Source organism: Pseudoxanthomonas composti, from assembly GCF_004122095.1.
GTDB lineage: Bacteria > Pseudomonadota > Gammaproteobacteria > Xanthomonadales > Xanthomonadaceae > Pseudoxanthomonas_A > Pseudoxanthomonas_A composti.
The window spans coordinates 57672-170696 of record NZ_SAWZ01000007.1 but is presented as its reverse complement, the minus strand read 5'-3'; the positions used below and the strand labels follow the sequence as shown (position 1 = coordinate 170696).

Sequence of the window (113025 nt, the reverse complement as noted above, 5' to 3'; positions counted from 1 at the left end):
TGAGGCGCCTACGCACCGGCTTCCGCAGCTGCCCGGGGGTGCGCGCACAGCTCCGGTGCGCCGGCAGGTTCGGGCCATTTCCCTAATTTTGTTTCCCCGGAGAGTTCCCATGTTGAAGAAGAAGCCCGCCACCTACCGAGAAGGCCAGGCCATTGACACGCTGATCGGTCCGCAGGTCGTGCTGCAGGGCGATCTGATGTTCAGCGGTGGGCTGTACGTGGAAGGGCGCATCCGCGGCCGCGTGGTGGCCGAGCCGGGCCAACCGGCGGTGCTGACCCTGGCCGAGCAGGGCTGCATCGAGGGCGAGGTCGAAGCGCCGGTGGTGATCATCAACGGCCAGCTGCGGGGCGATGTGCATGCCGCCGAGCGGGTGGAGCTGGCCGCGCAGGCCCGGGTGGTGGGCAACATCCACTATCGCGTGGTGGAAATGAGCGCCGGCGCGGTGCTGACCGGGCGCCTGGTGCATGCCGACGCCCAGCCGGCGGCGGTGGCCGAGACCGGACCGGCGGCCGAACCGGCTGTGGCTGAACCGGTGGCGATGGTGGCCAACGCCTGAGACCGGGCGTTCAGAGCCGTCTCAAATGGCCGGGCGTAAGCTCCGGCCATGTCCAAGCCGACGTCTTCCCCACAGCTGCAGCCGGTGTCCCCGCGGGCGCGGCTGGTCGCCTACGCGGTGGCCTTGCTGATGCTGCTTGCCCTGGGCTTCGGCGCCTGGGGCGTGTGGACCATCGTGCAGGTGCGGGCCGCGGACATTCCCAGCCCCGCGCAGTGGCGGGCCCAGCAGGCGCGGCTGGCGGAACTGGAGCAGCGCGTGGCCACGCTGTCGCGCTCGGACCAGATCTCGCGCGAGGCCAACCAGGACCTGCAGAACGGACTGGCCGAGCGCGATGAGGAAATCGCCGGGCTGCGCACGGATGTGGCGTTCTACGAGCGATTCGTCGGCGCCACGGCGCAGCGCCATGGACTGACCGTGCACGAGCTGCGGCTGCAGCCGCAGGCCGGCAATGCCTGGCACTTCACCGCCACCCTGACCCAGAACGTGAACCGCGGCGCGGTCAGCCGCGGCAGCCTGCGCCTGAGCGTGGAGGGCACGCGCAACGGCAAGCTGGAGACCCTGGACTGGAGCGCGCTGCGCCAGCAGGCCGGGGCCGAGGGCGTGGCGTATTCGTTCAAGTACTTCCAGCAGGTGGAAGGGGATCTGTTCCTGCCGCAGGGCTTCCAGCCGGTGCGGGTGGTGGCGCGCCTGGACGCCGCGGGCGGCACCGGCGTCGAGCGTGGTTTCACCTGGACCGAGGCGGCCGCGCCGGGCGGGACGGGAGGGGCCTGATGCTGGGAAGCTGCATCTCCGTCTCTGGCTTGAACCGCCCCGCTTCTGGCCCCATCCTGCACGCATGAGCACGTTCGTCTCCCTGCCTACCGCCGCCCCGGCGCCGGACTACCAGTCGCTGGACCGCCCGCTCAACTTCACGCATGCGGCCGCGGCCAAGGTGCGCGAGCTGATCGCCGAGGAAGGCAACGCCGAGTTGGCCTTGCGCGTGTACATCGAGGGCGGTGGCTGCTCGGGGTTCCAGTACGGGTTCGAGTTCGACGAGAACCGCGCCGAGGATGACCTGGCGGTGCAGACCGACGAGGTCACCCTGCTGGTGGATCCGCTGAGCCTGCAATACCTGATGGGCGCCGAGGTGGACTACACCGAGAGCCTGACCGGGGCGCAGTTCGTCATCCGCAACCCCAATGCCAAGACCACCTGCGGCTGCGGCAGCAGCTTCAGTGTCTGAGCCGATGCCGGCGCGCCCCGGCGGGCTGCCGGAGGTGATGCCGCCGGCCCTGTCCGGCTACGCCTTTGCCAGCGCGCCGCTGGATCGCGCCGATGCGCTGCGCGACGATGCCCAGGCGTTGGCGCGGCTGTGGCCTGATGCGCAACTGCTGGTGCTGGACGCCGAGGGCATGGCCCTGGCCGACCGGAATGGCCAGCGGCCTGGCTTCACCGGCCGCGATGTGGGCGCCTCCGCGCTGGCCAATGCCTTGCTGCTGGGCGTGCGCGATGGCCAGGCCTGGTTTTCCGTCGAGGCCGACGCGGTGCAGGTGAGCGCGCCGCAGCGCGTGGACCTGCGCCAGGCCGCGGCGACCTGGCACGAGAACGAGTCTGCCGCTTTCGCGCATGCGCGGGCGATGCAGCACTGGCGCACGCGCACCCAGCATTGCGGGCGCTGCGGCGGGCGCGTGGCGTTCCGCCGCGCCGGCTATGTCGCCAGCTGCAGCCAGTGCGGCACCGAGCACTATCCGCGCGTGGACCCGGCGGTCATCGTGGCCGTCACCGACGGGCAGCGCCTGCTGCTGGGGCGCCAGGCCAGCTGGCCGGAAGGGCGCTATTCGGTGATCGCCGGCTTTGTCGAACCGGGCGAGTCGCTCGAACAGACGGTGGTGCGCGAGGTCCACGAGGAAACCCAGGTGCGGGTGCGCAGCTGCCGCTACCTGGGCGGCCAGCCCTGGCCGTTTCCGGGCGCCTTGATGCTGGGATTCGAGGCCGAGGCCGAGCCGGACACGCCCAAAGTGGATGGCGAACTGGAAGACGCGCGCTGGTTCACGGTCGATGAGATCGCCGCCGCGCGCAGCCCACAGCGCGAGCACGGCGGCCTGCGCCTGTCCCCGTCCATTTCCATTGCCCGTGCCCTGATCGAGCACTGGTACCAGCGCATGACCGCCTGATCGGCCCGGCGACGCCATGCCGTTTGCGGGTAGGACGCGCGGGTAGGGCGCGCAGTTAGAATTGGCCGCCGGAGGTCCGCACATGTCGCTCACCCTGTTGGCCGTGGTCACCGCGCTGGTGCTGGGACATCTGGCGCATGCGCCGCTGGAACGCCTGCGGCGCTTTGGCTGGTATGCGCGCTGGCTGCGGGGGCTGGATGTGCAGGCCGGTCGCAGCGCCTTCTGGCGCGGGCGGCACGGGGTGCTGTTGGCGGTCGCGGTGCCGGTGCTGTTGGTGGCGCTGCTGGCCTGGCTGCTTCGCGGCTGGCTGCTGGGCGTGCCAGGGGCGCTTTTCGCCATCGCGGTGCTGGTGTATGCCTGGGGCCCGCGCGATCTGGATGTGGATGTCGAGGCGGTCCTGGAGGCCGATGACACCGCCACCCGGCAAGCGGCCGTGGCGCGGCTGTGGCCCGAGGCCAGCGTGCCGCTTAGTGATGGTCCCGCGCTGGTGGGCGCGGTGTTCCGCAGCGCGCTGCAGCGCTGGTTCGGGGTGATGTTCTGGTTCCTGCTGCTGGGCCCTGCCGGCGCCCTGCTGTATCGGCTGCTGGCCGTGTCCGCGCACGGGGTGGAAGGCGCATCGATGCCGGGCGGACATCGTGCCGGCGCAGCCTGGTGGTGCGCCGTGCTGGACTGGCCGGTGGCCATGCTGATGGGCTGGACCCTGGCGCTGGTGGGCAACTTCGATGCCGTGGTCGGCGCCTGGCGCGGCACCGGCAGCCAGGGACACGGGCTGCAGGCGACGTTCCTGGATGCTGCCGCCCGGGCCAGCGTGCGCAGCGAGCTGGAAGCCGAAGCCGAGGACTACACCGACGAGGGCCTGGTGCCGGCGATCAGTGAGCTGCCCGAGCTACGCGATGCCATGAGCCTGGTCTGGCGCATCCTGCTGCTGTGGCTGGCGGTCCTGGCCCTGTTCGTCATCGCGGGGTGGGTGAGCTAACTGCGAGGCACTGCCTCGCAGTTAGCGAACGCCCGGCCATGGATGGCCGGGCCGGGCTTTCCGGAGCCGAGAAGGCTTCGCCATGGAGGGCGACGATGCAGTTGCGACCGAGGAAGTGTTGCACTGCCTCGCAGTTAGCGAACGCCCGGCCATGGATGGCCGGGCCGGGCTTTCCGGAGCCGCCAAGGCCGCGCCAGGGATGGCAGCGATGAAGGAACCGAGCCGGCGGCACTGCCGCGCGCGTCAGCGAACGCCCGGCCATGGATGGCCGGGCCGGGCTTTCCGGAGCCGAGAAGGCTTCGCCATGGAGGGCGACGATGCAGCTGCGACCGAGGAAGTGTTGCACTGCCTCGCAGTTAGCGAACGCCCGGCCAGGGCTAACCCTCAGCCCGGCGCCAACCAGGTGAACGGCACCCAGGGCAGGTTGCGGGCGATCCAGTAGGCGGGCAGGGCGATCAGCCAGAACTTCGGCGCGCTCATCACCTGGACCACCGGCGCGAACCAGCGTGCGCGCCAGCCCAGCTTCCAGGCCAGCAGGCCGGGGGCGAGCGCCAGCACGGTCATCATCCCCGGGTTCATCGAAAAGGCCGTGGCCAGATCCAAATGCACCAGCGCGTGCGCGGCGCGGGTCATGCCGCAGCCGGGGCAGTTCAGCCCGGTCAGGGCCTTGAAGATGCAGCCGGGGAACGGGCTGTCGGCGGCGTTGGGATCGAAACGGTAGAGCAGGCAGGCGCCAGCGACGGCGGCGGTGGCCGCCGCGCCGGCCAGCAGCCAATGGTGGCTGCGGAGTTGCTGCATTACTGCATGTTCTGGAACTGCTGCATGGTTTCCATATAGGAGGCCATGCCGCCGGTGGCGAACATGATGATGTTGATGATCAGGCCGAGGCCGGCCAGTGCCGTGGTGACGATGCACCAGGTCTTGGCCTGGGCCGAGGCGCGCTTGGCGCCATCGAAGTCGCCCTGGCCCAGCAGCGAGTTGACCTTGCTGGAGAAGACGATAGCGACGATGCCGGTGATGAGCGCCGGGCAGCACAGGCAGAAGCCGATGACCGTGGAGATGATCGACCAGGCCAGGTGGTTGGGCACGCTACCGGGGGCGATCGGCGCCGACGGCGGGGTGTAGGGCGGCGGCGTGGCGCCGGGCGGCGGTGGGATGGTGCTCATGTGGAACTCCCCATGGGTGGTGGTGACGTCATGTCGCGGGCGAGTCTAGTGGATTGTGGTGTCCGCTGTGCAGTCGGCCCGCTTCAGGCCGCATCCCCGCGCAGGCCGCGGACCGCCGCTTCCAGCGCTTGCGCGCTGCTGTCCGCCGGCAGGGGCGCACCGGCCGCGACCTCGATGTGCGCCCGGAAACGCCGCGGCATGCGCATGCGGCGCAGGCGCGAATCGCGGTGCGACCACATGCTCGACCACATGCCCCGCAGCGCCATGGGCACCACCGGCACCGGGCGGCGCTCCAGGATCTTCTCCACGCCGGACTTGAAGGCGGCGATCTGCCCATCCTTGGTCAGGGCGCCTTCCGGGAAGATGCCCACCACATCGCCGTTGGCCAGCGCCGCGTCGATCTCCTCGAAGGCCTTGCGCATCAGCTCGGGGTCCTCGCGCGCACCGGCGATCGGGATCGCCTTGGCGTTGCGGAAGATCCAGCGCATCACCGGGATGTTGAAGATCTTGTAGTACATGACAAAGCGCACTGGCCGCGGGATGGCGGCCGAGAGGATCAGCGCATCCATGTAGCTGACGTGGTTGCACACGATCAGCGCCGGGCCTTCCTCGGGGATGTGCTGCTCCACGCCATGCAGGCGCAGCCGGTACAGCGCGCGCACCATCACCCAGCTCATGAAGCGCATCAGGAACTCGGGGACGATGCTGAAGATCCAGATCGCCACCAGCGCGTTGGCGATGGTCAGGGCCAGGAACACCTGCGGAATGGTCCAGCCCAGGAAGCGCTGCACGGCGATGCCCAGCACCGCGGCCACCACGATGAACAACGAGTTCTGGATGTTGACGCCGGCGATGACGCGGGAGAGTTCACTGCGCGGCGTGCGGCTCTGGATCAGCGCGAACAGCGGCACCACGAAGAAGCCGGTGAACATGCCGATGCCGACCAGGTCGATGCAGATGCGCCAGCTGCCGGGCGCCTGCAGGAACTGCGCCACGGCCAGCCCGGTCTGCGGCGCCGCGCCGGGGCGGGCGAAGTACAGGTCCAGCATGAAGGCGCTGATGCCGAAGGCGCCCAGCGGCACCAGGCCGATCTCCACCGTGCGTCCGGACAATTTTTCGCACAGCAGCGAGCCGGTCCCGGTGCCGATGGAGAACAGCGCCAGCGCGAAGATGTACAGCGAGGGCTGCCCGCCCAGGTTGACCTCGGCGTAGGTCGGCAGCTGCGCGGTCAGCACAGTGCCGACGAACCAGAACCAGGACACGCCCAGGATGGCGTTGCGCACCGCCAGCTGCTTGCGCGCCAGGCGCATGATCGCCAGCGACTCGGGCAGGGGGTTCCAGTTGATCGGCAGCTCCGGTGCGCCGGCATCCACGCGCGGGATCAGCCGTGAGACCAGGTTGCCGATGACCGCCAGGGCGATCACCGCCGTGGCCGCGGTGACCGGCCCGTGCGTGCCGGCCAGCTGGAAGATCAGCCCGCCGAAGATCATGCCAACCAGGATCGACAGCGAGGTCCCCATCTCCACCAGCCCATTGCCGCCGGTGAGCTCCTCGGGCTTGAGCACCGAAGGCAGGATCGAATACTTCACCGGGCCGAACAGCGTGGACTGCAGGCCGGTGCAGAACAGCGCGATGAGCAGCACGAGCATGTTCTGGGTCAGGAAGCCCACCGCCGCCAGCGACATGATCGCGATTTCCATCGTCGTGGTGATCACGATCAGCCGCTGTTTTTCCAGCTTCTCGGCGATCTGCCCGGCGATGGCCGAAAACAGGAAGTAGGGCAGGATGAACAGCGCCGGGGCCAGGTTGGTGTAGAGCGTGCGCTGGGCCGGGTCGATGCCCATCCAGAACAACAGGCCGATGATGGCCTGGCGGTAGACGTTGTCGTTGAGCGCGCCGAAGCACTGGACCGCGAAGAATGGCAGGAAGCGGCGCTGCCCGAGCAGCGCGAACTGGTTGTGGCCCGAGGACATGCGCGGTTCCGTGCGAAAGCTGCGCGCAGCCTAGGGCTGGCCTCGATGGCACGCAAGGGCGGTGGCCTCGGCGGGCGCCTGCGCTTGTGTGGGAGCCGATTCATCGGCGAAGGGCATTACCGGTAAAGCTGCTGCGCGGCTGAAGCCGCTCCCACGAGGATGCATGGTGCTCAGTACCGCTGCTGCCATCGCAGAGCGCAGCTTTCTGTGTGGGAGCCGATTCATCGGCGAAGGGGCGTTACCGGGAAGGCTTCTTCGCGGCTGAAGCCGCTCCCACGAGGCTGCATGGTGCTCAGTACCGCTGCTGCCATCGGGCAGCGCAGTCTCCATGTGTTGGAGCCGATTCATCAGCGAAGAGGCTTTCCCCCGGGACTGCATCGCGGCGGATGGCCCGAGGCCACCGGGAGCCGCTGCCGGGGAGATCGCGATGCCTAGCCGACCGATGGCGCAGCGCGATCCCCGCGCGCATCGGGCTCGGCGCCGGTGCCGGTGGTAACCGCATCGGCGGCCGCACGCAGGCGCGGCAGCAGACGCAGGGCCAGGGACAGCTGCGTGCGCAGCAGGCGGCGCTTCTCGTCGATGTCCGCGGGCATCTGTTCCAGTACATCGGCCAGCGCGTCGTCCTCGGCGGCCGTGCCGGCCGCGGCGGTCCGGGCGTTCAGCGCCTGGGTGATGGCCTGCAGGCCCTGGCGCAGGCGCTGCCCGGCCGCGGCGATGAGCGCGTCGTCGGCATGCTCGGACAGTTGCGCGCGGTGCGCGCCCAGCGCGGACAGGTAGCTGAGCAAGGTGTTGGACAGGGCCAGGAAGCGGAAACCGGCGTCCAGGTTGCGGCGCTTGTAGCCTGGCTCACGCACCATGTTGGACAGCGCGGCCGACAGGGCGGCATCGGCGTTGTGCATGTCGCGGCGGGCCACGCGGTAGCCCAGATCGTCGCGCCCGCTTTCGCGGTAGTGCGCCAGCACCTCATCCAGGTAGCGCGCGCAGGCATCGAGCACGTTGGCCATCACCAGGTGCAGGCGACGGCCCTGCCATTCGGGCAGGATCAGAAAGGCGGCCGCCGCGGCGATGGCGCAGCCGATCAGCGTGTCGAGCAGGCGCGGCCACAGCAGCAGGAAGCCGTCGCCGAGCAGGTTGAAGCACAGCAGCGCCATCACCGTGATCGCCGCGGTGGCGATCATGTAGCGGTCGGTGCGGGTGACGAAGAACAGCAGCGCCGCGGCGAAGGCCAGCAGCAGCTGCAGTTCGGTGGCCGGGAACAGCTGCATGAACGCCCAGGTGAAACCCACGCCCACCAGCGTGCCAGCGATGCGCTGTGCCAGCCGCAGCCGGGTGGCGCCGTAGTTGGGTCGGCAGGTGAAGGCGATGGTCAGCAGGATCCAGTAGCCATGGTCGGCATGCAGCGAGACCATCACCGCGTAGCCGACCACCAGGGCGATGGCCATGCGCAGGCCATGGCGGAACAGCACCGATTTCAGACTGAACTGCTGGCCGATGCGCACGGCCATTTCGCGCAGCGAGTGCGGCGAGGAGTCGCGCAGGCGGGTGTCGATGTTGTCCAGGGTGCTGTCCGACTCGGCCGCCTCGGACAGGCGCCGCTCGATCGATTGCAGGTTCACGCCCAGCAGCTCCAGCGAACCCAGCAGGCGGTTCCAGCCCGGGTTGTCCTGCGCGCGCAGGAACGCCAACGACTCGCGCAGGTCGGCCGTGGCCTGCCGGCTTTGCTCGCCGTACTGGAAGGGCGTGCGCAGGCGGATGGCTTCGCCCAGCGCCGCGCAGGCCTTGCCCTGCAGGGCCAGCAGGCGCTGGCAGCGGTACAGCACGTCGCTGTGGAAGAAGGCGTCGGTCAGCTCGTGATAGGGGTAGTGCGAGGAGCTGGCGCGCTCATGGAAGTCCTGCGCCATGTAGTACAGCCGGAAGTACAGGCCCGACTGCACGCCGGGGCGGCCGGAGCGGCCAAAGCGCGAGAGGATCGCCGCCTTGGCCGCATTGAGCGCCTCCACCACCCGCGCGTTCTGCTGGGCCAGCTTGAGCCGGCGCGGATGCTCGTCGATCTGGCGGACGGGCTCGAACAGGTCGGCCTTGTACTTCAGGAACAGGCCGAGCTCGAGGAACAGGCGCGCCAGGCGCTCGCGCACCGGGCGATTGGCGAACAGCGCCGTCCATAGGATCGAAAGCAGGCTGTACCAGCCCGCGCCCACCAGCAGCAGGGCGGTGGCATGCCAGGACGGCTCGGCGCTGTCGGCCGGGTGATGGTCCAGCCCCAGCATCGCGTAGATGGCCAGGGACACGGTGGCCATGGCGATGGAGGCATAGCGCTCGCCCAGGGCGCCGATCAGCCAGATGGAGAAGGTGGCCACCGCCATCACCGGCACGAACACCGCCGGATAGGGGAACAGCCACTGCACCACCACCGCGGCGATGCAGAAGCACAGCATCGACAGCAGCACGGCCTTGGTCCGGCCCAGCCAGTTGTCGTCGGTCTCGGCGATGGCCGCGGCGATCGTGCCCAGGAACAGCGGCGGCAATGCCAGCAGCTGGCCCTGCTGCCAGCACACGCCCATCGCCACGGCCAGGGCGATGAACACCCGCAGGCCATAGCTGGCCTTCTCGTGTGCCCAGAGCTGGTTCAGGCGGGAATCGAAGCGGGCCATGTGTGCGGGATCTTCCAGAGGCGGCCATTATCGGGGCCGCCGCGGAAGGGCGTGAAGGCGGGTCTGGCGCATGGCGGCCATGCGCAATGGCGATGGCAAGGCCTGGGGTGCCGTAACCGCGCCATAACCGGCCCGGAACTGACGATGTCACCACCGCCCACGACAGTGGGCAGCCCCGTGCCATTGCGGATCGTTCGATGTCCCTCGAGGTGTCCCACCTGACCAAGCGCTACGGCGGCCGCGCGGTGGTCCACGACGTGAGTTTCCGGGTGGACGATGGCGAGCTGGTCGCCCTGCTGGGTCCGTCCGGGAGCGGCAAGAGCACGATCCTGCGGGTCATCGCCGGGCTGGCCGGTGCCGAGAGCGGACGGGTGCGGGTGGACGAGCAGGACGTCACCGCGCTGCCGCCGCGGGCCCGCGACCTGGGGTTCGTGTTCCAGAACTACGCGCTGTTCGAGCATCTGACGGTGGCCGACAACGTCGAGTTCGCCCTGCGCGTGCGCAAGGTCGACCGCGCCACCCGCCAGCGCCGCCGCGACGAGCTGCTGGAGCTGGTCGGCCTGGGCGGCAGTGCCCGCAAGTATCCGGGCCAGCTCTCCGGCGGTCAGCGTCAGCGCACCGCCCTGGCGCGCGCGCTGGCACACCAGCCGCGCCTGCTGCTGCTGGACGAGCCCTTCGGCGCGCTGGACGCGCGCATCCGGCAGGACCTGCGCCAGGGCCTGCGCGAGGTGCTCAAGCGCATCGGCACCACCGCGGTGTTCGTGACCCACGACCAGGAGGAAGCCTTCTCCGTGGCCGACCGCATCATGGTGCTGCACCGCGGCCGCCTGCTGGAGCAGGGCCGGCCGCAGCAGCTGTACCGCGCCCCGCAGACCGAGTTCGTGGCCAGCTTCGTCGGCCGCGCCAACCTGTTGCCGGGCGAGCTGACCCCGGCAGGCGTGCGGGTGCGCCTGGAAGGCGACCCGGCCGCGGCCAATGCCATCCCGCAGCGGGTCAAGGTGTTGCTGCGCCCGGAGGAAATCTGGCTGGACGAGCCGGACCGCGATCCGGAATCGGCCCCCGGGCATTTCGTGCGCGAGGCGCTGGTCAAGCGCGCCGAGTACCTGGGCGCCAGCGAGCGCGTCTACCTGGAGCTGGACGCCATCCACGCCCAGCAGCCGGAGGTGGGCGGGCGCCGCTATCACCTCGAAGCGCTGCGCTCGATCGAGGAAGCGCGCCTGCTGCCGCTGCAGCCGGGCGACCGCGTCTCGGTGTCCGCGCGCGCGCTGCACGCGGTGTCCCAGCCCAACCTGCGGGTGCTGGTGCTGGCCGAGGGCGACCGAGAAGGCCGCGCGCTGACCACCTCGCTGCTGCGCTGGGGCGAGCGCAGCCATGCCTTGATCACCCTGCTGGGCGGCGCGGTGCGCGATGGCCAGCTGCGGCAGCCGCTGGAGCAGTTCCGCCAGTCCTTCGCCGGCGACCTGAAACTGGTGGACAACCAGTCCATGGACCTGGACCTGTGGCAGGCCGTGCGCGCGCACCTGGACGGGGAGCGCTACGACCTGGTGGTGTTCCCCGGCAGCCTGGGCCAGGACCCGCGCCTGCTGGAGCTGCTGGCCGAACGCGACCTGCGCCACGTGCTGCTGGCCGGCAGCGAGGGCGATCCCCTGCAGGAAGGCGGGCATTGGTCGATGCTGCTGCGCGCCTTCGCCAGCGGCCAGCCCGACCTGGAGCTGCCGGCCGAGATCGCCGAGGAACTGGGCGCGCGCGCGGAGGTGCGCGACCTGGACGGTCGCCTGCCGCTGCAGCCGCACCAGCCGCCGCAGCGCTGGCGCGATGCGCTGACCCTGCGCCGCATTCCTTTCACCACCGTCGGCGCCGCCACCCCGGTGCCGGTCGACCCCGATGCGCAGGTGCGTCCGCACCTGGATGCCACCGCCGCGCTGACCGTGCTGGACCTCGGTCCGCGCGCGGGGCTGGGGCCGCGCCAGCAGACCTGGCTCAAGGCCCTGGCCGGGCGCTGGACCTGGCTGATCGTGCAGCCGGACGAAGCCGACCTGGGCCTTGCGCCCACCAGCAGCGCCCTGCATGGGCGCGCCGCCCCGCCACCTGCCGCCGCAGCGGCCCTTGCCGACAGGAATGCCCCATGACCGCTTTGAAGATCCGCCGCGCGCCGGCCCCTGCGCAGGCCCTGCTCACGCCTCGCCCGTGGCGTCGCCTTAGCGCCATCGCGCTGGGCGCCGGCCTGACCGCCCTGTTGGCCGCCTGCGGCGGCGGCAAGCCCGCCTCGGGAGAGGCCGGCAAGTCCGATGCCGCGGCCGCCGGCAAGACCACCCTGCTCAACGTCAGCTACGACCCCACGCGCGAGTTCTACGCCGACTTCAACAAGGCTTTCGCCGGACACTACCAAGCCGAGCACGGCAGCGCGCCGACGGTGCGCATGTCCCACGGCGGCTCGGGTAAGCAGGCGCGTTCGGTGATCGACGGGCTGGAAGCGGATGTGGTGACCCTGGCGCTGGCCTCGGACGTGGATGCGCTGGTCGAGCATGGCCTGATCGATGCCGGCTGGCAGTCCAAGCTGCCGGACAACAGCGCGCCTTACACCTCCACCGTGGTGTTCGTGGTGCGCCGTGGCAACCCCAAGAACATCCATGACTGGACCGACCTGGGCCGCGATGGCGTGGCGGTGGTCACCCCGAACCCGAAGACCTCCGGTGGCGCGCGCTGGAACTACCTGGCCGCCTGGGGCTCGGTGCTCAAGCGGGGCGGCAGCCAGGCCGATGCGCAGGCCTACATGACCAAGCTGTTCAAGTCGGTGCCGGTGCTGGATACCGGTGCGCGTGGTGCCACCACCACCTTCGTCCAGCGCGGCATCGGCGATGTGCTGCTGGCCTGGGAGAACGAGGCACTGCTGGTGCTGCAGGAGTTCGGCAGCGACAAGTACGAGATCGTGCGCCCGACCACCAGCGTGCTGGCCGAGCCGACCGTGGCGGTGGTGGACAAGGTCGCCAAGCAGCACGGCACGCAGGCGCTGGCGCGGGAGTACCTGGAGTACCTCTACACGCCCGAGGGCCAGGAACTGGCAGCCAAGCATCACTTCCGCCCGCGCAACGCCGAAATCCTGGCCAAGCACGAGAGTGAGTTTCCCAAGCTGGAGCTATTCACGGTCGACGAGCTGTTCGGCGGCTGGAAACAGGCCCAGGCCGAGCATTTCGCCGAGGGTGGCCAGTTCGACAAGATCTTCGCCCAGCGCGCGCAATGAGTGCCCTCGGAGCTGTCGACTACGTCATTCCCGCCTGTGCGGAAATGACGGGACAACCGGCATCCCGTGCCTGCACACGCGCCATTGCCTGAAACGGACACCTTGAACAGCATCGCCGCCACCGACCTCGCCGCAGCCAGCGCCGGCGCCCCGCGCGCCCATCGTGTGCATCCCGGCTTCCGGCTCACCCTTGGGCTCACCATCACCTGGTTGAGCCTGATCGTGGTGCTGCCCATCGCCGCGGCCCTGGTCAAGGTCGCCGGCCTCTCCTGGGAAGACGTGTGGCGCATCGCCAGCAGCGAGCGCGCGCTGGCCGCCTACAAGCTCAGCTTCGGGCTGTCGCTGGGCGCGGCGCTGATCAACCTGGTGTTCGGCACCCTGACCGCGTGGGTGATGGTGCGTTATCGATTCCCGGGCAGGCGCATCCTCGATGCGATGATCGACCTGCCGTTCGCCCTGCCCACCGCCGTGGCCGGTATCGCGCTGGCCACGCTGTACGCGCCCAGCGGCTGGCTGGGCGCGCCGCTGGCCGCGCTGGGCCTGGATGTGGCGTTCAAGCCGGTCGGGATTCTGGTGGCGCTGGTGTTCGTCGGCCTGCCCTTCGTGGTGCGCACGGTGCAGCCGGCGCTGCAGGACTTGGATCCGGCCCTGGAAGAGGCCGCCGCCACGCTCGGCGCCAGCCGCGCCCAGGTGGTGCGCTGGGTGGTGATCCGCCAGCTGCTGCCGGCCGCGCTGACCGGCTTCACCCTGTCCTTCTCGCGCGCGATCGGCGAGTACGGTTCGGTGATCTTCATCGCCGGCAACATCCCCATGGTGTCGGAGATCGCGCCACTGCTGATCGTGGTGCACCTGGAGCAGTACGACTACGCCGGGGCCACGGTGCTGGCCGTGGCGATGCTGGTGATCTCCTTCGTGATGCTGCTGCTGATCAACCTGGCCCAGCGTTGGAGCGGCCATCGCCCCGGGGGCGCGCACTGACATGGGCGGCTACGACGACACGCCCGCGCTCAACGACCCGCCGTGGCTGCGTCGCAGCCTGATCGGGCTGGTGGTGCTGTTCCTGCTGGTGTTCCTGGGCCTGCCGCTGGTGCTGGTGTTCCGCCAGGCCCTGGCCGGTGGCTGGGACACCTTCGTGGCCGCCCTCACCAGCGAGGATGCGCGCGCGGCGATCCGCCTGACCTTGATCGTGGCGGCCATCGCCGTCCCGCTGAACGTGGTGTTCGGCGTGGTCGCCGGCTGGGCGCTGTCGCGCTTCACCTTTCGCGGCAAGTCGCTGCTGGTGACGCTGATCGACCTGCCGTTCTCGGTCTCGCCGGTGGTGGCTGGCCTGCTGCTGGTGCTGTTGTTCGGCACCCAGGGCTGGTTCGCGCCGCTGCTGGCCACGACCGGCTGGAAGGTGGTGTTCGCCGTGCCGGGCATCGTGCTGGCCACGCTGTTCGTGACCTTTCCGTTCGTGGCGCGCGAGCTGATCGCCTTCATGCAGGAGCAGAACACCGACCCGGAGCTGGCCGCCTTCACCCTGGGCGCCGGTGGCTGGGCCACGTTCTGGCACGTGACCCTGCCCTCGATCCGCTGGAGCCTGCTGTACGGCGTGCTGCTGTGCAATGCGCGGGCGATGGGCGAGTTCGGCGCGGTGTCGGTGGTGTCCGGCCACATCCGCGGGCTGACCAATACCATGCCGCTGCACGTGGAGGTCCTGTACAACGAGTACGACTTCACCGCGGCCTTCGCCGTGTCCTCGCTGCTGGCCCTGCTGGGGCTGGTGACGCTGCTGGCCAAGACCGGGATCGAACACGTGCAGGACCGCCGTCGTCCGCGCAAATAGAAGAACCACGGCCCAGGAACCCCCGCATGCCCCGCACACGCAAACTCTCCCGCCTGCTGGTCCTGAGCCACGTCAGCCTGGCCGTGCTGCTGTGCGCGCTGCTGCTGGCCACCGGCGCCGGCACGCTGCGCTCGGTGCTGCGCGAGCGCGCCCAGGCGCAGGTGACCCAGGCCGGCGCCGATGCGCTGGCCCGCCTGGAGGATTTCCGTCGCGACATCGCCGTGGTCGCCGTGCTGCTGTCAGAGCGCCCGACGCTGCGCAACTACCTGCAGCGCGGACAGGCGCGCGCGGCGGCCGACTTCCTGGAGACCTTCCGCCAGACCGGGCGGGTGGACTACCTGCTGGCCATGCGCGAGGACGGGGTGTTCGCCCAGGTCGGGCAGGCACCGCCGCAGACCGATCGCAGCGGCCTGGTGGTGGACGGCAAGGGCGTGTACTGGCTGGTGCAGGTCCAGCCGATCGCCCGCATGGAACAGAGCCGGGTGGTCGCCGCCAGGCGCCTGGGGCCACAGGAGCTGGCCGGCCATGGCAGTCGCGGCGATCGCGTCAGCCTGCTGGGCGAGGGCTTTGCCTCGACGGCGGCCGACACCGACGATGCGCGCGCGCTGCTGGCGTCCTACCAGCACGTGAAAAGCACCGGCATCGGCGAAACCCTGCCGCCGGACAGCCGCGGCGACGTGGCGCGGCTGGACCCCATTCGCGGCCCTCAGGGCGATATCGAAGCGCTGCTGATGGTCAGCCTGTCGCGCGAGGCGGTGGCACGCGACGGCGTGCGCTGGCTGACCGCTTTCGCCATCGGCAGCCTGGTGCTGGCCATCATCGCGGCCAGCGTGGCGTTCTGGCTGGCGCGGCGCATCGCCCGACCGTTCGGGCAGGTGGCGCGGGCGGCCGAACGCCTGGGCGTGGGCGACCTGGAAAGCCCGGTGGTGGTGCCCGAGACCGACCTGGTCGAGCCGGTGGCCCTGGCCCGCAGCCTGGATTCGATGCGCCTGCAGCTGCGCGCGGCCACCGAGCGCGAACGCGCCCACCGCCAGGAGCTGGATGCCATCCTCGATGGCGTGGAGGACGGCATCATTGCCGTCGATGCCGACCGCCGCATCCAGTACGCCAACCGCCAGTTCCTGGCCCTGGTCGGTCGCGACGAGGCCGATGTCATCGGCCAGCCCTACGAATCGGTGCTCACCCCCGAGCCGAACGAACACCGCCCCGGCCAGGCCGCCGACCCGGTGGGCGATGCGCGCCGACACGGCCTGGCGCAGGCTTCGGGCCGCTACTTGCTGCGCGGGCGCCTGCGCAATCTGGTGATCCGCTCCAGCGCGCCGCCGGGCGGACGCCAGGTGGCCATCGTGCGCGAGGAGACCAGCGCCGAGGCTGCACGTGCGATGCGCGACTCGATCCTGGCCAACCTGTCCCATGAGTTCCAGACGCCGCTGGCCGCGCAGATCGCCTCGGTGGAGATGCTGCGCGAGCACGTGCACGCCGGCGGCGATGCGACCTCGATCAAACTGGTGGATTCGCAGTACCGCGGCGCCCTGCGGCTGTCGCAGCTGGTGGACAACCTGCTGGACAGCGTGCGCCTGGAAAGCGGCGAAATGCGCCTGCGCCGCGAGGTGGTGGACCTGCCGGCGCTGGTGCGCGATGCGGTGGACCTGATGCGCCCCTTGACCGATCAGCGCGACCAGCATGTGATGGCGTCCCTGCCGCACAGCGAGCGGCGCCTGATCGGCGATGCCCAGCGGCTTTCGCAGGTGGCCATCAATTTGCTTGCCAACGCCAACAAATTCGCGCCGGACCAGAGCACCATCTGGATCGAACTGGTCTGGGGCGAGGAAACCGTGTCGCTGTGGGTCGAGGACGAAGGCCAGGGCCTGCCGCCGCTGCGGCACCGCGCCGATCTGTTTGCCCCGTTCCGCCGCTCGCCCGACCAGGAGCCGTCCCAGCGCGGCACCGGCCTGGGCCTGGCCATCGTGCGCGCGCTGGTGGAGCAGCATGGCGGTGAGGTGGTGCTGGCCGAGCCGCGGCACCGTCGCGGCGCGCGCTTCGGCGTGGTGCTGCCGCTGGAGCCGGCCTGATGCGCATCCTGATCGTCGATGACGATGTCGAACTGGTCGGACTGCTGCAGTTCGCGCTCAGTGGCGCCGGCTACGAGGTGGTCACCGCCTTCGACGGCGAGCACGCGCTGACCCAGTTCGAGAAGCACGCCCCGGAGCTGGTGGTGCTGGACGTCAACCTGCCGCGGCGCGATGGGTTCTCCGTGCTCGAAGCCTTGCGCCACCACAGCGAAGTGCCGGTGATGATGCTGACCGTGCGCGCCTCGGAGGAGGATGAGGTGCGCGGCCTGGACCTGGGCGCGGACGACTACCTGCGCAAGCCCTTCAGCCCGCGCGCCCTGCTGGCGCGGGTACGCGCGCTGCTGCGTCGGGGCAGCGATGGCGAAGGGGAGGTGCCCTTGCTCAGCAGCGGCACGCTCACCGTGGATGCCGAGCGCAGCGAGATGCGCATCGGCAGCGGCCAGGTCGCGCGGCTGTCCACCCTGGAGCTGCGCTTGCTGCGCCTGCTGATGAACCATCGCGGACGCCCGGTCGATCCCGAACGCATCATCGGCTTCGTCTGGTCCGACCGCGACAGCGCCGACCGCGATGCACTCAAGCAGCTGGTGCACCGCCTGCGCCACAAGCTGGCGCGCATCGGCGGCGGCACCGACTGGATCGAACACGTGCCCAACGCCGGCTACGCATTGGCCAACGAACGCGCCGGCTGAGGTCGCGTCTCAGCCCAGTCACGCGGTATCGCTGCGGACCTCGAAAGCATCCTGTGGGAGCGACTTCAGTCGCGAAGGGGCTTTACCCGTAGAGCCCTTCGCGGCTAAAGCCGCTCCCACAGGGCGATGTGCACTCGGCCCGGTTGCAGCGAAGACAGCATGCTTGAGCTGCCCCGAGGCAGGGTTAGCGCCTCAGCCCTGCTCGCGCGCAATCGCCCGCCAGCCGATGTCGCTGCGGTGGAAGGCGTTGTCCCAGCTGATCCTGGCCACGCCGGCATAGGCATTGGCCTGCGCATCGGACACGCGCTCGCCCAGCGCGGCCACGCACAGCACGCGGCCGCCGGCGCTGACCACCTCGCCGGCCGCGTTCAACGCCGTGCCGGCATGGAAGACCTTGGCGGTCTCAGGCACCGCGTCCAGCCCGCGGATGACCTCGCCGGTGACCGGCGTTTCCGGGTATGGCCTGGCGGCGATCACCACGCCCAGGCTGGGGCGCGGGTCCCACTGCGCCTGCGCAGTGTCCAGCTTGCCGTCGATGGCCGCTTCCACAAGCTCCACCAGGTCCGACTGCAGGCGCAGCATCACCGGCTGGGTCTCCGGATCGCCGAAACGCACGTTGAACTCGATCACCTTCGGCGCGCCGCTGGCATCGATCATCAGCCCGGCATAGAGGAAGCCGGTGAACGGAACGCCATCGTCGATCATGCCCTGCACGGTCGGGTTGACCACCTCGCGCATCACACGGTCATGGACTTCCTGCGTCACCACCGGCGCCGGCGAGTACGCGCCCATGCCGCCGGTATTGGGGCCAGTGTCGCCATCGCCCACGCGCTTGTGATCCTGGCTGGTGGCCATCGGCAGCGCGGTACGGCCATCGACCATGGAGATGAAGCTGGCCTCCTCGCCGTCGAGGAACTCCTCGATCACCACGCGCGCGCCGGCATCGCCGAAGGCATTGCCCGAGAGCATGTCGCGCACGGCCGCTTCGGCTTCCTCCAGCGTCATCGCCACGATCACGCCCTTGCCCGCAGCCAGGCCGTCGGCCTTGATCACGATCGGCGCGCCTTTCTCGCGCACGTAGGCCAGCGCGGCATCGACCTCGGTGTGCACTTCGTAGAACGCGGTCGGGATGCCGTGGCGCTTGAGGAACTCCTTGGCGAAGGCCTTGCTGCCTTCCAGCTGCGCCGCCGCGGCGGTCGGCCCGAAGATGCGCAGGCCGGCGGCGCGGAAGGCATCGACCACACCGGCCACCAGCGGCACCTCCGGCCCGACCACGGTCAGGGCCACGCCTTCGTCCTGGGCCAGCTTAAGCAAACCATCGATGTCGGTGACCTTGACCGCCACGTTGCGGCAGCCGCTTTCCGTGGCCGTACCGGCATTGCCTGGCGCGACCAGCACCTCGCTCACGCGCGGGGATTGGGCCAGCTTCCAGGCCAGGGCATGTTCGCGGCCGCCTGCGCCGATGACCAGAACTTTCATCGCGATCTCTCCGAAGGTGGAGCCCCCTGAGTCAGGGGGCGATTCGCGCCAACGGCGCGAATGGGGGTGTGGAAGCGCAAGGCCGGGGCCCGAAGTTTGCGAAGCGAACTTTGGGATTGATGCCGGCGCCAGCCGGTATCAATGCCGGAAATGCCGCACGCCGGTAAACACCATCGCAATGCCGTGCTCGTCGGCCGCGGCGATCACCTCGGCATCGCGCATCGAACCGCCCGGCTGGATCACCGCGCTGATGCCGGCCTCTGCCGCCGCATCCAGGCCGTCGCGGAACGGGAAGAACGCATCGGAGGCCATCACCGAGCCGGGCACCACCAGCCCGGCATCGCTGGCCTTGATGCCGGCGATGCGCGCCGAGTACACACGGCTCATCTGCCCGGCGCCGACACCGATGGTACGGCTGTCCTTGGCATAGACGATCGCGTTGGACTTGACGAACTTGGCCACCTTCCACGCGAACAGCAGGTCGGAGAACTGCGCGTCGGTCGGCGCAATCTTGGTCACCACCTTCAGTTCCTCGCGCGTGACCACGCGGTCATCGGCGGTCTGCATCAGCATCCCCGAACCGATGCGCTTGGTGTCGATGAAACCCTTGGAGGCCGGCGCCAGCGGAATGCGCAGCACGCGCACGTTGGCCTTCCTGGTGGCGTACTCCAGCGCGGCCGGCTCGTAGTCCGGGGCGATCAGCACCTCGACGAACTGCCGGTCCAGGATGGTCTTGGCGGTGGCCGCATCCAGGGTGCGATTGAAGGCCAGGATGCCGCCGAAGGCGCTGGTCGGGTCGGTGACGTAGGCCTGCTCGTAGGCATCGCCGACGTTGGCGGCGACCGCCACGCCACACGGGTTGGCGTGCTTGACGATGACGCAGGCCGGCGCTTCGAACTGGCGGACGCACTCCCAGGCCGCGTCCGAGTCGGCGATGTTGTTGTAGCTCAGCTCCTTGCCCTGCAGCTGCTCGAAGGTGGCCAGCGAGCCCGGCGCCGGATACAGGTCGCGGTAGAACGCGGCCTGCTGGTGCGGGTTCTCGCCATAGCGCAGGTCCATCACCTTGACGAAGCTGCCATTGGCCTGGCCGGCGAAGGCGCTGCGCACCGGGACCTCGCCGCTGGTGTCGGTCACTGCCGAGAGGTAGTTGCTGATCGCCGCGTCGTATTGCGCCACGCGGTTGAAGGCGGCCACCGACAGCGCGAAGCGCTTGGCGGCCGAGAGCTGGCCCTCGTTGGCGTCCAGTTCGGCCAGCAGCCCGGCGTACTGGTCCGGCGAGGTGGCCACGGCCACGCGCGCGAAGTTCTTGGCCGCGCTGCGCAGCATCGCCGGGCCGCCGATGTCGATGTTCTCCACCGCCTCGGCCAGCGTGCAGTCGGCCTTGGCGGTGACCGCCTCGAACGGATACAGGTTCAGCACCAGCAGGTCGATCGCGGCAATGCCATGCTCGGCCATCACCGCATCATCGATCCCCGCACGGCCCAGCAAGCCGCCATGCACCAGCGGGTGCAAGGTCTTGACGCGGCCGTCCATCATTTCCGGAAAACCGGTGAGCTCGGCCACGTCCTTCACCGGCAGGCCGGCCTCGCGGATCGCCTTGGCGGTGCCGCCGGTGGACAGCAGTTCGACGTTGCGGGCGGCCAGGGCCTTGGCCAGGTCGATCAGGCCGGTCTTGTCGGAAACGGACAGCAGCGCCCGGCGCACGGGCAGGAAATCAGCGGACATGGGGATCGTGGGATGGTCAAACGGGCCGCATAGTGTAAAGCCCGCGACCTTGGCGCCGGCCGGATCCACGGGTGCGGAATGCGACAGCCACCTCAAGCGGCCGTCGTTGCGGTCGTTACCATCCTGCTGAGCCTCTCGCGCACGGCGTGCGAGGGGCCCAACAGGGGGAACATCACATGCACCAAGCCAAACCGCGCCTGAGATCGTCCACACCCGTCGGCGATGAACGCGACGCGGCCGCCGAGCGGCTTGCGGCCCAGGCCATCGACGCGGCCACCGCGCCCAATGCCTCCAGCCTGCCTGCGCCAGGGGTCATGCTGGCCTGGCTGCACCTGTCGATCCCGGTGCGCACCATGAGCAGCCTGGTGCTGCTGCTGGCCACGGGGGCACTGCTGATGCCGCTGGTGTCCGGCGGCACGACGATGGCCTCGCCCGTGGCCTGGCCGCTGCTGCTGTGCGCCGGCCTGGGCGTGGTGCAGCTCTATGCGGCGCTGCGCGTGCAGTTCAGCGCCGATCTTGCCGGCGCGCTGCTGCAGGACCCCGAGCCGGACGAGGCCGCCGAAACCGTCGATGCCATGCTCAGCCAGCTGGGCGTGACCGCGCGTCCCCCGGCGCCGCCGACCATGGCCTCGCGCTGGCCGATGCTGCGCCGCTGGCTGCGCGTGCAGATGGGCACGGCCACCGTGCAGCTTGCCGTGCTGATGTTCGCGCTCTGGCAGGCGGTGCAGCTGGCGGTGTGAATCGCCGCATGTGTCGTGCAGCGGCTGGCGATGTCGCCAGTGAGGTGGATCGCGCGCGCATCGCAACGATGCGCCGCCAGCGGGGCCTTCAGGTCAGCCCGTAGTCCTTGAGCTTCTTGCGCAGGGTAGCGCGGTGGATGCCCAGCAGCGCCGCGGCGCGGCTCTGGTTGCCTTCGCAGTGGTTCAGCACTTCCACGAACAGCGGGATTTCCATCTCGCGCAGCACGATCTCGTACACATCGTCCGCATCGCAACCGTTGAGGTCGCGCAGGTAGCGGCGCACGGCGTTGGCGACGTGTTCGCGAAGCGGCGACTTGGGCGTGCCACGACTGCTGTCCTGGCGGGTGCTGGCGGCGTTCAACGTGTTCCCCTGGGAATCGAGACGGAGTTCCGTAGGCCGCCAGCGCGCGGGCGCGGGGCTGACGGGGAGGGGAGTCTAGCGCGTGCGCTGCCGGCCTGCATCCGCCAGGCGGGTGAGGGCGGTCAGCGGAACTCGAAGGCAAACGCCACGCTGGGCGCCTCAGGCTCGCCCAGCAGGGCGGTGGCCTGCACGCTCTGGCCGGGGGCGACCAATGCGTTGGGATCGCCGCTGGACAGGTAGTCGGCCGGGCGCAGCACGCGCGCGCCGAGCACGCGGCCATCGGCATCGGACAGGCTCACGCGCAGGTTCGGCAAGGGCTGCGGCCAGACCGCATCGTTGCGGAAGGTCGCCTGCACCTGCAGCACGCCGTCACGTCCGGCCACGGCGCGCACATCGCGGCCGAGCATGCGGAAGGCCGCCAGCTCGCGCCAGGGCGCCACGGTGCATCCAGTCAGACTGCACAGGCGGCTCACCCACGGCCGCCATTGCGCCTGTGCGGCCAGCGCATCGCGTTGCACGTAGATCAGCTGCAGGCCGAGCAGGACGATCAGGCAGGCCGCGGCGGCCCATTGCCAGATCGGCACGCCGGTGCGCGTTGTCTCATGTCCATGGTCGAGGAAGCTGGGCACCGGACTGCCATCGGCGCGCTCGCCGCTGCGGTGGACGCCGGTCTCGGGCGCGCGCGTCTCGGCGTGGGCGGCACCTGCCAGGCTTGGGTCTTCCATTCCTTCAGAGACATCGACCGCCTCGGAGGTCGTCGATGAAGCGCCGTCATCGGCCAGCTCGATCACGGCCGTGTCCGGGGCTTCGGTGTCGGTGCTCGCCTGGCGCGTCGTCTTCGGTTCGATCACAGGTGCCGCTGTCCTTGCCGCCTCGGGCACAGTGATGTCCGCGCCGTTATCGGCCGCAAGGTCGTGTTCTTGAGTCGGTCGTGCGGCGGCCGCGACGGACTCGGCGTTCGGATGTACGTCGGTGTCCGGTTGCGCCGACGCCGCCTCCGCGCGCAGCAGCCGCGCCAGGCTCGGCCCGACATCGGCCGGCAGTGCGTCCCCGCAGTACGGGCACAGCTGCGGCATGCCGCCGTCGGGCAGCAGCTGCAGTTGCGCATGACAGTGGGGGCAGCGCGACGGTGCGGACATGGCGCTATTCAACCATGCTGGGCGTCGGGCGCAGGGTCAGACGCGGCGACGTCCATCGATGCGCATCCAGTCGCCATCCTGTTCGGCGCGCAATTCCTCGAACCATTCGGCATAGCGCTGCAGCAGCTCCTGCTCCTGGCCGTGGAGGATGCCCGATAGCGCAATGCATCCACCCGGGGCAACCCGGCTGGCCAGCGTCGGTGCCAGTGCGTCCAGCGCCGTGGCCAGGATATTGGCCACCACCACCGGATACGTGGTGACCGGCTCGTCCTGCGGCAGGAACACCTGCAGCTGGCCATCGACCGCATTGCGCTGGGCGTTGTCGGCCGTGGCCGTCAGCGCCTGCGGGTCGTTGTCCACGCCGATGGCCTGGGCTGCGCCGAGCTTGAGCGCGGCCAACGCAAGGATGCCCGAGCCGCAACCGAAATCGAGCACGCGCGCTCCGCCCAGCATGCCGGCGTCGGCCAGTCCGTCCAGCCAGCGCAGGCAGAGCGCGGTGGTCGGGTGCGTGCCCGAGCCGAAGGCCAGGCCCGGGTCCAGGCGCACGACCGCGGCATCGTCGGTCTGCGCCGCCTCCGGAACCTGCTGATTCCACGGCACGATGAAGGTGCGGCGGCCGAACTGCATCGGCTGGAACTGGTCGATCCAGGCGCGTTCCCAGTCCTGGTCCTCGACGGTGCGGAAGCTGGCGCTGCTCCAGTCCAGCTCCGGGTCGAAGGCTTCCACCGCCGCCAGCAGCAGCAGCGGCTCGGCGTCGTGCGGGAACAGTGCGGTCAGCACCAGCGCCTCCCACAGCGGGGTCTCGCCCACGCCCGGCTCCAGGATCGCCTGCTCGTTGCTGGTGTCCGCGTCGGCATCCAGCAGCGTCACCGACAGCGCGCCCACATCCTCCAGCGCGTTTTCGTAGCGGGGCTGGGCGGCTTCGGAGCAGCGCAGGGTCAGTTCCAGGTAGGGCATGTCGGGTGGACGAATCGTCTGGGATGGCCGCGCATGCTAGACCATCGCGGCCGCAAGACCCCAGCGCGCCTGTACAGGCTTGGGCCCGACCGCTGCGGTAGACTGCGCGCCGGCCGGTGGCGTCAGCTGTCACGCGTGCCAAGTGCCGCCACCCACCGAGCCGCCGCGCGCGATGCCCTCAGCTGTCACCCGAAAGACCTGGATGCTGGCGATCGCCACCTTGGTGGGGGTAGGCGCGGTGACGTGGCTGGCTGGCGATGAGCGACCCGTGCCTCGCCAGGCGGCCGCGCCGTCGGCCGCGCCGGCGCTGGCGGAGGCGCGGATGGAAGCCGTGCGTCGCTGGGAAGTGAGCCCCGAGGACCGTCAGCGGGTCGGTGCCGCGCTGCCCAACGACCTGCGCGATGCCTTCGAGCACGTCGACGACCTCTACCACTATCGCCAGCGCCTGCAGGCCTCGGCCGAGCAGGGCGACGTGCAATCGGCCTGGATGGCCAGCCGCATCGACGACTATTGCGCCGGCTTCGCCCAGGATCCGCAGGCCTACGAGGCCGACACCCGCATGATCGCCAGCCTCGGCCAGGGCGCCTCGGCGCAGATGGCCGCCGCGCGGGCCCATGTGGGCACCCGCTGCGCCGGTTTCGCCGGGCAAGGCCAGGTGCCCCAGACCGCCACCCTCCTGCTGCAACGGCGCGCCGCCGCGCAGGGCGGCAACCTGGCCGCCGAGGCCGCCCTGCTGGCAATGGGCCAGCCGCTGCAGGCCTCGGCCGCCTATCGCCGCGACCTGGTCCAGCGCGTGCGCGAGTCGCGCGACCCGGAAGCCTATCTGGCGCTGTCCCCGGCGATGGGCGCCATGGCCACCGGCCAGGATGCCTATCGCGGCGCGGTCTCCGGCAGCCAGTTCACCGAGCTGGCCTGGCAGATGGCGGCCTGCCGCCTGGGCCTGGACTGTGGCCCGGACAGCGCGCTGATGACCAGCTACTGCGCCAACGGCGGCATCTGCTCGCAGGACCGCACCCAGGATTTCCCGACATTCGTGATGGACGCCGCCGTCCCTCGGCAGGGCGCCGACACGATCAACAACATGGTCAACAGCCTCGTGCAGGGCGCACGAAGCGAAGGAGAAGGCACGTGAGCGTGAATTATCGAAGGATGCTGCGGGGTGCCCGCTTCTGGTTCTGGGTCGTGCTGTTCGTGGCCTACGGTGCCGGCGCGGTCGGGATCGTCATCCTCGACACCATGGAAGGCCGCTTCCGCGACCTGCCCAAGGTGCAGCTGACTTCGGTCAAGTCCGATCCGGACGTGCGCCGCGCCAGCGCCTCGGAGATGGCGGCCATCCACCGCGCCCAGAGCGGGATGCCCTTCTCCACGCTGCAGCCCGGCAGCACCTTCCAGGTGGTCTGGCCCGACGGCTCCACCGAGACGGTGATGGTAGTCAGCCCGGCCTCGACCCTCGGCACCGAACCAGTGCAGGGCACGCAGCAGGGGGCGACTGAGGGCCAGGAGTGAGTGAAGAGGAGTGAGGAGTGAGCAAGAGCGGAGCTGTCGACCCTCTCCACTAGGCTCGCGCCTCAGGCGGATGGCAAAGCCCACCGGCCGCACGCTTTTTCGCCTTTACTCACTCCTCACTCCTCTCCGCTCACTCCTTAGCTGTCAGCCCAAGGCGATCGGCTTGTTCTTCCGCTCGGCCAGGCGCTTTTCCAGATAGTGGATGTTCTGGCCGCCGGCCTGGAAACCCTTGTCGCGCATGATGCGCTGCTGCAGCGGGATATTGGTCTTGATGCCGTCCACCACCATCTCGCTCAGCGCCACGCGCATGCGGGCGATGGCCGTGTCGCGGTCCGGGGCGTGCACGATCAGCTTGCCGATCATCGAGTCGTAGTTCGGCGGGACGCGGTAGCCCTCGTAGATATGGGTGTCCACGCGCACGCCAGGCCCGCCCGGGGCGTGGAAGTGCTGGATCAGGCCCGGGTTGGGCATGAAGGTTTCCGGGTCCTCGGCATTGATGCGGCACTCGATGGCGTGGCCGCGCAGCACGATGTCTTCCTGCTTGATCGACAGCGGACGCCCGGCGGCAATCTTCAGCTGCTCTGTCACCAGGTCGATGCCGGTCACCATCTCCGTCACCGGATGTTCCACCTGGATGCGGGTGTTCATCTCGATGAAGTAGAAGCGGCCGTCCTCATAGAGGAACTCGAAAGTGCCCGCGCCGCGGTAGCCGATGCGGATGCAGGCCTCCACGCAGACCTTGCCGATTTCCGCGCGCTGGGCCTCGCTGATGCCCGGCGCCGGCGCTTCCTCCACGACCTTCTGGTGGCGGCGCTGCATCGAGCAGTCGCGCTCGCCCAGGTGAATGGCGTTGCCCTGGCCGTCGGCCAGCACCTGGATCTCCACGTGGCGCGGATTCTCCAGGAACTTCTCCATGTAGACCTCGCCGTTGCCGAAGGCCGCCTTGGCCTCGGACTTGGTGGTCTCGATGGAGGTCTTCAGCGCGGCCTCGGCATGCACCACGCGCATCCCGCGGCCACCGCCGCCACCGGCGGCCTTGATGATGACCGGGTAGCCAATCTCACGGGCGATCTTGGTGTTGGCTACGATGTCCTCGCCCAGCGGGCCGCCCGAGCCGGGCACGCAGGGCACGCCGGCGGCCTTCATCGCGCGGATGGCCTCGACCTTGTCGCCCATCATGCGGATGGTGTCGGCCTTGGGGCCGATGAAGACGAAACCCGATTCCTCCACGCGCTCGGCGAAGTCGGCGTTCTCCGACAGGAAGCCGTAGCCCGGATGGATGGCCTGGGCATCGGTGACCTCGGCCGCGGCGATCAGCCGCGGGATGTTGAGGTAGCTCTCGGCCGAGGGGCCCGGGCCGATGCAGACCGACTCATCGGCCATGGCCACGTGCTTGAGGTTGCGATCGACCGTGGAGTGCACGGCCACGGTGCGGATGCCCAGCGCATGGCAGGCCCGCAGGATGCGCAGCGCGATTTCGCCGCGATTGGCGATGACGATTTTATCGAGCATGGGGAATGGGTTCCGAAGCAGGTGTTCTTCTTCGGGACCAGGGACCGGGGACCAGGGACCCGGGAAAGGCAAAAGCCTTCAAGCGCTTGCGCCAGGCTGCTGCTCTTCCCGGGTCCCCGGTCCCCGGTCCCCGGTCCCGGCCTCTCAGCCGATCACAAACAGCGGCTGGTCGAATTCCACCGGCTGCCCGCTCTCGCCCAGGATGGCGACGATGGTGCCGGACTGGTCGGCCTCGATCGGGTTGAACATCTTCATCGCCTCGATGATCGCCAGGGTGTCGCCGGCCTTGACCTGCTGGCCCACGGTGACGAAGGCCGGCTTTTCCGGGGCGGGCGAGGCGTAGAAGGTGCCGACCATCGGCGAGCGCAGCACATGCCCGTCGGGCAGGCTGCTGGCCGGCTTGGCGCTGCCGCCGGTCGAGGCTTCGGTGGGCGAGCTCATCGGCATGGCGGCCGGGCGGGCCTCGGCGGCCGGGGCGGCGGCATAGACCGGGGCAGGCGCCGCGGCGGGGGCGTAACCGCCCTTCGGGGTGCGTGCCAGGCGGACGGACTCCTCGCCTTCCTTGATCTCGATTTCGGCGAGATTGGACTCTTCCAGCAGGTCGATGAGTTTCTTGATCTTGCGCAGATCCATGGTGGCCTCGTGTGGAACGTGATTCGGGAAAGGGGGGCGTCCAGGCGGACGCGGAATTTCGGCGGACGGGTCAGCCCCGCGGGCTGACGGTCAGGCTGCAGGCGGGGCACGGCGCCGGCACGCAGCACGGTGCAAGGGCATGGACAGCCATTGAAAACAGAGGGCGAAGGGACACGCGTGCGGCCTCACATCTCGTCGCGAAGGCGGGGAGTGTGGGCGAACCTGTCAATGCTGTCCAGTTCGCCGACGTTCACGGTGATTTAATCGTTCGTTTGAATTTCCGCCCCGCGGGTCCAAGCTTCCAGCTCGCCTGGGCGGAACGGCCCGAGCTTGCGCTTGAGGATGCGCCCGTCGGCGCCGATCAGCACGCTGTAGGGCAGCACGCCCTGGCCGTTGCCCAGGCGCACGCTGGCATCGTCGGCAGCGGGCAGCTGGTGCACGATGGGGTAGTGCACCGGCACTCGCGTCAGAAATGCGCGCACCGCTTCGGGGGTGTCCAGGGCCAGGCCGATCACTTGCACCCCGCGCGCGCCCTGGCTGCGGGCGAAGGCGTCCAGGGCCGGCATTTCTTCCACGCAGGGGCCGCACCAGCTGGCCCAGGCGTTGATCAGCAGCGGGCGTCCGCGATAGCGCGCGGCCAGATCCACCGGCTGTCCATCCAGCCCCGGCAGCGTCAGCGGCGGCATCGGCGCGCCGATATCAGCCACCGCGACCGTTGCATCGGCCGCGGTGGCAGGAGCGGGCGCCTGCGTCCGATCCAGGCGCGGCCCGGACCAGTACACCCCGGCCGCGGCGCCGGCGACGGCCGCCGCCAACGCCACCAGCAGCACGGCCCGGTGGGAAGGCATCAGGGCGTGCCTGCCTGGGTCAGGGCCGCGTCCACGATGGCCTGGGTCAGCACCGTCGGCAGCACCCTGCCTTCACCGCCGCCGCGCGGGAACACCACGTACAGCGGCACGCCCACAGCCTTGTGCTGTTCCAGGAACGCGGTGATCTCCGGATCGACCGTGGTCCAGTCGCCGGTCATCAACACCGCATCGTGCGCCTTGAGCGAGGCGCGGAAGGCGTCGGTGTCCAGCACGGCCTTTTCGTTGGCCTTGCAGGTCACGCACCAGTCGGCGGTCATGTCGACCAGGACGATGCGGCCCTGCGCCCGCAGCTCGGCCAGCGCCTTGGGCGAATAGGTCACCTTGCCCTCGGCGGCCGTGGTTGCGCGCGCGGCCGGCGGCGGTTGCCGCGCGATCCAGCCCAGCGGCAGCAGCGAGGCCAGCAGCACCAGCGCCACCAGGGCGCGCTGCAGCGGCGCCCTGCGCAGCTGCAGGCGCTGCATCCACCACAGCGCCAGCGCCAGGACCACCGCACCGGCCAGCGCCGCACCCAGCGCATCCACGCCGCGCTGCTGGCCCAGCACCCAGAGCAGCCAGGCCGCGGTCAGGTACATCGGGAACGCCAGCGCCTGCTTCAGCGTGTCCATCCACGCGCCCGGACGCGGCAGTCGGTTGGCCAGGGCCGGAACGAAGCCCATCAGCAGGAACGGCAGCGCCAGGCCCAGGCCCAGCGTCAGGAACACCAGCAGCGCCACCGGCACCGGCGCGGTGAAGGCATAGGCCAGCGCGGTGACCATGTACGGCGCCGTGCACGGGCTGGCGATCACCACCGCCAGCACGCCGGTGAAGAAGTCGCCGCTGGCGCCATGGCGGCTGGTCAGGCCATGGCCGACGCCCGCCAGTCCATACCCCAGGCCGAACACCCCGGAAAGATTCAATCCGACGCCGAACATCACGTAGGCCAGCAGTGCCACCACCCACGGCTGCTGCAGATGGAACCCCCAGCCCAGCGCCTGCCCGGCCCCACGCAGGGCCACCACCACGCCGCCCAGTACCAGGAAGCCCAGCAGGACGCCGGCGGTGTAGGCCAGGGCACGGCGACGCGCGCTGCCCTCGTCATTGCCGCTGGCCAGCGTCAGCGCCTTGAGCGAAAGCACCGGCAGCACGCAGGGCATGAGATTCAGCACCAGCCCGCCGGCCAGCGCCAGCAGCAGCGCCAGGCCGAGCGAGATGTCCTCGGAGGCGGCCTTGGCGAGCACCTCTTCCGGCGGACGCGTGCGCGGCACCTCGGCGGGGGCGGCCTGCCCGCCTGCGGAGGTCGACGTCGCGGCTTCGGTCTGCGGCGCTTGCGGGCGCGCCCCGGCGGTGATGGCGCCGGCGGGAATGGACACCGCCAGCTCGCGCTGCATCGGGGAATAGCAGATGCCGTCCTTCAGGCAACCCTGGAAGCCCACCACCAGCGTCGCCTCGCGCGCGGCGGTCTCGCTGCGGGCCAGCGGCACCGGGATCTCGACCTGGTTGAAATAGACCTGCACCTGGCCGAAGTGCTCATCGCGATGGGCAGTGCCGGCGGGCGGTCGCGGCGACAGCAGGGTGATGCCGGCGGCGTTCTTGAGCGCCAGGGTGATCTTGTCGCGGTAGACGTAGTAGCCCGGCGCCGGGGTGAAGCGCAGCAGCAGCTGCTGGCCGTCCACCGCGATCGCATCGACCTGGAAGGCGCGCTCGGCCGGCAGTGCGGCCGCGTCCATGCCGGCGATGCCGCCCTGGCCGGGGACGGACAGCACCGGATTGGCCCCGGGCAGGCCACGCAGCAGGCTGCTGGCCGGTGCGGCGCCGGTGGCGACGCCTGCCGGCAGTTCAACCGTCAGCGTGCGCTGCTGCGGCGGGTAGCAGATGCCGGCGTCCGCACAGCCCTGATACTTGACCTTCAGGGCGACCTGGCGCGCGCCGGCGGCGGCCTGGCCGGCCAACTGCGCCGTCAGCTGGTCGCGGTAGGTTTCCACCGCGCCGAAGAATTCGTCCTGGTGCTTGTCGCCATCGGGCAGCGCCAGCGCGCCGGCGGTGAACTCCCGCGAGGCGCTGGCGACCGAGATCCGGTGCCGATAGAGGTAGTAACCCGGCGCGATCTTCCATCGCAGGGTGATCTGCTCGCTGGACGTCGCCTCGGCGGTGAGCGCGAAGGCCTGGTCCACCGGCAGCAGGTCCGACTCGCTGATCGCCCAGGCCGGCCGCGCGAGCGCGCCAAGGCCAAGGACGAGCAGGTACAACAGGGGGCGGAGCAGGGGCATGGAGCGGCTCGGGCGGCGAAGATGATGCCGGCACCCGGTTGAGTGCGGCAAGCCTCGATTATGGCAGGCCGCTCGCTGGCTGCCCTGCGTCCTCGACCCTTTCCCCAGTCGCGCTTCAGCGCGGGCCCGGACGCTTGGGGCTGCGGCCGGTGCGCTGTGAGGCCAGGGTTTCCAGCACCTCCAGCAGCGCCATGCGCGGGCGCAGTGGCGCATCTCGAAAGGCCTGCAGCAGGCGGAATTCGATCGGATCCTCCACCAGCATCGCCTCGGCCGTGGCGATCGCATCCAGCTGGGCATCGCGCGACAGCGCCATCTCGCCGCGCCCGGTGGCCAGCCACTCGAAATGCGTACTGGTGGCCAGCGCCACTTCCCGGAGATGGGCCACGCTGGGGCTCTTGCCGTGCGGGGCCTCCCAATGGCTCACCGCGCTGCGCTGGACACCGACCGCCTGGGCAAGTTGACTCTGCGAATAGCCGGCCATCCGCCGGGCCATCCTGATCCGTTCTGCTGAGGTCATTCACCCATTCCAAAGGCATTGCATGAAACATGAACAACGATAGCGGACCGAACCAACAAGGTGGGGCGTACGGATACCTTTGTTCACCTAGTGAGCAAAAATAGGCATCGATTGTCCGCTTCCAGTCGCCAGGCCGCACGCGAACCCTAGAAGATGCAAGAATTTCTGGAATGGGCGCCACCGTTAGTAGCGGGCGCTGGGCACGTCTCTGGCCCGTCATTGGGTTTCATCTGCTGTGTCCCATTGGTATCAATAGCGCCATCGGCAGGACGCCGTGATACAGGACGTCAGCGGGGGGAGTGGCGCAAGTCAAGGCGGGACGACGACGATTAACCAACTCCAAGAGAGCGCGCATGCCCTGTATGCGCGCTCTCTTCTTTTTTGGGCGCCTGCCAGGGGTGCGACCCAGGTGAGAGGTCGCCCACCAGCGCGCTTCATTTTCAGCCTCTGCAGAGCGCCGGGCAGGCAGGGCCAGAGCCCTGTGGAAGCGGCCCGAGGTGGCCTCGGGCCATCAGCCGCGAAGAAACTTTCCCGGGAACGCCCCTTCGCGGCTAAAACCGCCCACAGGATGCTTTTTGGATTTTTGGATCCTCTTGAGGAAGGCAGGATTTCCTGACCGATGAAGAGCGGCCAGTGACCCGAGAGACGCCGCTGCTCTGGAGCGACGTCGCGTCAAGCTCCCTGCCGGGTCCATACCAGGCAGTAGGGCCAAAAAAATCCTGGCCGAGCCCTTGAACCGCGGAACGCGGGCCACATCTGACTGGCATCCCGTTGTCCGGGTGTGCTGCCGCCATGGCTGGCACTCGCCCAGGGCGAGTGCTAACATCGCCGGCCCTTTCCTAGTCCAATCAATCACTTAAGAGGATTGACATGAGCAACATCAAGCCGCTGTTCGACCGCGTGGTCATCAAGCGTATGGAAGAAGAAAAGCTGTCCGCGGGCGGCATCGTCATTCCCGACTCGGCCACCGAGAAGCCGATCAAGGGTGAAGTCATCGCCGTGGGCGCTGGCAAGGCGCTGGACAACGGCAGCGTGCGCGCCCCGCAGGTCAAGGTCGGCGACAAGGTCCTGTTCGGCAAGTACAGCGGCACGGAAGTGAAGCTGGACGGCACCGACTACCTGGTGGTGAAGGAAGAGGACATCTTCGCGACCCTGGGCTGAGCCCGTCGCGTTGGTTCGGCTTTCTCCCATCCAAACATCCAAGAACAATTGAGGTAATTCGCAATGGCTGCCAAGGACATTCGTTTCGGTGAAGACGCCCGCTCGCGCATGGTGCGCGGCGTGAACGTGCTCGCCAATGCCGTCAAGGCCACCCTGGGCCCGAAGGGCCGCAACGTCGTGCTGGAGAAGAGCTACGGCGCCCCGACGATCACCAAGGACGGCGTGTCCGTCGCCAAGGAGATCGAGCTGGCCGACAAGTTCGAGAACATGGGCGCGCAGATGGTCAAGGAAGTCGCTTCCAAGACCTCCGACAACGCCGGTGACGGCACCACCACCGCCACCGTGCTGGCCCAGGCCTTCATCCGCGAAGGCATGAAGGCCGTGGCCGCCGGCATGAACCCGATGGACCTCAAGCGCGGCATCGACAAGGCCGTGACCGCCGCGGTGGCCGAGCTGAAGAACATCTCCAAGCCCACCGCCGACGACAAGGCCATTGCCCAGGTCGGCACGATCTCGGCCAACTCCGACGAGTCCATCGGCAACATCATTGCCGAGGCCATGAAGAAGGTCGGCAAGGAAGGCGTGATCACCGTCGAGGAGGGCTCGGGCCTGGAGAACGAGCTGGACGTGGTCGAGGGCATGCAGTTCGACCGTGGCTACCTGTCCCCGTACTTCATCAACAACCAGCAGAGCCAGTCGGCCGACCTGGACGACCCGTTCATCCTGCTGCACGACAAGAAGATCTCCAACGTCCGTGACCTGCTGCCCGTGCTGGAAGGCGTGGCCAAGGCCGGCAAGCCGCTGCTGATCGTGGCCGAGGAAGTCGAAGGCGAAGCGCTGGCGACCCTGGTGGTCAACACCATCCGCGGCATCGTCAAGGTCGTGGCCGTCAAGGCCCCGGGCTTCGGCGACCGTCGCAAGGCGATGCTGGAAGACATGGCCGTGCTGACCGGCGGCACCGTGATCTCCGAGGAAGTGGGCCTGTCGCTGGAGAAGGCCACGATCAAGGACCTGGGCCGCGCCAAGAAGGTGCAGGTCTCCAAGGAGAACACCACCATCATCGACGGCGCTGGCGACACCGGCGGCATCGAGTCGCGCATCAAGCAGATCAAGGCGCAGATCGAGGAGACCTCCTCGGACTACGACCGCGAGAAGCTGCAGGAGCGCGTGGCCAAGCTGGCTGGCGGCGTGGCCGTGATCAAGGTCGGTGCCTCCACCGAGATCGAGATGAAGGAAAAGAAGGCGCGCGTGGAAGACGCCCTGCACGCCACCCGCGCTGCAGTGGAAGAAGGCGTTGTCCCCGGCGGCGGCGTGGCGCTGATCCGCGCCAAGGCCAACCTGGGCGAGATCAAGGGCATCAACGAAGACCAGAACCACGGCATCCAGATCGCCCTGCGCGCGATGGAAGCCCCGCTGCGCGAGATCGTCACCAACGCCGGTGAAGAGCCCTCCGTCATCGTCAACAAGGTCAAGGACGGTTCGGGCAACTTCGGCTACAACGCTGCCAACGGCGAGTTCGGCGACATGGTCGAGTTCGGCATCCTGGACCCGACCAAGGTGACCCGCACCGCGCTGCAGAACGCCGCGTCCATCGCCGGCCTGATGATCACCACCGAAGCCATGGTGGCCGAGTCGCCGAAGAAGGAAGAGCCGGCGATGCCGGCCGGCGGCGGCATGGGTGGCATGGGCGGCATGGACTTCTAAGTCCGCCGCAGCCTCACCGCTGCTGTTGCACGAAGAAGACCCCGCCGCGAGGCGGGGTCTTTCGTTATGCGCCAAACGCGCCAGTCGAGTTCGCGTTCGCGGTCTCAGCGTGGGGCCAGGAACTGGCGCATGCGCTCGAGTTCCTCGTCCAACGCTGCGCCAAAGCCCGCCTCCGCTGGCGCCGCTCCGCACGCATAGCCGGTCGTGGTCTCCAGGCGGCCCTGCCGCCAGCTCAGGTTCGCCCAGCCGATCACCTGCCCGCGCCAGAGCATGGGCAAGGCGTAGTAGCCGAACTGACGCCGCGCTGCCGGGGTGTAGGCCTCGAACTTGTAGCTCCAGCCCCAGAACAGGGTGAAGCGGCGCCGGTCCCACACCACGGGGTCGAAGGGCGCCAGCAGGCGTAGCCGGTCGTCGAGGCGGTGGCGGCGCGCGCGTGGGTTCTCCTCCGGCGGCCAGTACCAGTCGGTGCCGTCGATGCGCACGTGCGCCAGGCGCTGGCGCGCCAGCGACAAGGCCTGGCGCAGTTCGTTGATCAGGTGCGGGGCGCCGCCGCCGAGCAGGCGCGCCAGGTAGCCCAGGCTGGCGCTGGGCAGCGGCGCGTAGGTGCGCACCACCAGGTCGATCAGCGCCGCCGCGCGTTCGGCTCGGGCGGCCGGCGCATCGTCGCTGGGCGCATGCGTGACCGCCTCGTAGACCCGCGTGCCGCTGTCACGCCGCTTGATCCGCAGCAGTCCGCGGTAGTGCAGGCCATCGAGCAGCTGGGTGGTGGCGTTGCTCGATCCGCCCCAGTAGTTGCGCACGCGTCCGTGGGCGAAGTGCTGCTCGACCTGGCGTGGATGCGCCGGGCCATGCGCGCGCACGAAGGCCAGGATGTCCTCGGCCTGCCTGCGCGTGCGCGCATCCCAGGTCTTGCTGGCTTGGCGTGGATGCAGCAGCGCCAGCTGCGCGCGCGGCAGGAAGCCGTAGTTCACCAGGAAGTCCTCTTCCACCTGCAGGCGCGCGTAGCGTCGTTCCAGGTCGCCGGCGCGATAGTCCTTGACCCGATGGCGCAGGATCAGGTCCTGCGCGCGCGCCGGGGCACGGATCGGGTCGGCCTGCACGAAGCCCAGCCGCGCGATCGCACCGGCCAGCGTGGTCGGGGTGAACAGGCTGCGCGCCACCGCGTAGCGGCGCAGGTCTTCCAGGCGGGGCGGGGCGGACATGGCCGGCATTGAAGCATGGGCGACGGATCGGCCTGCCTGCCACGCGCACTGGGTTGCCGATGAAACATTCGCTTTGACGCAAAAGCCGTGTTATCAATGCTGCCCATGAACGCCCACCGCGCCCGCTATTACTTTTGGTTTCCGAAGCCACAGGCGGAGGAAGGAGCGCGTTCACCCTGAAGAAACCCTTCAGACGCATCCCGAAAAGCCGCCAGCGAACCTGGCGGCTTTTTTGTTGCCTGCCCGAAGCACACCTCACCCGATCCATCCGCACCAGCCCCACGCCCCGCACAAGAGAGCCAACGCCATGCCCGCCCATACCGACGACCTGCGCATCCGCAAGATCGAGCCGCTGACCAAGCCCGCCGAGCTGATCGCGGAATTCCCCTGCGACGATGCCGTGGCCGGCACCGTGGCCGAGGCGCGCGCGGCCATGCACGAGATCCTGCACGGCCGCGACGACCGCCTGGCCGTGGTGATCGGGCCGTGCTCGATCCACGACACCACCGCGGCGATGGACTACGCCAGCCGCCTGCGCCCGCTGCGCGATGCCCTCGGCGGCGAGCTGGAAATCATCATGCGCGTCTACTTCGAGAAGCCGCGCACCACCATTGGCTGGAAGGGCCTGATCAACGACCCGCGGCTGGACGGCAGTTTCCGCATCAACGAGGGCCTGGCCACGGCGCGCACCCTGCTGCGCGACATCAACGCGCTGGGCCTGCCGGCCGGCTGCGAGTACCTGGACACGATCTCCCCGCAGTACATCTCCGACCTGGTGGCCTGGGGCGCGATCGGCGCGCGCACCACCGAGAGCCAGATCCATCGCGAAATGGCCAGCGGCCTGTCCTGCCCGGTGGGTTTCAAGAACGGCACCAGCGGCGATGTGAAGATCGCGGTCGATGCCGTCGGCGCGGCCTCGCACCCGCACCATTTCCTGGCGGTGACCAAAGAGGGCCAGTCGGCCATCGCCGCCACCACCGGCAATCCGGACTGCCATGTGATCCTGCGCGGCGGCAAGGTGCCCAACTTCGATGCGGCCAGCGTGCAGGCGGCCAGCGAGGTGCTGGTCAAGAACGGCCTGGTGCCGCGGCTGATGGTGGACGCCAGCCACGCCAACAGCAGCAAGAAGCCGGAGAACCAGCCGGCGGTGATCGAGGACATCGCCCGCCAGCTGGAGGGCGGCGAGCAGCGCATCGTCGGGGTGATGGTGGAAAGCCACCTGGTCGCCGGTCGCCAGGACCTGGTGGAAGGCCAGCCGCTGACCTACGGCCAGAGCATCACCGATGGTTGCATCGGCTGGGAGGCCTCGGTAGCGGTGCTCGAGCGCCTGGCCCAGGCCGTGCGTCGGCGGCGTGAGCGCCAGGTGTCCGCGGCCGCTTGACGCGTCGGCCGACCTGCGCAGGGTCATGCACGGCCCGCACGCGCAGCGTGCGGCATGCTGGCCGGCATGACCCGACCCCCCGCAGCGGACGCGCCCTCTTCTTCGCCGAACGATCGCCGGCCCTGGCGCGCGCGCCTGCCGCGCTGGGCCCGGCGGCTGGCGCTGGGATTGCTGGCGTTGTACGCGCTGTACCTGCTCGCCGGCAACGTGTTCCTCAATTCGCCGCTGGGCGCCAAGGCGGTCAACCGTCAGCCGCAGAAGTTCCACATGCAGTGGCAGCGTGGCCTGACCTGGTGGCCGGGCCGGGTGGTGCTGTGGGAGGTCGTGGTCGGCGGGCAGGTGCGGCGTAACCAGTGGCAGGCCCAGGGCGCGCGCGTGTCCGGGCATATCGGCCTGTTGCCCCTGCTGCAGCGGCGCCTGCGCGTCACGGACGTGGACGCTGAAGCGGTGCGGGCGCAGGTGACTCAGGTCGAGCATGAGATCCCGCCGCCGACCTATCGTCCGGGCGGCTGGAGGCTGGAGTTCCCCTCGATCCACAGCGACAGCGTGCTGGGCGGCAGCTGGGGCGATCTGCGCGTGGCCGGGCGCGGCAGCGCACAGGTCGGCTTCACCAAGCAGCTGCGCGGCGGGCCGATGCAGCTGCTGCCCTCGCAGGCCGATCTGCATGGCGCGCAGGTCGTGCTGAAGGGCCTGGAGTTGCTGCACGCGGCCAACCTCAAGGCGGGCTTTTCGATCGAGCCCCATCGCAGCACGCAGGCCAAGGGTGCCGAGAAGCTGGACCTGACCCGCATCAGCCTGTCGGTGGACGGCAGCACCGCCGGCCTGGCCCTGCGCCAGCAGGAGGACGGCCGGGTGCAGGTGCGGCTCGAGCCCGGCGCCGGACGTGCGCACGGGCAGCTCGCCTTCGCCGAAGGCGCCCTGCGTCCTGGAGGCGCGCTGCAGTGGCAGATGCCGGTGCGCATCATCGACATGCAGGGGCGGGAGCACCGCAACACGCTCGATGCCCAGCTCAGCGTGGACCAGGACCTGCATCTGCGGGCCAGGCTGCCCGCGCAGACCGATGGCGTGCTGTCGGCCGATGTCGATGTCAGCCTGGCCGGGCGCCAGGTCATCGTGCCGGCGGTGCGCCTGCTGGTGCCGCGCCTGTCCGGCCGGGTGGCCGGGCGCTGGCAGTTCTCCAGCCTGCGTTGGCTGACGCGGTTGTTCGTCGATGCGCCGTGGCTGTCGCTGCGCGGTGCCGGCGAGGTCGAGGGCGACCTGCGCCTGGACCACGGCGTGCTGATGCCCGGCAGCCGCATGGCGGCCCCGCGCGTGGAAGCGGTGGCCGAACTGATCGGCAGCCGCGTGGAGGGCGCGGCCAGCGCCGAGGCGGTGTTGAAGGAGGTCAAGGGCGTGGCGCGCTCGCACCTGGAGGTGCGCATGCAGCGCTTTGCAATCGCGCCGTTGGATGCGCCCAAGTCGCGCTTCGTCGAGGGCAATGACCTGCAGCTGAGCCTGGACGGGCCGGCGGACCTGGTGCGCATGCGCGAGGATGCGCAGGCGCGTGCGCGCTTCCGCAACGCGCGGGTGCCGGACCTGCGCGCCTACAACCGCTACCTCCCCAACGCGCACCTGCGTTTCGAAGGCGGGCGCGGCGTGCTTTCCGGGGATCTGCAGCTGGATGCGGCCGGGCGCATCGGCCGCGGTCGCGTGGACCTGCGCGGCGAGGCGGCGCGGGTGCGCGCGGCAGGCATCGCCCTGACCGGCGATGTGGACTTGGCCCTGAAGCTGCAGCGCGCCGACCTCAAGCGCAATCGCCTGGACATGGCCGGCAGTCGCCTGGGCCTGCGCAATGTCAGCTTCCAGGACGGGCAGGGCAGCCGCAGCGGCTGGTGGGCGCAGCTGGACCTGGCCAAGGCCTCCCTGGGCTGGAACCAGCGCCTGGACGTGCAGGGCAGCGCGCAGGCGCGGATGAAAAACGTGGCTTTCGTGCTGGACCTGTTCTCCCAGCAGAAGGACTACCCCAAATGGATCTTCAACCTGATCGATGCCGGCCAGGCGCAGGTCACCACCCAGGTCGACTGGCAGGGGCAGACCCTGCTGTTACGCGATATCCGTGCGCGCAACGAACGCTTCGAACTGGACGGGCAGTTCCGCATGCAGGGACAGCGGCAGTATGGGGACCTGTATGCGTCCTGGGGGGTGCTGGGCATGGCCGTGGAGCTGCGCGACGCGCAGCGCAAGTTCCACGTGCTGGGGGCGCGGCGCTGGTACGACGCCCAGCCGCGGCTGCGACCGTAACGGCCATATTCGCTTTTGGAATGAAATACATGCCGTTTTTATTGCGCTGCAGCGTGCATCGCCCGAAAAAGGGGCGCACAGTGGCCCCGCATCCCGACGTGGGGGAGGGAGCAGGCCCGGAACTGGCGCAAGCCATTTCGGGCTTTTTTATTGTCCGGCCGACGCGGGGAGTAGAATGACCGACATGGCCGAGACCACCTCCCGCAGCATTCCGCTCCAAGTCGTCAACGCACCTGTGCCCGCTTCGCTGGAAGCCGGCGCCAAGCAGGTCGCCGCCGCCAAGATCGCGCGCTCGCCAGTGCAGTTCGCCGATGCCCCGGTCCTGCGCAAACCCTCGTGGATTCGCGTGCGCATTCCCTCGGGCAACGCCGTGGCCAACCTCAAGGCCAAGCTGCGCGAGAACCGCCTGGTCACGGTGTGCGAGGAAGCCAGCTGTCCGAACATCCACGAATGCTTCGGCCATGGCACGGCGACCTTCATGATTCTTGGCGAGGTCTGCACGCGCCGCTGCTCGTTCTGCGATGTCGCCCATGGCCGGCCCAAGCCGCCCGATGCCAACGAGCCGGTCAGCCTGGGCAACACCGTGGCGGACATGGGGCTGAAGTACGTGGTGGTCACCAGCGTGGATCGCGACGACCTGCGCGATGGCGGCGCCCAGCATTTCACCGATTGCATCGCCGCGATCCGCGAGCGCTCGCCCAACACGCGCATCGAGATCCTGACCCCGGACTTCCGCGGCAAGGGCCGCATGGACCGCGCGCTGGAGATCCTGGCGACCAATCCGCCGGATGTGTTCAACCACAACATCGAGACCGTGCCGGACCTGTACCCCAACGTGCGTCCGGGCGCGGACTACCAGTGGTCGCTGACCCTGCTGCAGAAGTTCAAGGCCCAGCACCCGGGCATCCCGACCAAGTCCGGCATCATGCTGGGCCTGGGCGAGACCTTCGAGCAGATCCAGGCCACCATGCGCGACCTGCGCGCGCACGACGTGGACATGATCACCATCGGCCAGTACCTGCAGCCCAGCGCGCACCACCACCCGGTGCTGCGCTACTGGACGCCGGAGGACTACAAGGCGCTGGAGGTCTACGGCTACGAGCTGGGCTTCACCCACGTCGCCTCCGGCCCGATGGTGCGCTCGTCGTATCACGCCGACCAGCAGGCGGCCGGGGCCGGCGTCGCGGCCTGAGGGAAGCGGGCACCCCTGCTGCCCGCCAACTCGAGCCAGCGCACATTGCACCTGTGGGAGCGGCTCAAGGTCGCCTAGGGCCATTAGCCGCGAAGGGGCATTCCCAGGAAGGCCCCTTTGCGGCTAAAGCCTCATTCCACAGGATGCTTTTCAGTCATCCGCAACTCTCTTGACCTGTCGGTAGGCCGGGCTGCACGCCAGCCGCCGTGGGATCGCATCGGGATCGCGGCGGCGTACCGGCGCCCGTTCACAATTCAATACAAACCCGGCGATAGTCTGGCCACGGGGAGCAACACGCAGCGTGCAACTTCCGGCACTGTTACGTGGTCTGTCTCCTTCGCAGTCTGACCCCACCGGCCTGGTGCCTGAGTAGCCGAATGAAAGTCAAAGCCCCTGTTGTCCTGTTGCTTGCCGCCGCCCTGGCCACGCCGCTGGCGTTGATGGCCCGTTCCGACAACAAGGCAGCCGCGCTGCCCACCGGTCCGACCGCCGACCAGTCCACCGCCGGCAAGCTGGTCTACGGCGTGCTATCCGACAGCCGCTATGCCTACCGCCCCAAGAAGCTGGACGATGCCCTGTCTCAGGACATCTTCCGCCGCTATCTCAAGGCGCTGGACAACAACAAGCAGTTCTTCACCAGCGAAGACATCGCCAAGTTCGAGCCGCTGAAGACGCAGATGGACGATGCGATCATCAGCGGCACGCTGACCCCGGCCTACGACATCTTCGCCGTCTACCGCCAGCGCGTGCAGCAGCGGGTGGACTATGCCCGCGGCCTGCTCAAGCAGAACTTCGACTTCACCGCCGAGGACCGCTGGGACTACGACCGCGAGGACCTGCCCTGGGCCAGCGCTTCGGACCTGGACGCGATCTGGAAGAAGTCGGTCAAGAACGACTGGCTGCGCCTGAAGCTGGCCGGCAAGCAGCCCGATGACATCCGCAAGACGCTGGACAAGCGCTACGCCACCCTGCTGCGCAGCGCCAACGAGCTGGAAAGCGAGGATGTGTTCCAGATCTTCCTCAACGCCTACACCAACTCGATCGATCCCCACACCGATTACTTCACCCCGCGCACGGCCGAGAACTTCAACCAGCAGATGTCGCTGTCGCTGGAAGGCATTGGTGCAGTGCTGCAGCGGCAGGAAGACTACGTGGCCATCCGCGAAGTGGTCCCCGGCGGTCCTGCGGATCTGTCCGGCAAGATCAAGCCGGGCGCGCGCATCATCGGCGTGGGCCAGGGTGCCTCGGGCGAGATGACCGACGTGATCGGCTGGCGCACCGATGACGTGGTCGAGCAGATCCGCGGCAAGAAGGGCACCCAGGTGCGCCTGGAATACCTGCCGGCCTCCGGTGGCGTCGATGGCCCCAGCGCGCAGGTCACCATCACCCGCGACCGGGTCAAGCTGGAAGAGCAGGCCGCCAAGTCCGAGACCATCACCCTGCCGGCGCAGGGCGGCCAGCCCGAGCGCAAGGTCGGGGTCATCAAGCTGCCGGCCTTCTACCAGGATTTCGAAGGCCGTCGCCGCAACCCCAACGACTTCACCTCGGCCACGCGCGATGTCTCGCGCCTGTTGAAGAAGTTCGAGTCGGAGAAGGTCGATGGCGTGGTGATGGACCTGCGCAACAACGGCGGCGGTTCGCTGGACGAGGCGGTGGAGTTGACCGGCCTGTTCATCGACCAGGGGCCGGTGGTGCAGGTGCGCGAATCCGGCGGCCGCGTCAGCGTCAGTGCCGACCGCACCGCTGGCACGGCCTACGACGGCCCGCTGGCGGTGTTGATCAACCGCGGGTCGGCCTCGGCCTCGGAGATCTTCGCCGGCGCCATCCAGGACTACGGTCGTGGCCTGGTGATCGGCGAGACCAGCTTCGGCAAGGGCACGGTGCAGAACCTGCTCGACCTGGACCGCTGGCCGGCCAATGAGACCAAGCGCTTCGGCCAGCTCAAGCTGACCATCGCGCAGTTCTTCCGTGTCTCAGGCAGCAGCACCCAGCACAAGGGCGTGGTGCCGGATATCGCCTTCCCGGCGAGCCTGGACGCCACCGAGTACGGCGAGAACACCTACGACAACGCCTTGCCGTGGACCAAGATCGCCGAGGTCCCGCACATGCAGTACGGCAACTTCGCCCCGCTGCTGCCGCAGCTGCAGAAGCGCCACAACGCGCGTGCGCAGACGGACAAGGAATTCCAGTGGTGGTACCAGGACGTCAACGAGGTCCGCACCGAGGCTGCCAAGAAGTACATCTCGCTCAACGAGGGCGAGCGCCGCGCCGAGCGTGAGCGCCAGGAAACCAAGCGCAAGCAGCGCCAGGAAGAGCGCAGGGCCCTGGGCCTGCCGCTGGACCCGCTGGCCGACAGCCTGGCCGACGATGGCCTGGGCGCCTCCGAGCGCGACATCGTCAAGGATGCCGAGCGCGAGAAGCTGGCCGAGGATCGCCCCGATCCGCTGCTGCGCGAGTCCGCCGCGATCCTGGCCGACGCGGTGGCGGTGCTGGGCGAGGACCGCAAGCTCTCGGCGCAGGTGCTGCCGGCGTCGAGCTCGGCGGCGCATTGGACGGATTGAGGCGAGGCGTGATCGGAGAGGAGTGAGGAGTGAGCGAAGGCAAGGGCGGTCTCCTGCTTTCGTCGCGACTTCAGCACGCTTTTCGATCAATTCGCCGGCGCCCTTCCCGCAGTTCGCTCGCGGCTGCCTGGGCAGCAGCGAGACGCAGGCGGGACCAGTAGGAGCGGCTTCGGCTGCGAAGGGGCAGTCCCGCTCCATCTGACTTCCTCGGGCAAGCCCTTCGCGGCTGAAGCCGCTCCCACAAGGCGGCTCCCACCAATGCCGATGGCAGTGGGGCGCTGTAGGCGAGCGCAGGGAAAGCTCAGTTCCAGCGCTCACTCCTCACTCCTCTCCACTCACTCCTAGCTCTTACGCGTGCGCCCAACGTCCATCATCGGGAAAGCCATTCGCGGCTGAAGTCGCTCCCACAGGGCTGCTCCCACCGAAGCCGATAGCAGCACGGCGCTTTGGGTAATGCGCAGGGAAAACTCAGTTCCAACGCTCACTCCTCACTCTTCTCCACTCACTCCTAGCTCTTACGCGTGCGCCCAGCATCCCTCATCAGCAAAGCCCTTCGCTGCTGAAGCCACTCCCACAGGGCTGCTTCCACCGAAGCCGATAGCAGCACGGCGCTTCAGGTAATGCGCAGGGAAAACTCAGTTCCAGCCCTCACTCCTCACTCCTCTCCACTCACTCCTAGCCCTTACACTGGCGCGCCCAGCGTCCCCCCCGAGGCACCCATGAGCACCCCTGTCTCCGCACCGGCCAAGGCTGCGCCGGGCGGGTGGGCCATCGCCCTGGCGTTGGCGCTGGTGTACGTGGTGTGGGGCTCGACCTACCTGGGGATCCATTTCGCCTTGCAGGGCGGCCTGCCGCCGCTGCTGGGCGTATCCGGCGCGCGCTTCGTGGTCGCCGGCGTGCTGTTCTTCGCTGTCCTGCGCCTGCGTGGCGAAGCGGCGCCGACCTGGCCGCAGTGGCGCACGCTCATCGTGATGGGCGGGCTGCTGCTGGGACTGGGCAATGGCATGGTGGTGCTGGCCGAGGGCAGCGGCGTGTCCTCCGGCCTGGCCGCGGTGGCGGTGGCCTCGGTGCCGCTGTGGATGGGCCTGTTCGGCCTGATGCGTGGCCATCGTCCGACGCGCGCCGAGTGGATCGGGATCGCCATCGGCTTCATCGGCGTGGTCTGGCTCAATGCCGGTGGCACCCTGGCCGCCTTGGGCGCTGGACTGGTGTACTTGCTGATCGCGCCGGTGGCCTGGGCCTACGGGTCGATCTGGTCGCGCGGGCGCGATCTGCCATCGCCATTCATGACCGCGGCCGGGCAGATGATCTGCGGCGGCGTGCTGCTCTGCCTGGCCGGGCTGCTGCATGGCGATCGCATCCACGCCCTGCCGCAGGGCACCGGACTGGCGGCCTGGCTGTACCTGATGCTGTTCGGATCCATCGTGGCCTTCACCGCCTATGTCTGGCTGCTGCAGCACGTGCGTCCGGCGCTGGCCGGAAGCTACGCCTACGTCAATCCGGTGATCGCCGTGGCGCTGGGCACGTGGTTGGCGCAGGAGCGTTTCAGCGCGCAGGAGTTCGGTGCGATGGCCTTGATCGTGGCCGGCGTGCTGGTGATCTACCTGGCCAAGGTGAGGCGCCGGCCATGAGCGGCACGCTGGACCGGCGTGGTGTGGCCGCGGCCGCCGCGGCCTTCGTCATCTGGGGCCTGTTCCCGCTGTACTGGTACCTGCTGCGCAGTGTGCCGTCGATGCAGATCATCGCCCACCGCATCGTCTGGAGCGCGGTGATCGTGGTCGGCCTGCTGCTGGTCACGCGCGGGCTGCGGTGGTGGCACGCGGTGCGCGCGATCCCGCGCGCGCTGCCGCTGCTGGCGGTGAGCAGCGTGCTGATCGCCTTCAACTGGGGCCTGTACATCTGGGCGGTCACCCACGGCTATGTCGTGGAGGCCAGCCTGGGTTATTTCATCAATCCGCTGGTCAGCGTGCTGCTGGGCGTGGTGGTGCTGGGCGAGCGCTTGCGCCGCCTACAGTGGGGCGGGGTGGCGTTGGCCGCACTGGGCGTGGCCTGGCTGACCTGGCATGCCGGGGCGCCGCCGCTGATCGCGCTGGGGTTGGCGGTGTCCTTCGCCTTGTACGGGCTGGTGCGCAAGCTGGTTGCGGTCGAGGCGATGTCCGGCCTGGCGGTGGAGAGCCTGTACCTGCTGGTGCCGGCGGTGGCCTACCTGTGGCATTGCGAGCTGCAGGGGGATGGCGGCTTCCTCGGCGGCTGGGGCTGGCGCATCGATCTGTTGCTGGTGCTGGGCGGGGCGATGACCGCCGTGCCGCTGGTGTGGTTCGCCTATGGCGTGCGGCGCGTGCCGCTGACGCTGATCGGGCTGCTGCAGTACATCGCGCCGACCCTGCAACTGCTGGCCGGCGTGCTGGTCATGGGCGAGCCGTTCGACCACGCGCGCCTGCTTGGCTTTGGGCTGATCTGGGCGGGCCTGGCGGTGTTCATGGGGCAAGGCTTGCTGCGCTGCAGGCAGGGTCCGGTGGGCATTGCCGGCTCGACAGCGCCGGTACGCGAGCGATGACACAGTGCGTCGATGACGACTGACACACACACCCAGACGATGGCGCAGGTGCATCGCCGCGTCATGCAGGCCGCGCGCGAGGCGGTGCGAGGAGGCGATGCGGCGACGCTGGTCATGGTGGTCCAGACCGAAGGCTCCACCTATGCACGGCGCGGGGCGATGGCGCTGTTCGGCGCCAGCGGTGAGCAGGTCGGCTGGCTGAGCGGTGGTTGCCTGGAGCCGGAGATCGCCCAACGCGCGCAGGCGGCAGCCCAGGCCGGGCACGTGGACTGGATGGACATCGACACGCGCGATGACGAGGACCTGCTGTCCGGCTCTGCCGTGGGCTGCCGCGGGCGCCTGCACCTGATGCTGTTGCCGCTGGCCCAGGTGCCGGGCTGGGACGCGGCGGTGGATGCCTGGTGGCAGGGACAGGCCTTGCCGATCGCGCTGGAGCTGATCGGCGATGGCGGCAGCGTGGCGCTCGTCGCTGGCGATCAGCGCTGGACGCTGCCCTGCACCGGGCTTGCCAGCGCGGCGCAGGTGGCCTTCACCCTGGCGCCGCCGCCGCAGGTTGCTGTGTTCGGCGGCGGGCCGGAGACGCCGTTCCTGCTGCCCCTGCTGCGCGACGCCGGCTGGATCACCAGCCTGGTCGAGCGGCGTGCGCGCTGGCTGCCGCAGCCGCCCGCGCCGCACGCGGCCGACCGCCTGCAGGAGCAGGCGCCAGCGGCGGTGGTGGCGGGCTGGCGTGACGGCGCGCCCGACGCGGTGCTGGTGATGCACCACAACTTCGAGCTGGATCGAGAAACCCTGGAGCTCCTGGCCGATACCGCGGTGCCCTTCATCGGCTTGCTGGGCCCGTCGCGGCGGCGCGAGGACCTGTTCAAGCTGCTGCCGGCTGCCGCGCGCGAGGCGCTGGCCCCACGCCTGCGCTCGCCGGTGGGCCTGGACCTGGGCGGGCAGGGCGCCGAGGCGATCTCCTTGAGCATTGCCGCGCAGCTGCAGGCCTGGCGTCACGGACGCGCCGGATGAGCGAGCACGTGGCCGTGGTGCTGGCCGCGGGCGGCAGCCGCCGGCTTGGACGGCCCAAGCAACTGCTGCAACGCGATGGCCAGGCGCTGGTGCAGCGTGCGCTAGGCCTGGCGCGGTCCACGCAGCCGCGGCGCACGCTGCTGGTGCTGGGCGCGCAGGCCGAGGCGATCGCGGGCTGCCTGGATCTGCAGGGGATCGAGCGCGTGGACAACCCGCACTGGGCCTCGGGGCTGTCCAGCAGCGTGCGGCGCGCGCGTGAGGCGCTGGGTTCGAGCTCGCTGGAGAGCGAAGTGGGATCGGTGCTGTTCCTGGTCTGCGACCAGCCGGCGCTGGAAACGACCCATCTGCAGGCCCTGTTGACCGCCGCCCGCGCGACGGCGCGCGGTTGCGCCGCCACCGTCCACGGCGCGCGACTGGGCGTCCCGGCGGTCATCCCCTGGCGCGAGCTTGCCGACGCGCCCCTGCAGGGGGATGCGGGCTTGCGCGGGCTGCTCAATGGCGAAGACGCTGCCAGCATCGCGCGCGTACCTGCGCCGGCGCTGGCGCTCGATCTGGATACGCCCGAGGACGTGCGCGCGGCCATCGCGCGTGGTTGGCTGGATCCGGACCAGGCCGGCTGAGATCAGCGCGAGGCCAGCGCCGAGGCGGCCGGCGCGGGCCCCACCGGCAACGGCGCAGGGCAGTGGCCGGGGTCGCCGCTGCGGGCCAGCCAGTCATCGACGGTGGCCCCCAGGCGATCCAGCCGCATCGGCAGACTCAGGTGAGTCTCGCCAGGCACTTCCAAGTAATGCGTGCGCGACGAGGCCTGGGCCAGCAGCCGTCCGTGCGCCACCGGGATGTGCTGGTCGGCCTGGCCGTGCAGCACCAGCACGCAGCTGGGCGTGTCGTGCAGGGCCTGACGCACGTCGACCTTGTCCAGGTCCAGCGCGAGCCGCGCATCGGCCGCGGCGATCACCGCATCGAGGTCCTGACGCGCGTAGACCAGGCGGGCGTAGAGCGTCATCGCGGTGGCCTTGAGCGTGTCCGGGCGGCTGCTGAGCATGTGCGGGACCATGTCGCGGATGCCACGCCCGGCGTTGGCGAAGGATTCCATCACCACCACGCCCTGCACCTCGGGGCCGAGCCGCTCGGCGGCGAAGCTGGCCGTGGCCGCCCCATAGGACACCCCGAACAGGTACAGCGGTCCGCTGACTTCGCCCTGCGCGCGCAGGGTGCGCACGACCCTGGCCACGTCCTGCGCCTCGCGGGTGCCATAGCCGGCCGGGCCGTGGCCGGAGCGCCCATGGTTGCGCAGGTCCAGGCTGATGGTGCGATAACCGGCCTGGGCCAGCTGCAGCGCCCAGGGCATGAGCGAATCGCCATCCATCATCCAGCCGTGCAGCAGCACCACCGTGCCGCGCGGGGCCACCGGCTCGGTGGGTCGCTGGAAGTGCACGTCGAAGGCCACCTGCTGCAGCGCAGAGCCCTGCGGGTTGCCGGCGTAGCGATAGTCCAGCTGGTAGTTACCCGGATCCAGGGCGCGCCAGAACAGCTGCACGCCGTCGGCGCCCTCGGCCATGCCGCTGCGGGTCGGCAGCCGCGCCAGCAGCGCTTCCACTCGCGCGTGCTCCAGCAATGGCGATGCGCCGCCCGGCGCGATCAGGCGTTCGCTCAGCGAGGTCGAGGTGGGAGGAATGCAGGCCGCCAGCCACAGGCAACAGACGGCGGCCAGCGCGAACAGGCGCAGCATGGGCGTGACACACAAAGATGGCCGCGCAGCGTAGCGGCCGCCTTCGGCGCGGCGCTATCTCGTTTCCATGACAGAACGATGACGATTCAGCCGCCGCAAGACTGGCGGTGCTCCTGGGAAGAAGCAGCCTCGCGCATGAGCGCGGCTCCCACGGAAGGCCGCGCCCATGCCGCACTGCGCCTGCCTCACACCTCGCGCAGCGCCACGGTGATCGGCAGCCTGGCCGCACGCAGGGCGGGGAACAGTCCGCCGACCAGGCCGATGCCCAGTGCCCACTTCAGCCCGTTCCACAGCAGCTCCGGGGTGACCTTGAACTGGAACACCACTTGGCTGAAGTTGGACCCCAGCGTGGAGACGCTGTGGTTGTTGAACAGCAGCCAGGCCACCAGCCCGCCGAGCAGGCCGCCCAGCAGCGCCAGCAGCATGGTTTCCAGCATCACCGCAGTCACCACCGGCAGGCCGCGAAAGCCAATGGCGCGCATGGTGGCGATTTCCCTGGCGCGCGTGGCCACCGCCGCATACATGGTGTTGAGCGCGCCGAACACCGCGCCCACCGCCATGATCGCGCCGATCACCGTGCCCAGCGCATTGATGAGCGTGCTCAGCTGGCCCGACTGCTTGGCGTAGTAGGCGCGGGTGGTCTCCACGTCCAGTTTCAGCCGCGGATCGCCGGCCATGGCGGCCTTGAACTGCTCGAAGCCGGCCGTGCCCTCGGTCTTGACCGTAATCGACTGGTAGGAGCTGCGGTTGTAGGTGGAGGCCAGCGTCTCCGCATCGGTCCACAGCTCCGAGTCGTGGGCGTCGCCGGACTTGAACTTGCCCACCACGGTCCACTGCTGGTTGCCCAGGGTGATCGGCTTGCCGACCTCCAGGCCGCGGAACTGCGATTGCGCCCCGGCCCCGACCACGATCTCGCGCAGGCCCGCGCCGAAACGGCGGCCTTCGACGAGCTTCACCGAAGGATGCACCGCCCAGCCCAGTTCGCCCACGCCGCGGATCTGCGCGTTGGTGTCGGTGCCGTCGCCGCGCGCGGGCAGGTTGACCACCTGCGACAGCTCCGGCGAGATCAGGGGCCGGCCTTCGGCGTTCTTGGCGATGCCGGGCAGGCTGCCGATCAGGGGCACCTGGTCGCGCATGACCACCGAGTTGGTCTCGGCCTGCGAGCCGCCGCGCAGGACGATCGCGCTGCTGGTGTCGCCGGTGCTGCTGAGCGTGGCCTTGAAGCCCTCGCCCATGGCCAGCATCGCCACCAGCACGCCGACCACGCCGGCGATGCCGACCACGATCACCGAGGAGGCGCCCCAACGCTGCGGCAGGCTGGCCACGCCGATGCGGGTGGCGGCCAGCGCCAGCCGCCCGCTGCGGGTCAGGCCCAGCCACAGCGCCAGCAGCGCAGCGATGCCCAGCACGAGGTACCACGGCAGCAGCGTCCACAGCACCAATGCCAGCAGCAGCATGAGCACGATCGAGAAGTTGATGAGTTTCTGTTTCATGGCGTGTCCCTCAGCGGCCGGCCAGTGCGTCGACGATCTTCAGCCGCTGCGCGCGCAACGCCGGCAGCAGTCCCACCACGATGCCGATCAGCAGCATCAGCCCCACCCCGACCAGCCAGGTCTGCGCAGGCGCGCCGCCGGGCACGATGCCGTTGGTCATCCTGGAGATGCCCGGCATGATGGCCGAGGCCAGGCCCATGCCGATCAGCCCGCCCAGCACGATCAGCAGCATCGATTCGACCATCACCAAGGTCAGCACCGTGCTGTCCTTGAAGCCCAGGGTCTTGAGCGTGGCCAGCTCCGGGATGCGCTCGCGCACGGCCTGGGCCATGGTGTTGCCGGTGAGCAGCAGCAGGGTGAAGAACACCGCACCCATGATGGAGGTGACGATCAGGCCGATATCGGCGAGCTGCTTGGCGAAGGACTGGTTGAACGCCATCTCCGTCTGGCTCTTGGTCTCATGGTCCGAGTTGGCCGAGATCGCATCGATGGCCTGCGCCACGCGCGAGGCCTGGTCGGGGTTGGCCAGCTGCACCGTGTACCAGCTCACCCGGTTCTTGATGTAGTCGTTGGCCTCGTCGAAGTACTTCCAGTGCATCACCAGCTGCTGCTCCTCACTGACCGTGCCGCGGTCCTTCACCCGAAAGATGCCCGTCAGCTGCAGCGGCCAGTCGTTGCTGCCCCCGCGCGGAAAGATGGTGGCCTGCAGCGGGATGGTGTCGCCGATCTTCCAGCCATATTTGTTGGCCAGCGCCTCGCCGACGATGGCCCCGGTCTGGTTCTCCTGAAACGCCTTCAGCTGTTCGGCCGGCACCTGGTAGTTGGTATAGACGTCGAAGTAGTTGGGCGCGACGGAGAAGTTGGGGAAGAAGTTTTTCGGGTCCTGGTAGATGCCGCCGAACCACATCGCGTAGGTGACGTTGCGCACCCCCGGCACCGCTTCGATCTGCGTGCGCAGCGATACCGGCAGGGTCTGCGTGATGGACAGGCGCGAGGACACGATCAAGCGGTTGGCGCCATCGACGCTGCCGCCGGAGCTGAAGGCCACGCGGACCGAATCGAGCATGCCGAACAGCAGGAACGCGGCCACCACCGACAGCAGGGTCAGCAGGGTGCGGGTCTTGCTGCGGAACAGCTGGGCCCAGATCAGGGAGAAGTATTTCATGGGACACCCTTGGTTCGAGGAACGAGTGCAGAGGAACGAGGAACGAGAGAGATGAACGCGTCTCGGATGGAGGGCCCGCCCTTACTCGTTCCTCGTTTCTCGTTCCTCGTTTCTCACCTCGACCTCAGTCGCCAGCTCGCCCTTGTCCAGATGCACCGTATGCGTGGCGTACTCGGCAGCCTTGGGGTCATGGGTGACCATGATGATGGTCTTGCCGTGCTCGCGATTGAGCTGTTGCAGCAGGCCCAGGACTTCCTCGGCCGATTGGCGGTCCAGGTCGCCGGTCGGTTCATCGCAGATCAGAAAGGTCGGGTCCGAGACGATGGCGCGGGCGATGGCTACGCGCTGCTGCTGGCCGCCGGAGAGCTCGTTGGGGCGGTGGTCGCGCCGTTCGGCCAGGCCCACCAGGGTCAGGGCGATCTGCGCGTTGCGCTTGCGGTTGGCCGCGTCCAGGTGGGTCAGCAGCAGCGGCAGCTCCACATTCTTCTGCGCGGTGAGCATGGGCATCAGGTTGTAGAACTGGAACACGAAGCCCACGTGCTGGCTGCGCCAGGTGGAGAGCTGGCCGCTGCTGTAGCGGTCGATGCGCTGGCCTTCGATCTCGATCTCGCCCGAGCTCGGCGTGTCCAGCCCGCCGATCAGGTTGAGCAAGGTGGTCTTGCCCGATCCGGAAGGCCCCATCAACGCGACGAAGTCGCCACGCTCGATGTCCAGGTCGATGCCGTGCAGGACCTGCACCTGCTCCGGTCCACGCTGGTAGGTCTTGGTGAGGTTGCGGAGGCTGACGAGTGCGGTCATGGGCTTGTCCGTTTGGAGCGAGGAGTGAGTGGGTGAAGCGAGGAGTGAGTGGGTGAAGCGAGGAGTGAGGAGTAAGCGGAGGCCAGGAGTGAGTAATGAAGCGAGGAGTGAGGAGTGAGGGAGAGCTGGAGCGCTAGGAGCGAAGGCTGCTGGAGGGGAGGGCTGGAGAAAGAGCGTTGGAGATCAGTCGCGAAGCAGGGGGCGCCGGAGAGCGTGGCGCCGCCGATAGCGGAGCGCCGGCTGCCCTTGCTCACTCCTCACTCCTCGTCCCATCACTCACTCCTTGCTTTCGCTCACTCCTCACTCCTCGCTCCACCCACTCACTCCTTGTCTTCAACCACGCGCGCGCCTTCCCTCAACGCCGCCGGCGGCTCCAGCACCACCGTCTCGCCGGGCTGCAGGCCGCTCAAGACCTGACGCTCCTGCGAGAGGGTGATGCCGGGCTGGATGGCGCGCTGCTGCACGGTGTTGTCATCGCCCACCACGAAGGCCACCGGCTTGCCGTCGCGCTCGACGATCGCCGCGGTCGGCACGCGCACGCCCTTGGGCTTTTCCGCCTGCTCGGGGGCGGCCTTCTCCAGGAAGCTCACGCGCACGCCCATGTCCGGCACGATGCGTACGTCCTTCTGCAGGATGGCGATGCGCACCTTCACCGTGGCCTTGCCGCGGTCGGCGGCCGGGATGATGGCGATGACCTCGGCCGGGATCTTCCAGTCCGGGTAGGCGTTGAGCGTGGCTTCCACCGGCATCTTCGGCTGCACGCGGCCGATGTAGGACTCGCCCACGTCCACCTCGATCTCCAGCGAATCCATGTCCACGATGGTGCCGATGCCGGTGCGGGTGAAGCCGCCGCCGGCCGACAGCGGCGAGACGATCTCGCCCGGCTGGGCCGCCTTGGCGGTGATCACGCCGGCAAATGGCGCGCGCACCACGGTGAAGTCCTTGCCGATGTTGGAAATCGCCAGCTGGTCGCGCGCGACCTTGACGTTGCGCTGGGCGGTTAGCAGCTGCGCCTTGAGCGAATCGCGCGCGGCCACGGCCTGGTCGTATTGCGTGCGCGAAATCAGCCGCTGCTGCACCAGGTCTTCCAGGCGGCCGGCCTCGTTGCGCGCCTGCACCAGCTGGGCGGCCACGGTGTCCACCTGGCTCTGCGCCGAGGACAGCTGCGACTGCGCCAGGTTGCGCTCGGCGTCGGCGTTGATCGGGTCCAGCCGCGCCAGCACCTGGCCGGCCTCCACCCGCTGGCCTTCCTCGATCATCACCTCCTCCACCCGGCCGGTGATCTGCGCCGACACCGTGGCAGTGCGCCGCGCCACCACGTAGCCGGTGGCATCCAGCACCGAGGCGCTGGCGCTGTTGCCGGCCATGGCCACCACGGGCGCGGTGCGCACCTGCAGCGGGCGCTCGCGGCCCAGCACCAGCCAGGCGGCGGCGGCCAGCGCCAGCAGCAGGACGATCCCCAGCGCGATCCACAGCCCCTTGCGCGATGGCGGGGGCGGCGGCGCCTTGCGGTCGATGCGGAGTTCCTTGAGCAGTTCGGCGGAAGCGTTCATAGATCCATCAATGACATCGTTGAAGCACGGAATGTGACCGCGACCGTGCAGCCGATCCAGCTGCCGGAAGTCACCACTTTGCGGTCGGGGCCGGAGTGGGCGAAGTCTGCGACCGCCACGGGCACGGCGGCCAGTGACAGCTGTCACCCCAAATGCCTGATCGCCGGTACTGCCGCGGCCCGTCCCCTAGGCGCAGCCTAACCGCACCCTCCGGTAACGGTTGCTACATCCATGAAACACGACACGTCCGATCTGCAATCCGACCTGCCGGCCCAGCTGGCCGACGTGCACAAGCGCTACGGCGCGCACCACGCGCTGGCCGGCGTGGACCTGCAGCTGGCCCCGGGCCGGGTGCTGGCCCTGCTGGGGCCGAACGGGGCGGGCAAGAGCACCGCGGTCTCGCTATTGCTGGGCCTGCAGCGGGCCGATGCCGGCACGGTGTCGCTGTTCGGCCACGACCCGGCCAGCCGCCAGGCGCGCCAGCAGGCAGGGGTGATGCTGCAGCAGGCCGAGCTGCCCGAAACGCTCACCGTGGCCGAGCTGCTGCTGCTCACGCGCGGCTACTACGCCCAGCCGCTGAGCGTGGCCGAATGCGCGCGCATCGCCGGGTTGGAAGACCTGCTGCCGCGACGCTACGGCCAGCTCTCCGGCGGCCAGCAGCGGCGCGTGCAGTTCGCCCTGGCCATCTGCGGGCGTCCGCGGGTGCTGTTCCTGGACGAGCCCACCACCGGGCTGGACATCCAGGCGCGCCAGCAGCTGTGGCAGGCCATTGCCGAGCGCGCCGCCGCCGGCTGCGCGGTGCTGCTGACCACGCACTATCTGGAAGAGGCCGAGGCCCTGGCCGATGAGGTCGCCGTGCTGCAGGCCGGGCAGGTGATCGCCCGTGGCAGCGTGGAGCAGATCCGCGCACGGGTGTCGCTGCGGCGCATCCGCATCGCCACGCAGCTGTCGGCCGCATGCGTGCGGGCCTGGCCGGGCGTGCGCGCGGTCCACGCCCAGCCGGGAAAGCTGGAGATCCACGCCGAGACGGCCGAAGCCATCGTCGCGCGCCTGCTGGCGCAGGACCCGCAGGCAAGCGAGCTGCAGGTCCAGCGCGCCGGGCTGGCCGATGCCTTCCTGCAGCTCACCCGCACAACCGATACCAACGAGGAGTACGCCGCATGAGCCGCACGACGTTTCCAGCCCTGCCATCCCCCTCCCTGGCCGGCATCTACCTGCGCGAGGCGCGCTACGAATGGCTGCGGCTGCTGCGCACGCCGGCGTTCTCGCTGCCCACGCTGCTGTTCCCGGTGATGTTCTATCTGATGTTCGGCGTGCTGCTCAATCGCGGCAACGCGCAGGCGTCCACCTACCTGATGGCCAGCTACACCGTGTTCGGGGTGATGGGGCCGGGCCTGTTCGGGTTCGGCGTCAGCCTGGCGATGGACCGCGAGCGCGGCCTGCTCACGCTCAAGCGCGCGCTGCCGGTGCCGACCATGGCCCCGCTGCTGGCCAAGCTGGTCATGGCCATGGGCTTTGCCCTGTGCATCGGGGTGTTGCTGCTGCTGGTCGGCAGCACCCTGGGCGGCGCGGTACTGACCGCCTCGCAGCTGGCGCGCCTGCTGCTGGTGGCGGTGCTGGGCACGCTGCCGTTCTGCGCGCTGGGGCTGCTGATCGGCAGCCTGGTGAAAGGCTCGGCCGCACCGGCCGTGGTCAACCTGGTCTACCTGCCAATGGCATTGCTGTCGGGCCTGTGGCTGCCGCTGACGATGCTGCCGGCCCTCATCGGCAAGCTGGCCCCGCTGTGGCCGGCCTGGCACCTGGGCCAGCTGGCGCTGAAGGTCGTGGGCATGGACGCCGGCGGCAGCGCCTGGCTGCACATCGGCGTGTTGGCCGTCTTCACCGTGGCCTGCCTGCTGCTGGCCCAGCGCCGCCTGCAGCGCGCATGAGCGTCACCCTTTCGATGGGACGCTGCGACCGGGCGCCCGGTCGATGGCATGATCCAGCACCCGAGAGGAAGCCGACGCCATGAGCCTGCGCTTGCCCAGATGGTTCCAGCCCGCGGCCGACTCCATCGCCGCCAACCACATGCGCCAGGGCAAGTCGCCCTGGTCCGACGCCTTCCACGTGCTGTGGTCCTCGTGGGTGTTCATCTCGCCGATCTTCTCGCCCAGGGGCTGGGACCGCACCTGGCTCATCGGCACGCTGGTCTCCTATCCGGTGTTCCTGCTGCTGTACGCGCGCGTGCTGCTGTGCCCGGCGCGCCGCCGCACGCTGTACGCATTGGCGCTGATGGGCCTGTGCGCGGCGCTGCTGCCCTGGTACCCCGCCGGTCTGAACTACTTCGTGTTCGGCTGCGTGATGCTGCGTCCCTCGCGCCGGCAGCGCATGTGGCATTACATGGGCACGCTGCTGGCGCTGAGCCTGGCGCTGGTGGCCTGGTCGCTGTGGCTGGGCTACCCGTGGCAGATGACCATCTGGATGCCGTTCACCGTGCTCTCGCTGGGCGGCATGATCGGCATGCAGGAGCTGGATCAGCAGAAGGACGCGGTGCTGCGCCTGAGCCAGGACGAGGTGCGCCGGCTGGCCAGCGTGGCCGAGCGCGAGCGCATCGGCCGCGACCTGCACGACCTGCTCGGCCACACCTTGTCGCTGGTGGCCCTGAAGTCCGACCTGGCCGCGCGCCTGGCCCAGCGCGATGCGGCGGCTGCGCGCAGCGAAATGGAAGACGTCAGCCGTGTGGCGCGCGAGGCCCTGGCGCAGGTGCGCCGCGCGGTCAGCGGCATCCGCTCGGCCGAGCTGGCCGCAGAGCTGGCCTCGGCCAAGCTGCTGCTGGAAGCCGACGGCGTGGCCTTCGACTACCGCATCGACTGCGCGCTGCTGCCCGGGCCGGTGGAGACGGTGTTCGCCCTGGTGCTGCGTGAGGCCGCCACCAATGTGCAGCGCCATGCGCACGCGCGGCGGGTGGAAGTGACCGTCGGCAGCGAGGGACGTCACTGGGTGCTGCGCGTGCACGACAACGGCCGCGGCGGCGACCTGGTCCCCGGCACCGGCATGAGCAGCATGCGCGAGCGCGTCCAGGCGCTGTCGGGCACCTTGCAGCTGGACAGCACGCGCGGCGCCGGCACCACCGTCATCGCCCGCGTCCCGCAGGCGCAGCCCGTGGAACCCGCACGTCAGGCGTCTGTTGCGCCGTTGGAGGCGCCGGTGGGTTGAGGCGTTGAGGCGAGGAGTGAGCGGAGAGGAGTGAGGAGTAAGCGAAGGCGAGGAGTGAGCGGAGAGGAGTGAGGAGTGAGCGAAGGCGAGGAGTGAGCGGAGAGGAGTGAGGAGTGAGCGAAGGCGAGGAGTGAGCGGAGAGGAGTGAGGAGTGAGCGGAAGCGAGGAGTGAGTAGGAAAGAGTGAGGAGTGAGCTTCAGATCGGTAGCTCCATCGCGAGCCGAGCCAGCAGAGACCCGCCATGCTCCTTGTGGGAGCGGCTTCAGCCGCGAGGGGCCTTACCGGGAGAGCCTCTTCGCGGCTGACGCCGCTTCCACAGGGACAATCTCTGCTCATTGAGCATGACAGTCTCGCCGCCTCGGCTTTCGGCTCGCCTCTCGCCTCTCGCCTCTCGCCTCTCGCCTCTCGCTTTTACTCACTCCTCACTCCTCTCCGCTCACTCCTCGCCCTTAAAATCGCCCCATGCCCGCCCCGAGCCCCGCCCCCATCCGCGTCCTGCTGGCCGAAGACCAGGCCATGGTCCGCGGGGCGCTGGCCGCGCTGCTCAACCTGGAAGAGGACATCGAGGTGGTGGCCGCCGCGGCCGACGGCGAGAGCGCCTGGCGCGAGTTGCAGCGCCTGCAGCCGCACATCCTGGTCACCGACATCGAGATGCCCGGCCTGTCCGGCCTGGAGCTGGCCCAGCGCGTGCAGCGCCACGGCCTGGATACGCGCGTGGTCATCGTCACCACCTTCGCCCGTCCCGGCTTCCTGCGGCGCGCGCTGGACGCCGGGGTGTCCGGCTACCTGCTCAAGGATGCGCCGCCGGAGCACCTGGTGCAGGCGCTGCGCACCGTGCAGCGCGGCGGTCGCGCCATCGCGCCGGAGCTGGCCCTGGAAGCCTGGTCCGAGGCCGACCCGCTCAACGAGCGCGAACGCCAGGTACTGCGCCTGGCGGGCGAAGGCCTCAGCGCAGGCGAGATCGCCACGCGCCTGCATCTGAGCCACGGCACCGTGCGCAACTACCTGTCCGAGGCCATCGGCAAGCTGGGCGTGGGCAACCGCATCGAGGCCCACCGCCTGGCGCGGCAGAAGGGCTGGCTCTGACAGCATTGTCATGCGCAAGCAGGGGCGGGCGCGGCGGAAGGTGACGGCTGTCCCAGGGATGGCGACCGATTCCGCTAACATGCGCCGTCCTTCAGCCAGCCTGTCGCCATGCCCGCCCGCCGCCTTATCAACCGGATCGGTCCGTTCCTGGCCATGGTGATCTTCGTGGGCATCAGCGTCGGCGTGCTGGAAGGCACGCGCCGCTTCAGCAACGATGCGGCCTGGGTCTCGCACACCCATGAAGTCATCGCCCGGGTGGACGAGATCGAGGCGCGCCTGCGCGATGCCGAGGCCGCCCAGCGGGGCTACCTGCTGACGCGCCGCGTGGAGTATCTGGCCGACTACCGCGCCGGCCGCGCGCAACTGCCGGACCTGTTCGAGCGGCTGCAGGAGCTGGTGGCCGACAACACTCCGCAGGAACAGCGCGTGGCCGCGCTGCGCGGCCTGGTCGATCAACGCGTGGAGCAGATGGAGCACGTGCTGTCCATCTTCGAGGACCGGGGCAGGGACGCGGCCGTGGCCGCCATCGGCGGGCAGATCCACGCCACCTCCGAGGCGATCCGTCGCCAGACCCGGTCCATGACCAATACCGAGCGCAAGCTGCTGGTCGAGCGCGCGGCCTACCGCGACCGCAGCGCGCTGATGCTCAAGGGGCTGGCCATTGCCGGCATTCCCTTCGGCATCGGCATCGTCGCGATGGTGTACTGGCTGATGCGCCGTGAGATCCGCGCGCGCGACCGCGCCGACCTGGGAACCCGCACGGCCAACGAGCGCCTGAGCGCCTCGGTGCAGGCGCTGGAGCACCGCACCTCCGAGCTGCGCCAGCTCAGTCTCTCCGCCGGCATGCTGCAGAGCTGCATCAACGCCGAGGAGGCCATGCGCCTGACCGCGCAGCTGCTGTCGCAGCTGCTGCCCAACACCGATGGCACCATCTACCGCATCCGCGCCTCGGAGGATTACGCCGAGGCGGTGATGCACTGGGGCGAACACGCCAAGGCCAACGCTTCGATGCTGACGCTGGACGCGTGCTGGGCCCTGCGTCGCGGCCAGCCGCACCTGGTAGGCACCACCGAGACCGCATCGCGTTGCGCGCACGTGCATGCCGCGCCCGACCAGCCGCTGGCCACCGCCTGCATTCCGCTGGCCGCGCAGGGCGTGCAGCTGGGCTTCGTGCATGTGACCGGGACCGACGATGCCTTCCTGGAGCGCCTGCACATCCTGGAAGCGGCGTCCGAGCAGCTGGCCATGTCGCTGATCAACCTGCGCCTGCAGGAGCGCCTGCGCTTGCAGTCCATCCGCGAGCCGCTGACCGGCCTGTTCAATCGCCGCTACCTGGAAGAGTCGCTCTCGCGCGAGCTGGCCCGCTGCGCGCGCCGCGGCTTCCCGCTGACGCTGATGATGCTGGACCTGGACCACTTCAAGCGCTTCAACGACACCCATGGCCATCCCGGCGGCGATGCGCTGCTGGCCGCCTTCGGCCAGCTGCTGGCCAAGATGTCGCGCCCGGAGGACATCGCCTGCCGCTACGGCGGCGAGGAGTTCACCCTGATCCTGCCCGAGGTCCCCGAGCCCATCGCGGTGGAGCGCGCCAACGCCATCCGCGCGGCGGTGCAGGCCATGCAGGTCCAGCACCTGGGCAAGGAGCTGCCGCCGGTGACGGTGTCGATTGGCATTGCGGTGTATCCGCAGTGCGGCGCGGAACCGGAACTGCTGCTGCGGCGTGCCGACGAGGCCCTGTACCGGGCCAAGTCGGCCGGCCGCAACCAGGCGGCGATGGCCGCGCCGGACCCGGCGCTGCTGGTGCCCGACAGCCGCTGACGCCCCTGGCGCGGGTGTGACGCGCCAGGGGCGCCGGTGCGGCACAGGCGCCAGTCGCTTGTGCTAGCGCCCGTAGCGCGCCTTCAACAGCGCATAGGCCGAACGCAGCCCCAGCGCTTCGCCACCGGCCGGGCGCCCCGGACGGTCGTTGTCGTTCCACGCATAGGTGTCCAGGTGCGCCCAGCGGATGCCGGCCGGGACGAAGCGCTCCAGGTACAGCGCCGCGGTGACCGCCCCGGCCATGCGCGAGCCGGCGTTGGCCAGGTCGGCGATATGGCTGGTCAGGTAGCGCAGGTACGGGCGCCACAGCGGCAGGCGCCACACCGGGTCGCGCGTGGTCTCGCCGGCCTGCAGCCACTGCTGGGCCAGCCCGTCGTCGTTGCAGAACAGCGCCGGCAGGTCCGGGCCCAAGGCCACCCGTGCCGCGCCGGTCAGGGTGGCGAAGTCCAGCAGCAGTTCCGGCTGCTGCTCGCCGGCATAGGCCAGCGCATCGCACAGGATCAGGCGGCCCTCCGCATCGGTGTTGTCGATCTCCACCGTCACCCCCGAGCGCGTGCGGATGACCTCGCCGGGGCGGAAGGCATCGGGCCCCACGGCGTTTTCCACCGCCGGGATCAGCAGCGTCATCCGCACCGGCAGCTGCCGGGCCATGATCAAGCCGGCCAGCGCCAGCGCGTGCGCCGCCCCGCCCATGTCCTTCTTCATGTTGCGCATGCCGTCGGCCGGCTTCAGGTCCAGGCCACCGGTGTCGAAGCACACGCCCTTGCCCACCACCGCCACCGGCGCGTGCGCGCTTTCGCCCCACCGCAGCACGATCAGCCGCGGCGCCCGGTGCGAGGCGCGGCCCACCGCGTGGATAGTGGGGAAGTTCTGTTCGATCAGCGCATCGCCGGTGATCACCTCGAGCTGCGCGCCGTGGGCCTGGGCCAGTTCGCGCGCGGCGGCCTCCAGCTGCTCCGGGCCCATGTGCTCGGTCGGCGTGTTGACCCAGTCGCGCACGCGCTGCACCGCGGTCAGCACATCGGCGGTCTCGACATCGGCGGCCGCAAGCTGCAGCTGCGCCGGCTCGCGCAGGCGCGCCTTGTAGCGGTCGAAGCGATAGCTGCCCAGGCCCCAGCCCAGTTGCAGGGCCGCCTGCGCCTCGGCGCCCAGCGGCAGGGCCGGCGACCACACGCCAGTGGGCAGCGCCATCGGGGCGTGGCCATAGCTGTGCGGGTCCAGGGGGTCGCCGATACCGACCACCGCGCCGGCCACGCCGCGCTCGCCGGGCAGCAGCAGCACGCTGCCAGCCGAGGCGTTGAAAGCCTGCGATTCTGCCCAGCGCTGGATGGCCTCGGGCTGCCCGGCCTTCCAGGCGGCGAACTGGCTGCGCTCCACCAGATGCAGCGGCAGCGCGTTGGGCGAGGGGGCGTGTTCCTGGGGGGATGCGCTCATGCGGCGGCAGGCTCCGGGGTATGCGCGTCCAGCCAGTCGGCCAGCGCGGTCAGGGTGGTGAACTCCAGGTCGGGACGCGGCAACTCGGCCGGCCAGGTCGCGGCGTCGCGATTGAGCCAGCCGCCGCGCAGGCCCGCTTCCATCGCGCCCACCACGTCCATGTGGATGTGATCGCCCACGTGCAGCACCGTCTCCGGCGCGCAGCCCAGGCGCTCGCAGGCGGCCAGGAAGATGCTGGGCTCGGGCTTGGCCGCGCCATGCTCGCGCGCGCCCAGCTGGAAGCGGAAGTGATCGCCCAGCCCGCAGCGGACCACATCGGCATTGCCATTGCTCAGCGCCGCCAGCGGCACCCGCGCGGCGATGCGCGCCAGGGCGTCCAGGCTGTCGGGATAGCACTCGACCTGGTTGCGGATCTCGTAGAAGACCTCGAAGGCCGGGTCCGTCAGCGCCGGGTCGGCCCCGCTCTCGACCAGCGCATGGCGCAGGGTCATGCGGCGCAGCTCGCTCAGGTCGTGCACCAGGTGCGGATGCTCGGCATGCATGCGCTCACGCAGCACGCGCATGGCCTGGATGGGGAACATCTGCGCCGTGGCCGGGCTGTGTTCCAGCAACCAGGCATGCAGCCGTTGTTCAATGCGGGCGCCAATGGGCGCGAAGGGCCAGACCGTGTCGTCCAGGTCCAGCGTGACAGCGCGGATGCAGAGAGTCATCCGTGGATTCTACTGAAGCGAGCAGTGACTGGAGATGAGCGGGTTACGGCGAGGAGTGAGTAAAGGCTAGGAGTGAGCGCAGAGGAGTGAGGAGTGAGGAAAAGCGAAGGGCATAGCAGCTGGCAGGGCGGGTGAAGAGCAGGGATTCCTGTGGGAGCGGCTTCAGCCGCGAAGGGGCTTTCCCCTCTGCAAGCACATCGGTAAAAGCCCCTTCGCGGCTGGAGCCGCTCACACAAAAAAAGACGGCAGGCGCCGCCTTTACTCACTCCTCACTCCTCTGCGCTCACTCCTCACTTCACTCCATCAACCGCGCCCACCCCTCCAGTCCCTCCACGCGGGCCAGCACCAGCTTGATGCACACCAGCAGCGGCACGGCCAGCAGCAGGCCGATCATGCCCCACAGCCAGCCGAACACCATCAGCGCCAGGATCAGCACCAGCGGCGAGAGCCGCATCTGCCGGCCCAGCACGATCGGGGTGATGATCTGACCCTCCAGCGTGTGCAGGCCCAGGTACAGGATGGCCGGCAGCAGCGACATCCACACATCGTCGAAGGTCACCATGCCGACGATGGCCATCATCACCATGCCGATCATCGGCCCCACATACGGCGCGAAGTTCAGCAGCGCCACCAGCGTGCCCCACAGCAGCGCATCGGCGATGGGGAACTTCAGCACCATCATCAACCCGGCGAACACCAGCCCGACCAGCGCATTGATGATGCTGATGGTCAACACATAGCGCGACACCGCCCGCTCGATCGAGATCAGGATGTCCACGGTGAACTTCTTCTTCTGCCGCCCAGGCAGCAGCGCGATCGCATGCCGCTGCATGTTCTCGCCATAGACCATGAAGAAGAACGTCAGCAGCACCACCGCCAGCACCGAGGCCACCACCTTGGGCGTGGTGGTCAGGGTGCGGTAGGGGTCGTCCTGCACCGTGCGGGTGACCTCGCGCCGCCGGCTGCTGTCGCCGCCTGCGGCGCGCGCAAAGTTTTCCGCCATCTCGTTGGCGTCGTGCACCGGCTTGGTCAGCGAGCGCAGCTTGGGCGCCAGCTGGCGCAGCTCGCGCGGGGCCGACTTGAACCAGGCCGAGGCCGGCTCCACCAGCTGGCTGCCCAGCACCGTGGTGCCACCGACGAACAGGCACATCACCGCCACCGCGCCCAAAAAGCGCGGCATGTAGATGCGCTGCAGCCCGCGGATCAGCGGATTGCCCACCAGCGCCAGGAATACCGCCAGCAGCACCGGCAGCACGATGGCCTGCGCGGCCCACAGGGTGTAGCCCACCGCCAGCGTGGCCAGCACCACCAAGGACACCGGCGCACGTGGCCGCGGCAACGGTGGCTGCGCGCGCGGGTCGGAGGGCAGGGCGTCGGCGGGCGCGCCGACGGTGGGCGCGCTGTCGGGGGGCGTGATCATGGGATCAGTCTAGAACGTGCCACGCGCAGGCGGCAGGTGGCGCGTTCAACGCTCGGAGACGTCCGTGGCCGCCTCGGCCGGGCGCGGCGCACGCACGGCCCAGCGCTCGGTTTCCTCGGCGTCGGTGACAGCGGCGTAGCCGGTCGTCGGTTGCGGGTCGGGCGCTTGGGTCTTCGCCGCGCTGGCCGCCTGGCGGGTCGCGTGGGCGGCGTGCTGCGTGCTGGCGGCCGCATCGTCGGCGCTTTCGGCCGCATCATCGGCCTTGTCCGCCGCGGTGTCGGCGCGGCTGGCCGCCACCGCCGCCTGCAGCGAGGAAAACAACCCGGAGGCGGTACTGGCCAGCTGCAGCCAGCGCGTCGGGTTGAGCCCGCCAATGGCGCGCACCGGCTCGGCGCGTCCGGTCAGAAAGCCCGCCGCCAGGCCGGCAATCACGATACGCCAGGGAGTCCAGCCGCTGCGCCAGCTATCGACGAAAAGGCCGGCGTGCTCGCGGACCTGGGCCCGGCGACCCTCGACCAGCTCCTCGGCGCGGGCCACGCGACGTTGCAACTGATTGAACTTCATGGCGCGCGCTCCGTCGGTTGCGTGGGCACTGCTGTGGGCGCTGAGGCCGTCGGCGCTTTCTCGTCTTCTTCCTCTTCATCGTCGCCCCCGATCCCCAGCTTGCGCAGCTGGCGGCGGGTGGCATCGAGCCGGGTGAATTCGAAGTAACGCAACACCTGCCACATCGCCAGGCCTGTGATGACCACGCTGACCAGCGAGGCCACGGCCATGGACGACAGCCAGCTCAGCCCCAAGCGCTGCAACAGGGCGATGAACGCGCCCATCAACAGCAGCCAAGACGAGGCGCCAAAGGTCACCGCCACGGCCAGCCACGCACAGGCCCGCGCGATGGACGCACGGGCCAGTGCGAAGTCGGCCGCGAACAGGCTGCGCAGCGCACGGCCGGTATCGACCGCAGCGCCAAAGCCGTCACGGCCGGCCTTGCCGAACTGCTTGAGGCTGTCTTCCAGCGAAGGCGCGTCGGGACGCGCGCTGCCTTCGCCGGGATCCTGCGTTGGATCGGTCACGCGAACGGCCGCGACTTAGTTGTCGCTGCCGCGCGCCAGCTTGGCGATGATCCAGCCGGTGGCGAAGGCCACGCCGAAGGATGCCAGCGGACGCTCGCGGATCAAGTCGGCGGCGCTTTCGATCAGGTCGCGGCCCTTGTCCATCAGCGCATCGACCTGCTCGCGTGCGGCTTCACCACCGGCTTCGGCCGCGGCGATGCCCGACAGGGCGCCATCGGCCAGCTCGGACTTCACACCGGCCTTGCCCAGCTTGAACTCATCGCCAGCGGCGGCGCTGACATTTCGGATGGCATCGCCTGCGGCGCTGGCGGCATTCTTCAGATGCGCGCCGGTTTCGCTCAGGCTGGACTTCATGTTGTCGGAAGCGGTCGGGCTCATTGCGGGTCTCCTGTCATCGGGGCGAGGGATTCGAGCCTACTCCACCCGCGCATGAACACCCTGTGGACGCGGCGTGGCAGCGGCAATGCCGCGCGCATCACGCCTTTAGCGCATCAGCAGCCGTCCGGTGTCGCCGTTACGGAACACTTGGAACACCAGCTGCTGCGGCGCCTTGCCGAAGCTGGAGCGGAACGCCGGCAGATCGCCGAACTCGCCGTTGCTGCCGGCAATCAGCACATCGCCCGGGCGCAGGCCGTTGATGTACGCGCGCGATCCTGCCTTGACCTCGGCCACCAGCACCCCGCCGCGCAGCTGCGCGCGGGTGCCCTCGTCCAGTTCGCGGAAGGTCGCGCCGGTCAGGCGCGGGTCCAGCGTGCCGCCATCGACGCTGCGCGCCTGTTCCTTCAGCGTGGCCGCCAGCGTCAGCGGCTTGCCCTCGCGGCGCAGCTCCAGCGACACCCGCGCGCCCACGCCCTGCAGGCCTTCGAAGTTATGCAGCGCCGCGGCATTGTCCACGCGCTGGCCGTTTGCGCTGAGCACCACATCGCCGCTCTGCACGCCCGCCGCCTCGGCCGCGGACTTGGGATACACGCGGGTCACCAGCGCACCGCGCGGCTGCTCCAGGCCCAGGGCCTTGGCCAAGCGCTCATCCACGTCCTGCGTCTCGATGCCCAGCGTGCCGCGGCGCACCTCACCCACGCTGACCAGCTGGTCCTTGATGTTGGCCGCCAGGTTGATCGGGATGGCGAACCCCAAGCCGATGTTGCCCGCCATCGAGCCGGAAGGGTTGAAGCTGGCGGTATTGATGCCCACCAGCTGCCCCTGCAGGTTGAGCAAAGGGCCACCGGAGTTGCCCGGGTTGATCGAGGCATCGGTCTGGATGAAGTTCTGGAAGCCGGCCACGGGGATGCCGCTGCGGCCCACCGCCGAGACGATGCCCGAGGTCACCGTCTGTCCCAGGCCGTAGGGGTTGCCCACCGCCACCACGAAGTCGCCGACTTTCAGGCTGTCGCTATCGGCCAGCGGGATGGCGGTGAGCTTGTCGGCCTTGATGCGGATCACCGCCACGTCGGTGTCCGGGTCCGAGCCGATGAACTCGGCCTCCACCGTGCGGCCATCGCTGAGCGAGACCGACACGCCATCGGCGTTTTCCACCACGTGGTGGTTGGTCAGCACGTAGCCGTTCTTGGCATCGATGATCACGCCCGAGCCCAGCGCACGTTCCACGCGCTCGCGCGGCATGTCCGGGATGCCGAAGATCCGGCGCAGCACCGGGTCGTTGCCGAAGGGCCCTAGCGGGCTGGCCACGCGCACGGTGTGGCGGCTATACACGCTGACCACCGCCGGGGTGACCTGTTGCAGCATCGGCGCCAGCGACGGCACCGGCGATCCGTTGACCGCGGCCGGCAGCGCGGCGGCGGCCAGCGGCACGGCGGCGGCCGGCTCGTTGGCCTGCGCCGGCTGGTCGAAGACATCGCGCAGGCCGACGGCGGCAGAGCCGCCAAAGCCGGCGGCAAGGGTCAGGGCAAGCAAGGTGGGCAATGGGCGCATGGCGGCTGATTCGTCGAGCGGATTGGGAGGGGAGGACACCCGCCGGCTGCGCGGGCGCGAACCTGAACGAGTGTGGGCATCGCCCGTTAAACACGCAATGAAAGGCCGCACCCGCAGGCGCGCCGGAATGCTGCGCCACGACAAGCGATTTTCCGATTGACACCCCGGAAGGGCGGGCGTAGTTTTCGGGGCTTGCCCCTACATATCGTGTGGGGGTGGTAGGCCAGGCCCTACCAATTGGGTTATCCGCATCCAGGGCTTGCGTCGGGGATCGCCGCATGAGGCATCGGAACATCAACGGGTTTCATGGCGCGCGCTGCGCATTGGCGAGCGGTGCGCCCAGCGCGCTGCCAGTGCCGCCCGCGCCCCGCGACGGCCCCTGACCCGACCCAGCGCCCGCGCCGCCACGGCCACCACAGAACAAGAACCAGTAACCGGGAGAAGCAGACAACATGAGCACGGTGCGCCTTGAGGCGGTCAAGAAGGAACAGCCGGCCCGCGTCATTCCGATGCAGCCGGCGTCCCAGGACATCTGGGACAAGAAGTACCGCCTGAAGACCAAGGCCGGCGTGCCGCTGGATGCCGACATCGACGGCACCTACCAGCGCGTGGCCCGCGCCCTGGCCGATGCCGAGCCCAGCGCCGACAAGCAGGCCTACTGGTACGAGCGTTTCCTGTGGGCGCTGCGCCGCGGGGCCATCCCCGCCGGCCGCATTACCTCCAACGCCGGCGCGCAGGAACACAAGCCCGCCACCAGCACCATCAACTGCACCGTCTCGGGCACGATCACCGACTCCATGGACGGCATCCTGGAGAAAGTCCACGAGGCAGGACTGACCCTGAAGGCCGGCTGCGGCATCGGCTACGAGTTCTCCACGCTGCGGCCCAAGGGCGCCTTCGTCGCCGGCGCCGGCGCGTATACCTCCGGGCCGATGTCCTTCATGGATATCTTCGACAAGATGTGCTTCACCGTGTCTTCGGCCGGTGGCCGCCGCGGCGCGCAGATGGGCACCTTCGATGTCTCCCACCCCGACGTGAAGGATTTCATCCGCGCCAAGCGCGAGGACGGCCGCCTGCGCCAGTTCAACCTGTCGCTGCTGATCACCGACGGCTTCATGCAGGCCGTGGAGAACGACACCGACTGGCCGCTGACCTTTCCGGTCAACCGCAAGGAAGAGGCCGAGGTGGACCTGGCCAACGCCGAGCAGATCGTCTGGCGCGACTGGCCCGCGCAGGAAAACTACATCGTGCGCGACGACGGCCTGGTGGCCTGCAAGGTGTACGGGCAGATCCGCGCCCGCCACCTGTGGGACATGATCATGGTCTCCACTTACGACTACGCCGAGCCGGGCTTCATCCTGATCGACAAGGTCAACGAGATGAACAACAACTGGTGGTGCGAGAACATCCGCGCGACCAACCCTTGCGGCGAGCAGCCATTGCCGCCCTACGGCGCCTGCCTGCTGGGCTCGGTCAACCTGACCAACTTCGTGCGCGATGCCTTCACCGACCAGGCGCGCTTCGACTGGGAGGAATACAAGGAAGTCGTGCGCGTGTTCACCCGCATGCTGGACAACGTGGTGGAGGTCAACGGCCTGCCGCTGCAGCAGCAGCGCAACGAAATCCTGCGCAAGCGCCGCCACGGCATGGGCTTCCTCGGCCTGGGCAGCACCCTGACCATGCTGAAGATGAAGTACGGCAGCAGCGAGTCCTGCGAATTCACCGAGTCCATCGCCCGCGAGATGGCCGTGGCCGGCTGGGAAACCGGCCTGGCCCTGGCCAAGGAGAAAGGCCCGGCGCCGATCATGTCCGAGGCCTTCGAGGTCACCGCCGCCATGCTGCGCCAGCGCCCGGAAATGGCCAATGACGGCTGGAAGGTCGGCCAGATGATCGAAGGCCGCGTGCTGCACGCCAAGTACAGCCGCTACATGCAGCGCATCGCCTCGGTGGCGCCGGAGCTGGTAGACGAGCTGGCCGACATCGGCAGCCGCTTCACCCACCACAGCTCCATCGCCCCCACCGGCACCATCAGCCTGTCGCTGGCCAACAACGCCTCCAACGGCATCGAGCCGTCCTTTGCGCACCACTACAGCCGCAACATCATCCGCGAGGGCAAGAAATCCAAGGAGAAGGTGGACGTGTTCTCCTTCGAGCTGCTGGCCTACCGCGAGCTGATCAACGCAAAGGCCATGCCCTTCTCCGAGGAAGCCGAGGCCAGGCTGCCCGAGTACTTCATCGCCGCCGACGACATCCACCCCAAGGAACACGTGGATGTGCAGGCCGCCGCGCAGAAGTGGGTGGACAGCTCCATCTCCAAGACCGCCAACGTCCCCACCGACTACCCCTACGAGCAGTTCAAGGACATCTACCGCTACGCCTACCAGCAGGGCCTGAAGGGCTGCACCACCTTCCGCTTCAACCCGGCCGCCTTCCAGGGCGTGCTGGTGAAGGAAGCGGACCTGGAGAACACCACCTACCGCTTCGAGCTGGAGGACGGCACCTTCGTGGAGGTCAAGGGCAACGAGCAGATCGAGTACGACGGCGAGATGCACACCGCCGCCAACCTGTTCGACGCGCTCAAGGAAGGCTATTACGGCAAGTTCTAAGGCCGCGGTGGGCTGCCGCGGCGGGACCAGCGCTGCCGCGCAATCGCCGGCAGCCGGCTCGGCCAAGCCAGCCCCGCCCCGCGCCTGGATCACCGGCTTTACCCTTCTGCCGCTCAAGGAAGAAGGTGCACCGCTTCTCCTCCTCCCGCCCGCAAAAGAAGGTCATCGCGTTCCCTTCTCCCGCCCGCGGGAGAAGGTGCCCGCAGGGCGGATGAGGGCCGCTGCACCCGCCTAAACCGCCCACCCCGTTTCACCGCGTTTTCGCTAGCATCCCCGCCGTAACCCACACGCCCGTCAGGAGGGCAACATGAGCAATGGAAATGGTGTGACCGCAACGCTCTCCGATGCCGCCGGGAGCGTCAAGGAAACCGCATCGGAGATCGGCGAGGCCATCGTCGTGACCACGACCAACGTGCTGGATTCGGCCAAGGCCCGCGTGGCCAAGGTCCGCAAGACGGTGAGCAAGCGCGTGGCCGCGGCCAAGAAGGCCGTGACCAAGACCACCAGCAAGGCCACCAAGGCGGTGAGCGCCTCGGTCAACACCGCCAAGCAGAAGCTGGCCAGCGCCAGTGCCGGCGCCAAGGCCGAAGCCGCCGCGCTCAAGCGCGCCGGCGCCGGCAAGAAGGCCGCGGCCAAGAAGACCGCCAAGAAGGCCCCCGCCAAGCAGCCGGCCAAGAAGGCAGCCAAAACCTCTGTGGCCACCAAGTCCCCGGTGGTGAAGAAGGCCGCCAAGAAGGTCGTGGTCAAGAAGGCCACCAGCAGCAGGCCGGTGACGAAGAAGGCCGCGGCCAAGAAGTCCGTCGCCAAGAAGGTCGTGGCAAAGAAAGCGGTGGCCAAGAAGGCCATCGCCAAGAAGGCCCCGGCCAAGAAAGTGGGCAAGGTCGCCAAGAAGGCCGTGGCTCGCAAGGCCCCCGCCAAGAAGGCGGCCAAGAAGTAATCAACACGCCTGCGCTGCCGCGTGCAGCGCAGGCCGGCCGGGCGCCGCCTGCGGCGCGCCGGTGCCAGACCCGACAACAGCACGACACGACAGGAACCCCAGGCCATGGCCGTCAAGATCGACAAGAAAATCAAGGGCTACAGCGTCCTGACCCCCGAAGACAAGGCGCGCGAAGCCGCGCCGCCGGTCCAGGGCGAGTCGATCAGCCGCGACGCCGCCGAGGCCGAACTTCCCGTGGCCGATGTCATCCACATGCACGAGCGCATCGAGCGCCCGGAAGTGCTGATCGGCAGCACCTACAAGGTCAAATCCCCGCTGGTGGAGCACGCCATCTACGTGACCATCAACGACATCGTGCTCAACGCCGGCACCGAGCACGAGCACCGCCGCCCCTTCGAGATCTTCATCAACTCCAAGTCCATGGAGCACTTCCAGTGGATCGTGGCGTTGACCCGCATTCTTTCCGCCGTGTTCCGCAAGGGCGGCGACGTCACCTTCATCGTCGATGAGATGAAGGCCGTGTTCGATCCCAAGGGCGGCTACTTCAAGGCCGGCGGCGTCTACATGCCCTCGCTGGTGGCCGAGCTGGGCAGCATCGTGGAAGAACACCTCAAGACCATCGGCCTGCTGCACGACCCCGAGCTGAGCGCCCACCAGCGCGCCATGATCGCCGACAAGCGCAAGCAGTACGAAGAACGCTCAAAAAAAAACACTGATGTAAGCCCCGCCGCAGACCTCCCTTCTCCCGCCAAAGCGGGAGAAGGTGCCCGCAGGGCGGATGAGGTCAGCAAGACCCCCACCACCAGCACCGCCGACCACGCCGAGGACATCGAAGTCACCGGCGACGGCGCCAGCTTCCCGCCCAGCGCCACCATGTGCCATAAGTGCAGCACTAAGGCCCTCGTCATCATGGACGGGTGCGCTACGTGCTTGAACTGTGGCTATTCGAAGTGCGGTTGAGCTAGTTAGCTACAACTAATTCAGGGGTCGGGAGTTCAGCGCTGAACCTTCCCCCTCTTTTCGTGATCACCGATACTCGTTCGCCACGCCGCATGCCGGCGCCCACGTGAAGCCGAGTACGCCATGATCTCAGTCGAAGCCCTGAAGGAGTTCTTCTCCGATATCCGGCAGAAGAATGCCGATGCCGGCGCGGCTTGGAGTATCGACGATGTCTGCCGCTGGTCGTTCTTCTTCGTCGACGAGGATGACCAGAAGCTGACCCCGGTGGCAAAGCACATGGAGTCGCTGGGCTACACGACTATCGACGTCACCGAGCCGGAGGATGACGAGGACCCGTTCTTCTACTTGCAGGTGGACAAGGTCGAGAGGCACACGCCCGAATCGCTGCAGGAGAGAGTGCAGGAGTTGTACGCCATCGCTGTGCAGTTCGGCATCGCTGACTACGACGGCATGAATGTGGTTGCCGCCTAAGCAGCGGCAAAGGCTCACCTGAGCCCAGTAACAAGTTCATTCTAAAGCAGGCGATGGAGGTGATTGCTCCGATGTAGTCGGGATAAGTAAACCTGACCCCGTTACTCTGTCTCTGCGGTCTCTAGCCCCCGGACTGCCCGTCCCCCTATCAGGGCGCGCGTTCACTTCATGGTGAATGGAGAGTCGACGATAGCGGAGTACACGTACGGCGATGCCCGCGCAGAGTCAGCAGCGGCCGGCGCAAATCTAGTCGCCGAATCCTCTACTTCTGGCGGATCAACCTGCAGGTAGGAGATCATCCCTAGTTGCTGCCTAATGGGGAATTTAGGCAAAGAACGCCAGAATTGAGCCTCCCGCTTCGCTTTTGTTGCCAAGCAGCCAATCGGATCTCAATATTGGCGGCCACAGGGGCGCAGCATAGCGCCGGAAGGATCGGTGGCCACCGAGGTTATGCTGCCAAGAGTCATGGTTTTCCAAGGAGGATAGGGGTGCCGTTAGTTGAAGAGATTGATCTGACTGGTCAGCTTGAGTTTCCAGAGACGCTGATCGGGATGGTGGTTGCACAACCCTACACGGAGTTGACTCAGAACGAGCCTTTCCGTTGCCTGCCCGAAAGAGTGGATGATCAGCTGCGCGCTATCTCGCGCACATTAGACATCTCCCTTGCGCGCCCTCACGGCCAGGAAAAAACTCACTTCACCGTCTTCCCCGAGTACTCCATCCCAGGTCTGAGAGGGGTGGCTCTTGTCGACGACTATCTGGCCAGTGACGAATGGCCAACTGGTACCGTTGTCATTGGCGGAGTAGATGGTCTTATAAAGGACGACTACGTCTCTTTGTTGGAGGCTGGGGCTACTGCCGTTCATTCCTCAAACCAAGCAGGTGAACTCCAGCCAGGAGAGTGGGTCAATTGTTGTGTAACGTGGATAAAGCTATCAAGTGGCGTAGTTAAAAAATGGGTTCAACCCAAAATCACTCCGTCGTACTTAGAGGCCGTTCTCAGCACACAAGCGATGTATCGCGGCAAGTCGGTCTTTATGTTCAAAGCTCATCTGCGAGATCGTAGAACGGCCCGCTTTTTCACGCTGGTCTGTTTTGACTGGGTCGGGTCCGTGGGTGGCAAGGTCATATGGAACGCTATCGCGGAGGAAATGGAGGAGGACGCCCAGAGGCGGCATGCGGATAGCAACTCTGTCTCTTGGACTTTTGTCATACAGCATAATGATAAGCCAAACCATACAGCCTTCCTTGAGCAGATAAAGGCCTACTTTAATCAGACGCTTCACCCGCGCTTGGTCAGAAATCAGGCATGCCTGGTTATGGTAAATAGGGCGGGAAGAAAAGATCCTGGTCGCTCCAGCGAGTACGCCGGCGCTGCCGTCATTAACTCAAGCCTGGCGGGCTTCTTTAAACAAAAGTGCCCTGCTACCTTCTCCAGCGGCGGATCAAACTATCGACCCAACAACCAGCTTGAGACTTTGTCTGATTGCTTTTTTCGTGAAGCAGGTGCTTGTATCCATTCATTTGCTCAGCGGAACGCGGCCTCTGTAGTAGGTGGTGCAGTGTCGAAGGCTGTCAGTCCTGTGGAACAAGCATTCGTTCATGCTTTCGATGATGCTTTCGATCCGCGCCGTCCAGGAAGCCCCGTGCCTTGCTCCTTGAAACGCTTCCATGACGAGCTTGACCAGGTGCGTACTCTGGCGGAGGCGCATCCTAATGCGAGCTTGGCCCACAATGCTAAGGCCTCACTCGATCATCTAGTGACGAGTTTTCGCCAGCTTGAAGCCACGCGCCTGGAGAACATCGTTCGGCTGTTAAGTCCTCAGCTTAAGGCAAGAAAGAACGCAGAGGAGTGGGGTGGCGAAATCGCATCAGCTCTAACAATGCTCTCCCACGCGCTCTCGGTTACTGGTGTGGCCGACGCAGCACAGACCTTTACCGACCCCGGCTTCCACGCTTCTCCCAGACTGGGGTCCACTGATGTCAATGTGATCGCCGTGCGAGCCACGACCCACGAAGAGGCGGTTAAACACGTTCGTGATGAGCTGCCCCGAAGCAGAATACCGATCACCGTAATCTCGCGAGATGAGGACAACACTGAGTGGATTCCTGAGTTCGGAAACTTTATGGCTAGATCAGACGCACCTTATAGTCGCGAAAATTCCATAACTAATCCAGAAGCGGCTCTGAGATTTGTTGGATACCACTCGGTACTTGCGGCATATCTGCGGGCCAAGACGCCGGCTGAGCTTAATCAGGAGCTAAGCGATGCACTCTTCAAGTGATAATCGGGTGAGGGACGTTGTCAAAAATAGGTTGAAAGAGTCAGTTCCTTCTGCGAACTTGGAAGTCGAAAGTTTCGAAGAGCAGACACTGCTGCTGATGACATCCGAACCCACCCTCGCAGGCTTTGGTTTCGGAAGCAAGAAGGAAGACTATCGCCTAGCATACGAAGCCTTCAAACGGTTGTATGCCGCCCGCCGTCCTAAGTGGGCAGGCTTGGATGTCTCGTTCTCTTTCTGCTATCCGCCGAAGAGTATCTCCGACGATGCATTTGCGCCGAGCGTGGAGACGGATGTCTTTTTCTGCCGGAAGTTCGCGCTGGAGCTGTCTGAGGCGGACACCTCCGCATTGAGCCGACTCCCCTTCCTGCCCCTAATTGCTGTCGAGGAGGGCGGGGCACGCCCTCCATCCGCTCAGACACTCCTTCGGAGAAGTGGGGTGAGTTCAGATCTGGCGCGCGCACTGGTAGTCCCCGGAAATAGGAGTGCGCAAAGAATCGTAGAGGATCGACTAGGTGCGGAAATTGACGAGATTGACAGCTCGGCTCTGACCGACGAGTTCCGAATCGTCGAGCAAAGCACCGAAGAATTTATCAGCCTCCTCTCGATCAAGATAACAAACTTTCGTGCATATAGAGAGCCTGTCACGTTCGAGTTCGGTGAAAGCGTCACTGTGCTTTATGGGCCTAACGGATTTGGTAAAACATCAATATTTGACGCATTGGACTTCGTCGCCACAGGCGGCATCGGACGTTTGAAGATCGAGCACAATAGCGCCGGCCTGCAAAAGGCTGCAAAGCACCTTGATAGTGGCGAGAACCCGGCTGAAGTGGAGCTCAGGTTTCGGAGAGGAACTGGCGAGCATACGTTGATTCGTACACTGGCGAGGCCTAGCGTCGCAACGTTGGATGGGCGGGATAACACGAGCCGGAAGGAAGTTTTAACGCTGCTCACGGGCAGTGAGGAGTCGCCGATGGCAGATCGCGTTGACAATCTAGTGAGCTTATTTCGTGCCACCCATGCCTTCAATCAGGAATCGTCTGAGCTGACCCAAGGGTTTGCTCAATCTTGCCAGCTGTCATCAGACCTAGTGTCTAGAATGCTGGCCTTCGATGACTATGTTCGCGCCATCAAGAAGGTTGAGGAAGTTACACGAACTCTCGATCAGCGTATTAGGGGCGCAACCCGGGAAGTCGAGAAGTGTCAGCAAAGGCTTGGCAGCCTGACTGATGATATCCAAAGAGTGGAAGGACTTACCGAGTTCGATGGCGATCCTGAGCACCTGACGAGCGAGCTCGCTAGAGTTGCTGAAGAGATTAATAGGCTGAATCCGCATGCTGACACTGCCAACTATGCCTCGGATGCAGACCCCAGGTCGCTGAGGTCAGACGCCGATGGGCTGATTAGATCGCTAGAGATCCGTATCAGCAGATTGAATGAGGCATCGTCGCTTATGGGAAGGCGCGAGTTGGCTAGAGCCAACCTCAATTCATTGCTTGAGAGGGCGCGCGAGCTTGATGCGGCGCAAGCTGATCTTACTGAAAAGAAGAGGCAATCTGAGATTCGATATAATCAGGCTGCAGCAACGGCGCAATCAGTCCGAGGTGAAGAATCTCGCCTCCGAGAACGCATCGATAACCTTAGGAGCTTCGCTCAAAGGGCGGCTTTTCGGGCATCTGATTTGAGCAGGCTCGAGTCGCTTGGCGAAGAAGCAACTAGCGTCAAGACCCAGGTAGATGAAATCTTAGCCCGTAAGGCCGACAGATCAGAGCATGAAAGGAAGTTGCGCGATTACGAATCAGCCCTGGCAAAATCGATAATAGCTTTGCGCGCGAGGCTCTCTGAAATCAATGGCCTTCGAGATTCACTGCAGGGCTATGAACTCCTGAAGCAGAGAATTTCCGAGCTATCAGAGCTTGAGAGGGCGGTAAGCGTTGAGGGAATGGCTATAGTTAATCAGATTGACTCCAATGCGACTGCGCTTGATCTCGCGAGGCAAGATCAAGCCACTGCGCAGGCTAAATTGGACGCCATTGAGCGTGATCGGTCTGAGGTTTCAACGCTTCTCGAGGCGCTTAGGAGTCACATTAAGGATGAAAAATGTCTGTTGTGCGGTGTTAAGCACTCGAGTGCCGAAGAGCTTAGGCAGCGGGTGAATGCGACCCTTGAGGATGATGACGGCATCCAAGCTTTTAATGATGAGCTGAATCTTTGCCGAGGCAAGGTAGAGGCGCTGATGCGAGAAGATGCATTGGCCAAGGCGAGGCAGTCGGTTCTAAGAGCAAGGCTTGCTGAGGCTCGCTCGGAGAAGCTATACACTGAAGCACAACTAGCCGAGATTCGCGCAAAGTTCTCCGATGCGGGAGTTGGCGATTCGCTAAGCGAAATCGAAAAGGTTGCTACTGATGTTGGAGTCCGAGTTGAGGCGGAGATCCAGCGACATGCTGTTGCCGTATTTGATACCCAGAATTTCCAGAGAGACGCTGAGCTTCTCGAGGCTGAGTTCAAATCAGCGATGCGGGAGCTTAAGCGCGTTAACACTGAGCTGGCCGTGGCACGGGCTGCAGATCGTAATTTTAATTCCATTGCAGAGGCTGTGGAGATTGCCTCTAATACCACGCAAATAGAAGTCGAGGGCTTGATAGCTGAGGATCTAGTGAGGCTTTCCGCCGCAACACTGGAAGCCGAACGGGTTGCGGGCGAATTAGTAAAAATCAAGAATGATCGAGACGATGCCGATACAGGGTTGGCTGAGTTGCAGAAAGCCTTGGGCCGCGCTTCAAGCGACACAGCGCTGTTTCGCAGTCAACTTAGTTCCATTGAGGCCGAGATCCTTTCCGCTGACTTGAGACTCGACTCACCGTATGAAGAGATCTCACAGGAGATTGATAGAGTAGTAACCGCCATTGCATCGCTTCAAAAAGCGAGAGATAGGGTTGCTGTTCTCGAGCGCGCCATGGAGTCTTTGGCGACCTCTGCGGTACTAGAGAGTGCTCAAAATGAAAGAAGACGCGTAGTTGATATGCTTGAGAGTCTGGATCTCGACATTCGTCGCTCCGAAGAGCTGCGAGCCTACTTCTCTGAACTTGCACGAATGTTGGAGAACAGGCGCAACCATGCAACTCGAGAGTTCACTGATCAGTACGGGCCAAGAACCGCGGTCATCCAGCGTAGGCTGAGACCTGTTTATGGTTTTGGCGATATATCGGTTACAAGTAGGAACGGCGCGATCACGGTTGAAGTCATGAGGAATGGGGAGCGTCATAAGCCTACTGAATACTTCAGCCAATCCCAAGTTCAAACACTTTTGCTCGGTCTGTTCTTGACTGCGGCAGGCTCTCAGAGTTGGTCAGCGTGCGCATCGATCCTCATGGACGACCCGGTATCTCACTTTGACGACTTGAACACTTACGCGTTGGTAGACCTGTTGGCAGGGCTGGCCAGCAGTGCCACTGATGCAAGGCAGTTCATCATCTCCACTTGCGATGAGAAGCTCATGCAAATTTCCCAGCACAAATTTCAACATCTTGGAGAGAAGTCGCGAATCTATAGATTCCAATCCCTTGGCAAGAGCGGCCCACAGGTAAGCGAAATCGGAAAATTTGATAGCTCAGCTCGATTGAGTTCGTAGTAGGGGGCGCAGGCGTGGGCATCAGTTTGCGCAACCAGCAAGAAACCTGGTAAGGCTAACGAAGCGAGGTGGCGTTTAGAGTGCAGTTCCAACGGGATCTAGACACACGTTGGTCGATTTCGTAGTGAGCTTTCTTGACGGTTGACACCGCTACTTGGCGGTAGCAATCTCTACCTCACGGAGCCTAGAAACTCCTCAGAGAGCGGTATCCACCTCCGACAAACCGGTGGGTTTTTTGTGCCTGCATGTTTGCAGGGACAACCGACGTGATGCCTGCGTCGGGAGGGCGGCTAATACAACACCCGCAAGGGGAATACGCCCGCCGGCTCTCTGCGGTTTCTAGCCTCCCGACTTCCCGTCCGCCGATCACGGCGGGCGGTCACTTCATGGTGAAAGGAGAGGCGACGATGGCGGAGTACACGTTCGGCAATCAAGACGGCGAGGGCTACTTCCTGCCCGCGGAGAGTCAGCAGCGGCTGACGCAGATCAGACACCACATTCACTTCCTGGCGGGGCTGGCCACGCAGCACAGGGCCGGTGAGACCGAGGAAGCGGCCCCCATGCTGGACGAGACTGACCTGACGTTCTGCTTGAAGCAGCTGACCGGCCAGCTGGATCTGGTAATTAAGGCGGCGTCTCCGTTGGAGAGCTCACACGCAAACCAGGCGCCGCGCGACTCGCTGGAAGCGGGCGGCGAAGGAGACGGCGAGGCGACCAGCGGCTTCGACAGCGCAGGTGACGCGTCAGCGCGTGCATATGCCATGCGAGCCAATGACCAGCGCCTTACCCTTGGCCTCACCCTGGACCAGTTCGACAAGCTCCACCAGCTGATCGCCAGCATCAAGGCCTTCGGTGATGCGGTCTACGCCGACGCGGCCACCGATTTCGCGGCGGGCACAGTCTCTACGCTCGGCCACACCATCTTCAACCACGCCTTGGAGGCGAATGACCTTCTGGCAGAGATCGAGGCCCAGGCGCTGACGCACGGCCCGGCGCGCCACTCGGTCAAGGAAGCGCACGCTGTGTATGGTGCGCAGCCGTTGTTCCCAGTCGCACGCCCTGAGTCCGTCACGCTGTCGCGGCGAATGCCGCAGTCGGGGTTTGATGGACCAGCGTTGCACTGAGGCTGGTTGGTGTCTGCGAAAAAGCGGGGCACCTGTCGCCGTTTTCGTCTGCCTGCGGCGGCAGGGGCAAGCCTGGTGAAATCAGTGGCGACGGCCCTGCGACCTGGCGGGCTTGTTCAAGAGCAGACATCTTGCAGCAAGCCCGCTGGGATCATCGAGATCCGATGCTCCGTCAGAAGTATCGGCGCCTGAGACGAAGTGCGACATTGACCAGCACGATCAGCACCGGGACCTCGATCAGCGGGCCGATGACCGCCGCAAAGGCCACCGGCGAGCCGATGCCGAAGGCGGCCACGGCCACAGCAATGGCGAGTTCGAAGTTGTTGCCCGCGGCGGTGAAGGCAATGGAGGTCGTGCGCGGATAGTCCCTGGCGATCAGCCTGCCCATGAAGAAGCTCACGCCAAACTGGATCAGGAAGTAGAGCGTCAGTGGCACTGCGATCCGCAGGACGTCATAGGGGAGCCTGACCACGTCGCCCCCTTTCATCGCGAACATCACCACGATCGTAAACAGCAGCGCGATCAACGTGACCGGGCCGATCGCGGGAAGGAATCGGCGCTCGAACCAGTCGATGCCCCGCACCCTGGTCAGCACGGCCCGCACCAGGTATCCGGCGGCGAACGGGATGCCCAGGTAGACCAGGACGGCCTCGGCCACCGGCCAGAATCCAACGTTGAGCAGCACCCCCTGCAGGCCCAGCGCGGTGGGCAGCACCGAGAGGAAGAACCAGGCGTAGATGCTGAAGAAGGCAATCTGGAAGATCGAGTTGAACGCGACCAGCCCGGCACCGTAGTGACTGTCCCCCCGTGCCAGCTGATTCCAGACCAGCACCATCGCGATGCAGCGGGCCAGGCCGATCAGGATGAGCCCGGTCATGTAACCGGGCTGGTCGCGCAGGAAGATCACCGCCAACGCGAACATCAGCAACGGTCCGACAAGCCAGTTCTGCAGCAGCGACAGGGCAAGCACGCGCTTGTCCTTGAACACCACGCCCAGCTGCGCGTAGTCCACCCTGGCCAGCGGTGGAAACATCATCAGGATCAGGCCCACGGCGATCGGGATGTTGGTCGTGCCGACGCTGAGGGCGTCGATGCGATGCTGCAGCCCCGGCCATGCGACACCCAGCCCGACACCCAGGGCCATGGCGAGAAAGATCCAGACCGTCAGGTAGCGGTCCAGGAACGAGAGCCGCCGCGTCGGCTCGGTGGCGCCGGGCCGCATCAGCAGCGCCCCGTTGCCTGGCACGACTGATCCCCCGCGCAGCAGTTTTCGGTCAGGTAATCGAGCAGGCCGTTCATGCTGTCGAAGTTGGCCCGGTAACAGATGGCGCGACCGCGCTGCTCCGCAGTGACCAGGCCGGCCGCGGCCAATTCCTTTAGGTGGAACGACAGCGTGGCGCCCGGCAAGGCGAGGGCCTGCCCGATTTCGCCAGCCAGCTTCCCGCCGTGACCCGCCTGGACCAGCAGGCGGAAGATCGACAGCCGTGTCCCGTGCCCCAGTGCGGCAAGCGCCCGAGTTGCAGTGCTATGTTCCATATATCTAGAATAGTGGAAACGAAGGATGGGAACAATGCCATGCTCGATCTCCCCAACGTTCGCCCGGAGGCGCTGCACGCCCCATCGCGTACATGTCTGGACGTGGCCAATCCAAGCACCCACAAGCCACGCATCCTGCTGCTCTACGGCTCGCTACGTCCGCAGTCCTACAGCCGCAAGCTCGCGTTGGAAGCACAACGCCTGTTGGAGCACTTTGGCGCCGAGACGAGGTTGTACGACCCGCACACGCTGCCGATGCTGGATTCCGTTCCGGCCGATCACCCCAAGGTGCGTGAGCTGCGAGAGGCCTCGCTATGGTCCGAGGGCCAGGTCTGGATCAGCCCCGAACGACACGGCACGATGACCGCCGTGCTGAAGAACCAGATCGACTGGCTGCCGTTGGAGGAGGGCGGCATGCGCCCCACCCAGGGCCGCACGCTGGCGGTGATGCAGGTCAGCGGCGGCTCGCAGTCATTCAACGTGGTCAATGCGTTGCGTGTGCTGGGGCGCTGGATGCGAATGGTCACCATCCCGAACCAGTCGTCAGTGCCCAAGGCGTGGCAGGAATTCGACGAGCAGGGCCGGATGAAGCCTTCTGCCTACTACGACCGGGTCGTGGATGTCATGGAGGAACTGGTGAAGTTCACCTTGCTGGTCCGGGACCGCAGCGACTATCTGGTGGATCGCTACAGCGAGCGCAAGGGCGACGCTGCCGCGGCCGCACTGGCAGCGGCATCCGGCGCCTCGGCACCCCCCATGGCCGCAGGAGCAACCCGATGAAAGCGACGATCTACCACAACCCCGAGTGCGGGACTTCCAGGAACGCGCTTGCCCTCATCAGGCATGCTGGCGTCGATCCAGTCGTCATCGATTACCTCACCGAAACACCGACGAGAACGCGGCTGATCGAGCTCATCCAGCGCGCGGGACTCACGGTCAGGGCTGCCATCCGCCAGAAGGGCACGCCCCACGCCGAACTCGGGCTGGACGACCCGGCTATCAGCGACGATCAGTTGCTGGACGCGATGTTGGCGCACCCCGTCCTGATCAACAGGCCCTTCGTGGAGACCGAACTCGGCGTGCGGCTGGCGCGGCCGTCCGAAACCGTCCTGGATATCCTGCCGGCGACCTCGGTCCCCTTCGCAAAGGAGGATGGCGAGGTCGTGATCGACGCGCAAGGCAACAGGCCAACCACCCCCTGACCCTGTCCAGATCGCACCAGAGGCAAGCCATGAGAAGCTTCAAGCCGGTCACGCCCAATGCAGAGGTCTTGTCTTTGCTCACCGGTGCGGGGCTGCCCACGAGCGACCTGAAAGACAGCGCGCCCAGGCGCTTCTGTGGGCTTTACCAGGATGATGTGCTCATTGGCGCGGTGGGTGTCGAACTGCACCTTCCCGCGGGCCTGCTGCGCTCGTTGGTGGTTGCTCCAAGTCACCGCGGCCTTGGTGCAGGCGCTGCACTGTTGGATCGGGCAGAACGCCTGGCTGCCGATGCAGGCGTGCGCGACCTGTTCCTACTGACCACTAACAGTGCGCCATTGTTCGAACGTCATGGATATCGCCACGTCGCACGCGCCGAAGCCCCACCGTCCATCAGTCAGTCCCAGCAGTTCTCGGGCATTTGCCCTGAAACTGCGGCCTTCATGGTCAAACGCCTCGAGTAGTTGGACCGCGGCAGGGGCCCATCTTGCCCACCATCATCGACAGGACTCCCCCTTGTCAGTCACCATCGTCTCGGCCGGCCCGCCTCACGCCCCGTCCATCGCCGCCATCTACAACCACTACATCACCAACACCTGCATCACCTTCGAGCTGGACCCCGTCACACCGGCGGAGATGGAAAAAAGGATCGCAGATGTGCAGGGCATCGGATTGCCGTGGCTGGTGGCGCTCGAGGGTGAGGAGGTGCTTGGATATGCGTACGCCACGCAATGGCGTGCACGCAAGGCCTATCGGAGCTCGGTCGAAACCACGATCTACATGGCCGCGGAGCACTGTGGGCGGGGCCATGGCAGAACCTTGTACACCGCGCTTCTGGGCACGCTATTGGTGCTTGATGTGCATGCGGTCATCGGCGGCGTGGCGCTGCCCAACGAGGGCAGTGTGCGCCTGCATGAAGCGCTGGCCTTCAAGAAGGTCGCTCACTTCGAGCAGGTGGGCCACAAGCTGGGGCGTTGGGTGGATGTGGCTTACTGGCAACGCCTGCTGCGCAGCGACGCTGCTGCACTCAATGGGGAAGTTGGCAGCCAAGGGGCATAAACCAGGCGAGCCGGGGGCAGCGTGAGCGGGCGGGCATGAGTAAGTAGTCCCGAAGCGGGCGGCAGTTGTGACGCAGAGCCAAATCCCCTCTAATGGCGGCTCATTCGCTCAAGATTCGTAGAAGATGAACGTCGATCGAGGGCGTCGCTGGTCATGAAGCTCAACTCGCCCCCGGTGGACCGCCCGCGGTCTCCGCTACTGGTCGGCTTCGATATGCCTGGCGCGCAGGCGATGCCGGGTGCCGGGGTGAACCAGGTGCTGAGCGCGACGCTGGATAGCGTGCCGTCGGCGATCTGGCTGGAGACGCTGCAGTCCCTGGTCGAGCGCTTCAAGGCGGACAACAACGTCGAGGACGTCAGGGTCGTGGGCAGGACGCTCAACGTGATCGGCCCGCGCAGGGAGCTGAGGACGCTGACGGACGCGGTCAAGCGCCTGGTGGAGACGGTTGCCGATCAGGTGGTCCGGAATCGCGTGAACTCCCGTGCCCCGGTCGCAGCTGCACCGGTTGCGCCGTTGTCCAGGTGGGTGGACGAGGAGCTGCTGTCCGCGGTGCCGCGTGTGAAGGACATCCTGCAGTGGCTCCATGACGCCTCCACGATGCGTTTCACCGCGGTGGCGCGTGTCACGGACTGGTCCTGGACCGCGTTGGCCTTCCACGACTCGCTGGGCTTCGGGATGTTGCCGATGCAGCAGCTGGTGCTGGAAGACACGATCTGCAACGAGATCCGTCAGCATCGGCAATCCGTCATCTTCGGCCATGCCAGCGCCGATGCTGTGTACAGCACGCATCGCGTGCCCGGCCTCTACGGGTTTGAGAGTTACCTCTCGATTCCCATCATCACCCCGGAGGGCGCCTTCTTCGGCACCCTGTGCGCGTTGGACAGGGAGCCCAAGGTGTTCAGCGCCGACTTCATCCTGCAGGTGGAGTCCGAAGCGCGCTGGATCGGCACCCAGGTCGGCGGCTTGCTGGGCAAGCCTGATCAGCGATAACGGCAGGCGCACCGCGCTTGAAGCGACGTTCTGCGCGGCCAGGCGCATGTTGAAACCGTGAGTGCGGCATTCCGCTCAGGTCGCCAGACGGCTGCGTGACTGCCGACGCATCGCCTGCGGCGCCACGCCAAATCCCCGCAGGTAAGCCTCACGCAGATGGCGCCGGTCACGGAACCCGGTCTCACGGGCAATGACGTCCAGCGGCAGTCGCCCCTGTTCGACCATGACGCGGGCCGCTTCGAGCCGTAAGGCTTCGATGGCTTTCGCCGGCGACTGCCCGGTCTCTGCGGTGAAGATCCGGCTGAACTGCCGCGTGCTCAGGTTGATCTGCTCGGCCAGATGCTCCACCCCCAGCGCGTCGCTCAGGTGGCGCTTGGCATAGTCCAGCGCCTGCTGGATGCGGTCGCTGCGTGGGGCCAGCTCCAGCAACTCCGAATGCTGGGTCTGGCCACCGGCGCGTCGATGGTGCATGACCAGCCGGTGCGCGACCGAGCGGGCCACTTCCGGCCCCAGATCCTTCTCGACCGTGCCCGGCGCCATGTCGATTGCGGCGGTCATGCCGGCCGATGTCCAGTAAGGACCATCCAGGATAAAAATCCGGTCCGCCTCCACCTGGATGTCTGGGTGACGCTGCTGCATGCGCTCGCCGTGGGTGGATACGGACCTGATCTACAAAAGCAGCGGTCCGCGGGCGATGCCGCTTGACGACTTCCTCGCGGAGACCTTGGAAAAGCTGTCCACTGCGACCACCGAAGCCCTGGTGGATCGTATCGCGGCGGTACGTGCCAACCCTGGGCCGAACGAGCACGCCATGGTGCATCAGTTCAATCTGTCACTGGTGGACAACCCCATACCGGTGGCCTGAAGCCCGAGGCTTTTGGCGCCTGTGACGGGTGAGGGGTGCACCCCGGTCAACGCTTCAGTGTGCAGTGAACGTCTTTTACGCGCACCCGCCTTCGGCCGGTCGGCTCATCCAGGCTTGCAAGTCTGCTTCGTGCCAGGAGCGGACGACGCCCCAGCCCGCGAGTTGTCATGTTTCACGTCCGCAAACAGCCTAACTTTGGGAAATGCCCGGGCTAGTCAGCAGGACCAAGCCCTATGCTGCCATGTCGTCGAAAAGCGGACTCCCGTCTGCTATCAAGAGGGGCGGCGAGCGATGTGAATCGCGTTCTATCTGTTGAATACATGCTTGACTGCGCCTGACACAAGCCAGATGGCGACAGCCACGCTATAGAAGAGCGTGCCACCGGTGACTGCCAGTCCAAACGATGACCCCGTAAGCGAGGTATATACAAGGTGTGATCTTCCGACGCTTTCTGAAGCCAAGCTGAGAAAAAGGACCGGCGACAAGAAAACCGGAAGGAAGATTGCAAGCCCGAGCATCAAGTAGATCATCCGGGTCCACAGCGGCCCCGGCTTTGGGCGGAAGCTCGACAGTGATGACCTTGTCAGATAGATGGCTAAGGGCGTGATGCTGCAGTAGGCAAACGCACAAAAGATCCAGGCGCGAATGACTCCATGAGGAGTCAGTGCCGAAAAATGAGCGGAAGCACCAGATCTCGCGATGGCCTCGGCTGCAAGAGACAGAAGAAAGCTCGAGGCAATGATGACTAAGTAGGACCTCACGTCTTCTATTGCTTTCTGCTTCTGACTTGAATTGCTTTTAGCGGTCATTCTTGCCATGTCTTTCCTTGATGTGGCGGGCAATTCGCGCCATCGCGCCATCGCGCGATGGTGGCAGAAGCGGAAGGCTGGTGCCACCAGTGCGATGTGCCGAATCTGCACACGGCAGGTCTCGAAGAGCTGAGCCCATCGATGCCAGGAAAAATCGGAATCTAAAAAAACCGGGGTCAGAGTACAGTTTCTACAAAAAATCGGGGTCTGAGTACGGCTTCTACCGTAAAGCGAAGCGCCGAGTAGATGCGCTTCGACTTCAGTGCCGTGAGTCGGGCTGGCAGCGCGAGTGCCGTCCTATACTCGTTGCCTCCAAGACCATGTACGGAAGAGTTGATCATGACCGATCGCACGCGCCGGGATCTCATCGCTGCCGCGACCGCGTTGGCGACCAGCGTGACTGCAACCGGCGCTTACGCAGCCGTGCCCACACGCAAGGCCGCCTTCCCGCCCATCGTGCATCACGTGTTCTTCTGGCTGAAGCGTCCGGACTCCAAGGAGGACCTGGACAAGCTGCTCGCCGGTTTGCGCACCTTGGCCGGCATCGACAGCGTGCGAGGCATCCACATCGGCGTGCCGGCGCAGACCGAGCAGCGCGGCGTCGTGGATGGCAGCTACAGCGCCTCGGAGCTCCTGTTCTTCGACGATGTGGCGGGACAGAACGCCTATCAGGTCCATCCCATCCACAAGCAGTTCGTCGCCGATTGCGAACACTTATGGCAACGGGTGGTGGTGTATGACGTCAAGGGTGTCGTGCCGTAGCGTGCTTGCGACCATGGCGGAGACGGATTCGTACTGGAAGCGCGGCGTCGAAACCGCACGCTGCACTGGGTTCGTTGGTGAGGCGCACAGTCCTGTCCAAGATTTTCAGCGCGCAAGCTAAAGAAGATCTGGCTTTGTATCGCGATGGGCGCCTCGACGGGGATGGAGGGCAGGGTGGATCGACACGCAAGGCGCACCTGCCCTTTCGTTGCCGAGGCGAGCTAGAGCTGGGCGATGGCACTGAACCGTGATCCCTTTCTGATCAGTCCCACGCGTTGAGCGCCCCACGTAGCCGCTCGTGGATATGAGCGACTTCGGTCACCGAGCGCAGAGCGATGCCAGAAGTCGATCCACCTGACCGGTGTAAGAGCGAGCCGTCATCGCCCAGCTGATAGACCGACAGCACCGACGCACTTGGCGGAGTCGAAGGCCTCTTGCCGGACTCGACCGTAAGCTGTTGATACCAGTTCTTGGAAAGGATCAACAGGTAGGTTGCGCCTTGGACGACAGTGGGCTCCGACGTCACCCTCAGACGCGTCCCGTCAGGGTTGGTGCCGGAGCGCAGCGGGACACTGATCTGGCTCCCGCTCGAAGAGGTGCCCTTGATGCGTTCCAGCACTTCGAAGCGCAGCTCCGACAGAAAGCCGTCTTGCCTGGGCGATTGCGGACTTGCAGGGACTGCGCGGGCGACAACTACGGTGTCGGCGAGCAGGACCAGCTCCTGCGCCGTCGGTGAGCCGGAAAAGACATGGCGAGCGGCTTTCACCAGATCGATCCCCGCCTTTTCGGCATGTGCGACATCCGACGCGTCGAACCCCAGCGCGGCCAGATTGATTGCCGTCTCAGCGGTGATGGCCTGAGGCGATGAATCGCTGTCAGTCGTAATCCGGGGCGGCCCCTGCTGGGGAACGGCCAGATCGAAGGGCCTAGGACCGGGCCTTGCGCGGCGAAGGCTCGCATAGTGTCTGGCCCTCCCACGAAGTTCCAGCGCTTTGAGACGCTGCTGTTGTTGATGGATGCGTTGCGCCGCGGCGCGCTGGGATACGTCAGTTGCGCGAGCCTGGCACTTGCCGATGTCGGGCTGGCTCACCGCGAGCACGCAGGCGACGAGAAGAAGCGCCCTCATGTTCCATCTTCCTTGAAAGCAGGTCTCGCGGCAGGTTATGGCGCTGAGCCGGTGCCGTCTGGGATCGCCGTCGAATGAATGCGCGTGACCCGGCCTGTTGCCAGGTGAGCGGCAGGAAACGGGGAAGACGCATCAATTCAACGACAGGTGCGCGCTTTGCCGACGTCCGTCCGTGCCGAGCCCCCGCCCCCTCGGGGCCATCCGCGCGAGCCGGTGCGCTTCACACTCTCTTTATTGACAGCATATTGGCAACTAGGCAGCCTGTTGCGCATGGACAACGAGACCAACCCCGTCCGTGAACTCGCACTGGCGATCTTCGCTGCCAATGGCAGGTTGATCGCGGCCGGCAATGCACTGGTCGCGCCCTTGGGGCTGACCAGTGCGTGGTGGCAGGTCCTGGCCGCGCTGCACTACTCCCCCGTGCCGCTGCCGGCGGCCTCGATCGCGCGCAACATGGGGCTGACGCGCCAGGCAGTGCAGCGCATCGTCGATCTGCTCGCCGAGCGCGGGATGGTGGAGTTTCAGGACAATCCGCACCATCGCCGCGCCAAGCTCATCGTCCTGACCCGCTCAGGCGGCCGGGCCCTGGCCGCCGCAGAGCAGGCCGTCGCCCAGCTCGATGCGGACATCGCCAAGCGCATCGGGCCCAAGCGGCTGAAGGACGCGCGCGCAACCCTGGAGCAGATGAGCGCCATGGTCACCCAGTGGCTGGACCATGCCTCTGCTTCCTCTGCGCACGACCCTGACGACTAGAAGGAGGCAACACATGATCCTGGTATCGGGTGCGACCGGTGGCATCGGCGGCGAGCTTTGCCGCCTGCTTGGCCAGGCCCAGGTTCCGTTTCGGGCGATGTGCCGCAAGCAGGCGCAGCTCGAGGACTTCCGCAAGCGCGGAATGGACGCGGTGCTGGGCGATTTCGACCGTCCAGAGACACTGCCGGCTGCAATGGCCGGCTGCGAGACGATGTTCCTGATCACCCCGCCTACGCCGGAGCAGTTCAAGCAGGAAACCGCGGCCATCGACGCCGCCAAGCGCGCCGGCATCGGCCGCATCGTGAAGGTGTCCGCGTCCGACGGCAACGTGCGCTCGCCCGTGCCCTGGGCCCGGGCGCACGCGCGTATCGATCACCATCTGCGCGCGGCGGGCATCGACTGGACGCTCTTGAAGCCCACCGCCTTCATGCAGAACTTCCTGTGGTTCAAGAAGCCGATTGCCAAGGGATATCTGCCGCAGGTGACGGGCACGGGCTCTGTCTCCTGGGTCGACACGCGCGACATCGCGCGCGTGGGCGCCACCGTCCTGACCGAACGCGGCCATGTGGGCGCGACCTATTTCCTGACCGGCCCGGAGACCCTGGACATGAAGGATGCGGCCGGATACCTGTCGGAAGAAGTCGGGCACAAGGTGAGGTATCTGGATCTGCCCACGCCGCTGTTCTACGCCCTCCTGCGCGTGACCGGCAACGCGCGGTGGATGGCCAAGGGCCTGGTGGTGCAGTTCGACGATGTGGTGGCGGGCCACCACGACATCGATCCGACCTTCGAGATCGAGCGCCTGACCGGCAAGCCGCCGCATCGCTTCGTCGACTTCGTGCGCGACCACCGGGCGCAGTTCACCGCGTCGGGCTCTTGATCGGGCAAGCAAAAACCGGGGTCAGAGTGCAGTTCCCGCGCCTGCGCTCCGGTGAAACTGCACTCTGACCCCGGTTTTGGCCGGCCACCACGACATCGATCCGACCTTCGAGATCGAGCGCCTGACCGGCAAGCCGCCGCATCGCTTCGTCGACTTCGTGCGCGACCACAGGGCGCAGTTCACCGCGTCGGGCTCCTGATCGGGCAAGAAAAAGCCGGGGTCAGAGTGCAGTTCTCGCGCCTGCGCTCCGCTGAAACCGCACTCTGACCCCGGTTTTGGTCCCGGTTACGCAGCGTCGTGCAGGGAGCAGCCAAGCCGTGGTGATGATCGGCAAGCTAGCGCTTGCACATCTTGATCTTTTCGTCCCGAGCAGGCTCCTTCTCGCCTGGCGCGATCCAGATCGGACATAGATTCCAGTCCTCGCGCTCCAGTTGCTTTGCACGCTGTAGTGCTAACGCGGTGTCGATCTCAGGAAGTTCGCTCTTGAGATTGCTCAGGAGCCACGTGGGTTCGACCGAGAAATAGGGGATAGAGAAGTTTGTAACGATCCAATCATCCGGGGACTTCCCCAGCGTGATGTACTGGATGTTCCACCTGTACAGATCTGTGTTGGCCGTATTCTCGGATGCCGGGGTCATGCTCAGAAAAATCCGCTTCAGGCGCCGTCTGTCCAGCGGGACGCCTTCTTTGCTCCCGTCTGGCGCGTGCAGGAACAGAAGCTTCTGCTCGGGAAAGTACTCCAGGCGATATCCAGCGAATTCCACTTTCTTGCGACTGACGAACTGCGTGGTCTGATACGCCGAGTACAACGCGTACGCGGCGGACAGCCCGGCGAAGGTTGCAATCGCAATAACGAATCTTTTCATCTCGAAACTGGGCCTGGGCCTGTGATCGGCATTGCGTGGGTCGGCGCCGCCATGCTCTCGTTCACCACGCGGGGCAAGTGAACCACGCCTTGCAAGGCGATGCCAGCGCCATCCGTGCCAGCCGGCGCATCGGGCGTTCCGACTGGAAGTTGCGCGACATACATTCGACCAGGGCGATGCGAGCGGGGCTGTGCGCTGACGACGGACAGACATTTTCTCGCCACCAAGTGAGCTCGGACGCGACGTGTCGGCTTCGCACGCCTTCAACGGCAAAGCTGGAAGGATTCTGCGCCCGACAGTGACGCGCGGCGGAGCGATACAAGCCGCTGCGGCGGTCAGCGCACGCGCAGGAGAAGCCGAAGATGCAGCCCTTCACCATTTCCATCCCCCCAGAACGTCTGGCGAAGATCACCGCCAAGGTTGCCAGCTACGACTGGGACCAGCTCCCGGACACGGGCGGGTGGCATTCGGGCGTGGGCAAGGCCGATCTGCGTCGGTTGATGGACTACTGGCTCGAGCGCTTCGATTGGCAGAAGTTGGAGCGGCGGCTCAACGCCAACCCACACTTCATGACGGATGTCGCAGGCGAGCATCTGCACTTCATCCATGTGCGCGGCGATGGCTCAAAGCCGCCCTTGATGCTGTTGCACGGCTGGCCTGGCTCCTTCCTGGAGTTCGAGGCGCTGATCGCGCCGCTTGCGGCGGACGGGCACGATGTCGTGGTGCCGTCGCTGCCGGGCTTTGCCTTCTCGAGTCCGATCACAGGCATCATCGGGCCGCGCCGTGCCGGCGAGCTGCTGCATGGACTGATGGGGCAGCTGTTCGGCGGTGCCCCCTACATCGTGCAGGGTGGCGACTGGGGTGCGCACATCGCCAGCTGGATGGCACATGATCGCCCCGACGCGCTGCTCGGCTTCCATATCAACATGGTCGAGATCCTCGCCGAGGATACTGAGCCCACCTCGCCTCAGGACAAAGCGCTCATCGAGCGGCGCAACGCGATCCTCGAGCTGGAGTCGGGCTACAGCCACCAGCAGCGGACCCGACCGCAGACGCTGGGCGCGGCGCTGGCCGACAGCCCGGTGGGCGCGGCTGCCTGGATCCTGGAGAAGTTTGGGAAGTGGGCGGACCTGCCCAAGCGCGGGGACGGCAGCCCGGATCTGTGGGCGAAATTCGACGAGGAGACGCTGCTGGCGAACATCCTGCTGTATCTGGCGCCGCCGGCCATCGTGACATCGACCTGGATCTATCAGGGGCAGCTGGAAGAGGGCTCGAACCGATTCCCCGCAGGCACCCGGGTCGACACGCCCATGGGGATCGCCGCATTTCCCGATCCGGTGTTCCTGCCAACACCGCGCTCGCTCGCAGAACAGACCTACAACGTGGTCCATTACTCCGAGATGCCAGCGGGCGGCCACTTCGCCGCGCTGGAGCAGCCTGAGCTCATGCTGGCGGATCTGCGGAAGTTTATCGCCTGCGTCGCCTGAGCGGGTTGGCCGTTTCCGCGTTTACTTACGCAAGGCGCGGTGATATCAGTATCCCAAGACGGGGCGGCCATGGGCGCGGGGGGCGGGAGCCGCGACAAGGAAGAGGCGCGCTGCGTGAACCGACGGATCAGGACACTTGAGCAGGAAGCGACGCAATGGCTGACGACCACGGACAGGCGATTTCACTCGGCATCCTGATATGCGTGCTGGGGTTCTTCGTGCTCACGGTTGTGCTGGTGCGGCGGGCCAATCAGCGGGAGCGAGTGCGCGCGGCGCTTCCAACGACGCCCATGGCGCGCGTGCCTGTGGACATGCACTGGCATTCGGATGCCAGCATGCCGATCCCCGACTGGGAGTCCATTGCCGAGGGGGAGCCGGCGGATACGCAGGGCGATGCCCTGCACGTCTACTGGACTTCTGCCGCGCACCAGTGGCTGCAGGCCTTGAACCAGCGGCTGGGCGAGCATTACACGGTCACCGAGTCGGCCGACTTCCTGCTGCTGTCCAACCTGGAGGCGCGGCCGGCGACGGTGGTGCTGCAGACCTGCCAGCGCATGCGGGCCAGAATCCGGCGCAGCCTCGGCGCGCTGGCGGTGGAACAGGGCTTCGGCAAGCACGTGCTGATCGTGTTTGCCGATGACGACGACTATTACAGCTATGTGTCCAACTACCACCCCGAAGGCGGCGAGTATGCGATGTCGTCGGGAATGTTCATCCGGGCCGGCTACGGGCACTTCGTGATGCCGCTGGTGGTCATGGACGCGATGGAGCCGGTGATCGCGCATGAACTAACGCACTGCCTGTTGCAGCATCTGCCGATCCCAGCCTGGTTGAACGAGGGCCTGGCGGTGAGCACCGAGCACACCATGTTCCCGCAGCTGGCCCTGCCGGCTTCGCAGAAGTATTTTCCGCATGAGATCGTGGCCCGGCATGCGGCGTACTGGAATGCGGACAGCATCCAGACCTTCTGGTCGGGTAAGTCGTTCCTGGCCACCGACGATGGCAACCAACTTTCTTATGACCTGGCCAAGAAGATCACGGCGCTGGCCGCCCGGGATGAGCCGGCGTTCCGGGCCTTCGTCGCCGAAGCCAGCATGGAGGACGCGGGCGTGGCCGCCGCGCGGCATCTGGGCTATCCGCTGGAGCGGCTGCTCGAAGCCGTGCTGGGCGAGGGCGACTGGTCGCCCAAGCCGGAGCGCTGGAACCTGGGCGTCGAGCGCGGGCAGTTCTGATCCACTTCTCAAGCAAGGAATGCTTTGCATGCCATCACGCACTGTCGTCTCATCGTTTGTCGCAGTGACGCTAGGACTCGCGCTGGTCGCCACCGCCCAAGTGCTGGCCCAGTCGTCTCCGGACGCCATGTTTCAAGCGCGGCGCACCTACCAACCAGCGCCGCGTGTCAGCGACTTGTCCAGCGTGGAGAAGCAGCAGTTGAGCGCAAGGCTCAGTGCCGCAACGGTTAGGCACTCGGCCTCGATCATGGGGCTGCTGGAAAGGCACGGCTTCACGGGCCTCCAGGCGAGCATCAGCCCACAGGACGACAAGCTCATCCTGGGCCTGGCAGGAGGGACCGGCGCCGCCGACTCGCTGCCGACGGAAGTGCAGGATGCGCTCGATGGCGTGGCGCGGTTGCTGCTGAGCGATTTCGACGATGTGGTCCATCTCGCCGGCTACGTCGTCATGTTCAACGGGATGGGCAATCAGTAGGTCAGCGCGGCAATGGTTGATCGCGAAGATCGTGCTGCAGTGGTCGATGTCGTCTGCTCAGTCGATGGGTCTCTGTCCAGCAAAGAGGGGTAATGCCTGATCTGTCGGTAGGTCCGAGCGAACGCGTCGCTCCCTTTAGGAGCGAGCTGGCCCGACCAGTTGCCCGTCTTTCAAGTAAACAGCGGTCGGGCGCTCCGACTTCAGTTGCGGTCACTATCGGAAGCGAGAGATGAAAGCCTCTTTGTCCATAATCGGGGTGTCGTTAATGCTACTGGCGCTGCTGTGGCCAGCGCTCGCGGGCTTCCTGCCGCTTTCATATGATGGGATCGCGGGCGAGCATGTGCACTTCAGGCTGGTCCCGGCGCAAGACGAGCCCGAGTACTTGCGCTGGTCGTTCGCAGTGCTGGGACTGGTGTTCGGCATGCTTGGGATCAAGACGCGCAGCACTGGCAAGTAGTTCCATTACTGGTCAGAGCCAAAGTGCGATTTGTCCAAGAAGCTGCCTTCTGCCGATCTGAAGCGGCAGAATTTCAGAGCTGATATTTGCCGAGATCAGGGAGAAGGCGAGAGCACATCGTGGCTGAAGCCGCTCCCATGGCGCGATATGGCAGTCGAGGTCCGCGGCTGGGCGATCGCTGTTGCCGATTCGCATCGAGCTCCGACTGCGGCACTTGATCCATGTTGTTGGTTGTTCACTCGTTGGGCCGGGGGCTGCGATTGCCCACGTGTCGTCGAGTGCGAGTTGTGGCTGCGCTGCTGAGAGCAGGCAAGCGAAGTGGGCGGAGGCTTTGGCCCTCCGCCCATTCTGCGTACTTGCGTCTTGGACGACGCTTCGACTTCACTCCTGGACGCGCGACCGTGAGGCCACGCCTCTAGCCGTTATCGTCGGCCCGCTCGCTTCAAGCCTGGGCAGCGTCAGCTCGACCAGCTCGGCCGTCCAGTCTTCCGCCTGGGCCCGGCATAGCTCGCCCAGGTAGGCGCTGCCGTGGGCGGGGCCCGCGGCCGGTCCGGCTTCGGCCTCGGCCAGGCTGTGACGCCAGGCTGCGAGCAACGATGCCGGATCCGGGTGGGTCGTCGCCAACGCGCGAAGCACCAGGCCTTGCACGTGCAGCTGCGCCTGCAGGCTGCACACGGCCTCTTCCACGCTCCTGTCCACGGGCGCGCTCCGGCCAGGTCAGGAGTTCAGCGTAGCGCCGACCTGGATGCGCCGGGGCGTGGACTCGGGGCGCTTGGGGATGCTGATGGTCAGCACGCCGTTGTGGCCGGAGGCGGTGATGCCATCCGGATCGGCGCTGTCGGGCAGCGCGAAGCGGCGGTGGAAGACCCCATGGCGACGCTCAACGCGCGAGTAGCGTTCGCTTTCGTCCACCTTTTCCACGCGGCGCTCGCCCTTGATGGTCAGCAGGCCCTTGTCCATCTGGACTTCGATGTCCTTCGGATCCACGCCGGGGATGTCGGCGAACAGCAGGAAGCGGTCAGCCTCTTCCTTGATGTCCACGCGCGGGACCCACTGACTGGTGACGACCGAGGATTCATCGGTCGAGCTCTGCAACAGACTCCCCTCGAACAGCCGGTCGATGATCTGCTTGACCGGATCCTTCGTCGAACCCTGGGCGGGCCACTGGGGATAACGAACCATCTCATTCATGGCAAGGTCTCCAATTGGCAAGGGACGGCCATTCCGTCCGGGCCTGTCAGTAGGTCCGCCTTTGTGGTTTTCAAGACGCTCTGCAGTGCTCCTGGCGACCGTTCAAAAACGGCTCAGCAACCTCAATGCGGAGTTCGGCGCCTGTCTGCCCCGGCATGGGTTACGTAGGCGCTGGGCGGGGTGCGGATATGGAAGCCAATGTCGATTGATCGGGGCTACCGCAGACGCCGCATCTGGCGGTCGGGCCATCTTTGGGGACGCGGAAGCACGCACGTGGACGGCTTTCCCACATGTCCGCGGCGCCTGAGGCTGGCATGCCGCCGAGCGCGGGTTGACGGTTACACGGCAGTGGTGGATGGAAGAGCGCCATCCACCCTACGGTAGGGTGGACAACGCGGAGCTTGTCCACCGAGGCGCCCGTTGTGGCAAGGCAGAGTAGCGTCGCCGGACGCGGCTATGCGCTTGGAAGGCTGGGGTGTCACGCCTGCGTTTCCGTTGGCGGCGGTGGTGGATGGAAGAGCGCCATCCACCCTACGGTAGGGTGGACAACGTGAAGCTTGTCCACCAAGGCGGCCCGTTGTGGCGAGGGCACAAGGTGGGCGTGCATGCGTGGGGCTTGGTGTTTGGAAGGCTGGGGTGTCACGCCTGGGTTGTTCGGTTGGCGGCGGTGGTGGATGGAAGAGCGCCATCCACCCTACGGTAGGGTGGACAACGCGAAGCTTGTCCACCGAGGCGGCCGCTGCGGCAAGACCAGGAAAAAGCCGCGCGCGAGCCAGAGGCTGCTCACTCGATCAACCGTGCTGCACGGGATCCGATGCTGGTGAGTCGGCATCGGATCTTCATGGTCATCCGGGGGCAACGTTAGGTCTGTGGGATGGAATCGGCCCCCGCGCGTTGGCGCCGTCGGCGCTGGCCGACGTCCGCTCGCGCGCCCGGTGAGCGGGCCGATTCGCCCCGCTAGGGCTCGAGGGCGATCACCATCCCGCCATCGTGCTCCAGCCGGGAAAGATAGCGGCCGGCATCCAGCAGCTGATAAGGGAAGTACAGCCCCGGCGCGGTCGGGGGCTCGCCATCCAAACCGGTCAGGCGTTCGATCAGCAGGGCGATGCTCATCCCGGTCAGCTCGGCGGCGCCGCCGGGATGCATGACCGCGTGACGGGTACGGATGGCATTCCCCGCATGATCCTGCCCGGCGAGCTCGATGACGATCTCGGTGGAGAACGCACCTCCCGCGCGCCGGCTCGAACTGACGCCCATGGCGAGGTCGAACTGCACATCTTCCGCGCCGGTGGCCGCGGCCAGGCCGACCACGTCGATCGAGGAAAAGCCCGTGGCCTCCACCTCGCTCCCGTCGATGGCCTGAAACACGCGCTTGGCCTCATCGCCCTCGCGCCAGAAGAAAGCGCCATCCCGGCGGCTGAGCGCCTGCGGCATCAGCTTGTTCAGATGCTCGAAATCGGCCGCGACCGCGGGGCCGCCGGCATCCTGCTCATCCACCAGTGCACCGATGCGGATGCTGTCCACCCGCGCGAAGGCCTTTGCCAGTTCCAGCGTGGGCACCGTGGTGGCCCCGACCAGCCACTCGTAGCCGAGCACCACCGGGGCCGCGCCAGGCCGGTGCATGACCGCGGCGATCTCCGGTGCAATCTCAAACACGCCGGAGGAGATGCTCAGGTGGGCGATGCCGCGCGCCTGGGCAAAACGCAGGCCGGCCAGCGAATGATCCATATACAGCACCACCACGGCGCTGACCGGGCGCTCACCCAGTCCCAGGTCGGGCGCTTTCAGGTCCAGCGCGACACCTTCGGCCCCGCCCATCTCCGCGGCGGCCTTGCGGGCCTTGCCCAGGTCGCGTCCGCCGATCAGAAACGGAACGTCCGGATGAATCTTGCGCATCGCGCGCACGGTCTGGTGCCCGATCGCACCAGAACCACCCATCAGCAGGACGGGATTCGAGTTCATGTCGCCTCCTCCAAACATAGTCAACCTACGATTGGTAGGTAAGCTAGCAGCTGCGCGCCAGAAAAGCTACCATTCGTAGCTTGAGTGGTTTGGAGATTCCCGCTTGCCGTCCAGACGTCCGCCCCCGCCGCCCCCGACCCCGCGCCGGCTATCCAAGGACGAGCGGTACCGGCAACTGTTGCGCACTGCCCAGGCCGTGGTGCGCGAGGAAGACGCGGACAAGCTGACGCTGGCCTACCTGGCCGAGCGCGCGGGCGTTTCCAAGCCGGTGGTCTACGACCACTTCCCGACCCGCTCGGCCTTGTTGATCGCGCTCTACCGCTGGATCGACACCGAGCGCGTGAACGCGTTCCGCGAGGCGATGTCATCCACCACGCGCAGCCTTGAGGAAACGGCGCAGCTGCTGGCGCACGCTTACATCGAGTGCGCGGCGGACAACACCGGCGAGTTCCATGCCGTCGGTGCGGCGCTCGCCGGCAGCCAGGAGAAGGCGGCGGTGTTCCAGGAGCTGCTGGACCAGTGCGTGGAGATGTTCGTGGCCATCCTGGCGCCATTCGTGGGCCGGCCAACCCAGGCGCTGCGCCGCCGCTGCGTGGGCCTGGTGGGCGCGGGCGAGGCGCTTGCCGGTGCGGCGGTCCGGGGGCGCTGGAGTCGGGCCGAGGCCACCGCGACGTTCGCGGCGATGATCCTGGGCGTGGCCAAGGTCGAAGCCTGAGCGCAACAGGGGCAGGGGAGTCCGGTTGCTCCAGGGGCGCGTCCGCTACCCCTGCGGCATTGCGGCGTGACGCGCGGTGCTGCGCGGCGGGGCGCTATTCAAGCGCCTGCCCGCGCCGGTGCGCCCGCCGCCGGGCTAGACTGCGCCACGTTCAACCGGGGAGTTCCACCGTGCTCAAGCCTTTCAGCATCGCATTGCTGGCCGTCGCGCTGGCCGCATCCACCGCGCAGGCGGCCGAGCCGAAGCTGCCGGCGCAGCAGGCAAGCCTGCTGTCCAGCGTTTCCGCCGACAGCATGCGCAGGGATCTGTCCTTCCTGGCCTCCGACGCGCTGGAAGGGCGCGGGACGCCTTCGCGCGGGCTGGATATCGCGGCCGAGTACATCGCTTCGCAGTTCCGCGCCGCCGGGCTGGAGCCCCTGGGCGATGACGGCTATTTACAGACCGCGGACTGGCGCAAGATCGCCCCGGAGAAGGAGCGCGCCCAGTACGCCGATGCGCCCGCCCCGCTGACCGTGCGCAACGTGGTGGGCGTGCTGCGCGGCTCTGACCCGCAGCTCAGCAAGACCTACGTGCTGGTCACCGCGCACTACGACCACCTGGGCATCAAGAAGGGCGAGGGCGAGGACCCCATCTTCAATGGCGCCAACGACGACGGCAGCGGCACGGTCTCGGTGATCGAGCTGGCCCGCGCGTTCGCCGCGCAAAAGACCCGGCCCAAGCGCAGCATCGTGTTCATGACCGTGTTCGGTGAGGAGCACGGCCTGGTGGGCTCGCGCTACTACGGCGCGCATCCGCTGGTGCCGGTGGCCGACACCGTGGCCAACATCAACCTGGAGCAGGTCGGCCGCACCGACGACAGCGAGGGGCCTCAGGTTTTGGCGGCCGCCATCACCGGCGCGGATTATTCGGAGGTGGGCGATGTGCTGCGCAAAGCCGGCCAGGCCACCGGCATCGGCATGACCAAGCACCCGGTCAACAGCGACCGCTACTTCGCCTTCAGCGACAACCAGGCCCTGGCCGACCTGGGCGTGCCGGCCCACACCATCAGCGTGGCGTACGCGTTCCCCGACTACCACGGCGCGGCCGACACCTGGGACAAGATTGACTACGCCAACATGGCCGCCATCGACCGCACCGTGGCGCTGGCGGTGTCGATGATCGCCAACGACCCCAAGGCACCGCGCTGGAACAGCGGCAACCCCAAGGCGGCCAAGTACGTGGAAGCGGCGGCGAAGTTGCAGGAAGGCAAAGGGTCGAACTAAGGCGCAGCCGAGCCCGGGCCTGTGCTTGAGGTGATCTGTCGAGATCATGGATCGCCTGGAGCATAAGGGTCGCTGCGCTTGGCCAAGGACGACCCTCGGTAATGTGGCGGCAATTTTTTTTGGGGAGCGGCTTCAGCCGCGAAGAGGCCTTCCCGGTAGAGCCCCTTCGCGGCTGATGGCCCTAGGCCACCCGGAGCCGCTCCCACAAAGGCCGCTCTCACACGAGCCGCTTCCACCAGATCCACTGCTGCGCGAGCGCGATGGGCGTGGTTTGCCGCACGTGCGCGCCCTCATTCCGGCAAACGCAGCGCCTGGCGGTCGGCGGTGGCGGCGGCCAGTTCGGCGCGGGCCGAGGCGATGCGGGCCTGGGCGTCGATCAGACGCACCCGGGCATCGTTGGCGGTTTCCTCGCGCTGGTTGACCAGGAAGAAGTCGCCCGAGCCCAGTTCGAAGCGCCGACGTTCGGCCGCGGCCAGGCGCTCGGCCAGGCTGTACTCCTCTTCGGCGATGGTGGCCAGGCGCTCGCTGGCGCCGACGCTGATCACCAGCGATTCGACTTCCACCGCGATCTGGTCGCGCAGGTAGCGGCTGCGCTGGTCCAGGGCTTCCAGTTCGGCGCGTGCCTGCGCCAGGCGGCCCTTCACCGCGCGGTTCTGCAGCGGCACGCTGAAGCGGAAGCCGATGGAGGCATCCAGCGGCGAGCGACTGGGGCCACCCTCGCCCACCGGCCCCAGGTCCTTGCTCACTTCCATGCGCAGGTCCAGGCGCGGGGCCAGGTCGTTGCGGGCCAGCATCAGCTGCGCGGTGGCCTGGTCGATCTTGGCCAGCAGGGCGCGGTAGTCCGGGCGTTCCACTGGCGCGGCGATGCGGGTCACGCCGGCGAGGCTGTGAAGGGCGTCGGTGGTGGCCGGCAGGCGCTCGGCCGAGACCGTCACCGGGGCGCCATCGGCATCGCGCAGGTACAGCGACAAGGTGTTGGCGGCGCGGGCGAATTCCTGCTCGGCGCTGACCACCAGGGCGCGGCGCTTGACCAGGTTCTGATCGTTCTCGGTCAGCAGGATGGACGGGCGCGCACCCAGCTGCACCAGCCGGCCCAGGGCCGCGCGGCGCTGCTCGGACAGCTGCAACAGTTCGCGGTAGGCGCGCAGCTTCAGGCCGGCGGCGACCCAGGACTGGTAGGCCAGGGTGGCGCGGCGCTGCACGCCCACGGCGACCATCTGCGCCTCGTAGCGGGCGATATCGATGTCCATGCTGGCGACGTTGCGCTTGGTGCGGCGCTCGTCGATCACCCGATCGCGCAGCAACGAGAACAGCGCGCCGACCTTCACCTCGCCGGCGCGGTCGGTGTAGGACTGGTCCTCGTAGATCGGGAAGCGGCCATCGGAGATGCGATAGCCGCCATAGACGTAGCCGCCGTTGTTGGTCAGCGGCTGGGTGGCGCGGCTCTCCACGTAGTCGCCGTCGTAGTAGCCCTCCACGCGCGAACGGCCATCGACGTTGAAGACCATGTCGAAGGCGCCATCGGCCGACAGCCCCTTGCCTTCGGCCTGGCGCACCTTAGCCAACGCCTCGACGATCTGCGGGGCCGAGTCGGCTGAGGCGCGCAGGACTTCGTCCAGGGTCAGCGGCGCGGCCTGCGGATCGGCCTGAACGGCCGGGGGCGACATTGCGGGCGAGACCTGGGCCAGTAGCGGCAGCGGCGCGCCCAGGGCCAGCAGCAGGGCCAGGCGCAGGCTCATTTCTCGCCGCTCCCTTCGTCCTTGTCGTCCTTGGCCGCCTTGCCGCCCTTGTCGCTCTTGCCGGACTCGCTGGCAGGGGCATACGGCGAGCGCCCGAACTCCAGCGGAAAGCCGTTCAACTGGCGCCACAGCTCATAGCCGACCAGCACGGTCTCGCCCTGGATCCAGCCGCGGACCTTGGCGCCGGGGCGGGCGAAATCCAGCCCGGGCCAGGCCGGCTTGCCGGGCATGGGCTCGACCAGCACCCGGAATAGGCCGCTGGGCAGCGCGTTGGGGTCGACCATGCGCACCCGGCCATCGAACATGCCCTGGGCGACGGAGGGCCAGCCGCTGAACTGGATGGCCGGCCAGCCTTCGAACTCCAGCCGCACCGGCCGGCCAGGCCGGACCAGCGGCACGTCGCGGCCGGCGATGTACAGCTCCACGGTGCGCTCGACCTGCTCCGGGGCGATCACCGCCAGCACCGTGCCGGCCGAGACCAGGGCGCTGTCGCTGGTGGCATTGAGCTGCTGCACGCGGCCATCGCGCGGGGCGCGCACGGTCTGCGCCGACTGCCGGCGCAACTGGATATCGATGCGCGTCAGCTTGGCCTGCGCCTCGGTCAGCTTGGCATCGGCATCGGCCACCTTGATCTGGGTCAGCTCGTAGTCACGGCGGCCGGCCAGGCCTTCCAGCATCAGCTGGCGGGTGCGCTCCACGTCGATGGCGGCCACGCTGCGGGCCTGCTGGATGGCGGCGATGCCGGCCACGGTCAGGGCGCGCTCGCTGGCCAGACGCTCCAGCAGCTCGGGGTCCAGGTCGGCCACGCGCGCGATCGGGTCGCCGCGCGAGACCCGCTGGCCATCGTGCACGTACCAGTGTTCCACCCGGCCCTGGACCAGCGAGGTGACCTGCTGCTGGCGGTCGCCCGGATCGGTGGCCACCACCTGCCCGCCGCCATGGGCGGTCTGCACCCAGGGCACGAAGGCCAGGATGGCGATGGTCAGCAGCACCACCAGCACCAGGATCCAGCCCACGGCCGAGGCCGTGCTGGGCACGCGCATGGCCGCCAGCGTCTTGAAGTAGCGCGATTGATCAGCCGCGTTCGGCATGGCCGGTCTCCTGCTGCTGCGTGGCGGCGACCAGGGCCGCGCGGTGGGGCAGGCGCTCCTGCCGGGTGGGGGTGATGAACATCCACCCGTCAAGGCTGATGTCCTCGGGGCGACCGGTGCACAGCAAGGTGGTGGTGCCGGCCTCTTTCAGCTGCCCCAGCACGTCGACCAGGCGCGCGGTCGGCAGCAGGTCGTAGATCTGCGCCAGCATCAGCACGCGCGGGCGCACCAGCAGGGCGTTGGCCAGCTTCAGGGCCATCACCTCGTTGATGGCCAGGGGCGCGCCGGAGGTGGCCAGGCGCGTGTCCAGCCCTTGCGGCAGCGAGGCCAGGCGACCGCGCAAGCCGACGCGGGTCAGCGCGTCGAGCATGGCGCTGGAGCTGACCTCGGGCGAGGCCATACCCAGGTATTCGCGAATGGTCATCTCGCCGATGGTCGGGCGGTTGAGCACGATGACCTGCGAGCGCAGCAGGGGCATGTCGAAGGCGGCCATGTCCGCACCGCCCACCATCACCAGCCCGCGGTCGGGCACCACGTGGCGCTTGAGCAGCATCGCCAGCGGCTGCTCGGCGCCATCGGCGGTGCAGACCACCAGCTGCTCGCCGGGGGCGAGTTCGAAATCGAAACGCGCCTGTTCCACCACCACGCTGTCCAGGCGCAGGGCGCTGTTCTCCGGTGCGCAGCCCGGGGCGGTGATCACGCGCTCCTGCGGGATCGCGTACAGCAGCGAAAGCTCCTCGGCGCTGGCGACCAGGTCGTACAGCGTGTCCAGGTACCAGCCCAGCCGCGAGATGCCGTAGAACACCGCACTGAGGATCAGCTCGGCCGCCACCAGCTGGCCGATGGAGAGCTCGTTGCGCAGGATCAGGTTGCCGCCCAGCGCCAGCAGCGCGGCGCTGGCCAGGGCGTAGAGCAGCAGGAAGCCGATGGTCTGCTTGAAGGTGTAGCGGAAGTAGCGCTGGTGCTTGTCCACGTAGGCCGCGGTGACCGTCTCGGAGCGGCGCATCGCAAAGCTGAAATAGCGGCTGGATTTGTAGAAGCCGTTGGAGCCGCCGATGCTTTCCAGCCAGCGGGCCGCATCGTGCTTGGCATGGCTCAGCGCGACCGCGGCGCGGATCGAGCCGCGCGACCAGATCGCCCAGATGCCCAGGATCACCAGCATCAGCAGCGCGTTGAAGGCCAGGAAGAAGGGGTGGTAGAAGCTGGTCACGGCCAGCCCGACCGCCGACTGCAGCAAGATGGTGAAGGCGCCGATCACCAGGCTGGGCACCGCCTTCTGCACCACCACCAGGTCGAAGAAGCGGTTGAACAGGTCGGTACGGCCCTGGTCGGAGAAGAACGGGTTCTGCGCGTTGACCACGCGGGTGGTCATGTCCGCCACCACGCGCGCGAACAGGCGCCGTTCGAACAGCGCCATCACCCAGAAGCGCATGGCGCTCAGGCCGGCCACCAGCAGCAGCAGGCCCAGCAGCAGGCCTGACAGGGTCCACAGCGGCGCGGGCAGGGCGGTGTTGGCGACGCTGTTGATCAGCAGCTGCACCGAGATCGGCGTGGCCAGCGAGAGCAGGCTGATGGCCACGCCGTAGACCATCACCAGGCGCAGGTAAGGCGTGTCCGGGCCGATGATTTCCTTCAGCCAGCCCAGGGCCTCCTTCCATCCGATCCGCTCTTGCGCCATCTCAAGCATCCCAGTGTGCAGTGCAGCAAATTGTGCCTGCGTGGCGGATCGGCGCAAGACATGCGCCCTTATGTTTTTGATTACATTTTCCTATGCTGCCACGTCCTTCAGCAGGCGGGCGATCAGCTTGAAGGCCGGCGCCCGCCCGGCGCCCTGGCGCCACAGCAGGCCGATATCGCGGTAGTAGCGGGCACCCTTGACCGGTCGCACCACCACGTCGTCGCCCTCGCGCACCTCCTGCCTGACATACAGGTCAGGAAGCAGCGCCAGCCCCATGCCCATGCCGGCCATCTGGCGGATGGCGTCCAGGCTGGTGCCTTCGTAATCGCGCAGCACGGTGGCGCCGACCTCGTGGGAGATGGCCGCGATCTGCTCGGCCAGCCGGTACTCGGGCATCAGCGTGAGCAGCTGCGCCCCGCGCAGGTCCGCCGGTGTGATGACCTGCTTGCTGCGCAGGGGGTGATCGGCGGCCATGGCCACGTGCAGGGGCTCGCGGAACAGCCGCTCGCTGTGGAAGCTGCGCCCCTGCACCGGCAGCTGCGCCAGCACCACGTCGTGCACGCCGCTGGCCAGGCCCGAGGCCAGCACCGGGGGCAGGCCTTCGCGCACGTGCACGCGCAGGGCGGGATGTTCGCGGTGCAGGCGCGCCACCAGGCCGGGCATCAGGTAGGCGCCCAGGGTGGGCGAGACGCCCAGGCGGATGGTGCCGGTGAGGGTGTCGCCGGCGCCGTGGCGGACTTCTTCCAGGTCGGCCACGTCCAGCAGGATGCGGCGGGCCCGTTCCAGCAATTCACGGCCCAGCGGCGTGGGGATGGCCGGGCCGCCGCGTTCGAACAGCGGGGCTTCCAGGATCTGCTCCAGGGCGCGGATCTGCTGGGACAGCGAGGGCTGGGACACGCCCATGCGTTCGGCCGCGCGGGTGAAGCTGCCGGACTCGGCCAGCGCGACGAAGTAGCTCAGCTGGCGCAGCGTGGTTCTGGGGCGGGGCATGGGGCGGACTCCGGCAGCGACGGGCGGACGCGCTCCCGCTGCGGATGCGGCAGGCCGGACAGGACGGCGCCGACGATGCGCTCATGCGCGACGGGAACGCGCGCGACGGGGACGCGCGATGAAAGACAGCAGGATACAGGGGCGTGGCGGCGGTCCGGGTCGCGCGCCCTGGTCGCAACGCTCAGAATAGGGCGCCGGATGCGGGCCTTACCCGCCGCGCCGGCTTCCAGAACGCCAGAAGGATCCACCGCATGTCCCTGCATCCCGATTTCCCCGTGGTCGAAGGCCGCCACCAGCTCACCCCGGACTGGGCCATCACCCTGGCCGCGCCGTTCAACCGTCGCATCGAGGATGGCGACCTGGTGCTGTGGCGCCCGGGCCTGACGGTGTGGATGACCATCTGGCTCAACGATGAGAACGCCAGCATCGAATCGCGCGTGGAGGACCTGAAACAGCACATGTCCCCGGAAGCGACGGACATCGAGCAGCATGCACAGGGCCAGACCGTGTACTACGCCTATCGCTTGGCCGAGGAGCCGGACGAGGATACCGATGACGGGCGCCTGCCCGGCTACTACGGCTATGCCTTCGCGGCCGGCAGCCATGTGCAGATGGCCGTGTACTTCGACGAGGAAGCCGAGGCCGAGGCCGCCCGCGCGCTGCATCGCAGCCTGGAGTACGCGGGCCAGGAGTGAGCGGAGGCAGTTGAGGAGTGAGCGGAGAGAAGTGAGGAGTGAGCGAAGGCGGCGACCTGCTCCCAGAGCATCGCGGCTCGTTTCTTTCTGCTGCTCTCTTTCCACTGCTCCTTGCGATTGTCGCCTGCGCGCTGCCCGCTCATTCCTCACCATCTCTACCGACTCTGCGCTTTTGCTCACTCCTCACTCCTCGCCCTACCCCTCACTCCTCAAATTCCACGCCCCACCCCTCACTCCTCAGCGTCACGCCCCAACGCGTTACTCTTCCACGCCCCGCATCACCGCCCTCCGCCATGCCCGCTCCACGCCCTCGCTTCACTTACCGCCTCGCCTTGCGTCCCGTGGACGAGCAGATGTCCTCGGCCGAGCTGGCCGCCGCGGTGCAGCGCGTGCTGTTGTCGCTGGGCGACAGCCGGCATGGCGTGTCCATCGTCAAGATCCAGCGCCCACCGAAGCAGGACGGCACTGGGTTGTACGTGGAAGCCACCGCGTCCGGCCCGGAGGGCTGGTATCTGGATGCGGACGATGAGCTGCTGAGCCAGGGCCTGCGCGCTGAGCTGTTGCCCTGAGTCCGCCACCGCGCGGCGTCGGCATGCGCAATCTCAATGCCGGCGGTGGTCCTCACTCGGCTGGCCGCGGTGTGTAGCCCCGCCCCTGCATGCGTTCGGGGTGGAACACCAGATTGTCCACGTCGTCGAAATTGAAGCGCGTGGTCATCGCCTTCCAGATGGCCCTGGCCGATGGTGCGCTCAGCGCGTTGGCGCTGACGGCATCGGCGGTACCCACAGGGAAACTGATCGTGATCCACTGCGGTTTGGCACTGCGCGTGGCCGCGTAGACCTCCGGAGCGATCGTGTAGACCGGCCAGCGCGCCCCCTTGTGCCCGGGGCCGAACGGATCGTAGTCGGCATCGCCGGTGCCGCTGAACACGTCGAGGCCGAACTGCGGGGCGTTGAGAGAAGCCGGCGCGTCGAGGCTGCCGCGATACTTTGCACGGGTACGCGCAATGACGCCCAGCTGCGCCTGCAGCTGCGCATCGGTGTTGTCGCCCTTTTCATGCGCGCGCCGACAGCCGGCTTCTGCCACGTCCAGGGCTTGCCCGCGGGTGAGCGGGGTCACGGGGATACGGTCGACGCCCAGCATCACGTGCACGTAGGCCCCGGCGACATAGGTCAGGCGTCCGCCGGCGATGCGCTGGACTTCGGCCCTGGCCGCGTTGAACCGGGCCGCGTCCGCGTCGACGGGATTGCCGGCGGTGTCGACCGCCATGGTCACGTAGAGCGCGGTGGGCGTGTCGAACCACCCCAGTCCTTCCATGCCGGGAATGGTGTTGGCGGCGATGCTGATGTCCTGGGACGCGGCCGGCTGGGCACGCTTGAGCCTGGACAGGCTGTGGCTGGCATCGGCGTAGGCGGGTGTCCAGTAGCGCAGGCTGGTGGTCCAGCTGACCGGCATGTAGAAGCGGGGGTTGGCCTTCTCCGGGTAGATCGAGAACCAGGGCTCGACCACCGCGCCCACCGGCTCGGGATAGCTCGCGCGGATCCAGTCGGCGAATCGCCGCATCATCTCCAGCCGCGCAGGCGTGAAGTTGGGATTGCCTTTGGCCTGCGCCGCATTGGGCGTATTGCCCTTGGGCGGCAGCTGGGACGCGTAGCCGGTGACACGGCTGCGCAGCTCCATCAAGCCAGGGTTGGCGTCCTGTGCCAGGACGGGCGCAGCCAAGAGCAGCAGGGCAAGCGAGCGCGTGCGTTTCATCGGACGGGACACCATGACGGGAAAGACGCCTGACGATCACGATGAAACGCGGCCACAGGGGACATGGCGGTGGCTGGTTCTTCGGAATCCCCTCCGCGCGTGACGGCGCAGGTTCCATGGCTCGGCCTTGCAAGCGACCGCCCGAGGAGCGCCGCGAATCGACACAGGTGGAAGCAGTGCGCGATCTGGTGGCGCGCCTCATCGCCAGCGTGCGATGGCGACGGTTGAGGGTGGCATGCCGCCAGGGTCGCGTTGCCTGTTGCCGAGCGATGTCTGATGCATGGTGATGGTGGATGGAAGAGCGGCATCCACCCTCGTAGGGTGGACAACGCGAAGCTTGTCCACCGCGGCGTCGGCGTGGGTTAGGCGCAGATGCCGCTACGGCGACGTGTCTGATGCATGGCGATGGTGGATGGAGGAGCGTCATCCACCCTACGTCGGGTGGACAACGCGAAGCTTGTCCACCGCGTCGCCGGCGTGGGTTAGGCGCAGATGCCGCTATGGCGACGTGTCTGATGCATGGCGATGGTGGATGGAGGAGCGTCATCCACCCTACGTCGGGTGGACAACGCGAAGCTTGTCCACCGCGTCGTCGGCGTGGGTTAGGCGCAGATGCCGTGATGGCGACGTGTCTGATGCATGGCGATGGTGGATGGAAAAGCGTCATCCACCCTACGTGGGTGGACGATGTGGAGCTTGTCCACCGTGGCGCGGGCAACGGGAGGCGCTGCCGCCGTGCGGGAGCGGGTGTGTCATGACAGGCAACTGCCGTCGACAGCCTGATGCCTTAAGCTTCGCGTCGGGTCGTTCAAGGAAGATGCACGATGAATCTGGTCAAAGTCGGTTTTCTGGGGTTGCTCGCCGCGGTGGCTTTGCTGGCTGCAAGGGCCTACCTCAAGGAGGCCGAGCCGAGGGTGCTGGCGTCCGCTTCATTGCCACGCACGGGTCAGGCAGGTGGCGCGCGCGGATTCGTGCAGATGCCTTTGCCGGATGGACTTCCCGGCGACAGGGTGGTGATCTTCGCGCCGGCCGACTGTCCCTCCGCCGCAGCTCAGCGTGCCGACGCGCTCGCACGTCATCTGGACAAGGCCGGCATTCCCTACCAGCACTCCCAGGAAGCCAGCTTCAGCCATCTCGCCTCCCGGGAGGAAGCCGATCGTGTCGCGGCGGTCATGCAGGGGGGAATCCCGGTGGTCTTCGTCCGGTCGCGAGCGCGCGCCAATCCTGCGGTCGAGGAGGTCGTTGCCGAGTACCGTGCCGGTGGCATGCGATAAGCACGGCATGTGTCGGCGTTGCCCGGCGTGCATCATCGTCTGTAAATGAAAAGGCCGCCCAGTGGGCGGCCTTTCCTTACGCGCGTGTGTCGGATCAGGCGGCGCGCTTCATCGCCAGCTTGCGGTCGCGCATGATGCCGTGGGTCTGCACCACGTCCGGCATCAGGGTCTCGATGGCGCGTCGGGCTTCGGGCGTAGTGTCGGCATCGGCCACGGTCTCGCGGAACGCCTTCAGCAGGCGGTCCTCGGACTCCTCCAGCTCGGCGACATAGCCGTATTGGGTGTCACCCAGGGCGGCGCGCGTCTTGCCGTAGAACTCCTGCAGGGAGCCGACCAAGGTGCCGTGCTGGGCCGGCTCCTTGCCATTGGCGGCCACCACGCGGCTGAGCTGGTCGACGATGTTCTGCTTGGTCGCGGCGATCTTGTTGAACAACTGCGCCAGTTCCGCGTCCTTCACCTTGGGCGCGGCGTCGGTGTAGAAATCCTGGCCGTCGCGGGCGATCTGGATCAGGTCGTTCAGGCTGTGGGCCGTCTTGCTGGCAGTGCTCATGCGTGCGTCCTCCGGTTGTCTTGGGGAATGTGGGGTCTGCATCGACCCTGCGCATAGGCTGCAAGCTGCAGGCTCACAAGCTCGTGAGCGCGTACCTTGCCCGGGGCACACATGGGCTTAGCATTCGCTGCATCCACGCATTTGCTCAAAGGTGGTCATGCCGCTGCATGAGGCAATTGCTGCGGGGCCGCTTGTGCTTTGCGGGCCAGGACCGTTGGATAGGGCCAACCGCGTGCACGAGACACGCATGGAAGCTTGAGATGACCGAGTTGTGGCAACAGAACCTAGCGCTGGTGTTGTTCCTGCCGTGGTACGCCATCCTGCTGTGGATGTTCTGGATCACCCCGCGTGCGGCGCGCGGGCGGCCGGGTAAGCGCGGCTTCGATGTGGCAGCGATTGTGGTGGCCGTACTGGCTTCCGGGATGGCCATGCGCTGGGGGTTCGCCCTGGGGGCCGATCAGGCTGGGGCGATGTGGCGCCAGATCCTGGCCACGGCGCTGGCCTATGGTGCGTTCCTGGCGGTCATGGCGGTGGCTTGGGGCGTGCGCGCGCGCTGGCTGCGTGCGGGCGAGGAGTGAGCGAAGAGGAGTGAGCGGGCAAGCGGGACCGGCGCGATGCAGACCAAGCGAAGCTCCCACGCGCTCTTGGCTTGTTTGCATCGGGCGTGGATAGGCTAGAGCGCCACCAGCGATCACTTCATCAGCGCTTCCAGTGCCGCGGTATCCAGGTAGGCCACAGCACGGATGATTTTTCCTTGTGCCAGTGTCAGCTGCCAGGCGTAGTGGTTTCGGTACGGCCTGCCATCCAGCGCGGTGGCCTGACCTTCCCAGAAGACCACGACTTCATCGCCCTGGGCCACGATCTGCCGCAGCGTTGGCGTGATGGGCGTGCGCAGCTTGCGCGTGATCGGCGCGACGGCCTCCTGCAGGAACGCCTGCCGGCCACGATAGGTGCCCGACACGCTGCTCACGCCGGCCACGGTCCACACCACGTCGGCGTCCAGCAGATCGAACACACTGCCCTGGCCAGCGCGCCACTGCTCGAACGCGGTGCTGACCACGGCGGCGTTGCGCGCAGGGCTGTCTTGCGCCTGGGCCAGGGCGGCGCTGGGAAGGCCGAGCATCAATGTCGCGATCAACAGGCAACGTGCGGCCAGGAAAGGCGTGCGCATCGTGAAGCTCCATAACGAAGAACGATGCGGTCGATGATGCCGCGCCCTGCCGTCAGCGCCTTGGCCGTTCCTGCCCGATGCTTGCCCATTGCTGCCAGGCGCGGGAACGGCCAGGACGCCGCCCCGCGCGCTGCGGGTGCTGGCGGGCCACGACGGCCCGCCGTGGTGCTCAGTCCTTGAGCTCGTCCGGCACCTTGCCGCCGTTCTCGGCCAGCTTCTTCATCACGGCCTTGTGCAGGGCGATGTTCTGCTCGGCGCTGCCGTGCGCGCCGGCCTGCACGCCCAGCTCGGTGGCCAGTTCCTTGCGCGCATCCAGGCTGGAATCCAGGTCCAGCAGCTTGAGCAGATCCACGATGGAATGCTGCCAGTCGCTCTTGCCGCCCTTCTGTGCGGCCAGTTCGGTCAGCACGGCCGCCACATCCACTGGCTCGGCTGCCGCCGGCGTGGGCGAGGGCGGGGCGGGCGGGGCGACATCGGCGGTCTGCGCGCTGCCGTCGATGAAGATCGGCGCGGGTTTGGCCGGCGCGGCCGGCGCGGCCGGTGTGGCCGGTGTGGCGGCCTTGGCATGGCCAAAGATCTTGTCCACGATGCTGGAGAAGAGGCCCATTGCGATGTCTCCTGGATAAGGGTGGAGCGCAGAGGCTATCGGCGCCCGTGCTCAGGCCGCATGAAACCGGCGCGTCGTGCGTGTTACGGCGCCAGCGGGATCGGGGTGAAGGTGGCCTGGGTGAGCACTGGCGATTGCCACTCGTCCTTGCCGCCATGGCCGGCGTACCAGCTGCTGCCATCGCGCTTGATCAGGTAGACGCGGTGGCCCAGCGAGTAAACCAGGGCGATATCGCGCACGGTCAGGCGCTTGGGCTGCTTGACGTAGCCGGTCTTCTGGCCCAGGCCCAGGGTGCCCCAGTCGGTGTTGCCCCAGCCCATCGCGCTGCCGTCCTCGAACAAGGCGATGGCATTGCACACGGACAACTGCACCGCCTTGGGCGCGCGCACGCCGGCCACGGGCAGCGGCCTGGCGGAGAAGCGCTCAGGCGGATCGTCCTGCAGCCCATCGCCGAGCATGTAGCAGCGACGGCTGCCCCAGGCCAGCAGCGTGCCGTCGCGGCGGACGGCCATCGAGACATTGGCACCGGCGGCGACCGTGGTCACGTCGCTGAGCCCCTCGACCGGCGCCGGCAGGTCCAGCGGCGGCTCCTGCACCGGCTGTCGGCCCAGCTCGCCGTAGCGATTGACCCCCCAGGACAGCACCGTGCCGTCCCGGCGCAGGGCCAGGGTGTGCGAGGCGCCCATGGCGACCTGGGTGATGTCGGTGGCCCCGGGCACGCGCACCGGCGTCAGCGCGGGCGGGCTGGCCTCGCCCCAGCGCTTGTTCGCCAGGCCGTCGCCGATCTTGCCGCCACCGCGCTGGCCCCAGGCGCGCAGGCTGCCGTCTTCAAGCAGGGCGATGGCAGTGCTTTCCCGAGCGTAGAGGTGGCGCACTGGCGGCAGCGGCACCTGGACGACCGTGACCCCCGCGGAGGGCACGGGGCGGCCACCGCCCAGGCCCACCTGCGCGCCCCAGGCCAGCACGCGGCCGTCCTCGGTCAGCGCATAGCCGTTGGTGCCGCCGCCGGCGATCTCGCGGATGCGGGCCGGCAGCGGAATCAGCGTCGGCCGCGCCTCCCGGCTGCTGCCATGACGCTGCGGATTGGGCCCCAGCTGGCCCTCGTTGAATTCGCCCCAGGCCACCACGGTGCCGTCCTCGCGCAGGGCCAGCATGTTGGCGCCGGAGCCGCTGAGTTGAATGATGCGCGGCTCGGCCGCGCAGGTCGGCAACGGGCGCAATAGCAGCAGGGCGGACAGCAGCAGGGATGCGATCATGGCAGCGCGCATGACGGACTCCGGCAGGCAGGACCTGTCAGATCACGCAAAACCGCCCGCGCAGGGGACATGCCGGTCAGTAGGGCGGCTTGCGCTTGTCACGCTGCGTGCGCGCCGCTTCGGTCCACCAGGCCAGGTCGTCGGCGAAGCGGGCAAAGCTCTTCTCCAGCGACTTGCCGGCCTCCTCGATGGGCTGGCCCTGGGCGTCCAGGGTCTTGCCGATGGGGCCCACGGTCACGGTGCTGGAGATCACCACCATGCCCATCTCCGAGAGCGTGCCGTACCAGGCGAAGCTGGCGCGGGCCCCGGACAGGCGGCCGGCCGAATAGCTCACGATGCCGGCAGGCCGCCAGAACCACTCTTCCAGGAAATGGTCGGTGAGGTTCTTCAGGCCGGGCTGCAGCCCCCAGTTGTACTCGCCGGTGACGAAGACGAAGCCGTCGGCAGTGCGGATCTTTTCGGCCAGCGTCTCCATCGCCTCCGGCGCCTGGCCCTTGGGATATTCCTTGTACATGCGGTCCAGCATCGGCAGGTCCACCGCCTTGGCGTCGATCAGCTCGGCCTGCGCGCCGCGCGCGTTGAGCGTGCGCACCGCGTACTCGGCCAGGCGGATGCCCATGCGGTCGCTGCGATAGGAGCCGTAGAACACGAGGATGCGGTCGGACATGGGGCGGCCTGCGGCTGGGAGAGTGGCCCATCATCGCAGCCTGCTGCGCAAGGTTTCGTTGACGGGCTGCGCCGGTGACGCAGGCCAGCTGCCTGCGCCTTGGCGATGCGTCCGGATCTAATGCGCCGGTCGTGCCACGGCGTACATCTCCCAGGCGATCTGCTTGACCAGGGCATCCTCGTCATCGCCCTGCCGGCCCAGGTCGAAGTGGGTGCGGCCTTCCAGGAAGCGCACCTGGCTCCTGGCGTGCAGGCCATCGAGCACCGCCTTGAGCTTGTGGGCCGGACCGTCCAGGTAGAACGTATCGGCGGTGCCGACGATGACGTGGATCTTGCCCTCCAGGTCCGGCGCCAGCTGCGGCCATTGCGCGGCCAGGCGTGCGGCGATGTCGTAGTGCGCCGTCCAGTAAGCGGCGACCTTGGGGTCGACCCGGCCGGTGTCGCGGTCGAACAGCGGCATCGCCGCGCCATCGGGCCCGCGCGGCGAGAACACCCATTCGTAGGAGGACAGCTGCCCGCCGTAAGGCCCCAGCACGCGCTCGATCTTGATCAGGTCCTCGGCCGTGGCCACGACCTTGCCCGCCTCGCGCGCCATTGGCGCGGCGCTGCCGTCGGACAGGCGATACATGTTGGCATCGGGCGCGTACAGGTCCACGCCGGTGAAGTCGTGGAAATCGGTGGGATCGGGCGAGGTCGACCAGGTGCCGCCGAACAGCTTGGGATAGCGCGTCTGCAGCCACAGCGTGGCCCAGCCGCCGGAGGAGTGCCCGGTGAGCAGGCGCCCCGAGGCCTTGCCGTCCATGCGGTACTGCCGTTCCAGCGCCGGGATGAGTTCCTCGGTCAGCGCCGTGCCCCAGGGACCGTTGTTGACCGAGTCGACGAACTCGTGGGTGCCGCTGGGCAGGGCCTCTTCCAGGAACACCCAGATCATCGGCGGCGTCTGCCGGCGCGCCATGGCGTCCCAGGTGGTCAGGATGCTGTCGGCGAAGGCGTCGTAGTTGCCGGTGAAGCCATGGGTCACGTAGACGGTGGGGTAGCGTGTGGCGGCCTTGGGGTCGTAGCCGGGCGGCACCAGGACGCGTGCGCGCAGGGCGATGTCGCGGCCCCAGAACGCGCTGAGCGCCGGGCTGATCATCGAGGCATCGAAGCTGTGCGCCTTGGCCTGCGGCAGCGCTGGCAAGGCCGCCTCGGGCACGCGCGGCGACAGCGCCCACGGGTCGGAGGTCTGCGGCACGGTGTGCGCCAGCGACAGCGCCGGCAGCGCCCTGCCTTGTTTTAGCGGCACCGGCGCGACCGCGCTGACCAGGTCGCCGCCGCTGCGGCCGGTGTAGTTGTAGCTGTGATCCACGTCCAGCACGGCCTGCACCAGGTAGTCGCCGTCGGCCAGGGTGGAAAACGGCGCGGGGAAGGCGATCTGGTCCAGGTCCATGTCCACGCTGGCGCCGCCTTCCAGATGCGGCACCTCCTGCGCAGCGATGAACACCGAATGCGGCGCGGACGGGTTGCCGTCCACCGCCGTGACCTGCCCGTCCCTGGACGCGGCGCGCGCCGATGCGGGGTCGGTGGCGAACACCAGCAGCCTGCCGGAGGTCGGCGCGGCACCGGCTGGCAGGCTGACCCGGACGAAGCGATGCGGTGCGGGCGTATCCGCGCCGGCGTTGTGGGCCTGCGCGCCCGGCGCGCAGGCACCAAAGGCCAGCGCCAGTGCGCTGGCGATTGCAAGACGGTGCAGCATCGAGCCTCCCCCTGAGGATTGATTGACGCGATCTTCCAGCTGGCGCGCTGCCGGCGCGCCGGATGACAGCTTGCGCCACAGCACGCCGTGACGCCAGCGGACTTTGGTGTGGGCCCCAAGCCAGCCTCGGGCTCGAACGCGTTCTCTTCGCCAGGATCTGGCCGGGTGCACCTTGCCGTGTGGGAGCGGCTTCATGTGGCCTTAGGCCATCAGCCGCGGAGCGGCTTTTGCCGGTAAAGCTTCTTCGCCGATGAATCGGCTCCCACGATGGCAGAGGTGCTCTAGGCGAAAAACCATGCGCTTCCCGACCTTCGTGGACAGTTGTAGGAGTGGCTCTAGGTGGCCTCGGGCCATCAGCCGCGAAGGGGGTTTATCGACGGGGCCTCTTCGCCGATGAGTCGGCTCTCACAAAATCGGGATGCTGCGGGCGAAAGTCCGCTCGTGTCCGACTTTTGTGCGCGGCTGTGGGAGCGGATCCAGGTGGCCTCGGGCCATCAGTCGCGAAGGAGGCGTCCGCGCTCAAGCCCCTTCGCGGCTCGACGCTGCTCTGGCGGGATGCTTCCAGGCTTGCGCGAGATTCCTATGCGTCGGTGACCGCAATCTTCGACCCCATCGTGGAAGCTTGTGGCGCCGGCGAGCGCTCGGCGCCTGCCGTGGCGGTCGCCTCCCGCAAGGCTCGGGCGCTGGCGCCTGTTAGCATGCGTGGCTGCGGCCAGCGCGCTTTTTCCGCACATCACCGACATGAC

General features: G+C 67.4%; 105 protein-coding genes (2 of these 105 running past the window's edge). 58 read left to right on the top strand and 47 right to left on the bottom strand.

Going from position 1 to position 113025, the window contains the following annotated elements:
* The 6 genes from EPA99_RS13980 to EPA99_RS13955 form a co-directional block, all read left to right on the top strand.
* Nucleotides 1-3 carry the 3' portion of a DUF6776 family protein gene (locus EPA99_RS13980; protein WP_129471845.1) on the top strand. It extends 720 nt beyond the left edge of the window, so only the last 3 of its 723 coding nucleotides appear in the window; its start codon lies beyond the left edge, outside the window; it ends in the stop codon at nucleotides 1-3.
* A gap of 106 nt (nucleotides 4-109) precedes the next feature.
* On the top strand, nucleotides 110-556 hold the full coding sequence (locus EPA99_RS13975) for a bactofilin family protein (protein WP_129471844.1): 447 nt from the start codon (nucleotides 110-112) through the stop codon (nucleotides 554-556).
* A gap of 48 nt (nucleotides 557-604) precedes the next feature.
* Complete coding sequence (locus EPA99_RS13970; protein WP_241688395.1) at nucleotides 605-1327, top strand: DUF6776 family protein; 723 nt, start codon at nucleotides 605-607, stop codon at nucleotides 1325-1327.
* A gap of 64 nt (nucleotides 1328-1391) precedes the next feature.
* Nucleotides 1392-1778 carry an iron-sulfur cluster insertion protein ErpA gene (erpA, locus tag EPA99_RS13965; RefSeq protein ID WP_129471843.1) on the top strand — a complete coding sequence of 129 codons (387 nt, stop codon included), beginning with the start codon at nucleotides 1392-1394 and terminating at the stop codon, nucleotides 1776-1778.
* A gap of 4 nt (nucleotides 1779-1782) precedes the next feature.
* The gene (nudC, locus tag EPA99_RS13960) at nucleotides 1783-2709 is read left to right on the top strand and encodes an NAD(+) diphosphatase (protein ID WP_425479208.1); all 927 of its coding nucleotides are present in this window, start codon (nucleotides 1783-1785) and stop codon (nucleotides 2707-2709) included.
* An 82-nt stretch (nucleotides 2710-2791) separates the two neighbouring features.
* Nucleotides 2792-3685: a hypothetical protein gene (locus tag EPA99_RS13955; protein WP_129471842.1), complete on the top strand. Its 894-nt coding sequence runs from the start codon at nucleotides 2792-2794 to the stop codon at nucleotides 3683-3685.
* A gap of 384 nt (nucleotides 3686-4069) precedes the next feature.
* Here EPA99_RS13955 and EPA99_RS13950 read toward each other — a convergent pair whose 3' ends face one another.
* The 4 genes from EPA99_RS13950 to yccS all read right to left on the bottom strand — a co-directional run bounded on the left by EPA99_RS13950 (nucleotide 4070) and on the right by yccS (nucleotide 9475).
* A complete protein-coding gene (locus tag EPA99_RS13950) occupies nucleotides 4070-4483 on the bottom strand; it encodes a DUF2752 domain-containing protein (protein ID WP_129471841.1) in 414 nt (137 codons plus the stop codon).
* Nucleotides 4483-4851, bottom strand: coding sequence for a CD225/dispanin family protein (locus EPA99_RS13945; RefSeq protein ID WP_129471840.1), 369 nt, complete (start codon nucleotides 4849-4851; stop codon nucleotides 4483-4485). Before EPA99_RS13945 ends, EPA99_RS13950 begins: the two co-directional genes overlap by 1 nt.
* An 83-nt stretch (nucleotides 4852-4934) precedes the next feature.
* Nucleotides 4935-6824, bottom strand: a complete 1890-nt coding sequence (locus tag EPA99_RS13940; protein WP_129471839.1) for an MFS transporter — start codon at nucleotides 6822-6824, stop codon at nucleotides 4935-4937.
* A 431-nt stretch (nucleotides 6825-7255) separates the two neighbouring features.
* The gene (yccS, locus tag EPA99_RS13935; RefSeq protein ID WP_129471838.1) at nucleotides 7256-9475 is read right to left on the bottom strand and encodes a YccS family putative transporter; all 2220 of its coding nucleotides are present in this window, start codon (nucleotides 9473-9475) and stop codon (nucleotides 7256-7258) included.
* A gap of 197 nt (nucleotides 9476-9672) precedes the next feature.
* On the opposite strand from yccS, the gene EPA99_RS13930 reads away from it, so the two are divergent.
* The 6 genes from EPA99_RS13930 (at nucleotide 9673) to EPA99_RS13905 (ending at nucleotide 17302) form a co-directional block, all read left to right on the top strand.
* Entirely contained in the window at nucleotides 9673-11604 is a 1932-nt protein-coding gene (locus EPA99_RS13930; protein WP_129471837.1) for an ABC transporter ATP-binding protein, read from the top strand.
* Entirely contained in the window at nucleotides 11601-12716 is a 1116-nt protein-coding gene (locus tag EPA99_RS13925; protein ID WP_129471836.1) for a sulfate ABC transporter substrate-binding protein, read from the top strand. The genes EPA99_RS13930 and EPA99_RS13925 overlap by 4 nt, the downstream gene beginning before the upstream one ends.
* Nucleotides 12717-12827: 111 nt before the next feature.
* Nucleotides 12828-13694 (top strand): sulfate ABC transporter permease subunit CysT, encoded by an 867-nt coding sequence (gene cysT, locus EPA99_RS13920; RefSeq protein WP_129471880.1) that lies wholly within the window; start codon nucleotides 12828-12830, stop codon nucleotides 13692-13694.
* 1 nt (nucleotide 13695) lies between these two features.
* Nucleotides 13696-14541, top strand: a complete 846-nt coding sequence (cysW, locus tag EPA99_RS13915) for a sulfate ABC transporter permease subunit CysW (RefSeq protein ID WP_129471835.1) — start codon at nucleotides 13696-13698, stop codon at nucleotides 14539-14541.
* Nucleotides 14542-14567: 26 nt separating this feature from the next.
* Nucleotides 14568-16613 carry a sensor histidine kinase gene (locus EPA99_RS13910; protein ID WP_129471834.1) on the top strand — a complete coding sequence of 682 codons (2046 nt, stop codon included), beginning with the start codon at nucleotides 14568-14570 and terminating at the stop codon, nucleotides 16611-16613.
* Nucleotides 16613-17302, top strand: coding sequence for a response regulator transcription factor (locus tag EPA99_RS13905; RefSeq protein ID WP_129471833.1), 690 nt, complete (start codon nucleotides 16613-16615; stop codon nucleotides 17300-17302). The genes EPA99_RS13910 and EPA99_RS13905 overlap by 1 nt, the downstream gene beginning before the upstream one ends.
* Nucleotides 17303-17494: 192 nt before the next feature.
* Here EPA99_RS13905 and purD read toward each other — a convergent pair whose 3' ends face one another.
* Nucleotides 17495-18781, bottom strand: a complete 1287-nt coding sequence (gene purD, locus EPA99_RS13900) for a phosphoribosylamine--glycine ligase (protein ID WP_129471832.1) — start codon at nucleotides 18779-18781, stop codon at nucleotides 17495-17497.
* 138 nt (nucleotides 18782-18919) lie between these two features.
* Entirely contained in the window at nucleotides 18920-20506 is a 1587-nt protein-coding gene (purH, locus tag EPA99_RS13895; RefSeq protein WP_129471831.1) for a bifunctional phosphoribosylaminoimidazolecarboxamide formyltransferase/IMP cyclohydrolase, read from the bottom strand.
* Nucleotides 20507-20682: 176 nt separating this feature from the next.
* Here purH and EPA99_RS13890 point away from each other — a divergent pair, with 176 nt between their 5' ends.
* On the top strand, nucleotides 20683-21246 hold the full coding sequence (locus tag EPA99_RS13890) for a hypothetical protein (protein ID WP_129471830.1): 564 nt from the start codon (nucleotides 20683-20685) through the stop codon (nucleotides 21244-21246).
* 88 nt (nucleotides 21247-21334) lie between these two features.
* On the opposite strand, the gene fis is transcribed toward EPA99_RS13890, so the two are convergent.
* From fis to prmA, 3 genes are all read right to left on the bottom strand, one after another.
* Nucleotides 21335-21607, bottom strand: a complete 273-nt coding sequence (gene fis, locus EPA99_RS13885) for a DNA-binding transcriptional regulator Fis (RefSeq protein WP_129471829.1) — start codon at nucleotides 21605-21607, stop codon at nucleotides 21335-21337.
* 122 nt (nucleotides 21608-21729) lie between these two features.
* Nucleotides 21730-22746 carry a DUF3426 domain-containing protein gene (locus EPA99_RS13880; RefSeq protein WP_129471828.1) on the bottom strand — a complete coding sequence of 339 codons (1017 nt, stop codon included), beginning with the start codon at nucleotides 22744-22746 and terminating at the stop codon, nucleotides 21730-21732.
* A 36-nt stretch (nucleotides 22747-22782) separates the two neighbouring features.
* On the bottom strand, nucleotides 22783-23703 hold the full coding sequence (gene prmA / locus EPA99_RS13875; RefSeq protein WP_129471827.1) for a 50S ribosomal protein L11 methyltransferase: 921 nt from the start codon (nucleotides 23701-23703) through the stop codon (nucleotides 22783-22785).
* 172 nt (nucleotides 23704-23875) lie between these two features.
* Between prmA and EPA99_RS13870 the strand changes: the two genes are divergently transcribed.
* Nucleotides 23876-24835 carry a hypothetical protein gene (locus EPA99_RS13870; RefSeq protein ID WP_129471826.1) on the top strand — a complete coding sequence of 320 codons (960 nt, stop codon included), beginning with the start codon at nucleotides 23876-23878 and terminating at the stop codon, nucleotides 24833-24835.
* 2 nt (nucleotides 24836-24837) lie between these two features.
* Nucleotides 24838-25209, top strand: coding sequence for a hypothetical protein (locus EPA99_RS13865; RefSeq protein WP_129471879.1), 372 nt, complete (start codon nucleotides 24838-24840; stop codon nucleotides 25207-25209).
* Between the two features lie 144 nt (nucleotides 25210-25353).
* On the opposite strand, the gene accC is transcribed toward EPA99_RS13865, so the two are convergent.
* The 5 genes from accC to EPA99_RS13840 all read right to left on the bottom strand — a co-directional run bounded on the left by accC (nucleotide 25354) and on the right by EPA99_RS13840 (nucleotide 30986).
* Nucleotides 25354-26721 (bottom strand): acetyl-CoA carboxylase biotin carboxylase subunit, encoded by a 1368-nt coding sequence (gene accC, locus EPA99_RS13860; RefSeq protein WP_129471825.1) that lies wholly within the window; start codon nucleotides 26719-26721, stop codon nucleotides 25354-25356.
* Between the two features lie 144 nt (nucleotides 26722-26865).
* Nucleotides 26866-27354, bottom strand: a complete 489-nt coding sequence (gene accB, locus EPA99_RS13855) for an acetyl-CoA carboxylase biotin carboxyl carrier protein (protein ID WP_129471824.1) — start codon at nucleotides 27352-27354, stop codon at nucleotides 26866-26868.
* A gap of 260 nt (nucleotides 27355-27614) precedes the next feature.
* Entirely contained in the window at nucleotides 27615-28202 is a 588-nt protein-coding gene (locus EPA99_RS13850; protein ID WP_129471823.1) for a TlpA family protein disulfide reductase, read from the bottom strand.
* Nucleotides 28202-30469: a protein-disulfide reductase DsbD family protein gene (locus tag EPA99_RS13845; protein WP_129471822.1), complete on the bottom strand. Its 2268-nt coding sequence runs from the start codon at nucleotides 30467-30469 to the stop codon at nucleotides 28202-28204. Before EPA99_RS13845 ends, EPA99_RS13850 begins: the two co-directional genes overlap by 1 nt.
* A 115-nt stretch (nucleotides 30470-30584) precedes the next feature.
* On the bottom strand, nucleotides 30585-30986 hold the full coding sequence (locus tag EPA99_RS13840) for a helix-turn-helix transcriptional regulator (RefSeq protein WP_129471821.1): 402 nt from the start codon (nucleotides 30984-30986) through the stop codon (nucleotides 30585-30587).
* Between the two features lie 870 nt (nucleotides 30987-31856).
* On the opposite strand from EPA99_RS13840, the gene groES reads away from it, so the two are divergent.
* Complete coding sequence (gene groES / locus EPA99_RS13835) at nucleotides 31857-32147, top strand: co-chaperone GroES (protein ID WP_129471820.1); 291 nt, start codon at nucleotides 31857-31859, stop codon at nucleotides 32145-32147.
* 63 nt (nucleotides 32148-32210) lie between these two features.
* Nucleotides 32211-33851: a chaperonin GroEL gene (gene groL, locus EPA99_RS13830; RefSeq protein ID WP_129471819.1), complete on the top strand. Its 1641-nt coding sequence runs from the start codon at nucleotides 32211-32213 to the stop codon at nucleotides 33849-33851.
* 104 nt (nucleotides 33852-33955) lie between these two features.
* Here the strand turns inward: groL and EPA99_RS13825 are convergent, their stop codons facing one another.
* Complete coding sequence (locus EPA99_RS13825) at nucleotides 33956-35053, bottom strand: DNA glycosylase AlkZ-like family protein (protein WP_129471818.1); 1098 nt, start codon at nucleotides 35051-35053, stop codon at nucleotides 33956-33958.
* Between the two features lie 307 nt (nucleotides 35054-35360).
* Here EPA99_RS13825 and EPA99_RS13820 point away from each other — a divergent pair, with 307 nt between their 5' ends.
* The 8 genes from EPA99_RS13820 (at nucleotide 35361) to EPA99_RS13785 (ending at nucleotide 46655) form a co-directional block, all read left to right on the top strand.
* Complete coding sequence (locus tag EPA99_RS13820; protein WP_129471817.1) at nucleotides 35361-36434, top strand: 3-deoxy-7-phosphoheptulonate synthase; 1074 nt, start codon at nucleotides 35361-35363, stop codon at nucleotides 36432-36434.
* 66 nt (nucleotides 36435-36500) lie between these two features.
* Nucleotides 36501-38714 (top strand): translocation/assembly module TamB domain-containing protein, encoded by a 2214-nt coding sequence (locus EPA99_RS13815; RefSeq protein WP_129471816.1) that lies wholly within the window; start codon nucleotides 36501-36503, stop codon nucleotides 38712-38714.
* Nucleotides 38715-38898: 184 nt separating this feature from the next.
* A complete protein-coding gene (gene lipA / locus EPA99_RS13810) occupies nucleotides 38899-39906 on the top strand; it encodes a lipoyl synthase (RefSeq protein ID WP_129471815.1) in 1008 nt (335 codons plus the stop codon).
* Nucleotides 39907-40283: 377 nt separating this feature from the next.
* Nucleotides 40284-42467, top strand: coding sequence for a carboxy terminal-processing peptidase (locus tag EPA99_RS13805; RefSeq protein ID WP_129471814.1), 2184 nt, complete (start codon nucleotides 40284-40286; stop codon nucleotides 42465-42467).
* A 719-nt stretch (nucleotides 42468-43186) separates the two neighbouring features.
* A complete protein-coding gene (gene yedA / locus EPA99_RS13800) occupies nucleotides 43187-44098 on the top strand; it encodes a drug/metabolite exporter YedA (RefSeq protein ID WP_129471813.1) in 912 nt (303 codons plus the stop codon).
* The gene (gene rarD, locus EPA99_RS13795; protein ID WP_129471812.1) at nucleotides 44095-45024 is read left to right on the top strand and encodes an EamA family transporter RarD; all 930 of its coding nucleotides are present in this window, start codon (nucleotides 44095-44097) and stop codon (nucleotides 45022-45024) included. The genes yedA and rarD overlap by 4 nt, the downstream gene beginning before the upstream one ends.
* Before the next feature lie 12 nt (nucleotides 45025-45036).
* On the top strand, nucleotides 45037-46035 hold the full coding sequence (locus tag EPA99_RS13790) for an XdhC family protein (RefSeq protein ID WP_241688394.1): 999 nt from the start codon (nucleotides 45037-45039) through the stop codon (nucleotides 46033-46035).
* Complete coding sequence (locus tag EPA99_RS13785) at nucleotides 46032-46655, top strand: nucleotidyltransferase family protein (protein ID WP_129471811.1); 624 nt, start codon at nucleotides 46032-46034, stop codon at nucleotides 46653-46655. The genes EPA99_RS13790 and EPA99_RS13785 overlap by 4 nt, the downstream gene beginning before the upstream one ends.
* Before the next feature lie 2 nt (nucleotides 46656-46657).
* Here EPA99_RS13785 and EPA99_RS13780 read toward each other — a convergent pair whose 3' ends face one another.
* The 5 genes from EPA99_RS13780 to EPA99_RS13760 form a co-directional block, all read right to left on the bottom strand.
* Nucleotides 46658-47764 (bottom strand): alpha/beta hydrolase, encoded by a 1107-nt coding sequence (locus EPA99_RS13780; protein WP_129471810.1) that lies wholly within the window; start codon nucleotides 47762-47764, stop codon nucleotides 46658-46660.
* Between the two features lie 185 nt (nucleotides 47765-47949).
* Nucleotides 47950-49257 carry an ABC transporter permease gene (locus EPA99_RS13775; RefSeq protein ID WP_129471809.1) on the bottom strand — a complete coding sequence of 436 codons (1308 nt, stop codon included), beginning with the start codon at nucleotides 49255-49257 and terminating at the stop codon, nucleotides 47950-47952.
* A 10-nt stretch (nucleotides 49258-49267) separates the two neighbouring features.
* A complete protein-coding gene (locus tag EPA99_RS13770; RefSeq protein ID WP_129471808.1) occupies nucleotides 49268-50422 on the bottom strand; it encodes an ABC transporter permease in 1155 nt (384 codons plus the stop codon).
* A gap of 81 nt (nucleotides 50423-50503) precedes the next feature.
* Complete coding sequence (locus EPA99_RS13765) at nucleotides 50504-51220, bottom strand: ABC transporter ATP-binding protein (RefSeq protein WP_129471807.1); 717 nt, start codon at nucleotides 51218-51220, stop codon at nucleotides 50504-50506.
* A 320-nt stretch (nucleotides 51221-51540) separates the two neighbouring features.
* Nucleotides 51541-52773: an efflux RND transporter periplasmic adaptor subunit gene (locus EPA99_RS13760; RefSeq protein ID WP_129471806.1), complete on the bottom strand. Its 1233-nt coding sequence runs from the start codon at nucleotides 52771-52773 to the stop codon at nucleotides 51541-51543.
* Nucleotides 52774-53004: 231 nt separating this feature from the next.
* Between EPA99_RS13760 and EPA99_RS13755 the strand changes: the two genes are divergently transcribed.
* From EPA99_RS13755 to EPA99_RS13735, 5 genes are all read left to right on the top strand, one after another.
* Nucleotides 53005-53937 (top strand): ABC transporter ATP-binding protein, encoded by a 933-nt coding sequence (locus tag EPA99_RS13755; protein ID WP_129471805.1) that lies wholly within the window; start codon nucleotides 53005-53007, stop codon nucleotides 53935-53937.
* Entirely contained in the window at nucleotides 53934-54701 is a 768-nt protein-coding gene (locus EPA99_RS13750) for an ABC transporter permease (protein WP_129471804.1), read from the top strand. Before EPA99_RS13755 ends, EPA99_RS13750 begins: the two co-directional genes overlap by 4 nt.
* 79 nt (nucleotides 54702-54780) lie before the next feature.
* Nucleotides 54781-55968: a sensor histidine kinase gene (locus tag EPA99_RS13745; RefSeq protein ID WP_129471803.1), complete on the top strand. Its 1188-nt coding sequence runs from the start codon at nucleotides 54781-54783 to the stop codon at nucleotides 55966-55968.
* A 462-nt stretch (nucleotides 55969-56430) separates the two neighbouring features.
* Entirely contained in the window at nucleotides 56431-57054 is a 624-nt protein-coding gene (locus EPA99_RS13740) for a response regulator transcription factor (protein WP_129471802.1), read from the top strand.
* Nucleotides 57055-57162: 108 nt separating this feature from the next.
* Nucleotides 57163-58872, top strand: coding sequence for a sensor domain-containing diguanylate cyclase (locus EPA99_RS13735; RefSeq protein WP_129471801.1), 1710 nt, complete (start codon nucleotides 57163-57165; stop codon nucleotides 58870-58872).
* A 63-nt stretch (nucleotides 58873-58935) separates the two neighbouring features.
* Here EPA99_RS13735 and EPA99_RS13730 read toward each other — a convergent pair whose 3' ends face one another.
* From EPA99_RS13730 to EPA99_RS13700, 7 genes are all read right to left on the bottom strand, one after another.
* The gene (locus tag EPA99_RS13730) at nucleotides 58936-60306 is read right to left on the bottom strand and encodes a leucyl aminopeptidase family protein (protein WP_129471800.1); all 1371 of its coding nucleotides are present in this window, start codon (nucleotides 60304-60306) and stop codon (nucleotides 58936-58938) included.
* Complete coding sequence (locus tag EPA99_RS13725; RefSeq protein ID WP_129471799.1) at nucleotides 60303-61016, bottom strand: HAD family hydrolase; 714 nt, start codon at nucleotides 61014-61016, stop codon at nucleotides 60303-60305. Before EPA99_RS13725 ends, EPA99_RS13730 begins: the two co-directional genes overlap by 4 nt.
* Before the next feature lie 295 nt (nucleotides 61017-61311).
* Nucleotides 61312-62433: an AI-2E family transporter gene (locus tag EPA99_RS13720; RefSeq protein WP_425479210.1), complete on the bottom strand. Its 1122-nt coding sequence runs from the start codon at nucleotides 62431-62433 to the stop codon at nucleotides 61312-61314.
* 48 nt (nucleotides 62434-62481) lie between these two features.
* Nucleotides 62482-63000, bottom strand: a complete 519-nt coding sequence (locus EPA99_RS13715; RefSeq protein ID WP_129471797.1) for a hypothetical protein — start codon at nucleotides 62998-63000, stop codon at nucleotides 62482-62484.
* Complete coding sequence (locus EPA99_RS13710; protein ID WP_129471796.1) at nucleotides 62997-63506, bottom strand: phage holin family protein; 510 nt, start codon at nucleotides 63504-63506, stop codon at nucleotides 62997-62999. The genes EPA99_RS13715 and EPA99_RS13710 overlap by 4 nt, the downstream gene beginning before the upstream one ends.
* 15 nt (nucleotides 63507-63521) lie before the next feature.
* Nucleotides 63522-63884: a hypothetical protein gene (locus tag EPA99_RS13705; protein ID WP_129471795.1), complete on the bottom strand. Its 363-nt coding sequence runs from the start codon at nucleotides 63882-63884 to the stop codon at nucleotides 63522-63524.
* A gap of 105 nt (nucleotides 63885-63989) precedes the next feature.
* A complete protein-coding gene (locus EPA99_RS13700; protein ID WP_129471794.1) occupies nucleotides 63990-65435 on the bottom strand; it encodes a Do family serine endopeptidase in 1446 nt (481 codons plus the stop codon).
* 452 nt (nucleotides 65436-65887) lie between these two features.
* Between EPA99_RS13700 and EPA99_RS13695 the strand changes: the two genes are divergently transcribed.
* The 7 genes from EPA99_RS13695 (at nucleotide 65888) to EPA99_RS13665 (ending at nucleotide 77446) form a co-directional block, all read left to right on the top strand.
* Nucleotides 65888-68041 (top strand): adenosylcobalamin-dependent ribonucleoside-diphosphate reductase, encoded by a 2154-nt coding sequence (locus EPA99_RS13695; RefSeq protein ID WP_129471793.1) that lies wholly within the window; start codon nucleotides 65888-65890, stop codon nucleotides 68039-68041.
* Nucleotides 68042-68348: 307 nt separating this feature from the next.
* Nucleotides 68349-68978 (top strand): hypothetical protein, encoded by a 630-nt coding sequence (locus EPA99_RS13690; protein ID WP_129471792.1) that lies wholly within the window; start codon nucleotides 68349-68351, stop codon nucleotides 68976-68978.
* A gap of 105 nt (nucleotides 68979-69083) precedes the next feature.
* Nucleotides 69084-69938: a TSCPD domain-containing protein gene (locus EPA99_RS13685; RefSeq protein WP_129471791.1), complete on the top strand. Its 855-nt coding sequence runs from the start codon at nucleotides 69084-69086 to the stop codon at nucleotides 69936-69938.
* A 123-nt stretch (nucleotides 69939-70061) separates the two neighbouring features.
* Complete coding sequence (locus tag EPA99_RS13680; RefSeq protein WP_129471790.1) at nucleotides 70062-70409, top strand: ribonuclease E inhibitor RraB; 348 nt, start codon at nucleotides 70062-70064, stop codon at nucleotides 70407-70409.
* Nucleotides 70410-70897: 488 nt separating this feature from the next.
* Entirely contained in the window at nucleotides 70898-72694 is a 1797-nt protein-coding gene (locus tag EPA99_RS13675; RefSeq protein WP_129471789.1) for a hypothetical protein, read from the top strand.
* Nucleotides 72678-76322 carry an AAA family ATPase gene (locus EPA99_RS13670; protein ID WP_129471788.1) on the top strand — a complete coding sequence of 1215 codons (3645 nt, stop codon included), beginning with the start codon at nucleotides 72678-72680 and terminating at the stop codon, nucleotides 76320-76322. Before EPA99_RS13675 ends, EPA99_RS13670 begins: the two co-directional genes overlap by 17 nt.
* Nucleotides 76323-76729: 407 nt before the next feature.
* Nucleotides 76730-77446 (top strand): XAC0095 family protein, encoded by a 717-nt coding sequence (locus tag EPA99_RS13665; protein WP_129471787.1) that lies wholly within the window; start codon nucleotides 76730-76732, stop codon nucleotides 77444-77446.
* A gap of 172 nt (nucleotides 77447-77618) precedes the next feature.
* On the opposite strand, the gene arsB is transcribed toward EPA99_RS13665, so the two are convergent.
* Both arsB and EPA99_RS13655 read right to left on the bottom strand, forming a co-directional pair.
* Entirely contained in the window at nucleotides 77619-78668 is a 1050-nt protein-coding gene (gene arsB / locus EPA99_RS13660; RefSeq protein ID WP_129471877.1) for an ACR3 family arsenite efflux transporter, read from the bottom strand.
* Nucleotides 78668-78982, bottom strand: a complete 315-nt coding sequence (locus tag EPA99_RS13655; protein WP_129471786.1) for an ArsR/SmtB family transcription factor — start codon at nucleotides 78980-78982, stop codon at nucleotides 78668-78670. Before EPA99_RS13655 ends, arsB begins: the two co-directional genes overlap by 1 nt.
* 39 nt (nucleotides 78983-79021) lie before the next feature.
* On the opposite strand from EPA99_RS13655, the gene arsH reads away from it, so the two are divergent.
* From arsH to EPA99_RS18730, 5 genes are all read left to right on the top strand, one after another.
* Complete coding sequence (gene arsH / locus EPA99_RS13650; protein ID WP_129471785.1) at nucleotides 79022-79762, top strand: arsenical resistance protein ArsH; 741 nt, start codon at nucleotides 79022-79024, stop codon at nucleotides 79760-79762.
* Nucleotides 79759-80184, top strand: a complete 426-nt coding sequence (arsC, locus tag EPA99_RS13645) for an arsenate reductase (glutaredoxin) (protein ID WP_129471784.1) — start codon at nucleotides 79759-79761, stop codon at nucleotides 80182-80184. Before arsH ends, arsC begins: the two co-directional genes overlap by 4 nt.
* Nucleotides 80185-80213: 29 nt before the next feature.
* The gene (gene arsN2 / locus EPA99_RS13640; RefSeq protein WP_129471783.1) at nucleotides 80214-80645 is read left to right on the top strand and encodes an arsenic resistance N-acetyltransferase ArsN2; all 432 of its coding nucleotides are present in this window, start codon (nucleotides 80214-80216) and stop codon (nucleotides 80643-80645) included.
* Between the two features lie 52 nt (nucleotides 80646-80697).
* Entirely contained in the window at nucleotides 80698-81240 is a 543-nt protein-coding gene (locus tag EPA99_RS13635; RefSeq protein ID WP_129471782.1) for an arsinothricin resistance N-acetyltransferase ArsN1 family B, read from the top strand.
* Between the two features lie 153 nt (nucleotides 81241-81393).
* Nucleotides 81394-82230: a GAF domain-containing protein gene (locus EPA99_RS18730; RefSeq protein WP_164978659.1), complete on the top strand. Its 837-nt coding sequence runs from the start codon at nucleotides 81394-81396 to the stop codon at nucleotides 82228-82230.
* Between the two features lie 75 nt (nucleotides 82231-82305).
* On the opposite strand, the gene EPA99_RS13625 is transcribed toward EPA99_RS18730, so the two are convergent.
* The gene (locus EPA99_RS13625; protein WP_129471781.1) at nucleotides 82306-82869 is read right to left on the bottom strand and encodes a GlxA family transcriptional regulator; all 564 of its coding nucleotides are present in this window, start codon (nucleotides 82867-82869) and stop codon (nucleotides 82306-82308) included.
* On the opposite strand from EPA99_RS13625, the gene EPA99_RS13620 reads away from it, so the two are divergent.
* Nucleotides 82868-83095 carry a hypothetical protein gene (locus tag EPA99_RS13620; protein WP_206733763.1) on the top strand — a complete coding sequence of 76 codons (228 nt, stop codon included), beginning with the start codon at nucleotides 82868-82870 and terminating at the stop codon, nucleotides 83093-83095. The genes EPA99_RS13625 and EPA99_RS13620 overlap by 2 nt on opposite strands.
* A gap of 305 nt (nucleotides 83096-83400) precedes the next feature.
* Here EPA99_RS13620 and EPA99_RS13615 read toward each other — a convergent pair whose 3' ends face one another.
* On the bottom strand, nucleotides 83401-83913 hold the full coding sequence (locus EPA99_RS13615) for a hypothetical protein (protein ID WP_129471780.1): 513 nt from the start codon (nucleotides 83911-83913) through the stop codon (nucleotides 83401-83403).
* 330 nt (nucleotides 83914-84243) lie between these two features.
* On the opposite strand from EPA99_RS13615, the gene EPA99_RS13610 reads away from it, so the two are divergent.
* Nucleotides 84244-84666, top strand: coding sequence for a Dabb family protein (locus EPA99_RS13610; protein WP_129471779.1), 423 nt, complete (start codon nucleotides 84244-84246; stop codon nucleotides 84664-84666).
* Between the two features lie 262 nt (nucleotides 84667-84928).
* On the opposite strand, the gene EPA99_RS13605 is transcribed toward EPA99_RS13610, so the two are convergent.
* Nucleotides 84929-85792 (bottom strand): hypothetical protein, encoded by an 864-nt coding sequence (locus EPA99_RS13605; RefSeq protein WP_129471778.1) that lies wholly within the window; start codon nucleotides 85790-85792, stop codon nucleotides 84929-84931.
* A gap of 270 nt (nucleotides 85793-86062) precedes the next feature.
* Between EPA99_RS13605 and EPA99_RS13600 the strand changes: the two genes are divergently transcribed.
* From EPA99_RS13600 to EPA99_RS19080, 3 genes are all read left to right on the top strand, one after another.
* Nucleotides 86063-86545 (top strand): MarR family winged helix-turn-helix transcriptional regulator, encoded by a 483-nt coding sequence (locus EPA99_RS13600; RefSeq protein WP_129471777.1) that lies wholly within the window; start codon nucleotides 86063-86065, stop codon nucleotides 86543-86545.
* Between the two features lie 13 nt (nucleotides 86546-86558).
* Complete coding sequence (locus EPA99_RS13595) at nucleotides 86559-87425, top strand: SDR family oxidoreductase (protein ID WP_129471776.1); 867 nt, start codon at nucleotides 86559-86561, stop codon at nucleotides 87423-87425.
* Nucleotides 87426-87501: 76 nt separating this feature from the next.
* On the top strand, nucleotides 87502-87624 hold the full coding sequence (locus EPA99_RS19080; RefSeq protein ID WP_277751647.1) for a hypothetical protein: 123 nt from the start codon (nucleotides 87502-87504) through the stop codon (nucleotides 87622-87624).
* 136 nt (nucleotides 87625-87760) lie between these two features.
* Here EPA99_RS19080 and EPA99_RS13585 read toward each other — a convergent pair whose 3' ends face one another.
* Complete coding sequence (locus EPA99_RS13585) at nucleotides 87761-88291, bottom strand: hypothetical protein (RefSeq protein WP_129471775.1); 531 nt, start codon at nucleotides 88289-88291, stop codon at nucleotides 87761-87763.
* A 362-nt stretch (nucleotides 88292-88653) separates the two neighbouring features.
* On the opposite strand from EPA99_RS13585, the gene EPA99_RS13580 reads away from it, so the two are divergent.
* From EPA99_RS13580 to EPA99_RS13565, 4 genes are all read left to right on the top strand, one after another.
* Entirely contained in the window at nucleotides 88654-89778 is a 1125-nt protein-coding gene (locus EPA99_RS13580; RefSeq protein ID WP_129471774.1) for an epoxide hydrolase family protein, read from the top strand.
* 290 nt (nucleotides 89779-90068) lie between these two features.
* Nucleotides 90069-91010, top strand: a complete 942-nt coding sequence (locus tag EPA99_RS13575; protein WP_129471773.1) for a hypothetical protein — start codon at nucleotides 90069-90071, stop codon at nucleotides 91008-91010.
* Nucleotides 91011-91038: 28 nt separating this feature from the next.
* The gene (locus tag EPA99_RS13570; RefSeq protein WP_129471772.1) at nucleotides 91039-91485 is read left to right on the top strand and encodes a hypothetical protein; all 447 of its coding nucleotides are present in this window, start codon (nucleotides 91039-91041) and stop codon (nucleotides 91483-91485) included.
* 229 nt (nucleotides 91486-91714) lie between these two features.
* The gene (locus EPA99_RS13565; RefSeq protein WP_129471771.1) at nucleotides 91715-91942 is read left to right on the top strand and encodes a hypothetical protein; all 228 of its coding nucleotides are present in this window, start codon (nucleotides 91715-91717) and stop codon (nucleotides 91940-91942) included.
* Nucleotides 91943-92323: 381 nt separating this feature from the next.
* Here the strand turns inward: EPA99_RS13565 and EPA99_RS13560 are convergent, their stop codons facing one another.
* From EPA99_RS13560 to EPA99_RS13550, 3 genes are all read right to left on the bottom strand, one after another.
* A complete protein-coding gene (locus EPA99_RS13560; protein WP_129471770.1) occupies nucleotides 92324-92641 on the bottom strand; it encodes a hypothetical protein in 318 nt (105 codons plus the stop codon).
* 18 nt (nucleotides 92642-92659) lie between these two features.
* Nucleotides 92660-93133 carry an Hsp20/alpha crystallin family protein gene (locus tag EPA99_RS13555; protein WP_129471769.1) on the bottom strand — a complete coding sequence of 158 codons (474 nt, stop codon included), beginning with the start codon at nucleotides 93131-93133 and terminating at the stop codon, nucleotides 92660-92662.
* Nucleotides 93134-94090: 957 nt separating this feature from the next.
* Nucleotides 94091-95095: an NAD(P)-dependent oxidoreductase gene (locus EPA99_RS13550; RefSeq protein WP_129471768.1), complete on the bottom strand. Its 1005-nt coding sequence runs from the start codon at nucleotides 95093-95095 to the stop codon at nucleotides 94091-94093.
* Between the two features lie 103 nt (nucleotides 95096-95198).
* Between EPA99_RS13550 and EPA99_RS13545 the strand changes: the two genes are divergently transcribed.
* Together EPA99_RS13545 and EPA99_RS13540 are read left to right on the top strand one after the other, a co-directional pair.
* A complete protein-coding gene (locus tag EPA99_RS13545) occupies nucleotides 95199-95810 on the top strand; it encodes a TetR/AcrR family transcriptional regulator (RefSeq protein WP_206733762.1) in 612 nt (203 codons plus the stop codon).
* Nucleotides 95811-95980: 170 nt separating this feature from the next.
* Nucleotides 95981-97072, top strand: coding sequence for a M28 family peptidase (locus EPA99_RS13540; protein WP_206733761.1), 1092 nt, complete (start codon nucleotides 95981-95983; stop codon nucleotides 97070-97072).
* 290 nt (nucleotides 97073-97362) lie between these two features.
* On the opposite strand, the gene EPA99_RS13535 is transcribed toward EPA99_RS13540, so the two are convergent.
* From EPA99_RS13535 to EPA99_RS13520, 4 genes are all read right to left on the bottom strand, one after another.
* Nucleotides 97363-98739, bottom strand: coding sequence for a TolC family protein (locus tag EPA99_RS13535; RefSeq protein WP_129471873.1), 1377 nt, complete (start codon nucleotides 98737-98739; stop codon nucleotides 97363-97365).
* Between the two features lie 68 nt (nucleotides 98740-98807).
* Entirely contained in the window at nucleotides 98808-99902 is a 1095-nt protein-coding gene (locus tag EPA99_RS13530; RefSeq protein WP_129471767.1) for an efflux RND transporter periplasmic adaptor subunit, read from the bottom strand.
* Nucleotides 99886-101580 (bottom strand): ATP-binding cassette domain-containing protein, encoded by a 1695-nt coding sequence (locus EPA99_RS13525; protein ID WP_129471766.1) that lies wholly within the window; start codon nucleotides 101578-101580, stop codon nucleotides 99886-99888. Before EPA99_RS13525 ends, EPA99_RS13530 begins: the two co-directional genes overlap by 17 nt.
* A gap of 90 nt (nucleotides 101581-101670) precedes the next feature.
* Entirely contained in the window at nucleotides 101671-102570 is a 900-nt protein-coding gene (locus EPA99_RS13520; RefSeq protein ID WP_129471765.1) for a hydrogen peroxide-inducible genes activator, read from the bottom strand.
* Nucleotides 102571-102821: 251 nt separating this feature from the next.
* On the opposite strand from EPA99_RS13520, the gene EPA99_RS13515 reads away from it, so the two are divergent.
* Together EPA99_RS13515 and EPA99_RS13510 are read left to right on the top strand one after the other, a co-directional pair.
* On the top strand, nucleotides 102822-103265 hold the full coding sequence (locus EPA99_RS13515) for a hypothetical protein (RefSeq protein ID WP_129471764.1): 444 nt from the start codon (nucleotides 102822-102824) through the stop codon (nucleotides 103263-103265).
* Nucleotides 103266-103606: 341 nt separating this feature from the next.
* Nucleotides 103607-103834, top strand: a complete 228-nt coding sequence (locus EPA99_RS13510) for a hypothetical protein (RefSeq protein WP_241688400.1) — start codon at nucleotides 103607-103609, stop codon at nucleotides 103832-103834.
* Nucleotides 103835-103886: 52 nt separating this feature from the next.
* Here EPA99_RS13510 and EPA99_RS13505 read toward each other — a convergent pair whose 3' ends face one another.
* Nucleotides 103887-105020 carry a hypothetical protein gene (locus tag EPA99_RS13505; RefSeq protein ID WP_129471762.1) on the bottom strand — a complete coding sequence of 378 codons (1134 nt, stop codon included), beginning with the start codon at nucleotides 105018-105020 and terminating at the stop codon, nucleotides 103887-103889.
* Between the two features lie 824 nt (nucleotides 105021-105844).
* On the opposite strand from EPA99_RS13505, the gene EPA99_RS13500 reads away from it, so the two are divergent.
* A complete protein-coding gene (locus tag EPA99_RS13500) occupies nucleotides 105845-106294 on the top strand; it encodes a hypothetical protein (protein WP_129471761.1) in 450 nt (149 codons plus the stop codon).
* 94 nt (nucleotides 106295-106388) lie between these two features.
* On the opposite strand, the gene EPA99_RS13495 is transcribed toward EPA99_RS13500, so the two are convergent.
* The gene (locus EPA99_RS13495; protein ID WP_129471760.1) at nucleotides 106389-106844 is read right to left on the bottom strand and encodes a PA2169 family four-helix-bundle protein; all 456 of its coding nucleotides are present in this window, start codon (nucleotides 106842-106844) and stop codon (nucleotides 106389-106391) included.
* Between the two features lie 260 nt (nucleotides 106845-107104).
* On the opposite strand from EPA99_RS13495, the gene EPA99_RS13490 reads away from it, so the two are divergent.
* Complete coding sequence (locus EPA99_RS13490; RefSeq protein ID WP_129471759.1) at nucleotides 107105-107422, top strand: hypothetical protein; 318 nt, start codon at nucleotides 107105-107107, stop codon at nucleotides 107420-107422.
* 113 nt (nucleotides 107423-107535) lie between these two features.
* On the opposite strand, the gene EPA99_RS13485 is transcribed toward EPA99_RS13490, so the two are convergent.
* From EPA99_RS13485 to EPA99_RS13465, 5 genes are all read right to left on the bottom strand, one after another.
* Entirely contained in the window at nucleotides 107536-108015 is a 480-nt protein-coding gene (locus EPA99_RS13485) for a nuclear transport factor 2 family protein (protein ID WP_129471758.1), read from the bottom strand.
* Between the two features lie 169 nt (nucleotides 108016-108184).
* Complete coding sequence (locus EPA99_RS13480; RefSeq protein WP_129471757.1) at nucleotides 108185-108622, bottom strand: DUF3597 domain-containing protein; 438 nt, start codon at nucleotides 108620-108622, stop codon at nucleotides 108185-108187.
* 83 nt (nucleotides 108623-108705) lie between these two features.
* The gene (locus EPA99_RS13475; protein ID WP_164978657.1) at nucleotides 108706-109878 is read right to left on the bottom strand and encodes an RCC1 domain-containing protein; all 1173 of its coding nucleotides are present in this window, start codon (nucleotides 109876-109878) and stop codon (nucleotides 108706-108708) included.
* Between the two features lie 76 nt (nucleotides 109879-109954).
* On the bottom strand, nucleotides 109955-110545 hold the full coding sequence (locus EPA99_RS13470) for an NADPH-dependent FMN reductase (RefSeq protein ID WP_129471755.1): 591 nt from the start codon (nucleotides 110543-110545) through the stop codon (nucleotides 109955-109957).
* Between the two features lie 117 nt (nucleotides 110546-110662).
* Nucleotides 110663-112279 (bottom strand): alpha/beta hydrolase, encoded by a 1617-nt coding sequence (locus EPA99_RS13465; protein WP_129471754.1) that lies wholly within the window; start codon nucleotides 112277-112279, stop codon nucleotides 110663-110665.
* A 741-nt stretch (nucleotides 112280-113020) separates the two neighbouring features.
* On the opposite strand from EPA99_RS13465, the gene EPA99_RS13460 reads away from it, so the two are divergent.
* A protein-coding gene (locus EPA99_RS13460) for an HPP family protein (protein WP_129471753.1) crosses the window boundary here: on the top strand, nucleotides 113021-113025 show its 5' portion. Its footprint extends 973 nt past the window's final position; the window shows 5 of its 978 coding nt (coding positions 1-5); its start codon is at nucleotides 113021-113023; its stop codon lies off the right edge, out of view.

Coding starts and splice junctions, on each gene's coding strand:
- EPA99_RS13845 (WP_129471822.1), bottom strand. CDS start 30,469: ATGCCCCTGCTCCGCCCCCTGTTGTACCTGCTCGTCCTTGGCCTTGGC.
- EPA99_RS13600 (WP_129471777.1), top strand. CDS start 86,063: ATGGACAACGAGACCAACCCCGTCCGTGAACTCGCACTGGCGATCTTC.
- EPA99_RS13700 (WP_129471794.1), bottom strand. CDS start 65,435: ATGCGCCCATTGCCCACCTTGCTTGCCCTGACCCTTGCCGCCGGCTTT.
- EPA99_RS13890 (WP_129471830.1), top strand. CDS start 20,683: ATGCACCAAGCCAAACCGCGCCTGAGATCGTCCACACCCGTCGGCGAT.
- nudC (WP_425479208.1), top strand. CDS start 1,783: ATGCCGGCGCGCCCCGGCGGGCTGCCGGAGGTGATGCCGCCGGCCCTG.
- EPA99_RS13680 (WP_129471790.1), top strand. CDS start 70,062: ATGATCTCAGTCGAAGCCCTGAAGGAGTTCTTCTCCGATATCCGGCAG.
- EPA99_RS13705 (WP_129471795.1), bottom strand. CDS start 63,884: ATGAGCCCGACCGCTTCCGACAACATGAAGTCCAGCCTGAGCGAAACC.
- EPA99_RS13975 (WP_129471844.1), top strand. CDS start 110: ATGTTGAAGAAGAAGCCCGCCACCTACCGAGAAGGCCAGGCCATTGAC.
- EPA99_RS13565 (WP_129471771.1), top strand. CDS start 91,715: ATGAAAGCCTCTTTGTCCATAATCGGGGTGTCGTTAATGCTACTGGCG.
- EPA99_RS13595 (WP_129471776.1), top strand. CDS start 86,559: ATGATCCTGGTATCGGGTGCGACCGGTGGCATCGGCGGCGAGCTTTGC.
- EPA99_RS13580 (WP_129471774.1), top strand. CDS start 88,654: ATGCAGCCCTTCACCATTTCCATCCCCCCAGAACGTCTGGCGAAGATC.
- EPA99_RS13820 (WP_129471817.1), top strand. CDS start 35,361: ATGCCCGCCCATACCGACGACCTGCGCATCCGCAAGATCGAGCCGCTG.
- EPA99_RS13495 (WP_129471760.1), bottom strand. CDS start 106,844: ATGAGCACTGCCAGCAAGACGGCCCACAGCCTGAACGACCTGATCCAG.
- groL (WP_129471819.1), top strand. CDS start 32,211: ATGGCTGCCAAGGACATTCGTTTCGGTGAAGACGCCCGCTCGCGCATG.
- EPA99_RS13840 (WP_129471821.1), bottom strand. CDS start 30,986: ATGACCTCAGCAGAACGGATCAGGATGGCCCGGCGGATGGCCGGCTAT.
- cysW (WP_129471835.1), top strand. CDS start 13,696: ATGGGCGGCTACGACGACACGCCCGCGCTCAACGACCCGCCGTGGCTG.
- EPA99_RS13775 (WP_129471809.1), bottom strand. CDS start 49,257: ATGAAACAGAAACTCATCAACTTCTCGATCGTGCTCATGCTGCTGCTG.
- accC (WP_129471825.1), bottom strand. CDS start 26,721: ATGCTCGATAAAATCGTCATCGCCAATCGCGGCGAAATCGCGCTGCGC.
- EPA99_RS13770 (WP_129471808.1), bottom strand. CDS start 50,422: ATGAAATACTTCTCCCTGATCTGGGCCCAGCTGTTCCGCAGCAAGACC.
- arsB (WP_129471877.1), bottom strand. CDS start 78,668: ATGCGGCCCGGCGCCACCGAGCCGACGCGGCGGCTCTCGTTCCTGGAC.
- EPA99_RS13780 (WP_129471810.1), bottom strand. CDS start 47,764: ATGCTGCGCCTGTTCGCGCTGGCCGCCGTCTGTTGCCTGTGGCTGGCG.
- EPA99_RS13515 (WP_129471764.1), top strand. CDS start 102,822: ATGTCCCTGCATCCCGATTTCCCCGTGGTCGAAGGCCGCCACCAGCTC.
- EPA99_RS18730 (WP_164978659.1), top strand. CDS start 81,394: ATGAAGCTCAACTCGCCCCCGGTGGACCGCCCGCGGTCTCCGCTACTG.
- EPA99_RS13750 (WP_129471804.1), top strand. CDS start 53,934: ATGAGCCGCACGACGTTTCCAGCCCTGCCATCCCCCTCCCTGGCCGGC.
- EPA99_RS13940 (WP_129471839.1), bottom strand. CDS start 6,824: ATGTCCTCGGGCCACAACCAGTTCGCGCTGCTCGGGCAGCGCCGCTTC.
- EPA99_RS13955 (WP_129471842.1), top strand. CDS start 2,792: ATGTCGCTCACCCTGTTGGCCGTGGTCACCGCGCTGGTGCTGGGACAT.
- purD (WP_129471832.1), bottom strand. CDS start 18,781: ATGAAAGTTCTGGTCATCGGCGCAGGCGGCCGCGAACATGCCCTGGCC.
- EPA99_RS13950 (WP_129471841.1), bottom strand. CDS start 4,483: ATGCAGCAACTCCGCAGCCACCATTGGCTGCTGGCCGGCGCGGCGGCC.
- prmA (WP_129471827.1), bottom strand. CDS start 23,703: ATGCCCTACCTGGAACTGACCCTGCGCTGCTCCGAAGCCGCCCAGCCC.
- accB (WP_129471824.1), bottom strand. CDS start 27,354: ATGGATCTGCGCAAGATCAAGAAACTCATCGACCTGCTGGAAGAGTCC.
- EPA99_RS13925 (WP_129471836.1), top strand. CDS start 11,601: ATGACCGCTTTGAAGATCCGCCGCGCGCCGGCCCCTGCGCAGGCCCTG.
- yedA (WP_129471813.1), top strand. CDS start 43,187: ATGAGCACCCCTGTCTCCGCACCGGCCAAGGCTGCGCCGGGCGGGTGG.
- EPA99_RS13905 (WP_129471833.1), top strand. CDS start 16,613: ATGCGCATCCTGATCGTCGATGACGATGTCGAACTGGTCGGACTGCTG.
- arsC (WP_129471784.1), top strand. CDS start 79,759: ATGAAAGCGACGATCTACCACAACCCCGAGTGCGGGACTTCCAGGAAC.
- EPA99_RS13615 (WP_129471780.1), bottom strand. CDS start 83,913: ATGGCAAGAATGACCGCTAAAAGCAATTCAAGTCAGAAGCAGAAAGCA.
- EPA99_RS13690 (WP_129471792.1), top strand. CDS start 68,349: ATGAGCAATGGAAATGGTGTGACCGCAACGCTCTCCGATGCCGCCGGG.
- EPA99_RS13745 (WP_129471803.1), top strand. CDS start 54,781: ATGAGCCTGCGCTTGCCCAGATGGTTCCAGCCCGCGGCCGACTCCATC.
- EPA99_RS13555 (WP_129471769.1), bottom strand. CDS start 93,133: ATGAATGAGATGGTTCGTTATCCCCAGTGGCCCGCCCAGGGTTCGACG.
- EPA99_RS13880 (WP_129471828.1), bottom strand. CDS start 22,746: ATGTCCGCACCGTCGCGCTGCCCCCACTGTCATGCGCAACTGCAGCTG.
- EPA99_RS13485 (WP_129471758.1), bottom strand. CDS start 108,015: ATGCGCACGCCTTTCCTGGCCGCACGTTGCCTGTTGATCGCGACATTG.
- purH (WP_129471831.1), bottom strand. CDS start 20,506: ATGTCCGCTGATTTCCTGCCCGTGCGCCGGGCGCTGCTGTCCGTTTCC.
- EPA99_RS13550 (WP_129471768.1), bottom strand. CDS start 95,095: ATGAACTCGAATCCCGTCCTGCTGATGGGTGGTTCTGGTGCGATCGGG.
- EPA99_RS13665 (WP_129471787.1), top strand. CDS start 76,730: ATGGCGGAGTACACGTTCGGCAATCAAGACGGCGAGGGCTACTTCCTG.
- groES (WP_129471820.1), top strand. CDS start 31,857: ATGAGCAACATCAAGCCGCTGTTCGACCGCGTGGTCATCAAGCGTATG.
- arsH (WP_129471785.1), top strand. CDS start 79,022: ATGCTCGATCTCCCCAACGTTCGCCCGGAGGCGCTGCACGCCCCATCG.
- EPA99_RS13585 (WP_129471775.1), bottom strand. CDS start 88,291: ATGAAAAGATTCGTTATTGCGATTGCAACCTTCGCCGGGCTGTCCGCC.
- EPA99_RS13480 (WP_129471757.1), bottom strand. CDS start 108,622: ATGGGCCTCTTCTCCAGCATCGTGGACAAGATCTTTGGCCATGCCAAG.
- EPA99_RS13755 (WP_129471805.1), top strand. CDS start 53,005: ATGAAACACGACACGTCCGATCTGCAATCCGACCTGCCGGCCCAGCTG.
- EPA99_RS13670 (WP_129471788.1), top strand. CDS start 72,678: ATGCACTCTTCAAGTGATAATCGGGTGAGGGACGTTGTCAAAAATAGG.
- EPA99_RS13475 (WP_164978657.1), bottom strand. CDS start 109,878: ATGATCGCATCCCTGCTGCTGTCCGCCCTGCTGCTATTGCGCCCGTTG.
- EPA99_RS13715 (WP_129471797.1), bottom strand. CDS start 63,000: ATGAAGTTCAATCAGTTGCAACGTCGCGTGGCCCGCGCCGAGGAGCTG.
- arsN2 (WP_129471783.1), top strand. CDS start 80,214: ATGAGAAGCTTCAAGCCGGTCACGCCCAATGCAGAGGTCTTGTCTTTG.
- EPA99_RS13470 (WP_129471755.1), bottom strand. CDS start 110,545: ATGTCCGACCGCATCCTCGTGTTCTACGGCTCCTATCGCAGCGACCGC.
- EPA99_RS13790 (WP_241688394.1), top strand. CDS start 45,037: ATGACGACTGACACACACACCCAGACGATGGCGCAGGTGCATCGCCGC.
- EPA99_RS13910 (WP_129471834.1), top strand. CDS start 14,568: ATGCCCCGCACACGCAAACTCTCCCGCCTGCTGGTCCTGAGCCACGTC.
- EPA99_RS13740 (WP_129471802.1), top strand. CDS start 56,431: ATGCCCGCCCCGAGCCCCGCCCCCATCCGCGTCCTGCTGGCCGAAGAC.
- EPA99_RS13760 (WP_129471806.1), bottom strand. CDS start 52,773: ATGAACGCTTCCGCCGAACTGCTCAAGGAACTCCGCATCGACCGCAAG.
- EPA99_RS13625 (WP_129471781.1), bottom strand. CDS start 82,869: ATGCAGCAGCGTCACCCAGACATCCAGGTGGAGGCGGACCGGATTTTT.
- EPA99_RS13490 (WP_129471759.1), top strand. CDS start 107,105: ATGACCGAGTTGTGGCAACAGAACCTAGCGCTGGTGTTGTTCCTGCCG.
- erpA (WP_129471843.1), top strand. CDS start 1,392: ATGAGCACGTTCGTCTCCCTGCCTACCGCCGCCCCGGCGCCGGACTAC.
- rarD (WP_129471812.1), top strand. CDS start 44,095: ATGAGCGGCACGCTGGACCGGCGTGGTGTGGCCGCGGCCGCCGCGGCC.
- EPA99_RS13815 (WP_129471816.1), top strand. CDS start 36,501: ATGACCCGACCCCCCGCAGCGGACGCGCCCTCTTCTTCGCCGAACGAT.
- EPA99_RS13530 (WP_129471767.1), bottom strand. CDS start 99,902: ATGCCGAACGCGGCTGATCAATCGCGCTACTTCAAGACGCTGGCGGCC.
- EPA99_RS13465 (WP_129471754.1), bottom strand. CDS start 112,279: ATGCTGCACCGTCTTGCAATCGCCAGCGCACTGGCGCTGGCCTTTGGT.
- EPA99_RS13695 (WP_129471793.1), top strand. CDS start 65,888: ATGAGCACGGTGCGCCTTGAGGCGGTCAAGAAGGAACAGCCGGCCCGC.
- EPA99_RS13945 (WP_129471840.1), bottom strand. CDS start 4,851: ATGAGCACCATCCCACCGCCGCCCGGCGCCACGCCGCCGCCCTACACC.
- EPA99_RS13525 (WP_129471766.1), bottom strand. CDS start 101,580: ATGGCGCAAGAGCGGATCGGATGGAAGGAGGCCCTGGGCTGGCTGAAG.
- EPA99_RS13570 (WP_129471772.1), top strand. CDS start 91,039: ATGCCATCACGCACTGTCGTCTCATCGTTTGTCGCAGTGACGCTAGGA.
- lipA (WP_129471815.1), top strand. CDS start 38,899: ATGGCCGAGACCACCTCCCGCAGCATTCCGCTCCAAGTCGTCAACGCA.
- EPA99_RS13930 (WP_129471837.1), top strand. CDS start 9,673: ATGTCCCTCGAGGTGTCCCACCTGACCAAGCGCTACGGCGGCCGCGCG.
- yccS (WP_129471838.1), bottom strand. CDS start 9,475: ATGGCCCGCTTCGATTCCCGCCTGAACCAGCTCTGGGCACACGAGAAG.
- EPA99_RS13765 (WP_129471807.1), bottom strand. CDS start 51,220: ATGACCGCACTCGTCAGCCTCCGCAACCTCACCAAGACCTACCAGCGT.
- EPA99_RS13505 (WP_129471762.1), bottom strand. CDS start 105,020: ATGAAACGCACGCGCTCGCTTGCCCTGCTGCTCTTGGCTGCGCCCGTC.
- EPA99_RS13735 (WP_129471801.1), top strand. CDS start 57,163: ATGCCCGCCCGCCGCCTTATCAACCGGATCGGTCCGTTCCTGGCCATG.
- EPA99_RS13850 (WP_129471823.1), bottom strand. CDS start 28,202: ATGCCTTCCCACCGGGCCGTGCTGCTGGTGGCGTTGGCGGCGGCCGTC.
- EPA99_RS13805 (WP_129471814.1), top strand. CDS start 40,284: ATGAAAGTCAAAGCCCCTGTTGTCCTGTTGCTTGCCGCCGCCCTGGCC.
- EPA99_RS13730 (WP_129471800.1), bottom strand. CDS start 60,306: ATGAGCGCATCCCCCCAGGAACACGCCCCCTCGCCCAACGCGCTGCCG.
- EPA99_RS13685 (WP_129471791.1), top strand. CDS start 69,084: ATGGCCGTCAAGATCGACAAGAAAATCAAGGGCTACAGCGTCCTGACC.
- EPA99_RS13725 (WP_129471799.1), bottom strand. CDS start 61,016: ATGACTCTCTGCATCCGCGCTGTCACGCTGGACCTGGACGACACGGTC.
- EPA99_RS13825 (WP_129471818.1), bottom strand. CDS start 35,053: ATGTCCGCCCCGCCCCGCCTGGAAGACCTGCGCCGCTACGCGGTGGCG.
- EPA99_RS13500 (WP_129471761.1), top strand. CDS start 105,845: ATGAATCTGGTCAAAGTCGGTTTTCTGGGGTTGCTCGCCGCGGTGGCT.
- EPA99_RS13575 (WP_129471773.1), top strand. CDS start 90,069: ATGGCGCGCGTGCCTGTGGACATGCACTGGCATTCGGATGCCAGCATG.
- EPA99_RS13655 (WP_129471786.1), bottom strand. CDS start 78,982: ATGGAACATAGCACTGCAACTCGGGCGCTTGCCGCACTGGGGCACGGG.
- EPA99_RS13970 (WP_241688395.1), top strand. CDS start 605: ATGTCCAAGCCGACGTCTTCCCCACAGCTGCAGCCGGTGTCCCCGCGG.
- EPA99_RS13785 (WP_129471811.1), top strand. CDS start 46,032: ATGAGCGAGCACGTGGCCGTGGTGCTGGCCGCGGGCGGCAGCCGCCGG.
- EPA99_RS13535 (WP_129471873.1), bottom strand. CDS start 98,739: ATGTCGCCCCCGGCCGTTCAGGCCGATCCGCAGGCCGCGCCGCTGACC.
- EPA99_RS13605 (WP_129471778.1), bottom strand. CDS start 85,792: ATGAGGGCGCTTCTTCTCGTCGCCTGCGTGCTCGCGGTGAGCCAGCCC.
- EPA99_RS13610 (WP_129471779.1), top strand. CDS start 84,244: ATGACCGATCGCACGCGCCGGGATCTCATCGCTGCCGCGACCGCGTTG.
- EPA99_RS13620 (WP_206733763.1), top strand. CDS start 82,868: ATGCGCTCGCCGTGGGTGGATACGGACCTGATCTACAAAAGCAGCGGT.
- EPA99_RS13520 (WP_129471765.1), bottom strand. CDS start 102,570: ATGCCCCGCCCCAGAACCACGCTGCGCCAGCTGAGCTACTTCGTCGCG.
- EPA99_RS13870 (WP_129471826.1), top strand. CDS start 23,876: ATGCCCTCAGCTGTCACCCGAAAGACCTGGATGCTGGCGATCGCCACC.